Source organism: Clostridium sp. AF20-7 (genome assembly GCF_003479275.1).
GTDB lineage: Bacteria > Bacillota > Clostridia > Lachnospirales > Lachnospiraceae > Otoolea > Otoolea fessa.
Genome location: NZ_QUGF01000001.1, coordinates 2,501 through 117,843 on the forward strand (window position 1 = coordinate 2,501; position 115,343 = coordinate 117,843).

Genomic DNA, 115,343 nt, shown 5'->3' on the forward strand with positions numbered 1-115,343 from the left:
CTTCCTTTTATCCGACAGACCACTGGTCCCCGCACAATTATTATTCCCATCTTAAATATATATGGAACCGGTGCCAGGGTGCAGAAAGAATTACCGGATTGTACCGTTCTGGATGGATGCATCTATGTTTCTGCATCCTTAGAACATCCCGGTGTTCTGGTTCAGCACGGTCCTATCTTAAGGGTTGTCTTCGGTCCCAGGGATCCTTCCTATATTTCTCCGATTTTATCAGCCATTCAATCGGATCTTTGCGAAAGCGGTATCGATGGAGTTTTATCCACCCATATCCAAAGGGATGCTTTGGAGAAATTTTCCTATGTCTCCCCTATCGGAGCTGCTGGAGTCTACCTTCATGCCGTGGCCGGAGATTTTCAAAAGGAAGGACCTGCCCGTGAATTATTTAAATCCATGATTCGTGAAATCAGCGCTCTGGCTGCTGCCATGGGATATCCCTTTGAAAAAGACTATGTAAAAATAAATCTGGAGATTCTTTCCAACTTATCTGCCGATGCCACCACTTCCATGCAGCGTGACATAATGGAAGGAAAACCATCGGAACTGGACGGACTTGTCATGGAGCCACTCCGACTTGCAAAAAAATATTCTGTCTCTATGCCCTGTTATGAGGAGGTAGCAAAAGTATTATGTCCATTGGAATTTTAGTTGGTAAAATTGCGGCATTATTTATCATCATGTTTTTAGGCTTTGTTTTGGTAAAGACTGGCATTTGCCGCTCAGATGACAGCCGCATTCTTTCACGCCTGTCTGTCTATATCGTAGTCCCCTGTTCGATTTTATCTGCTTTTCAGGTCAGCTGCAGCCCTTCCATCCTAAATGGGCTTCTTTTGGCGGTGGCTGCTGCTGTATTGATCCATCTCATCCTGATTGTCCTTTTTTACTTTATAGGACCTCTTCTTCATCTTAACGGAGTTGAAAAAGCCTCTATCATCTACTCTAATGCAGGAAATCTTGTTATACCGCTTGTTTCCTCTATTCTAGGACCAGACTGGGTTATTTATTCCAGCGCCTACGTCTCTGTACAGCTTTTTCTTCTCTGGAGTCATGGCAAAATGATGATCTGTGAAGAAAAGAAGCCTGATTTTAAAAAAATCATAACAAATACAAATATGATTGCCATTTTATTCGGTATTTTTCTATTCTTGGCACAGATTTCACTTCCCGATCCAGTGGACAGCGCTGTCCACTCCCTGGGAAGCATGATTGGTCCTTTGGCCATGCTGATCTCAGGAATGCTGATTGCCGGAACCACGCCCCAGGAAATTCTGGCTTTTCCCCATATTGGACTTGTCACGATTCTGCGACTCATCGGTGTACCGCTTTTGACAATTTTACTTCTTAAATTCAGCGGCCTCGCTTCTTTTGCTGAGAATGGTTCACAAATTCTGCTTGTCACCCTGTTAGCCACAATCACCCCATCCGCCTCCACAATCACGCAGATGGCCCAGGTATATGGAAAAGATGCCCGCTATGCTGGTGCCATTAACGTAATTACCACTCTGCTTTGTATGATAACCATGCCAATCATGGTTTATCTCTATCAATTATAACTTTATTCTTCACGACAAAAGAGAGGTTATTTGCAAAACAGCCAATAACCTCTCTTCATAAAACTCAAAAATGCATCTGCATTCTTGCTGCGGGATGGGAGTCATCCCACATCTGATATCTTATTATCCTATCTCTGATATTCCTTTACTGCGGTCTCGTAAAGATTGTTTCCTTCGGAATCAATTACCACAATCATAGGCATATTTTCTACCGTCAATTTTCGGATCGCCTCTGTTCCCAGATCATCGTATGCAATCACTTCCGATTCCTTAATGCACTTTGAAAGAATTGCTCCGGCTCCGCCCACTGCCGCAAAATAAACGGCACCATTGCGAACGATGGCATCGATGACTGCCTGGCTTCTCTTTCCTTTTCCGATCATGGCTCCCATGCCGAGATCCAGAAGTCTTGGAGTATATTTATCCATACGGCTGGCTGTGGTCGGACCTGCAGAACCAATCGGACGGCCCTCTCTGGCCGGTGACGGTCCCATATAATAAATTACATTATCTTTCAGATCAAGGGGAAGTTCTCTTCCTTCATCCAGCGTCTCTATCATGCGCTTATGAGCTGCATCACGTGCCGTATAGATGGTTCCGCTTATATATACATAATCACCTGCATGCAGGCTTTTTAATGTCTCCCTGTCAATTGGAGCTGTGATTGTTCTATCCATATTTTCCTCCAAATCTATCTTATGTGCTCTCGGTATCTTTTTGTGCAGGAAAAACTCCGAGAGTACATTCTTTATACTATCAAATGATGTTTGGGTCACAAGAGATTTTTTCCCTTTTGATACCGGATTGCTATGTGCTTCGCACTTTCGCAATCCTAAAAATATTCATCAAATCACTCTGTGCGCATGACGGTTTACATGACAGCAGATATTGATGCCTACCGGCAGCCCTGCAATATGGGTCGGGTAGGTTTCAATATTGACAGCCAGGGCGGTTGTCCGTCCGCCTAAACCGCCAGGACCGATTCCAAGGTTATTGATCGTTTCAAGCATTTCTTTTTCCAGGTCACGCACATACTCAACCGGTGATTCCTCTTCCAGATTTCTGGTCAGCGCGTGCTTCGCCATCTCTGCACACTTTTCAAAGGTTCCGCCGATTCCGACACCTACTACCATCGGAGGACAGGCATTGGGTCCTGCATCCCGCACCGCTGTCAAAATGGCATCCTTGACTCCTTCGATTCCATCTGCCGGTTTCAGCATAAACACACGGCTCATGTTTTCACTTCCGAATCCCTTCGGAGCCACCGTAATCTCTACCTGCTCACCCTCTACGATCTCATAATGAATGATAGCTGGTGTATTATCCTTCGTATTCTCACGGTAAATCGGATCCTTTACTACAGATTTACGGAGATATCCGTCTACATATCCCTGGCGCACGCCTTCATTGATGGCATCGGTCAGCGAACCGCCAATCAGATGTACATCCTGTCCCACCTTGATAAACACAACTGCCATTCCGGTATCCTGGCAGATCGGAATCATCTCCTCACCAGCGATACATAAGTTTTCTTCCAGCTGGCCTAAAATCTGACGTCCCAATGGAGATTCTTCACTCGCTGCCGCCTCATCAAACACCTTTTTCATATCCGGTGACAGAAAATGGTTGGCCTCAATGCACATTTCTTTGATATTCTGTGTAATGGTTTCAACATTGATTCTTCTCATTTGAAAACTACCCTTCTTCCATGAAATTTTTATCTGCCCCTGCTGACAGAACCGCATCTCTTAATCATTAATGACTCTTATATCATCATAATAGAAATTAAATAATCTTGCAATCATTTCTGAATAGATGTAATAAAAATACCCCCTGAATAGATTTTGATCTCATGCGCAGTGATTCTGATAGGAATATGCCAGCTTTGCTGACCAGAATCACGCTCCAAGTCTCACGGACGTTCGACTTGAATTTATTTCTATCTATTCAGGAGGTATTATATTGTTACAGTTCAGCCATGACATCTTCTTGTTTCCATATTCATTCAAACCAGCGCATGGCTAAACTGTAACATCATATTATCTTGAAATTTCTCTTGTCACGTGTTTTAACCACTCTTTTTCTTCGTCATTCATGTACGGAGAAATGGTTTCGTACACGTCTTTATGGTATGTATTTAAGCGCTCGATATCCGCGTCATCCATGAAACGTGTATCCAGTGCCTCTAAGTCAATCGGCGCCTTGGTCAGGAATTCGAACTTCAGGAACTGTCCGTACTCATTCTTCTCATCCTCGACACATAAGATCAGATTCTCTGTTCTGGTTCCGAAATCGCCTGCAAAGTACAGACCCGGCTCATCGGAGCAGATCATGCCCGGCTCGATCACAGCGCTGTCCTGACGCTCCGGAACAACCTTCCAGCGCAGTCCGTTCGGTCTCTCATGTACGTTAGAAAGATATCCAACACCATGTCCGGTACCATGTGCAAAATCAAGACCACGTTTCCAGAATGCTTCACGGATGGTGTAGTCTAAGTTGATTCCCCGGCAGCCGTGAAGGAACTTCATGGTTGATACCTTCAGCATAGCGGCTGCTACGATTGTGTAGTACTCTTTTTCCTTCTCGGTCAGAGGTCCTAACGCATAGGTTCTTGTGATATCAGTAGTTCCCTCTAAATACTGTCCGCCGGAATCTACCAGCAGAAGACCTTCCGGTTTTAATTTCTTGCATACCTCATCGCTTGGATGATAATGGCACATTGCTGCATTTTCCTTGTAAGCTGCAATGGTTACGAAACTTGGCTCGATATAATTGCCCTGCTCTGCTCGCAGTTCTTCAATTTTATGAGCCGCTGTCATCTCTGTCATATCGCAGGTTCCGATGGTATGCTTCAGCCAGTACATAAACTTGGTAACAGCAATGCCATCTTTTAAATGGGCCCTACGCATATTTTCGATCTCGGTCGCATTCTTAACAGCCTTCATGGTCGCACAAGGATTCATCTCGTCTATGATACGGCAGGAAGCATCAATGCTCTCGCATACAGCAAAGCTTGCTTTCTTGCGTTCCAGAAGAATCTTCTCATTCTTCAGGGCTGCCACATCCTGTAAGAATTCCGCATACTCTTTTACCTGAACCTTTGCCTCAGCTAAAGCCGCACAAACCTCTTTTCCCATCTTAGTATCTTCTTTGATAGCTTCTTTCTGTACGTATAAATAGGCTTCATCCTGTGTAATAAGTGCATAGGACAGAAATACCGGGTTATTTACAATATCGTTTCCACGAAGGTTGAATAACCATGCAATTTCATCCAGAGCCGTCATCAGATGAATCTGTGCTTTATTTTTCTTCATGGCATCACGAAGATCTGAAAGTTTCTCTACGGTACTCTTTCCGGCATATTTTACATCCAGGCTCCAGATAGGCTCGCAGGACATAGCCGGACGGGAAGTCCAGATCTCACCTACCAGATCCTTGCTGCAGTTGATTGTTACATTTTTTTCCTGCAGTAAGTTCTGAAGACCATACCCCAGCTCAGAGTTTACAACACGGCCATCAAATCCAAGGCATCCATCAACCGGAAGCTCCTCCTCTAAAAACTCGTCCAGAGTCGGGAATTCAGGTTCACCCATGCGGTATAATTTGATCTCACTGCCTGAAAGCTGCTCTTCTGCCTGTACAAAGTATCTTCCGTCTGTCCAGAGTCCGGCTTTGTCCATAGTGATAACAGCCGTTCCAGCGGTTCCGTTGAAACCGGTCAGGAAGTGACGGCATTTAAAGAATTCGCCTACATACTCAGATTCATGAAAATCCGCAGTCGGAACCAGGTATGCATCGATTCCCAGTTCTTTCATGCGATCTCTTAATTGTCCAATTTTTACATTTGTCTGGTTCATTATTTCCTCCTTCATACGATTTTTTTGAAAAAATATGTACTCCTGGAATGTCTATGCATTCCGCATAAAACATTCCCAGAGTACATCTTAATTCTAGTTATTTAAATTATCGTAACGATTCAACCCCATTAGCCAAGAAACATTCCAACGCCCGGTCCTAACGGAAGGTTAAGTACGATCCATAATACTAACAGGATACTCCATCCAATCAGGAAGCATATACTGTACGGAAGCATGGTGGAAACCAGAGTTCCAATACCAGCCTCTTTATCGTATTTCTTCATGAATACGATAATCATTGCGAAATAGGACATCATCGGAGTGATAACGTTTGTACAGGAGTCACCGATACGGTAAGCAACCTGAGCGAACTCCGGTGTGTAACCTAACAGCATGAACATCGGTACGAATACCGGAGCGATCAGAGCCCATTTTGCAGATGCAGAACCCATGAACAGGTTGATGAATGCTGCAAAAAGAACGAATAAGATCATGGTCGGGATAGTTCCAATACCAGAGTTTCTAAAGAACTCAGCTCCCTTTAATGCAAGGATCGTTCCTAATTTGGTATAACCAAAGAAGTTAATAAACTGTGCTGCCACAAAGGTCAGAGCGATGTAGGAGCTCATGGTTCCCATGGCACGTCCCATAGCGTTGCAGACATCCTTCTCTCCGTGGTATACACCAGTCATATGACCATATACAACAGACGGTACGAAGAAAAGTACAGTGATAATCGGGATGATGCCCTCCATAAACGGAGAGTTTCCTAACAGTGTTCCATCCTCAGCTCTCATAACAGAGTTAGCCGGGAGACAGAAAGCTACCAGAACCAGAATCATAACCAGTAAGGTTAAACCAGCTACTTTCAGAGCTTTTCTTTCCTGGTCGTTTAATTTATATTCAGAGCTTGTTTCATTCTCTTCCCCATTGCCGTGATACTCACCAAAACGCGGTGCAACGACTTTCTCAGTGATGATAGTACCTAAAATTGTGATCAGGAAGGTAGACACCATCATGAAGTACCAGTTTCCGGTCGGCTCAACTACATAAGTCGGGTCTACCATCTTTACAGCCTCGTTGGTAATACCGCAAAGAAGCGGATCCAGAGTACCGATTAATAAGTTTGCAGAGAAACCACCGGATACACCTGCAAATGCTGCAGCCATACCAACTACCGGATGACGATTGTATGCCATGAACATCAGTGCTGCGATCGGAATCAGAACGATGTATCCAACTGCATCGGCCAGATTGGACATAACGCCTAAGAATACGATCATCGGAGTAATTAACTTAGCCGGAGTAACCTCTACAGCAGACTTTAATGCGCCTCCGATTAAACCACTGTCCTCCAGAAGTCCGATACCAAACATAGCTACCAGGACAACTCCCAAAGGAGCGAATCCTGTAAAGTTAGTGATTGCATGTGTCAGCATATACACAAGCCCCTCACCATTCAAAAGGCTGACAGCCTGAACCGTCTGAGTCTCTACGACTCCCTTAGAACGGTTAACCAGTTCACCTGTTGCCGAAACTCCAGCCATCTCACAGACAGCAGAAAGAACGATAACAAAGAGAACTAAAATTGCAAAAATAGAAATCGGATGCGGAAGTTTATTTCCGACTTTCTCAATTCCGTTCAGCCAGCGGTTTAATAACGAAGGCTTATCTTTTGCTTGTTCGTTTGCTTTTCCCATTTTTTCCTCCATTCCTAACTTATACGTATAAGTAAATTTTGTATTGTTAGAATATCACAAAAGGATCGGCATTTCAATTGTTTTTTTAGTAATATTAAATTATTGTGTATTTTAGTGAATTTCTATAGACATTTTTAGAGAAATTTAATAAACTGTAAAAGTGTTATAAGGAGTCTACAAAATTATGAAAAAAAATGTTACTGCAAAAGACATCGCAAAACTCTGCGGAGTCTCTCAGGCGACTGTATCTTATGTAATCAATAATCGCCAGAATCAGAAGATCAGTGAGGAAACCAGACGCAAGGTTTTAGATGCCGTTGAAACACTTCACTACTATCCCAATGCTTCCGCCAAAAGCATGCGGACCAAAAACTGCACGTCCATCGGAATTGTATGTGCAAAGGATTACAGCCGCCAGGCTTTCTTAAATGCTTTTACCGGAATCAGCCAGTACCTGTCCCAGATCGACTATACCATCACGATTTTCAATGAAATGGATGATATAGATTCTTCTCCGGATTATGTCAAAAGCTATTATTCCAACGTGATCGATGGACTCATTTTTATTTCCAACGATGATCACGCTGCTTTTACAAAACCGGCCGATGAAAATCATATTCCCTATGTGGTTATCTGTATGGACGGGGTTTTCTCAAAAAAAACGCCGTTCCCCCATGCATTTGAATATGCCCTGCAGGAATGTGCCTCCTTCTGTCTGGAAAAGGAAATCCGCGAAGTGCGGTATTTTTCCATCAGCAATGACGGTCTTTTAGTTAATAATAAATATCCGCTTTTTGAATCCCTGCTTCGCCGGACGGCACCGAACTGCCATCTGGAGCACGTGATCTGCCCTATCAAGGATCGTGATCTGATTCATCTGCAGCAATTTTTAGCTAAATACATGGAAAACCGCAGTTTTGATCTTGCCATTTCTCAAAACTACGACATTGGACTGCTGCTGCAGCGTGAAATATTAAAAACAGGCTTTTCCATCCCTCAGAGAATTCGCCATATCTTCCTGAACGAGGTGAATTTCTATGAAATGGACTATCCTTCTATCAGCGGCATTGATATTCCCTACGATCAAATGGGCGAGTATGCTGCCAAACTTCTTCTTGCTATGATCGAAAACCGTGAATCTGAATTTACCTACCAGGAATTCAGGTGCCGACTCATTCAGAGAGAAACGACGCTGTGACGCTGTTAAAATACTGCGCCTTATAAAGATCAAAAAGAGAACACCCGCTAATTCCAGTTTATGAATTGCCGGATGTTCTCTTTTTTATGATTTTCTTTTCAAGGATCAAGGATATCTGATCTTTTTTACTTTTTATTCGTTACAGTTCAGCCATGACATCTTCTTGTTTCCATATTCATGAAAACAAGAAGCATGGTGGGTCCACCATATGCTGATTTGGATGAAAAAGTGCTTATGCAAGCAAGCTTGCAACACACTTTCTCATTCAAACCAGCGCATGGCTGAACTGTAACTTTTATTCTTCCGTATTCTCAGATTCGGTTTCTTCTCCGTCCTGTTCCTCCAGAAATTCGTCTTCTTCATCCTCATCCTTGTCGCTCTCCCGCACCTTGGCGATGCTTGCAACTGCTATGCCGGATTCAGCATCAATACTCATCAGCTTCACACCGGAGGTATTGCGTCCGATAATCGAGATGTCGCTGACTGCCATCTTGATGATGATGCCTTCATTGGTAATCAGCATGATCTTGCGCTCATTATCTACCAGCTTTGCACCCACCAAATCACCGGTTTTGTCGATGATCTTATAGCAGCGCACGCCCTTGCCGCCTCGGTTCTGGGCTGTAAATTCATCAATCGGAGTGCGTTTTCCATAACCATTTTCCGATACCACCAGCAGGCATTCTCCCTGGCTGGCCATCTGCATACCGATGACTTCATCGCCTTCATCAAACTTCATGCCGATAACCCCCATGGAAACACGGCCTGTTACGCGGACATCGGTCTCATGGAATCGGATACACATACCTTTCTTTGTGATCAGGAAAATATCTTCGGTATTATCGGTAGCCTTAACTTCGATCAATTCATCGTCATCACGAAGTACAATCGCCTGAAGACCGTTCTTGCGGACATTGCTGTATTCCTTCATCGGAGTCTTCTTAACCATACCATTGCGGGTTGCCATGAAGAGATATTTCTCATCATCGATCTCCTTCATAGGAACGATGGATGTGATCTTCTCGCCTGGCATCAGCGGAAGCAGATTCACGATGGCAGTACCTCTGGCAGTGCGTCCTGCCTCCGGAATCTCGTATCCCTTCAGACGGTATACGCGTCCCTTGTTGGTAAAGAACATCACATAATGATGGGTTGTGGTCATCAGCAGATCTTCGATATAATCTTCCTCAATAGTCTGCATGCCCTTGATTCCCTTGCCTCCGCGGTTCTGGCTCTTGAAATTATCGCTGGACATTCTCTTAATATAGCCAAAATTGGTCATGGTCACAACGATATCGTCATCCGGGATCAAATCCTCCGCAGACATATCGTATTCATCATATCCGATGGCGGTACGGCGGTCATCTCCGTATTTATCAGCGATGAGGGAGATCTCCTCCTTGATAACACACAGAAGTTTCTTCTCATCTGCCAGAATCGCTTTCAACTCTGCAATCTTTGCCTCCAGCTCTTTATATTCATTTTCCAGTTTCTCGCGTTCCAGACCGGTCAGAGCACGCAGACGCATATCTACGATGGCCTGTGCCTGTGCATCCGAAAGATCAAAACGCTCCATTAACTGAGCTTTCGCCGCCTGAACATTGGCAGAACCGCGGATGATCTTAATAACCTCATCGATATGATCCAGTGCCTTTAAAAGACCTTCCAAAATATGGGCTCTCTCTTCTGCCTTGTTCAGATCATATTTGGTTCTTCTGGTTACCACATCCTCCTGGTGCTTTAAGTAATATTCCAGGATCTGCTGCAGATTTAAGATACGCGGCTCATTATTAACCAGCGCCAGCATAATCACACCAAAGGTGTCCTGCAGCTGTGTATGCTTCAGCAGACGGTTCATGATGACATTGGCATTCACATCACGGCGCAGTTCAATGCAGATCCGAAGTCCCTCACGGTTGGATTCATCACGCAGATCCGTGATTCCATCAAGCTTTTTATCCTTTACAAGCTCTGCGATCTTTTCGATCAAACGAGCCTTATTCACTGCATAAGGAAGCTCTGTCACGATGATACGGCTCTTGCCATTTGCCATGGCCTCGATATTGTATACAGCCCGTACACGGATCTTGCCGCGTCCGGTTCTGTACGCTTCTTCGATGCCTGCTTTTCCAAGGATGGTTGCTCCTGTCGGGAAATCAGGTCCCTTTACGATCTCCATCAGTTCTTCGATGGTAGTCGGGCGGTCTTCCTCCACCCGGTTGTCTATGATCTTGACAACGGCAGCAATCACCTCACGCAGGTTGTGAGGCGGAATATTCGTTGCCATACCAACGGCGATACCGGTGCCGCCATTTACCAGAATATTGGGAAAACGAGCCGGAAGAACCGTCGGTTCTTTCTCAGTCTCATCAAAGTTCGGCATGAAATCAACGGTATTCTTGCCAATATCCGCCAGCATCTCCATGGAAATACGGCTCAGTCTTGCCTCGGTGTATCGCATCGCTGCGGCGCCGTCGCCGTCCATGGAACCGAAGTTTCCATGTCCATCTACAAGCGGGTAACGGGTAGCCCATTTCTGAGCCATATTTACCAACGCACCATAGATTGAACTGTCACCATGTGGGTGGTATTTACCCATTGTATCACCGACGATACGGGCTGACTTACGGTGGGGCTTATCCGGTCCATTATTCAGCTCAACCATCGAATAAAGCACTCGTCTCTGCACCGGTTTCAAGCCATCCCGCACATCCGGAAGTGCACGGGCAGCAATAACGCTCATCGCATAATCGATGTAAGACGTTTCCATTGTCTTTTTCAGATCAATGTCATGAATTTTGTCAAATATATTTGGTTCCATCTATACTCCTTTCGTCCTCAAAAGGATTTAAGTGACTTAAATTTAATTAAATATCCAGGTTCTTTACGTACTTCGCATTTGCCTCGATAAACTCACGGCGCGGCTCAACCTGATCCCCCATCAGGGTAGCAAATGTCAGATCAACCTCCGAAGCAGTCTCACTGTCGATCTGGACACGGAGAAGAATTCGGCGCTCCGGATCCATGGTAGTCTCCCAAAGCTGTTCCGCGTCCATCTCACCCAGACCTTTATAACGCTGGATCTTATTGTTGTTGTCACGGCCAATCTCAGTCAGAATCGAATTCAGCTCATCATCGCTGTATGCATACCAGACACGCTTATTCTTCTCGATCTTATAAAGCGGCGGCTGTGCCAGATATACATGTCCTTCCCGGATCAAATCCGGCATAAAACGATACAGGAACGTCAGAAGCAGGGTACTGATATGTGCACCATCCACATCGGCATCGGTCATGATAATGATCTTGTTGTAACGAAGTTTTGAAATATCAAAATCTTCATGAATACCGGTACCAAATGCCGTGATCATCGCACGGATCTCCGCATTGCCGTAAATTCGATCCAGTCTTGCTTTTTCTACGTTTAAGATCTTGCCTCGAAGAGGCAGAATAGCCTGATTGGATTTATTTCTAGCCTCTTTCGCAGAACCACCCGCGGAATCTCCCTCTACGATGTAGATCTCGCAGTTTTCCGGATTCTTGTCGGAACAATCGGCTAATTTTCCTGGAAGCGCCATGCCGTCAAGCGCTGATTTACGTCTCGTCATCTCGCGCGCCTTGCGGGCTGCGTCGCGGGCTCTCTTGGCAAGAATTGATTTCTCACAGATGATCTTGGCAACCGTTGGATTCTGCTCCAGGAAATATGTCAGCTGCTCGCTCACGATCGCATCGACCGCCGCGCGGGCCTCGCTGTTGCCGAGTTTCTGCTTCGTCTGTCCCTCAAACTGCGGCTCCTCGATCTTAACGCTGATGATCGCTGTAAGGCCCTCGCGGATATCCTCACCGCTGAGTGCCGGCTCATTTTCCTTCAGAAGCTTATTTTTCTTCGCATAGTCATTAAAAGTCTTCGTCAGAGCACTCTTAAAGCCGGCCAGATGGGTACCGCCCTCCGGTGTGTTGATATTATTGACGAAGGTGTAGATATTTTCCGTGTAGGAATCGTTATGCTGCATCGCCACCTCGACAAATACCTTGTCCTTGATGCCCTCGCAGTAGATAACCGGTTCATAGAGCTTCTCATTGCTCCGGTTCAAGTAGGTGACAAATTCCTTGATACCGCCCTCATAGTGAAAGGTCTTCTCATGCTTCACTTCTCTGTCATCCCGCAGGGTGATCTTTAAGTTTTTCGTCAGGAATGCCGTCTCACGCAGGCGTACTTTTAACGTATCATAGTCGTAGACCGTTTCCTCGAAAATCTCCTTATCCGGCAGGAATACGACCCGTGTGCCGTGCTTATCCGGAGCACACTCACCGACTACTTTCAGCGGATACATCGTTTTGCCGCGCTCATAGCGCTGTTTATATACCTTTCCATCGCGGCAGATCTCAACCTCCAGCCACTCGGAAAGAGCATTTACAACCGATGCGCCTACGCCGTGCAGACCGCCGGATACCTTGTATCCGCCGCCGCCGAACTTGCCGCCCGCATGCAGGATCGTAAATACGACCTCAACCGCCGGAAGTCCGGCTTTTTTCTGAGTATCAACCGGGATACCACGACCGTCATCCTGTACCGTGATGGAATTGTCCGCATTGATCTGCACCTCGATGTGACTGCAGAATCCGGCTAACGCCTCATCCACGGAGTTGTCAACTATCTCATACACCAGGTGATGGAGGCCTCTTACAGATGTGCTGCCTATATACATACCAGGACGCTTTCTGACCGCCTCCAATCCCTCCAATATCTGTATTTGATCTGCACTGTATTCTGAACCCATAGTTCCTCCTTCACTTGCTGTTTTATGTCTGACTAGTTGTCTTGTTTGGACGTTCACAGGTGACCGTCCCGCTCACGACCCGAAAGGTCTTATCTATCTGGAAGCTGTGGCTGATAAAATCATCCAAGCCCGTACAGGTAATGATCGTCTGTATGTGGCGGATGCTGGCGAGCAGATGATCCTGCCGTTTTCCATCTAACTCCGACAAAACATCGTCGAGAAGCAGGATCGGATACTCCTTTTTGATCTTTTTAACCAGCTCAATCTCCGCCAGTTTGAGCGATAATGCCGCCGTTCTCTGCTGTCCCTGTGAACCGAAGCGCCGGATGTCAATTCCGTTGACATAGAAACTTAAGTCATCCCGGTGTGGTCCGACCAGCGTTGTCTTCTGCTTCCGGTCCGCCTCGCGGCTCTTTTTGACTGCCGCTTCCAGCTGATCTGCCTCCGTGTTCGGCTCATACTGGATGACGAGTTCTTCCTTTCCACCCGACAATTTCTGATGGATCGGACGGATCAATTCGTTTAATTCACCGATAAATTCCCGCCGGTACTGGCTCACCTCCCGCCCGTAGGAAGCAAGCTGCATATCCCATATATCCAGCATCTCCTCGTACTCGGGATGGAAAAACAGCTCCTTTAAGAGCTTATTTCTCTGTATCACCACCCGGTTGTACTGCACCAGCGAATGGACGTAGAGCCGGTTTAACTGGCATAATTCCAGATCAATAAAACGGCGCCGATCCGCCGGCCCGTTCTTAATGAGATTCAGATCTTCCGGCGAAAAAAACACCACGTTAACAATGCCGAAAAGCTCGCTCGCCCGCCGGATCGGGATCCCGTTGACCGCCACGCCCTTCGTCTTATTTTTCTTTAGATGCATGTCAATCCGGTACGGCACATCGTCCTTGCGAAGCTGCATCTTGATGTGGGACTCGTCCTCTCCGAATTCGATGATCTCCCTGTCCTTGCTGCCGCGGTGGGACTTGGTCGTCGCACACACGTAGACCGCTTCAAGAATATTGGTTTTACCCTGCGCGTTGTCCCCGTAGAGAACATTCGTCCCCGGATCAAAATCCATATGTAATTCCCCGTAATTGCGGTAATTTTTGAGTTCGATCGATTCGATAAACATGAAACCATCCTTTATTTGGTGATTGTTACGGTCTCTCCGTCATACTCGACTTTGTCCCCGTCGTAAAGCTTCTTGCCGCGCTGCATCTCCACCGCGCCATTGACCTTCACAAGCCCGTCCTGAATCGCAAATTTAGCATCCACGCCAGACTCTACCAGACCAGCTGCCTTAAGCGCCTGACCCAGTTTTATAAATTCATCTCTCAGTTTTATCTCCATCTTATTTCAGATCCTTTCTGTCACTGTCTGCCTGCACCTGCCATGTCTAAAAATGGCAGGTTAGATCGCTGCCGCATTGAAATTGACCGGCAGGATCAGATAGATGTAAGTCTCCTCCTCGTCCCGGATAAAGCACGGGGATTTCGGATTCATCATGTACAGAGTCACTTCCTCATCATCGATGATTCGCAGCGCATCACCCAAAAACTTCGGGTTGAAGCCGATCATCAGGTCTTTTCCAAACTTGGTAATCGCCAGACGGGCATCCATCGTACCGAAGGCGGAATGCATCTTTAACTCCATTTCTTCATCGGTAAAGTTTAAGATCAAAGGTTTCTTATCATTTTCACGGACGAGAATGCTCGCACGGTCGATCGCATCCATGAAATCACGGCGGTTCAAGGTAACTTTCGTCTCATAATCGGAGGAAAGCATCTGATTGATCCGGAAATACTCGCCCTCAATCAGGCGGGATAACACGATCGTGTCGTCAAATTCAAACATGATGTGGTTGGTGCTGAAGAAAATCTGTACCTCAGAGTCGTTGTCACCGTTTAAGATCTTGCTGATCTCACCTAAAGTCTTGCCAGGAACGATGACTTTTATATCACTGTACTGTTCTTTTAATGCAACTTTGCGGATCGACATGCGGTGTCCGTCGAGGGAAACGAGCTTAAGTTCATTGCCGGTGACCTCCATCAGCTCACCGGTCATCATCTTGTTGCTGTCGTTCGGCGAGATCGAGAAGATCGTCTGGCGGATGATCTCTTTTAAGGTAAACTGGGAAAGTGTGATGAATTTATCCCGCTCAATGTGGGGAATATAGGAAAATTCATCGCCGTCCTTGCCCTGAATCTGGAAAATAGCCTTGTCACAGGTGATCGTCGTGTTGTATTTTTCATCCGATTCGATCGTGATCGTAGAATTTTCGCCGGAGAGCTTGCGGATAATATCGGAAAAAAGCTTGGCATCAAGAGCGATTTTTCCACGTTCCAGGATCGTTCCTTCGACCTTCGTCTCAATTCCCAGCTCCATATCGTTGCCGGTCAGTTTGATCTCATCCGAAACAGCATCGATCAGGATGCATTCGAGAATCGGCATGGTGGTTTTGGAAGGAACGGCCTTCAGAACAATGTTGATACCGTTCATTAAATGATCTTTTTCAAATGAAAGCTTCATGTTTGTTGATAACTCCTTTGCTAAAAATAACGTGGAACGGAAAGAAAAGATATATATAAATTCCGTCGCAATCGTAGTAGGGGCTGTGAATATGTGGAATTCTCCGGACAGCCCCGAAAATACAGGGGTTCAGACTCCTTTTGAATGGTTAAAAAGGCTGTGTAAAACTGTCCGGAACCGGCTGGATAACTTTTGAATTATCCACAGCCCTGAAATGGAGCAAAATGTGGGAAAAGTTATCCACAGGTTTTCAACCACTTTTCCACGCGAAATTGTGGAAGAAACCTACTGTGGGCTGATCTTTTTCATTAAGATTTCCACTGTATTGCGAAGCGATTCGTTTTTCTCCATATCGGCAGCGATCTTGTCGTGACCGTGGATGATCGTCGTGTGATCCCGACCGCCTAAATATTTGCCGATATTCTGCAGGGAAGTTCCGAGCATCGAACGGCAGATATACATCACGATCTGGCGCGGGAATACGATCTCCTTGTTGCGCTTCTGGGAGGAAATGTCAAGCGGAGTGATACCGAAATGATCAGCAACGACCTGGATGATCAGCTCTGGGGTCACTTCTTTCTCCGCGTTCGGGGAAATGAGATCCTTGAGCGCTTCCTCCGCCAGCTCCGTCGTGATCTCCTTGTTATTTAACTTGGAAAGGGCGACGATCTTGGTGAGGGCGCCCTCGAGTTCGCGGATGTTGGACTTGACGTTGGTGGCGATGTACTTGATCACTTCATTATCTATATTGTAGCCCTCGAGTTCCTCTTTTTTGCGGAGGATCGCCATACGGGTTTCATAATCCGGCGACTGGATATCGACGGTCAAGCCCCATTCGAAACGGGAACGAAGCCGTTCTTCCAGCGTCTCGATCTCTTTCGGCGGTTTATCTGAGGAGATAATGATCTGTTTTTTCGCTTCATAGAGTGCGTTGAAGGTATGGAAAAATTCTTCCTGTGTCGATTCCTTACCGATAATAAACTGGATATCATCGATGAGGAGGACGTCGTTGTTTCTGTATTTTTCACGGAACTCCGTGGTGGAAATATTGTTTTTGTTCCGGATCGCATCGATCAGTTCGTTCGTAAACTTCTCACTTGTAACGTAGAGAACCTTCGCTTTTGGATTGTTTTTTAAGATAAAATGTCCGATCGAGTGCATAAGATGCGTTTTTCCCAGACCTACACCCCCGTAAATGAAGAGAGGGTTGTAGATCTCACCCGGAGATTCTGCCACGGCGAGGGAAGCGGCGTGCGCTAAGTTATTGTTCGCGCCGACGACGAAGGTGTCGAATGTGTAGCGCGGATTTAAGTTCGCATCCTGGATGAGCTGGCGGCTGACCTCGGACGGGCGGTTGATCAGATGGCTTTTGTCCGTCTCTTTTTGCGGCTCATCGACCTGTTCGATGGTGACAAAATCGACCTCACACTCGATTCCGGTTAGTTCTTCGATGGTAATCTGGATCAAAAGTCCGTATTTTTTTTTGATATAGCCGAGAAACTGCACATCCGGAACCAGGATCTGAAGGGTGCCGTCTTTCATGGAATAAGGCTGCGTCGGAAGCAGCCATGTTTTGAAAGAAACGTCCGTCAGTTCGTGTTCTTCTTTAATATGGAGGAGAATTTCATCCCATTTTTCCTTAATTTTCTCTATCATACTGTGTCTCCTAAACGTAAAAAGCAGCCAAAACTGCAAAATAACCCAATCTAAGTTCTATTCTACATGATTTGTCCACATTTTTCAATAAAAACCCGCAATGTGAATAAGTGAAATTCAGTTATCCACGTGGAAAAAACGCCGAAAAATAAGGCTTTTTGGTGAATGGGTGTGAACAATCAGAAGCTTATCCAGATCGTATTCCACGGCTTTTCCACAAGTTATCCCCAAAATGTGGATAAGTGGAGGATAAGCTGTGAATAGGTGGCGGGAATGCTGATAAAATAAGGATTTTTTTATCCACAAAATGGAAACGTCCCGGTGTGTATACTGTATACAATAAGGTGCCTCGACAGCAATCGACGATCGATCTGTGGGGACTCAGGATCGAAATGGTGGAAAAACCGCAGAAAATCTTTGATCTATGGGGATTAAAAAGATCAAAATAGTGGTTGACGAATGCGGAATTCTTCTATATAATGGAGAAGATGTTTAATTACAATAGTCTAACTATGTTGAGATGAATGCGGATTTCGGCGCGAACCGGAGGAAGCATGGATTTCTCTTACTATATTATGGATGAGGAGGTGTATGCAGACATGAAGATGACATTTCAGCCGAAGAAAAGACAGAGAGCAAAAGTTCATGGATTCCGTGCGAGAATGAGCAGCGCAGGTGGAAGAAAAGTTCTGGCTGCCAGAAGAGCAAAAGGTAGAGCAAAATTATCTGCTTAATGAACGAGGCCGCAATCGAGTTATAGATTGTGGCCTTTCTTAATATTCATAGAAAAAGTTCTAAGAATATTAAGAAAAGCTCTGCGATGCACACTCGGTGCAGGGGAATTGGTGATTTTAATGAAGCGTTTTAATTCAATTAAGAAGAACAGCGAATTTCAAAAGGTTTACAAGACAGGGAAATCCTATGCCAATAAGCTTCTGGTTATGTACGTGAAGCGGGTGGATGACGGGAAGGAGCCTCGGATCGGTATCTCCGTCAGCAAAAAGGTTGGAAACAGCGTGGTCCGCCATCACGTGACAAGGTTGGTACGGGAGAGCTATCGGTTAAATAAGGACAGAGTCAGACTCGGATTAGACATCGTAGTCGTTGCCAGACCGGCAGCGAAAGAAGCAGACTTCAAAAAAATTGAGAGTGCATACCTGCACTTATGCGGACTGCATAACATTCTGGAGAATCGAAGTGAGAATATTGATTAAGAAGATCTTGATAAAGATGATTCGGGGATATCAGCTCTATATTTCCCCTATGACAGGACCTCACTGCAAGTACACGCCGACGTGCTCGGAGTACGCCATCCAGGCACTTAAAAAGTACGGCGCTGTAAAAGGTATGATTTTGGCATGTAAGCGGATTCTTCGCTGTAATCCATTTGCAGAAGGCGGTTATGATCCAGTTCCGTAAAGGATGAGGAGGTAGTTCATTGGACGTTAGCGTTTTAGTTGCGACAAAGGCAGGTTCGATCATGGGACCGATCGCCAGTGTGTTTGGTTATATCATGGACTTTTTATTCCGGATTACCAGCAGCATGGGGATCATGAATATCGGTCTGTGTATCATCCTGTTTACCATTATCACAAAGTTACTGTTATTTCCTCTGACGATCAAACAGCAGGAATCGTCAAAACTTATGTCGCTTATGAACCCTGAAATCAAGGCGGTTCAGAATAGGTATAAGGGAAAAACCGATCAGGCATCGATGGCTAAACAACAGGTTGAGATGCAGGCAGTTTATGAGAAATATGGCTCGAATCCGATGGCAGGATGTCTGCCGATGGCGATTCAGCTTCCGATTATCTTCGCTTTGTACCGGGTTATCTACAACATTCCGGCATACGTACCGTCAGTACGTGTCTTTTTTGACAACGTAGCGAACCCGCTGATGGAGCAGCCGGATTACGTCAACAAGATTTCCGAGCTGGCAAGCGGTGTCGGCATGGCGGTGGACAAGGTAGACTACACCGTGGCAAACAAAGTCGTAGATATGTTATATAAGTTGACACCGGCTGGATGGGATACGCTGGAAAGTTTATTCCCGCAGATCTCTTCGACGATCGCAGAAAATGCGGGCAAGATTGAGCAGATGAACTATTTCTTCGGCATCAATCTGGCAACTCCGCCGTTTACCGGTTTTAACCACATCACGATCGCATGGATCATCCCGATCCTCGCAGGTCTGACCCAGTGGCTCTCCACCAAGCTGATTTCCAATTTACAGCAGGTGGATCAGGACGCGCCGGGCGCGAGCATGATGAACAGCATGATGATCACGATGCCGCTGATGTCCGTATTCTTCTGTTTCTCCCTGCCGTCCGCGATCGGTATCTACTGGGTCGTTCAGGGTGCATTCCAGCTCGTTCAGCAGCTGATCGTAAATGCACATATGAACAAGATCGATGTCGATGATCTGATCCGCCGCAACGTGGAGAAGATGAACAAGAAGAGAGCGAGAAAAGGTCTGCCGCCGGCCAATGTCAGCGAGAAGGCAAGCGTGAATTTAAAGGCGCTGCAGGCACGCGAGGATGCGGAAAGCAAGGCGAAAGAGGACAAGATCTCCCGCAATAAAAAGCAGATGGAGGCGTCTGAAGCATTTTACAATTCCGATCCGAAGCCGGGCAGTCTGGCTTCCAAGGCCAAGATGGTGCAGAAGTACAACGATAAGCACGCGAAAAAATAGAAGGAGGGCGCAGGATGGATATGATTACGGTTACCGCTAAGACAGTCGATGAGGCAGTAACAAAGGCACTGATTGAACTGGAAACCACCAGTGATAAATTAGAGTACGAAGTGGTCGAAAAAGGAAGCGCCGGATTTCTGGGGATCGGCGCGAAACCGGCGATCATCCGTGCTAAGAAAAAAGAGACGCTCGAGGATCGTGCGATCGACTTTTTAAGCCAGGTATTTGATGCGATGAACTTAGATGTGAAGATCGCAGCGGCTTTCAATGAGGAAGAGTGCGAGATGAACATTGACCTCTCCGGCGAGGACATGGGTATTTTGATCGGTAAGAGAGGTCAGACCCTGGATTCTCTCCAGTATCTGGTCAGCCTGGTTGTCAACAAGAAGAGCGAGAATTACGTCCGCGTGAAGCTCGATACCGAGAATTACCGCGAGAGACGGAAAGAGACGCTTGAGACACTGGCAAAGAACATTGCTTACAAGGTAAAGAGAACGAAACGTTCCGTATCTTTGGAGCCGATGAACCCGTATGAGAGACGGATCATTCATGCAGCGCTGCAGAATGACAAGTATGTCACCACCCGCAGCGAGGGCGAGGATCCGTTCCGGCATGTGATTATTTCGCTGAAGCGTGAGGGCAGACGCGAGAGAAGTGACGGGTATGGGAGATATGAGAAGTAAATAAGTGTGACGAAGAAGGTCTGGAGGTATCTAGACCTTCTTTTTTGTGGGGGATCGAGCGCGAGAGGTTTATCGTGAAAACATGAAAAAAGAAATAAATATTAGACTAGATTTGTAAATAAAGATGGGAAAATGCTTCCATATGGTATAGAATAAGAAGATAAAAAGCAAGGAAGGATTTATATATATATGGTATATACAGATACAATCGCCGTGATCGCGACGGCGCTTTCGAGTTCGGGGATTGGGATTATCCGGATTAGCGGTTCGGACGCTGTTGCGGTGGCGGAGCGGATGTTTGAACCGGCGGTGGCGGGGAAGAGGCTTTCAGAGCAGAAAACGTATACGATTCATTATGGATATATTCGGGATGGAGAGGAACGGATCGATGAAGTGCTGCTTCTTTTGATGCGCGGTCCGCACAGTTATACGGCGGAGGACACGGTAGAGATTGACTGTCACGGAGGCGTTCTGGTGATGAAGCGGATTCTGGAGCTGGCGGTAAAATGTGGGGCGCGGCTGGCGGAACCAGGCGAATTTACGAAGCGGGCGTTTTTAAATGGCAGAATTGATCTTTCGCAGGCGGAAGCCGTGATCGATGTGATCCAGTCGAAAAATGAGTATGCGCTGCAGTCTTCGGTCAGCCAGTTGAGCGGTTCAATGTCGCGGAAAGTGCGGGAACTCCGCGAAAAACTAATCTATGAGATCGCCTTTATTGAGTCCGCACTTGATGATCCGGAGCATATTTCCCTGGACGGATACCCGGAGCGCCTTCGGGAGACGCTGCAGCCGATTGAGATGGAACTGGAGGCGTCGATCGGGACGTTTGACAACGGGCGTATCATGACGGAGGGGATCAAAACCGTGATCTTAGGTAAGCCGAATGCAGGAAAATCGTCCCTGATGAATGTACTGCTGGGAGAGGAGCGCGCGATTGTGACAGAGATCGCCGGTACGACACGCGATACGCTGGAGGAAAATATCCGTCTGCGCGGGCTTAGCTTAAATTTGATCGATACGGCGGGCATCCGGGAAACGGAGGATATCGTTGAAAAGATTGGCGTGGAACGGGCGAGAAAGATTGCGGATGAGGCAGATTTGATCTTGTATGTGGTCGATGGATCAAGGGAGCTGGATGAAAATGACCGTCAGATCCTCGATTTGATCCGGGGACGGAAGGTGATCGTCCTCTTAAATAAGACAGATCTGGAACCGGTTCTCACAGAAGAAGCGCTTCGCGAAGCGTGCGGGCAGGAAGTGATCCCGGTATCGGCGAAGGAACAGCAGGGAATTGATCGATTGGAGGAAAAAATTCAGACGATGTTTTTGCAGGGAAACCTGAATTTCAACGATCAGGTCATGCTGACAAACGTCCGTCACAAGACGGCGATGGAGCAGGCGCTGAAAAGCCTGCGCCTGGTCGAGACAAGCATCGACAATGCGATGCCGGAGGATTTTTTCTCGATTGATCTGATGGATGCCTATGAACATCTTGGAACGATCCTTGGGGAATCACTGGAAGAGGATCTGGTGAATGAGATTTTCAGCCATTTTTGTATGGGGAAATAGATCAATTTTTTTGCAAGGTTTCTTTCCTTGTGGTATGATAGGGTGGATCTGAAAACAAGAAAGAATATAAGGCGTTTGATCGAATTGAAATGTGCAGCTGCAGTAAAATCGGCTGCGAAACATACGGCGCATGAGCCGTAGCGTTTATCTCAGTCGAGAAGACTCCCACCTCTTCAGGTGGTGAGTAATAGCAAATTTGTCTCAGTGGAAGCCTTGTCTCCGACTGAGATAAACGCTCCGCGAGGATGCGCAGTGATTCTGTAAAGAATATGTCAGCTTACGCTGACCAGAATCACGCGCCAAGTCTCACGGATGTTCGACTTGAATAGAACGCAGAGATAGAGAGGAAAGAGGAAACATGCCCTGTTTAACAGAAAATTATGATGTAGCGGTCGTCGGGGCGGGACACGCCGGCTGTGAGGCGGCGCTGGCAAGCGCGAGACTGGGACTCGAGACGATCGTGTTTACCGTCAGCGTGGACAGCATCGCCCTGATGCCGTGCAACCCGAATGTCGGCGGAAGCTCGAAGGGCCACTTGGTGCGCGAGCTGGATGCGCTCGGCGGCGAGATGGGAAAAAATATAGATAAAACCTTTATACAGTCCAAGATGCTCAACCAGTCTAAGGGACCGGCGGTGCATTCGCTCCGCGCGCAGGCGGACAAGCAGGAATACACCCGCCAGATGCGCCGTACCATGGAAAATACCGATCACCTGACGATCCGTCAGGGAGAGGTGGCAGAGCTGATCGTGGAAGAAGGTCAGATCAAAGGACTGAAAACGTACTCCGGCGCGACGTATTACTGCAAGGCGGTGGTGCTGGCAACGGGAACGTACCTGAAAGCAAGATGTATCTATGGCGATGTGAGCAATCCGACCGGACCGAATGGTCTGCAGGCGGCAAACCATCTGACAGATTCCCTGAAAAAGCTGGGAATCGAGATGTTCCGTTTCAAGACGGGCACACCGGCGCGTGTCGATAAGCGCAGCATCGATTTTTCTAAGATGGAAGAGCAGTTCGGCGATGAGAGGGTTGTGCCATTTTCTTTTTCCACCGATCCGGAGTCGGTGCAGAAGGAGCAGGTGTCCTGCTGGCTGACCTATACCAATGAGAAAACACATGAGATCATCCGCAACAACCTGGATCGATCGCCCCTCTTTTCGGGCGCGATCGAGGGAACAGGTCCGCGTTACTGTCCATCGATCGAGGATAAGGTGGTAAAATTTCCAGATAAGAACCGTCATCAGGTTTTTGTCGAGCCGGAGGGAATTTATACGAATGAAATGTATCTGGGCGGTATGTCCAGTTCCCTGCCGGAGGATGTGCAGTACGCGATGTACCGTACCGTACCGGGACTTGAAAATGTCAAAATTGTTCGAAATGCATATGCGATTGAGTACGATTGTATCAATGCACGCCAGTTAAAGGCATCGCTGGAATTTAAGGCGATCCGGGGATTGTTCAGCGGCGGTCAGTTTAACGGAAGCTCCGGTTATGAGGAAGCGGCGGTACAGGGCTTTATGGCGGGTGTCAATGCGGCGCGCGAAGTGCTGGGAAAAGAACCGATCATCCTCGACCGTTCCCAGGCATATATCGGTGTCTTGATCGACGATCTGGTTACCAAAGAAAACCATGAACCGTACCGGATGATGACGTCGCGTGCGGAATACCGCCTGCTTTTGCGTCAGGACAATGCGGATCTGCGTCTTTCCCCGATCGGGCATGAGATTGGACTGGTCAGTGATGCGATGTATGAGCGTGTCCTCTGGAAAGAAAAAATGATCGAGGAAGAGGCAAAGCGTCTGGAGAAGATCAACATTGGCGCTGGAAAAGAAGTGCAGGAATTTTTAGAGCGCCACGGAAGCACCCCGCTCAAGACCGCGGCAACGCTGGCAGAGCTGGTACGCCGTCCGGAGTTAAGCTATGAAGCACTGGCAGAGCTGGATCCGAACCGTCCGGAACTTCCGGAAGATGTGATCGAGCAGATCAACATCAACATCAAGTATGACGGCTATATCCGCCGCCAGCTGCAGCAGGTTGCACAGTTCAAGAAGATGGAGGGCCGGAAGCTGGATGAAAACTTCGACTATTCCACGGTCGGAAGCCTGCGCCGTGAGGCAGTACAGAAATTAAATCTCTATAAACCGGCAAATATCGGTCAGGCATCCCGAATCGCGGGCGTGTCACCGGCGGATATTTCGGTGCTGCTGGTACACTTAGAGCAGAGCCGCCATGCGGGACATGGGGAAGAGAAGAAAGAACTGTAAAATAGAAACGAGCGGATTCAGAGTTACTGTACACGGGCAGGCACTTTTGGAACCGAAAGTGCCGTAAAAAAACCTGGTGGCAGGAGGAATTTGCCGTATTTAAATGCGAAGCCACGGCAAATTCCGTTACTGGGCACGTATGCGTGAACAGTAACGAGTCAGAGACTGCATGGAAACAGGTAAACGCATTGCAGCAACTCAAAGTGTAAGATAGATAAGAACCTGAGAAAAAATAAAACATATCATGAAGGATATATTTATGGCAGAAGAAAATAAAGTAGAAAGCGGTGTGGTTCTGCCTCCGGCAGACTTTACCGGGCAGCTTCAGAAAGAAGCGCAGGAGATGGGCGTCGCGTTAAATGAACACCAGATCAAGCAGTTCTACGATTATTATGAACTGTTGATTCATTGGAATACGATGGTGAATCTGACAGCGATCACGGAACAGAAGGAAGTTGTGACCAAACATTTTTCGGATAGTCTGGCACTTGTGAAAGCGGTGCCGGATCTGGCAGAGAAAGAGTATACGTTGATCGATGTTGGAACGGGAGCTGGATTTCCGGGTATCCCGTTAAAGATTGCATTTCCAAATTTAAAGGTCACGCTTCTCGATTCTTTAAATAAGCGGATCAACTTTCTGAACGAGGTAATTCAGGCATTGGAACTGGAAAAAATTCAGGCGGTTCACGGGCGGGCGGAGGATGCGGCACATGATAATGTTTCACGTGAAACATTTGATTTCTGCGTTTCACGCGCGGTGGCAAATCTGTCCACGCTGTCGGAATACTGCCTGCCATTTGTCAAGGTGGGAGGCTGGTTTGTACCGTACAAATCAGGCAAACTGGAGGAAGAGATGAAGACGGGAAAAGGTGCGATCCGCAAGCTGGGCGGCGAGCTGGAGGATGTGATTTCCTTCCACCTTGCCAATGAGGATGAGCGTAACCTGGTCCGGATTCATAAGACAGAGAGGACGGGAAAAAAGTATCCGAGAAAAGCGGGAACGCCGTCGCGGGAGCCGCTGAAATAAAGCAATCAAAAGGTAGATAGAGAAAGACTGTATATGGAACACGTAGGGTATGCAGTCTTTCTTTTTCATATAGGCGGGGTTTAAACAAAAATGTATGACTGAATATTTGTCCGGGAAGATTGTGTTCCAGAAGCCGTATCAGGCATATGACAGAGGAAATCTGGAGAAGCAGGTAGAGGCGATGGCAGAGCTGGAAATAATAGGGAAAATTTATAAAATTTGAGTTTTCGTTATAGAATATAGTTTTTTGTGCGAAAGCCGAGGCGATAGAGTGGGAATAATGTAGAATAAAGAGGAGCATTCCGGGGGTTTTGTTTGTATATAGATAGTGCGGCGGGACCTGGATGACACATTAGGACCGTTCCTATCAAGAAGAAACAAACAAGGCGCACGGAAGGATGACGCTGTGAGTTATGAAGGATACTGGAAAAATGGTATCTGCATCATGGTATGAGTATGAAAAAGCATTTTTTATGGAGATGTGGGAAAGAGAGAGTAACTGTTCGCGGGTAGGCACTGTTGGAACCGAAAGTGTCGTAAGAAAACGTGGTGGCAGCAGGAATTTGCCGTATTTAAATGTGAAGCCACGGCAAATTCCGTTATTGGGCACGTATGCGTGAACAGTAATAAGCTTCGTCCTATGACGAAAAAAACGCTCCGCGGTATGCATACGCATTATCCTTTTTTAAGAAAAAAACATATGGATCGCATCCATCACGGCATCCGGCTGTTCTAACTGCGGCAGATGTTTGGTCTTCGGGATGATAGAGGACTCGATTGCGGAATTATAAATCTTGTAATCCTGAATCGTCGCCTCGATCATCGGTTCCTCGGAACCGCCGATGATGAAGATGCTGTTGTCGATCTTCCTGAGAGCATTGGAAATATTGCACTTGGTATAGCGGCATTCAATACTGGAGAAGATCGCTTTCGGACATTCACCGAGATGTGCAGCTTCGTGGCTGCGGTCGATCTGAACCGGTTTTACGGTATACGGATTGTAAAAATATTTGGTGCGGAATGCCTCTTCGATCATCGAGCGGCTGCACGCAATGTGGTAAATGAGCGTTCCAGCCAGCGGGAGATCCAGAAGAAGCTTATAAAGCTTGGCATTTTTACCCGGAAGCTGACAACAGTCGGTAAGGCTGCTCGGGTTGATGAGCATGATCTGATCAAATAGTTCTGGAGAGTTGCTGCACGCCATGATAGACAGTGCCGCTGAATCACCGGTGGAGAGAATGTTGGTCCGATGTCCGATCTCAGATTTGATAAAATCACAGATCAGCTGGACGAACAGGTAATTTGTGTAGGTCAGGTTCGGCTTCTCGGAACGTCCGCAGCCGAGAAGGTCGAGCGTGTAGACGGTGTAGGAGCGGCTGAGCTGTTCGCGGATGGATTCCCACTCATAGCCGCTCGATGCAAAGTGCAGATCGTGAATCAACAGAAGCGGTTTGCCGGAACCGCATTTTGTATAGTAGATATTTCCCAGCCGCCATTTGTAGCAGAGAGAATTCTCTTCCCGGGTCAGACCGCGGGAGGTGGCAGAAAATTGAATATATTTATTTAAAAGTGCCAGTGAAACTGCGCCGCCGGCGGACAGCATCAGGCAGGTCATGATCTTGTTTTTTGTGTTCATATAGAAAGCTCCTTTTGAATCGAAAAATTAAACTCGAAAATATCTCATCAAGTAATTCTATTATACCATAAATACTAAATTCAGCTATCGCCTTTGTCTTGGCTTCATTAAGTATTTAGGTATGACTCGCACTAGGATCGAAAATGCATCGCTAAGTGTTCATATATATCATATGAACGTATTCTCACCCGTCCACTCACGAACCCGCGCTATCGCGCTCTACCGCCCTGCTTCGCATGGCTGTTCGTTCCTTAATGGCGCAAGAAAAGAATATGTCTGCTTCGCAGCCGCATTCTTTTCTTCTGCGCTCATTATACCATGACCACTAAATTCGTGAAACACCTCATTAAGTGGTCAGGTATATGTTCTCACTAGACTCGAAAATACCTCGTCAAGTGTTCACATTATATCACGATTCGCATCTTCGATGCTTACCGCTGCTGACGCAGCTATCGTGATCGCCATTCGCCGTTCGCCATAAATCTGCAAGCAGCTTTCTGGCTCACTTGCGCTCATTATATCATATTTTCCTGTATTCCAGTTCAGCTATTTCCAGCGTTTTTTCACAGAATATCTGTTCACAGATGTGTGCCCAAGTAACGGGATTTTGCCGATGCTTCGCATTTCAAATCGGAAAAATCTGCAACCAGAATTATAGCGTTCGGAATTTTCAGTTCAGAAAATTTCTACCTGTGAACAGTTATGAATATGCTATTTTATGTAAACAAAATTTCATTGAAAATCGATATTAAATTCATTATAATGTTCACGTATCAAAAATCAATCGATGGGGAAAGAAATGCGCGATATGATAAAGAAGGAAAATAAGTTATGCTTTCAGCATCGTATGGAACGGAAGACAGAGAAATCTTTTCAGTTGTCGGCGGGCAGGCAGCGGCTGCTGGCGGAAACGATACGCGAACTGAAGCAGGAAGGGCGCTTAGACGAGGAGAAGCTGGCGATGCAGCATGGTACGACATCCATTTACTGCCACAGCCTCAATGTTGCCTACACAAGCCTTTGGATGATGGAACGGTGGCAGATTCGCTTGGAACCAAAATCACTTGTGAGAGGGGCACTGCTGCACGATTATTTTTTGTATGACTGGCATCAGAAGGATTCCTCGCACCGCCTGCACGGCTTCCGTCACCCGAAAACAGCGCTTGGAAATGCACAGAGAGATTACCATTTAAATTGGAAGGAAAAAAATATCATCGCACGTCATATGTTTCCGCTGATACCGGTGCCGCCTCAGTGCCGCGAGGCATGGATTGTGTGTCTGGCAGATAAATGGTGTGCTCTGGGGGAGATGGTGGAGCCGATGTTTCACGTGAAACATTTTAAATGAAATTTTTCTAAAAAAGTAGGAAATGAGTTTTAAGTGTGTTATACTATTAGGCAAGACAAGAACGGGAAAAAGCTGGAAATCGCTGTGCGGATGCCTGCGGGAAGGCTTTTTCCTGTCTTTCATGTGAGATAAAACCGAGGAAATGGAAGGAATACGGTATGGGACGAACGATTGCGATTGCAAATCAGAAGGGCGGCGTAGGTAAAACGACAACGGCGATCAACCTGTCGGCATGCCTGGCAGAGGCGGGACAGAGGGTTCTGACGATCGATTTTGATCCGCAGGGAAATGCAACCACTGGTTTGGGATTGGAAAAAGAACAGATTGAAGATACAGTCTATGAGCTGCTTTTGGGCGATTGCACACTGGAGGACTGTCTGATGCGCGATGTTCAGGAAAATCTGGATGTTCTTCCTTCGGATTCGAATCTGGCAGGAGCTGAGATTGAACTTCTGGATGTGGAAAATAAAGAGTCGGTGTTAAACGGTTATCTGGAGACAATCCGCGATCAGTATGATTTTATTATCATCGACTGCCCGCCGTCGCTGAGTCTTTTGACGATCAATGCGCTGGTAGCGGCAGATACGGTGCTGGTGCCAATCCAGTGCGAATATTATGCGCTGGAAGGATTGAGCCAGGTACTCCGGACGATCGGTCTGGTCCGGAAAAAGATGAATCCGTCGCTGGAGCTGGAGGGCGTGGTATTTACCATGTATGATGCGAGAACGAATCTCTCCCTGCAGGTCGTAGAGAATGTAAAACAGAACTTAAATGAGCGGATTTACAAGACGATCATACCGAGAAATGTGCGACTGGCGGAGGCGCCGAGCCACGGAATGCCGATCAACCTGTACGACAGCCGTTCGACCGGTGCAGAGAGCTACCGTCTGCTGGCAGCAGAGGTGATCAGCCGGGGAGAAGAGCTGTAGGCAGGAAAATAACGGTGAAGTGAAATTCAGAAAGGATGCCTGCCGGGGGCGTCGGGAGGTTCGTGAGGAGGAAGGAAATGTCAAAGAGAACGGGGCTTGGCAGAGGACTGGGAGCTTTTTTTGGAAATGATTACGAGGATGCAGAAGCGGGAAAAAGCAGCGCAAAGCCATCGGATGAAGCCGGAAAAAAGACTTCCGTTCGTGAGACGGAACAGGAGATAGAGAAAAAGAGCCTGGAAGAGCTGGATATGGTGCTTCCGGGATCTAAAAAACAGAAAAAATCGGCGTCTGCCGGAAAGACAGCTGCGAAAACAGTGGGAAAAGGCAGCCGTGTGGGAGTTGCAAAGGCATCCGGAAAGACGACGACAGAAGGAAAAACCCGCACAGCCGGGGAGACGGCGGCAAAATCGAAGACACAGACGGCAAAAGCGGAGCCGGTCGTAAAGATCGTTGAGGTGGAAAAAGAGAAATTTCTAAATATTTCGGAGATTGAGCCAAATGTCAGCCAGCCGCGTAAGATGTTTGATGAAGAACAGCTCGGAGAGCTGGCAGAATCCATCCGCCGTTACGGCGTGCTGCAGCCGCTTCTGGTTCAGAAAAAGGGCGATCGTTATGAGCTGATTGCCGGAGAGCGCCGGTGGAGAGCTGCCAAACTGGCAGGATTTCGGGAAGTTCCGGTGATCGTGCGCGAGTATACGAGACAGCAGACGATGGAGATCGCCCTGATCGAGAATGTACAGCGTGCAGATTTAAATCCGATTGAGGAGGCGAAAGCCTACCAGATGCTGATTCAGGAGTTTGGGCTGCGTCAGGAGGACGTGGCAGAGCGCGTAGCGAAGAACCGTGCGACGATCACGAACAGCATGCGTCTTTTGAAACTGGATGAGAGAGTGCAGGAGATGCTGATTCAGGACCGGCTTACCGGAGGTCATGCAAGAGCGCTTCTTTCGCTGGAAGATGGTGAAAAACAGTACCAGTTGGCGCTTAAAACAGTAGAAAATCATTTGAGCGTCCGCGAGGTCGAGCGTCTGGTGAAAGAGCTTTTGAAGCCGAAAAAGGCGAAAAAGAAAGCAGAGCCGGAACGCGATATGGAGGTCTTTTTCAAGGATGTGGAAGAGAAGCTGAAAGGAGTTATGGGAACGAAGGTTTCGATCAACCGCAAGGATAAGAATAAAGGCAGAATCGAGATCGAATACTATTCATCAGCGGAACTGGAACGTCTGATTGAGCTTTTGGAGTCATTAAGACAGTAATCACACAAAATTCGTCCCAGGGGACGGATGATGGGAAATGAGGAATGAAAGATGGAGAGCAGTATTTTTAGCGGGATTGGCATCGATCCGGGGGTTATCGTGATCGTTCTGGCGATCCTGACACTCATATCATTTATTGCGTCCGTCATCTGTTTTTCGCAGTATAGGAAGTTGTATCGCAGATATGATATGTTTATGCGGGGAAAAGATGCGGAGACGCTCGAAGACACGATCATGGAACTGGTGGATGAGACCGAGTATCTGCGGGCAAAGGACGGAGATACAAAACGCCTGGTGGATTCGGTTGTCTCCAAGGCGCAGGCTGGATACCAGAAAACCGGTATTGTCAAGTACAATGCGTTTAAGGGCATGGGCGGCAATCTGAGTTTTGTCATTGCCATGCTGGATGATAACAACACGGGATTTGTGCTGAATTCTGTTCACAGCCGTGAAGGCTGTTACCTGTATCTGAAGGATGTCGTAGAGGGCAAGACCGAGGTGCTTTTAGGAAGTGAAGAGAAGGAAGCACTGGAGCGTGCGCTTGGGTATAAGTAAAGAAAATAAAGGATAGAAATGAGGCGGCTGTATGTGTTGGCAGCAGCTGCGGATTGTAGTTAGAAGGAGTCAATATGCATCTTTTTTTGCGAGCTGCCGGATTTAGTATGTATCAGAAGAAGAAGGACATCCGTGCCCTGCTTCGCTGTCTGGCGAGAGAGGCGGGAACCTCCAGCTGTCTTCAGCTTGACAGGGAGACCGAATTATATGAGATCAAGACAGAAGTTGCGCCGGGGATCGGCGTGGCGATGTATGGGGAGCTGAATGAGCAGGATGAGATGGAGATAGAGTATTATTATCCCTATATCCTGAACGAGGAGGTAACCTCGCGGGCAGAATGTTCCATTCAGCGTCATACGGAGAAGGAAACCTATGCGGGGCTTCTGGATGAGTATAAGGTAGGGCTTTCGCTGATCTTTTATCTCTTGAATCCGATCGAATACAGGGAGTGTTACCGGAAAGAGCGCGAGCGCTTACAGGTGACTTCGGTCAGCCTGGCAGGATTTGCCAATCGGGGCAAGGTGCTTCTTCCGATCAAAAAGACGGCGCTGCAGATTGAAAAAGCCAAAGTGGCGGCGAAAAACCGGGATGAACTTTTGGAAGCGGCAAAAAATGGCGACGAGGATGCGATGGAGTCCTTAACAATCGAGGATCTGGATCTCTATTCGATGGCATCGCGCCGGGCGACGAGAGAGGATATTTATTCGATCGTCGATACAACTTTTATGCCAAGCGGGATCGAGTGCGATCAGTATTCGATTTTAGGCGAGATCAAAGAGGTTGTATGTAAGAAAAACCGGTTTACCGGCGAGGAAATCTATGATCTCAAGGTGGAATGCAACGAGCTGTATTTCCGCGTAGGTATCAATAAGATGGACCTGCTTGGAGAACCGCTTCCGGGACGTCGGTTTAAAGGAAAAATATGGATGATGGGAACGGCTCATTTTGCGTAAATGCCTATAAAAAATCGTCGCTTCCCAAAGTGCCTACCCGTGAACAGTTACACAGAAATTACATACGGAGCAGGCAGGAAGAGAAAATAGTTGCGGAACACATGAAAATGAATTATAATAAAATGCAGTATGAAAATACGATATATGTTTCACGTGAAACATATAAATCTCTGTAGCTCAGTAGGATAGAGCGTTCGCCTCCTAAGGTAGAACCATGGCGGAACCTTTTTGAAGAAAAAGGGTAGCGTTTGAGGATCACTTAAGGAAGCGAAATCTGAAAAATCAGAAGAGATAAGAAAGAGATAATTCATCACGAAAGTGATTGAGTTCATAAAGTTGGTCGCCGTGACCGAAAAGGCTGAAAAAGCCCGAAAATACGGCATTTGTTCCCATAGTTAAATGGATATAACAAGCGCCTCCTAAGCACTAGTTGAGGGTTCGATTCCCCCTGGGAACGTGCATTTTTTGCAGCAATGATCGTAAAAGTTCATTGCTGCTTTTTCTTTTTTCCGGTGCTCGTGAGCACCGAGAGAACACTTAAACGCAGATATTGAGCACCGAAATTTCTTAACGGGCACCAATGCAATAATTCAATCCTGGTACCGAACGGAGATAACTACAGCGTAGGATAAGGATTGGGGTGTCAATGAATGTAAATATGGTTTTCTTGCCTGAACAAAACAGGCCTGACGGATCTATCCGCTCAGATTAGATTAAGAATCTATTCTGGGCGGATTTTTTCGTTACAGATATTTTAGAGGAGGATAGCTTATGGATAAAAAAACGGATGTAAGAGATCCGGATGAAAAAGTTGTTGAGATTGAAATGGAACGGTTAAGAGCATTTTCAAATCATCCATTTAAAGTGATCGGAGACAGTCAGATGATTGAGCTGCAGGACAGCATAAAAAAGTATGGTGTACTGAATCCATTGATTGTTCGTCCAAAGATTGAAGGCTACTACGAAATTATTTCTGGCCACAGAAGAAAATATGCGGCTGAGAAGCTGGGATATAAGAAAATTCCGGTAATCATTTGTATGTTGCAGGATGATGAAGCAGTAGTGATCATGGTCGATTCCAATTTGCAGAGAGAGCAAATTACACCAAGTGAAAAGGCCTATGCCTATAAGATGAAATATGATGCCATCAAAAAAAAGGCAGGCAGAAAGAATTGTAGTCAAGTTGACCACAATACAGGAAAGAGGAGTATTGACGTAATCGGAGAACTTTGTGGTGACAGTGCGAAGCAGGTGCATAGCAGTATCAAATCAAAAAGGTGGAGTTGGAAAGACGGTATCGTGCGTGAATTTAGGAATCGGATTGGCACAGGAAGGGAAAAAGGTTCTTCTGATAGATGCAGATCCGCAGGGCAGTCTCACAATTAGTTTAGGGTATGAGGAACCGGATGAAATGGAGTATTCTCTTGCAACGCTGATGCTAAATATTGTGAATGATGAAAAACTGAACATGGAAAAAACAATCCTTCATCATAAGGAAGGTGTGGATCTGATACCGGCCAATATAGAATTATCAGCGATTGAGGTATCTTTGGTAAACGCAATGAGCAGGGAACTGATTATGAGGTCACTTATTGAGAGATTAAGGGAATTTTATGATTTTATCATTATAGATTGTATTCAGAAGTAGTAAATACGAATGGAAGCGGACATGGTGCATTGGCAGGAGTTCTTAATGCATTAAATGCCGATGTTTTGATCTGCGGCGGAATAGGAGGAGGTGCCCAGACTGCGTTAGCGGCAGCAGGCATTAAGCTTTTTGGCGGAGTTTCAGGAGATGCAGATAAAGCAGTAGAAGCTTTTATCAATGATACACTTGATTATAATCCAGATGTTAAGTGTTCTCACCATGAGCACAGCCACGGAGAGGGACATACATGTGGTAAACATGGATGTGGAAACCATAGCTGTCATTAAGAAGAATAGCAAAAAATACAATACGAAAGGATGCGTCAAGGTAATGGGAGAATTATCGTGATACATCCTTTTGTATTATTTGATAAGATGGCAGATTACATTTTCAATAAGGCGGTTAAAAACTGTGAATGCTACATCGATCTCTACATGGATTGAGTATTTTTCTTTTCTTACTTGTAGAAAGTGATGAATGGAAGGTATAATATTGTTAATGATCCAGAGATATTTATTTTGGAAACAGCTTAATCAATTTGGAGGTATAAAATGAAAGCACATAAATATTGGTCAATCGGAGCAATAGTTACAATGGTTGGAACTTTTTATACAGGATATAAAGGGTTAAAAGCAGCACACAAATACTTTGCATTTGGCTCTCTGATATGCATGATTATGGCAGTCTATTCTGGTCATAAAATGATTTCAGGTAATAAAAGAACAAGAAAACAGGTGGAAAATACAAAAGCGGAGGAATAGTAAATGTTAGAGATAGGAACAAAAGCACCGGATTTTGAATTGCCGGCTCAGAACGGAGAAGTGCATAAATTAAGTGATTATTTAGGTAAAAAAATAATTTTATATTTTTATCCAAAGGATAATACACCAGGATGTACGAAGCAGGCATGTGGCTTTTCTGAGCGTTATCCACAATTCACCGAGAAAGGTGCGGTGATCCTTGGAGTCAGTAAGGATTCTGTAGCCTCTCACAAGAAATTTGAGGAAAAATATGGATTGGCATTTACACTTTTGGCAGATCCGGAGCGTAAGGTGATCGAAGCATATGATGTCTGGAAAGAAAAGAAAAACTATGGCAAGGTTTCTATGGGTGTGGTAAGAACCACATATCTTATTGACGAGCAGGGAATCATTAGAAAGGCAAATGATAAAGTCAAGGCGGCAGATGATCCTGAAAATATGCTTAAGGAATTAAATTGATGAAGATTATATTGTCACCTGCAAAAAAGATGATTGTAGATACAGATAACATAGCACCGGTTGAACTGCCTGCCTTTATTGATAAGACAGCAGAGATATTAAGCTGGATGAAAAGCAAATCAAAAGAGGAACTGAAAGCTATCTGGAAATGTAATGACAAGATTGCAGAGCAGAACGTTAACAGATTGGAAAATATGGATCTTTATAACAGACTTACTCCGGCTGTTTTAGCATATGAAGGAATTGCATTTCAATATATGGCACCAGCTGTGTTTGAAATCCAGCAGTTTGAGTATCTGCAAAATCATTTAAGAATCCTGTCTGCGTTTTATGGCATTTTAAAACCACTGGATGGTGTGACTCCTTATCGCCTTGAAATGCAGGCAAAAGCTGAGATTGAAGAAACAACAAATCTATATGATTACTGGGGGGACCGGTTATATCATTCAGTAATTGATGACAGCAGGATTATCATTAATCTTGCATCAAAAGAATACTCGAAATGTATAGAAAAGTATCTGACACCACAGGACAGATATATTACGATTGTATTTTGTGAGTTATCCGGAGATAAATTGGTAACAAAAGGTACCTATGCCAAGATGGCTCGTGGTGAAATGGTCAGATTCATAGCGGAAAATAATATTGAAAATCCGGTGGAGATTCAGAAATTTGACAGACTCGGATATTCGTTTAGGTCTGATTTATCTTCAGATTCAGAATATGTATTTGAACGCAAAATAAAATAGTTATTCAGGTAAAAGATGCTCAGTTTAGCACCTTTTATAATAATGAGAATCATTACTATTTTTATTGACAACAGGATGATAGTGGTATATAATCCTTATTAAGAACTAATCCTAATAAGGAGGACGGATGACAAGTAGGAGAAATACCATTCAAAAAGATCTCGTAAGAAATACCGTATACGAAATGAGAAGACACGTTACGGCAATTGAAGTGTATGAATTTATAAAAGAAGCATATCCATCAATTGGAAAAGGAACTGTATATAGAAATCTTGATATATTGGTAGAGGAAGGTGCATTAAGAAAGGTTGAAGTTCCGAATGGACCGAACCGATTTGATTTTACATTGAAAAATCATTACCATGTAAGATGTATAAAGTGCGGTGAAATTTTTGATGTGGATATGGATCAAATACCGGATTTGCTGGAAAGAATTCATAACACTCATGGAATTGAATTTGTGGATTACGATATTTCATTTAAAGGCATTTGCCCGAAATGCAGGGAGAAGGTAAAGGAGGAACAGCATGGATAGGAAAGCAATGTATAAGTTGAGTTATGGACTGTTTATATTGACCGCTAAAGAAGCAGAAAAAGATAACGGATGCATCATTAATACAGCCATTCAGGCAGCTTCGGAACCAAACCAGTTAAGTATCTGTGTAAATAAGGCAAATTATACGCATGATATGATTCAAAGAACCGGAAAATTTACTGTATCAGTCTTAAGTCAGAAGGCACAATTTGAATTGTTCAAACATTTTGGCTTCCAATCAGGAAGAGATACCAATAAGTTTGAAGCATTTGAGCAGTGTGCCAGGGGCACGAATGGTATTTATTATATTACAGAAGGTACAAATGCATACATTTCTGTGACAGTTACTAAAACAGAGGACTTAGGTTCACATACGATGTTTATCGGTGAGATAACCGATATGGAAGTTTTAAGCAATGTTCCTTCAGTAACATATGATTATTATCAGAATAACATTAAGCCTAAGCCACAGGAGGTTGGAAAAACAGAGGACAGTCAGACAATATGGCGTTGCAGAATTTGCGGATATGAATATGTAGGCGAGGAATTACCGGATGACTTTATATGTCCTTTGTGCAAGCACCCGGCATCAGATTTTGAAAAAGTAGTAAAGAAAACGGAGGTAAAAGAGATGGCAGAAAACAAATATGTAGGAACACAGACAGAGAAGAATTTACAGGAGGCATTTGCGGGGGAATCACAGGCAAGAAATAAGTATACCTATTTTGCTTCTGTAGCGAAAAAGGAAGGTTACGAGCAGATGTCAGCATTGTTTTTAAAGACTGCAGATAATGAGAAAGAACATGCAAAGATGTGGTTCAAGGAATTAGCAGGAATTGGTGATACAAAGGAAAACCTGGCGGCAGCGGCAGAAGGCGAAAATTATGAATGGACAGATATGTATGACGGCTTTGCTAAAACAGCTGAGGAAGAAGGATTCCCTGAGCTTGCAGCAAAATTCAGGGCAGTAGGTGAGATTGAGAAGCACCATGAGGAAAGATATCGTGCACTTCTTAAGAATATTGAAACTGCACAGGTATTTGAAAAGAGCGAAGTTAAGGTATGGGAATGCCGTAACTGCGGACATATTGTGGTAGGAACAAAGGCTCCTGAGGTATGTCCGGTATGTAACCATCCACAAAGCTATTTTGAAGTACATGAAGAGAATTATTAAGGAGATAAGATTATTAGCAGTCAAGAACAGTGCTTATGAAATAATAAATAAAAAGCACGCTACATATTATGAAATGGCAATGTCTGTAAAAAGAATCTGTGAAGTAATTATGAGAAATGAAAAATCAATACTTCCGGTATCGCACATAATTCATGGCGTATATGATATTGACGGAGTATCGTTAAGTATGCCAGTTATTGTAGGTGTTGATGGTATTGAGTCTAATATACCTATTAATTTAAGTGGTGAGGAAGCATTAAAGCTTAAGAAATCTGCAGATTCTTTGAAAAAGATTATAGAGACGATTGAACTATAAATTATACACATGGAAGGAGATAAAAGCATGGAAGTAAAGTATTATATATGTAAGCATTGTGGAAACATTGTTGAAAAGGTAAAGGATAAAGGTGTTCCTGTAATTTGTTGCGGAGAACCTATGCAGGAATTAAAAGCCGGTGTGACAGATGCGGCTGTTGAGAAGCACGTGCCTGTATATACAGTGGAAGGCAATTATGTTCATGTCGTGGTCGGAGAGACAAAACATCCAATGCTTGAAGAACATTTCATTGAGTGGATTACATTAAATACCAATCAGGGAATATACAGAAAACAGTTAAATCCAGGGCAGGAGCCGATAGCAGATTTTTGTCTTTGCGATGGTGAACAGGTAGAAGAAGTATATGCATATTGTAACCTGCATGGATTATGGAAATGCTAAAAGCATTTATACATATTAAGATTTAAGAACAACACAAATATAACCGTAATATAGGCTGTGTATTAATGTATTTACAAGGAGGAACAACAAATGAAATATGTATGTGATGTTTGCGGATGGGAATACGATGAGGAGAAGGGATATCCAGAAGGTGGTATTGCACCTGGTACAAAGTGGGAGGATATTCCGGAAGATTTTGAATGTCCGTTATGTTTTGTAGGCAAAGACCAGTTTTCAAAGGCTGAATAAAAATGAAAGCAGGACTAATGGATGTATGAAATGAAACCAGAATATTATAATGGAATAAATATGATAGAATTGATATAATATTGGAAAATCTTCGTGATTATACAGTAAAACACTTTACTGATGAAGAGCAGTATATGGAATCTATTAATTATAAGAAGTTATTTACACAGAAAGTTCAACATCTGAAATTTATACACAAACTTGATGAATTTATAGAACATCATAATGATGAGATAGAAGATCAAGATGAACAGATTATGGTTATATGTGTAGAGTCTGCGGATAGAGGATAGGGGAATGTGCAGCATGTTTCCGTATTACTCCCATGTTGTTACCAATTGCTATCCTTTTGCTACCATTCTACCTCTTTTTTTCAGAATTGACCTGTGCTAATATTATCATAGACAAATGAGACATGAGCTACAAACTTACATTTCATTTGTTTCTCTTTTGCAAAAGAATACGGACAAAATATAAAGCGTCTGCTCATTGCCGGAATGGTGATGAGTATGGCGCTTTTTTTGATGCCGAAAACCGGGTGATGACCTGAAAAATGAAACAGGAGGAAATAGCATGGCATATGAATATGGCCACGATTGCCCATTTGAAGCTTACATCACGAATCTCGGAAAATATAACGAAGGGGAGTTGGTAGGCGAATGGGTAAAGTTTCCTACCACATCAGAAGATCTGAAAAAAGTATTTGAACGAATTGGAATCGGTTCAAAAGATGACTTTGGTAATCCTTATGAAGAATGGTTCATAAGTGATTATGACTGTTATGTCGATGGGCTGTATGAAATGCTGGGAGAATACGAAAGTCTGGATGAACTCAATTATCTGGCTTTCTTTAAAAAGAAGCCGGTCATATTTTTTTATGAAAAATAAATTTTGTTGAGGTTAAATTGAGATTGACTTTGTATTGTATAAGTATGAAATAAAAAGGAATCAGGTGCTGTACAATGAAAAAGCATAAAATATGTAAAATTCTTCTTGTTATACTGGCAATTTTTTTATGTGTGGCTTTTTATGAATTGCTCGGAATTTGCGTTGCATATAAAAAGCAGCCGGAAGTGTCCAATACAACCAAAAAAGAAACAAAAAATGGGTCATGGAACGAATGCAGTGAAAATACAGAACGGGCAGTAATCATAGAAAAGAATTCAGAAGCGCTTTTACAAAGAGTGCGTTTGATCAAGAATGCAAAAAAGGAAATTATTCTTTCTACTTTTGCATTTCAATCCGATGAAAGTGGAAAATTGATCTTAGGAGCACTGCATGATGCGGCAGACAGAGGTGTGCATGTTCGTCTGTTAGTAGATGGAATGGAGAGCTGGGTTGATATGGAAGGCAATCCGTATTTCTATGGATTATCTTCCCATGAGAATGTTGAAATTAAACTGTATAATAAGGCCAATCCGTTGAAACCATGGAAGATGATGGGGAGAATGCATGATAAATATTTGATTGCAGATGGTAAGACATATATTCTTGGTGGAAGAAATACATACAATTATTTCCTGGGTGATTTTCCGGGACATAAGAACTATGACAGAGATGTGTTAGTGGTTTGCAATGAACCTGAGAAAGAAAATTCAGTTAACCAGTTGTCAGAGTATTTTGAAACGATATGGGAACAAGAAGACAGTGGTTATTTTCATGACAATAAAAAACTGGCAAATAGAAAATCTGTAAAGAACGCAGTTTTAGAGCTGCAGAACGGCTATCAGAAATATTTTGAAGAGAATAAGGAAAGAATCTGCGATACCGATTACACGGACGAAACTTTTGAGACAGAAAAGATTGCATTAGTGTCAAATCCTATCCACACAGGTCCCAAGGAACCAGTAGTCTGGTATCAACTGGGAGAACTAATGAAAAATGCAAAAGAGCGCGTGAAAATTCATACACCATATATTATCTGCAATGATATGATGTATAATACATGGAAAGAGATTGCGGAGAGAGTTCCGGATTTTTCTATCATGACCAATTCGGTTGCCAACAATGGAAATCCGTTTGGTTCTGCTGATTATGCGAGAAACAGAAACAGAATTTTAAATACAGGAATTGATATCTGGGAGTATGAAGGCGGTTATTCTTACCACGGAAAAAGCATCCTGATCGATGATGATCTATCCGTAATCGGTTCCTTTAACATGGATATGAGAAGCACGTATCTGGATACGGAACTGATGCTTGTAATACGTAGCAAAGAGATTAATAAACAGTTGGAAGAAGGCATGATGGAATATGAAAGAGTGTCCCGACAGGTATTGGAAGATGGAACCTATCGTGATCCGTATCATGTAGAGCCAATTGAATTGACAAAGAAGCGTCAGAGAAACGTACTTTTGGTACAGCATTTGCTTGGATGGGCAAGATATCTGTTCTGATAAAGGAGGAAGAAGATCGTGTTTCAAATATTAATTGTAGAAGATGATAAAGAATTAAGCCAGCTATTCCAAAAAGTGCTTGAGAAGAATGGATATCAGGTCAAAAGTGCATCGGATGGAGCACTGGCATTAGAAATATTGGATAAAGAGTATATTGATCTGATCATTTCCGATATTATGATGCCGGTTATGGATGGTTATGAACTGGTGTCGAAACTCCGTTCAGCAGGATATCAGATACCGGTACTTATGATCACTGCGAAAGGTTCCTTTGATGATATGCGCCAGGGATTTCTTTCGGGAAGTGACGATTATATGGTAAAACCGGTAAATGTGAATGAAATGGTTTTAAGAGTCGGAGCACTGCTTCGCCGTGCACAGATATTGAATGAACACAAAATTGTGATCGGTTCAACAGAGTTTGATTATGATGCAATGACGGTTACAACTGATAAGGAAAGTCTTGTTTTGCCTAAAAAAGAATTCCTGCTTTTATATAAGCTTGCAGCTTCGCCAGGCAGAACATTTACAAAACAACAGTTGATGGATGAAGTATGGGGATACGAGACGGAGGCAGACCCACATACGATAGAGGTACATATAGGAAGAATCAGGGAGCGTTTGAAAGATAACCCGGATTTTGAAATCGTAACAATGCGTGGAATTGGATACAAGGTGGTGAAAAAATAATGGAACAAAAGAAAGAAAAAGGATTGCGGATCCGATCCTGTCTGACTGGTGCAATCTGGCTGGCACTTGTATTTTCAACAGTCATATCTGCGTTATTATTTGCTTTTTTGAATCATTTTTTTAATCTGCCGGGCAGCATACCTGTGCTTGGCTGGCTTTTGATTTTCAATACATTGATTGCAGGGCTGATCACTTCCTTTATCAATGCAAAGTTACTGGAACCAATTACCAGACTCAGTAAAGCAATGAAGGAAGTTTCGCAGGGAGATTTTGAACAGCACTTGGAAACGAACAGCCGTATCGCAGAAGTTGGAGAATCTTATCAAAGTTTTAATGTGATGACAAAAGAGCTTCGTGCAACAGAAGTACTGCAGATGGATTTTGTCTCCAATGTTTCTCATGAGTTTAAGACCCCGATCAATGCCATTGAAGGATATACAATGCTGCTTCAGGGAGAAGAACTGTCTCCGGATCAAGAGGAATATGTAGAAAAAATCTTATTTAACACCCAAAGACTTTCTGGATTGGTTGGTAATATTTTGCTGTTATCCAAGTTAGAGAATCAGAACATACCAATGAAAAAAACAGAATATCGTTTGGATGAACAGATCCGTCAGGCATTTCTTTCATTGGAAACAAAATGGACAGAAAAAGAAATTGGTTTCCAGGTAGAGCTGGAGGAAGTTAAATATACTGGGAATGAAGGACTTTTTATGCATATATGGATGAATCTTTTAGATAATGCGATTAAGTTCAGTCCTGCAAAGGGGACAATTATGATGTTTCTGAAGCAGGAAAAGGATTCTGTAATGTTTATTCTGGAAGATGAAGGACCGGGAATAGAGGATGATGTGAAAACCAGAATATTTGACAAGTTCTATCAGGCAGACGGTTCTCACAAAGCAGAAGGAAATGGCCTAGGTCTTGCACTTGTAAAACGGATTGTAGATAGTGCCGGAGGAGCAATCAAAGCAGAAAACCGTGAATATGGTGGATGCAGATTTGTTGTAGAGCTTCCAATACAGAAAGATGAGGCCATATAAGTTTAAGAAAAACAGATAGAGGAGGAATTACATGACATTTTATCAGGAATTGCAGTTAAATCAGGCAGGTTCTAAAAATCTGTTGAAAAAGAGTGAAACAGTGAAAGAAAAATTATATCATATGTGGGTATATCTGGTGAAGATAGCTGTTACAATGGCATTTTGTTTTTTATTTGTTACTATTTTCAGTATCTTATTTGGAAATGAGAATAGTATTGTGGGTGTAGTAGTTTTATTATGCCTTATGGTATTTCGGAATGCGGATCTGGGGATCCACACCGGACAATCTACGATGCTTTTGGCTTTGTTCTTTGTAATTATGACTGTATGTCCGCATTTAGCAAACCAGCTTTCACCGGTATTGGGAATGCTGTTAAACATTGCTGCACTGGCAGTGCTGATTCTGTTCGGATGTCATAACCCATTCATGTTTAACCAATCCACATTGGTTCTTGGTTATCTGTTATTGTATGGATATGATGTAACAGGAAAAAGTTATCAGATGCGATTAACCGGAATGGCATTAGGTGCAGCACTTACCTGTTTCGTATTTTATCGAAATCATAAAAACAGAACGTATAAAAGAAATTTGAATGATTTGGTACAGGAATTTGATATATCTTCTTCCAGAACAAAGTGGCAGTTATGTCAGATCATATGCGTACCGGCAGTACTCTGCATTGCGGAACTCTGCAATATGCCACGGGCAATGTGGGCTGGAATTGCGGCAATGTCAGCAATCTTACCATTTATGGAGGACATGCAATACAGAGTCCGCAAAAGGATTGTCGGAAATATTGCAGGTGTTATATGTTTTACAGTATTATATTTTCTGCTTCCTTCGTCAATCTATGCATATATAGGAATTCTTGGTGGAATCGGTGTAGGACTTTCTGCAAAATATGGCTGGCAGGCAGTATTTAACACATTTGGTGCTTTGGCCATTGCTACAGAGAGTTATGGGCTAAAAGGAGCAGTTGGTCTTAGAGTGATTCAGAATGTTTTTGGCGTTGTGTTTGCATTAATATTTTGTTCTATGTTTTATTGGCTTATGTCGAAAAAAGGAAACAGTGGTAACCGTAGATGCAGAATAACGTGGGATGGAAAGAAAAAGGGTTAATCCGGAAATGGCAGCTTTGCTGACGAGTCTGGCGAAGAGTATGAAGATGTAAGGGAAAATTTAAGATCTGTTGGCTTTGGGAAGAATCCTAAGGGTGACAGATCTTTTTTTATACCTGCCTATCTTCCTTCATTTTAACACAAAGGTAATCTTCGTATTTAAGAAAGTCCAGGAAAAGAAGAAGGAGCAGGAAGCGGCAAAGCCTGACCCAGATGCTGATTATGTGGACGATGACTATGGGTACGATCCGGAGTTTGAGAACGATGATGCAGATAGCTCCGTCGATGAAGATGATAATGAACCTGTGTAAACAGGATAGGCTTGATGCCTGGGGCAGCCTTTACATAATTTCCACTTTCAAAAAATAAAAAATTTTATGTTTTTGAAAGCGACATCTTGCATATACTATTAGCAGACAGTATAATAAGTACATCGAAGTAGTTTCAAAAAATGAAAAATATTCGACTTTTGAAAGCGGGTGATGATATGAAAACAATTACAAGAGCAAAGTATCTCGACAGAATCATTGAACTGAATGACACTCCTGACATCAAGATCATCACGGGCATTCGTCGCTCCGGTAAGTCCAAGCTGATGCAGGCGTATATTGAGTATCTGAAAAGCCATTTTGAAAACATCAATATTATCTTCATTGACTTCATGGATTTGGCGTATGAGGAAATCAAGGAATACCATGTCTTACACGCCTATGTGGAAGAATATTATCAGGAAGGTAAAACGAACTACCTGTTTGTAGACGAGGTGCAGATGTGCCCCAAGTTTGAGTTGGCAATCAATAGCCTGTACTCTAAGGGAAAATACGACATCTATGTAACAGGCTCCAATGCTTTCCTGTTGAGTGCGGATCTGGCAACTCTGTTTACCGGACGCTATATTGAAATTCATGTGTTTCCTTTCAGCTTCCAGGAATATTGCCAATATTATGATGATGTTAGTGATAAAGATAACCTCTTTGATGATTACGCTATCAAGGGCGGTTTAGCAGGTTCTTACGCTTACAGAACCGAAAAAGACAGAACAAACTATATCAAAGAGGTCTACGAAACGATTGTTACAAGGGATTTGGTGCAGAAATATGCGCTCCCGGACACTTTGGTTTTACAGCGTCTGAGCGAGTTCCTTATGGATAATATCAGCAACCTGACTTCTCCTAATAAGGTCAGTCAGCTGCTGACAGCAAATGAGACTCCGACCAATCATGTAACCGTCGGCAAGTACATTAAGTATTTGTGCAATGCTTTTGTATTTTATGATATTAAGAGATACGATATCCGAGGCAAGAAATACCTTGAAAGCTCTGAAAAGTTCTATTTGTGTGACAGCGGTATTCGATATGCAATACTGGGAAGCAGAAATATGGATTACGGCAGAGTATATGAAAACATCGTTTGCATCGAACTTCTTCGCCGTGGATACGATGTCTATGTCGGCAAGCTCTATCAAAAGGAGATCGACTTTGTTGCTCAGAGAGGCAGCGAGAAGATTTATATTCAGGTCAGTGACAACATTTCCGGGCAGGAAACATTTGAGAGAGAATGCTCTCCTCTGCTTCAGATCCGAGATGCTTATCCGAAAATGATTATTGCCAGAACCAAACATCCAAAATATAGTTATGAAGGAATCGAAATCCATGATATAGCCGATTGGTTGCTACAAGAATAAGCAGGGCGAAATATCTCCGTCATTCTCTTTTGAAATGATGGAGATATTTTTATTATGGCGGAGATTACAGAAAATTGTATCAGGCTGCAAAAATCCTTCCGGAACTTTTAAATCAGATGACAAATAGCACCACGGATGACGCTATTCTTGACGCTGATGGCGCTAATCATGGCGCTGATAATATGGAAGGCAGCTTCGTTATCTATCCCTATCAAGAATATAAATCATGCGAAATGCAGATTATATCTAAGACACGATAGATGCGATAGGAGGAGCGAACAATGGATCAGAAAATGTTTTGTTATCAATGTCAGGAAACGGCCGGATGCAAGGGCTGTACGGTGGTCGGTGTCTGCGGTAAGCAGCCGGATGTGGCGGCAATGCAGGATTTGCTTGTGTGGGTGACGAAGGGTATCAGCGCGGTGACGACACGGCTTCGCGAGGAGGGACGTGCGGTGGCAGATGAGGTCAATCATCTGGTTACCGAAAATCTGTTTACGACGATCACGAATGCCAATTTTGATAAGGCGGCGATTGAAAAAAGAATTGAAAAGACGCTGGAAATGAAGACGGCACTGTGGGAGCAGCTGGAACGTCGGGACAATCTGCCGGAGGCGGCTGGCTGGACAGGTGAGCCGTCTGAATTTATAAAAAAAGCGTCGGAAGCGGGCGTTCTGATCGGGCAGAACGAGGATATTATTTCCCTTCGCAGCTTGATTACGTATGGCTTGAAAGGTTTGTCTGCCTATACCCGGCATGCGAACGTCCTGCTGCAGGAGGACCGGGAGGCGGATGCATTTTTACAGCGGGCGCTTGCGGCGACGCTGGATGATGGTCTGAGTGTGGATGATTTGATTCACCTGACGCTGGAAACTGGCGAATATGGTGTCCGGGGAATGGCGCTTTTGGATCGAGCAAACACCGAGACTTATGGAAATCCGGAGATTACTACGGTTGATATCGGTGTCGGAAGTAATCCGGGCATTCTTGTTTCGGGACATGATCTGCGCGATATGGAAATGCTTCTGGAGCAGACGCAGGGAACCGGCGTCGATGTATATACGCACTCAGAGATGCTTCCGGCGCAGTATTATCCGGCATTTAAGAAATATCCGAATTTTAAGGGTAATTACGGCAATGCATGGTGGCGTCAGAAGGAGGAATTTGAGATGTTCAATGGACCGATCCTGATGACGACGAACTGCATCGTGCCGCCGAAGGATAGCTACAAGGATCGTCTCTACACAACTGGTGCGGCGGGATATCCGGGCTGCACGTATATCAACGGTGGAATCGGAGGAAAGAAGGATTTTTCAGTGATCATCCAGCATGCGAAGCGCTGTGAGCCGCCGACCGGGATTGAGCAGGGGCAGATTGTCGGCGGCTTCGCCCATGCACAGGTGCTGGCGCTGGCAGATAAGGTAGTGGATGCGGTCAAATCGGGAAAAATCCGAAAGTTTGTCGTCATGGCGGGGTGTGATGGGCGTGCTAAGAGCCGCACTTACTACACCGATTTTGCAAAGGCGCTGCCGGAGGACACGGTAATTCTGACGGCTGGCTGTGCGAAATACCGCTACAATAAGCTGAATCTGGGCGATATTGAAGGAATTCCGCGTGTCCTGGATGCGGGGCAGTGCAATGATTCATATTCCCTGGCGGTCATTGCGATGAAGCTGCAGGAGATTTTTGGGCTGGATGACATCAACGACCTGCCGATTATTTACAACATTGCCTGGTATGAGCAGAAGGCGGTCATTGTTCTTCTGGCGCTACTCTCACTCGGTATCAAGAATATCCATCTTGGACCGACGCTTCCGGCATTTTTAAGTCCGAACGTGGTAAATGTATTGGTGGAAAAGTTTGGAATCGCGGGAATTGACAGCGTGGAGAGCGATGTGGAATTATTTTTCGGGGAGAAGTGATAAATACAGGACGGAACTGGATAAGAGGGAATCGAACAAAGTCGGAATTTGGATCTGAAATCTGGAGATAGATTTGCAAAAAATCTGTGTTGGTTTTACAAAAAGCGGTCGGAACGATCTTGAAAATAGGAATTAATGAAATAGGGGGCGGTTCTCTGGCAAATGCAGGGAACCGTCTTTTTTCGTCTATAGAAATATTGATATGGAAAATGAAAGTGTGATATGATGGGAAAGATGAATGAGTTCTAAAATATAAAAGAAATTGATACGGCAGATCAATTGATAGAGGATACGGGAGGAAAACAACCATGTCACTGGAAAAAGCAGAAAGTTACTTAAAGGAAGCCGGATTTTTGGATCATGTTATTGAGTTAAAAGAGTCCACAGCGACGGTTGCGCTGGCAGCGGAGGCATTAGGCGTGGAGCCGGGGATGATTGCGAAAACGATGTCTTTTTTGCAGGGAGAACAGCCGGTATTGATTTTGACAGAAGGTACTGCGAAAGTGGATAACCGGAAATATAAAGATACGTTTCACGTGAAAGCAAAGATGATCCCGTTTGAGCCGGTGGAGGAGGTTACCGGTCATGCGCCGGGTGGGGTCTGCCCGTTTGGTATCAAGGATGGAATTGAAGTGTATCTGGATGAGAGCCTGAAGCGTTTTGAGACGGTTTATCCGGCAGCAGGAGACGACCACAGTGCGGTACGTCTCACGATCCCGGAGTTGGAAGAAGTGTCCGGAGCGAAAGGCTGGGTGGATGTCTGCAGGGAGCCGGAGGATCAGCAGCACGAGTAGGTGTGGGAGATTTTAGGAGAATTCATATGAGAGATGTGAAAGCAACGGGGAGAAGCAGGGGAGAAAATGAAAACGGCGGAATCAGGGTGGGCTCCAGATTGGGAAAGAAAGGTCGCCTGTGCCGGAAAATGTTCGTCCGTCTGCTTTGCCTGACAGCAGCCATGGTGGTTCTTGGATCTTTTACTGCCTTTGCCAGAGCGGGAGGTGCTTCCGGCGGCGGAGGTGGCGGAGGTGGTTCTTCCCATCATCATACAAGCAGCAGCCGGGGACAAGGCGGACGGGCGGGTGCGTTTCAGGCGCTTTTGCTTACGGGAACCTTTGTGATTCTGGGAAGTGCCGGAACTATTACATACCTGCACCGGGCAAAAAAGAAACAGGCGGCAGCCCGTGAAAAATTGAAAGAATTTTCCATCGGAGAAGATCATTGGGATCGGAGTGAGATACAGGAGCGGGTGCGGGAATCATATTACCGGATTCAGGAATGCTGGCGGGATCGTGATCTGGAAAAAGGGCATCCTTACCTGAGCCAGAAGATGCAGCAGGAGTTTCAGACGAAATTTGAGTGGAGCAGGATGCGCCATGAGGTGTTTGTCATGGAAGGGATCCAGCTTCTGGATGCGATTTTGGTGGAAGCGGAGAATGAGGACGGCGACGACCGCGACTATATCTGGTATTTGATCCATGGAAAGATGATCGACTATGTGTATCACGAAGAAACCGGAGAACTTTTGAAGGGATCCCGGAAAATGGAAGATTTCTTCGAATATTGGAGGTTTGTTCTGGAAGATGGAAACTGGGTGCTGGATGAGATCTGCCAGAAGGAAGAAGTGGATAATGGGCGGAAGTTGTGCTGAGATGTGCTTGAGTGCCGGAAGCAGAGCTTCTGAGGAGGTTGTTTGGCAGATATGTTTGAGCCGCCGGAGGAGATACGGAGAAAAGAGTTTCAGGAAAGATAATGAATTTTGAAATTTAAAAATGTTTCACGTGAAACATAAAATGTATCAAATTTTTCGATATGAAAAAGGCCGGACGCGGCAGCTCCTTTTGGGGGAGTGCGTCCGGCTTTTTTATATACAGAAAATGGAAAATCAGGTGCCATATCCGGATGGTTCGGTAAATCAATCATCGCTTACGTGTATCGATGTAAAATAAGCCGTCCTGATTGCAATAGCAAAAGATTTTTTTAACACCGCTCATTTTTAACCGTGCCTCCGGAGCACCTTCCGGATACAGCTTAACCATCTGAAGCCCATAGGAAGACAGGGCAGCGACGAAGGAAATATAATGTTTTTTGGTCATTTCATGTTCGATCCGGATATAATACTCATCCTCAACTTGCTCGATTCGAATTTTATGATTTTCATCCATGCACTCGGCAGGTTCCGGCAGTAACTGTATCCCATGGCAGCTGATGGCGATTTCTCCCATACTATGAACGACATTGCCGCATACAGGGCAGACATAAAAGTTGGAGCGCAGCATATTGGCGGATACGTTCAGATTTGAAATCGCATTGCCGGAGAGCAGCTCCATAATGGAGACGCCAAATACGGATGCGATTGGTTCCAATAATGAGATATCCGGATATCCCTTGCCCGTTTCCCTTAATTAAAGATATTATTGGGTAAAAAAGAAAGGTCAGTCGATTTTGCCGATGAAGCGGTAGTAGATTTCTACTTCCTGCTCACGGCTTCCGTCCTCGCCCTTGACAGCTTCGTGGACGGTTATTTTTTCAATTAGAGTGTTCAGAAGTTCGGCGGTCAGCTCCACAGGGTTGACATACTGTTTCATTAGGGCAATCCACTTTTCAGCATCCGCTGCGGTCTGTACGGCGGCTTCCATCGTTTCGTGAAGCTGTCTTATTTTTGTTTCAAGCTCCTTTTGCTCGTTCTGGTACTTCTCGGACAGCATATTGAAGTTATACTCGGTTATGCGTCCGGCAGACCAGTCCTCATACATTTTAGCAAACAGCCCGTCAACCTCGGCTTTACGCTTCTCTGCCTTTTTCAGCTCCGCAGCCTGCTTTTTCTTTGCAGAGTTTCTTTCCCTGTCGCTGGCATTGAGCAGGCGTTTCAGTAGCTTGTCCTCGTCTTTCTGTGCCAGCATAGACCAGTATTGCAGTCTTGCAAGTACATAGGCATACAGTACATCATAGCGGATATAGTGCATGGAACACTGGCGTAATCCCTGTCCGTTTTTGCTGCAATGGTAGTACCCGTATGGGTTTTTGTTCTGCTTGTTTTCCCCATAGGCTAAAGACCATCCGCAGTCTGCACATTTTATCAATCCTGCGAAAATCTGTGTCGTACCGTTTCTGCGTTTCCTGCGTCTGCTTGCAATCAGCTCCTGAACTTTTTGGAACACTTCTTCGGAAATGATGGCTTCGTGGGTATTTTCCACACGATACCATTCTTCCTGCGGCTTCCGCACCTTTTTCTTGTTCTTGAATGAAATGTTGCTCTGCTTGTTGTGAACGCTGTGACCGATGTAGGTTTCCTCTTTCAAAATGCTCTTGACCTGTGCAATCGTCCACGCATAGGCTTTTTCTGCGGGCGCACCGGCGTAGATATTAGCGAAAGTCCCGTATCTTTCATAGTTCAGCCAGCCGGGGGTAGGTACTTTTTCTTCCACCAGAATCCGTGTAATGCTGGCGGCACCCCTCCCGTGTACTGCAAGGTCAAAAATCTTCTCTACAATCCAGCGTGTTTCCGGGTCGATCAGAAGATGACCTTTTTTGTCCGGGTCTTTTACATACCCCAGCGGTGCATAGGCTCCATAGTGTGCGCCATTGGCAAATCTTGTGCGCATGGCAGCCTTGACCTTTTTGCTGGTCTGTCGGGCGTGCATTTCATTCAGGATGTTTAAGAATGGGGCAAGCTCGCTTTCTCCGTTGATGGTGTCCACATTGTCATTGATGGCAATGTAGCGTACTCCCTTGCTGGGGAAATAGATTTCCGTGTACTGACCGGTCAGGATATAGTTTCTTCCCAGACGGGATAAGTCCTTTGTGACAACGCAGTTGATTTTCCCGTCCTCGATGTCATCAATCATCCTTTGGAAACTTGGACGCTCGAAATTTGTCCCGCTCCATCCGTCGTCAATGTACTCGTCTACAACAGTCAGCCCATGCTCTGCGGCATACTGCCTAAGCATCATGCGCTGGGTCTGGATACTGCCGCTTTCCCCCTGTAATTCATCGTCACGGCTCAATCTCAAATATAGTGCAGTGTTATAAATCGTTGTATTGTATGGTTGTTTCACGGTTAAAAATCCTCCTTCTAAAAGAAACAACCCACGCTTATACAATACTCGCTGGTACAAGTATATCATAAGCGTGGGCTGATTGACAGTCGTTATTCCGTATTTTTTCAGGAAGCGGCGGCAGCGTGCTGGATCACATCTTCCAGTAGGCTGTCAAGCGGCTTCCCATCCTGTGCGAAATGCTCCGATACCTTGATACGGACTTTCCCCATGACAAAATACTGGGTGCCGTCTTTTTCGGTAAGCAGGGTGCCGCTGTTTTCGTTGTTGCTCTCGTTTTTGTTTTTTGCCATAGGCAGTTACCTCCATAAATGAAATATGCCCGACAAGGGAATGTCAGGCAGGTGTACAGCCGCAGACTGTCTCCGTGTCAACCAAACCGTGTCAACCGGCAGAAAAGACTTTGAAAACAATCCATAGGCGCTCTATTATTACTTTTTACTTTTTCTTTGATTTCTTGGTTGACATGGTTGACAAAGGAGAGAAATGCCCCAAATATCAGGCTTTTCTCCGTCAACTGGCTGTCAACCAAAGCGTCAACCAAACTGTCAACCGGTGGCTTTTCAGAATGGCAGTTCCATTTGCCGGGCTTCTTCTTCCGTGATTTCCTGAAAACCGTCCCCCTCCGGCGGGTCTTGGTTGACACGCTCCCAGCCTTTTTGAGAACCGTATTTCTTATACCGCTTCGGGCTTTTGTAAGCTGCCCAGCCCTGTATGATGCCGCCCGCAATGCCGGTATTCATAATCTCGCAGATTGCCCGTGTCTCCCAGTCTGCCGGGGAATTTAAGTTCCCCAGCGCTTCCTCATAAAGCTGCTTGGAGCATACCCTGTCACCGGTGTAGTCCTCCAAATAGGCGTAGATCATGCCAGCCTGTGTGTCCTCCTGCATGAAGTCCTGCTGATGGGCGTTCAGGTATCGGTTCATTTCTATGCTGAATGACAGCTTATACTTCCCACTGCGGTAAACCGTCATGGCTTCCGCCCACATCTGTTCGATATACGCCCTCGCCGCCGCTTCATCGTCCAGTATGTGAACCTCCGCCCGTTCCGGGTACACCGTCACGGGGAGAAAGCGCCGGTTGCCGGTGCGGTCACGGGGCAAAAAGTCCTGCCGGTTGGTCGTCCCTCCAAATACACATTGCCGCAGCCGGTCTGCCGGATGTGTCTCATACGGCACTTTGTATGTTTCTTTCTGGCGGCTTAAGAATGACTTGATTTCCTCAATACTCTTGGCGTTGGCTGTGGCGATCATCTCCGACATCTCGATAATCCAATGCCCTTGAAGCTTGCGGTACACATTTTCATCGTCCAGCTTCTTCAAATCGTCTGAAAACCATTCGTCCCTGCCTGCCAGCAGCCGGAAAAAGGTAGATTTCCCGGCTCCCTGACCACCAACCAGACAGAGCATGACCTCAAACTTGCTCCCCGGTCTGAATACCCGCCGGATGGCTCCCATCAGGAACAGTTTCAAGGCTTCATAAGTGTATTCGTCCGTATCGGCTCCCAGAAAGTGATGCAGGGCGTAACGGATGCGCTCTGTGCCGTCCCATTGCAGGTTGTTCAGGTAATCCCTGACCGGATGGTAGCGGTTTTCATTGGCAACAATCTTGATGGCGCTCTGCACCTTTTTCTCGCTGGTAAGCCCGTAGTTTTCTTCCAGATACAAAAGCAGGTAGTTCATGTCCATGTCGGTCAGAGTGGTACTGGTGCGCTCCCAGCCCAACGGCTTCACAATGTCAATCTGCTCCGTCAAAAGGTTCAGGCGCAGCGCCCCACGAAACAGCGGGTCACGCTGGAACACCGTCAGGCAGTTTCGGATGCTGTTCTTCACGCCGCCTTTCTGCGTCCCCTCTAACGTCTCCCGGATTTCTGCCGGTGTCTGCGCTGGCTCTATTGTATCCATCGTCCTTTTGACCGCTTCCTGCGTTTCCGGCGGCAAGCTCTGAAATTCGCTGTTCAAGCCGCAGCACCTCCTTTCCCTGTGCGGCGATCAATGCCGCTTTTTCTTCTATTTCTCCGTATAACAAAATATCCAAAAGGTATTCTGTGTAGCTTATCCTCTGCAACGCTTCCACAAAAAGAGGATGCCAGATGGCATCCTGCGGCTGTGGGGCGTATGCTGTTTTCCAATGCTCCAGCAGGCGCAGATAATCGCATAGCACCCGGAAACAATACCGTTCCGTTTCCTGAAATCTCTGCTCCGCTGATTTTTGTCGGGGCTGTGACCTGTTGTTACGCTTCCTATCTGGTGGCGCATTGCCGGATTTCTCATAGGAAACGCCGAAGTCCTCCGCAAGCCTGACCGCAGCTTCCCGCTTCCCCAATCCATGCAGCAAAGCGGCAAAGTCGATCACATCCCCGGAAGCCCTGCAGCCGAAGCAATAAAAGCGGCTGTCCACTTTCATGCTGGGCGTGCGGTCATTGTGGAATGGACAGCAGACCATGCCGTTTCTCCCCACCCGGATTCCATAGAATGAAGCAGCCTGCCGGGTGGTAACAGACTGTTTCACCGCTTCAAATACATTCAAATGCTCCCTCCATAAAAATACCGATAGCGGTAAAGCTGCCGATTATATCATAGCTCCATCTCATGTTTCTTTCTCTGTACTTCCTGTGGCTGCTCCCTCCGGCGCAGTGCGGTATCTACGACGTTCTGCACCTGCCGCAGCCGTATGACTTCCTCCCGGAGTGGCTTGTGCTGCGGAGACAGTTCGGCATACTCTGTTTTTAACTGTGCATATTCCTGTTTCCATGCTTTCAGGGCAATAGGTTTTCCGTCCAGTTTTTCTTTCAGAATACGGCGGGCGGCATAAAACAGCCGTAACTCCGCATCGTGGGATGTTTCAAATTTCTCCCTCTGTTTCTTAAACTTGATATTGTTCAATTCCGTATGGACAGGTTTTAGCCGCTGGTAATTCTCGCCCTCCCGTATCAATTCCTGCAATTCCTTTATCCGGGCAGATTTCTTTTTCATGGATCCGCTTAATGCTTCAAATTCTTCACTGACAGAGGAAAGACGCTCCTGCAAATCCTCTAATGTGAGCAGCTTGTTTTCCGTCAGATAATTGACGGCTTCGGCAAACTGCTTTAAGTTTCCGGTTCTGGCTTTATTGCTCCATGCCCCTGCGTTGCGCTGGTTGTAATAAGCGATCAGCAGGTCGGCAAGGTTCGGTGTCTGTGGTTTGGAAAGTTCTTCTTTTACCTCTGCCATCCAGACAAACAGGGCTTTGATCTTCTTCCTCACATCCTGCATGAGCCGGTTGGTGGCTTTAATCCAGCGGTTCAGTTCCCCTTTCTCGGTGCGGATGCCCTTTGCTTCCATCTGCCGGACATTAGCTCCCTCGTGGACAGTAGGTATCAGGTCAAGCCCCTGCCGCACATAGGAACGGTGGTCGATACGTACATCCAGTCCTTTTTCCTCAAATTTTGTATTAACGGCAGCCGCCCACTGCTCCCGCCAGTGTTCCAGTGTTTCCGGCTCGTGCCAGTCTGTTGTGTGGACAGCATTAAACATATAATCGCCATTTTTATCCCGGATTCGGTTTCCATCTTCATCAAGAAGATATTCCCGCCGCTGTTTTTGTCCCCATGTGCCATCCGGGTTCAAAGGGCGCATTGTTGTCATCACATGGAAATGCGGGTTTGGGATACCGCCGTCCTCTTTCTCCGGACTGTGAAAAGCAAGATCGGCAATCATGCCTTTTGCCACAAACTGCTCCTGCACGAACTTCCTCGCCAGCTCCATGTTTTCTTCCAGCGTCAATTCATTCTGCATGGCAATATCAAATGAATAGGCAAGCTGTGCTTTTGGATGTTTCTCGCAGTTCTCCACAGCATTCCAGAGGGTCGCCCGGTCAAGATATATTTCCGGCGCATGGGGCGGCAGCATGATTTCCGAAGCGATCACGCCGCCCTTTTTGGTGTAGTCGCTGACTTCTCCATAGTAGCTGCTGTAAAGACGCTCCCCGGCTCGGTAGGCTGCGCTGGCAATGGCGCTCTGACCGGCGCTGCGCTTTATCTGTGCGATTGAAAAATGATAAAGTGCTATCCTTAGTCACCGCCTTTCTCCTGCCCGGAAATACGGGCGTGGTTTTCTGCGGCAGACCGGATGAAAGGCTCCGCCTGCGGCAGATTCAAAATGCTTTCCATGAGGGAATAAAATTCCGTTTCGGTCAGCTCCTTTGTCTGTGGCACAATGCTCTCAACGGCTGCCCCACGGGTAATCAGCCGGTGCGTCCTCTGTTTCCGGGAACCGCTTTCCAGATACGCCTGCCGGTTTTTCAAACGCTGCATTTTCCGTTTTTCCCGTTCCAGCAGGACAGTGGTTTTTTCATATTCCTGCTTTAACTGTTCCAAAGATTTTTCCATGTTCTCACATCCTTTGCTTATAAGATAAAGAAAGACCATCCGCAGACAGTCTGTGTCAGTGCTTCTATAAAACCCGATGAAAAGGGAAAACCACAGAGCGGATTTCCCTTTTCGGCGGGTACACAGGGGATAGCCGCTTTAGCGGCGCAAGGGGGTGTAGCCACCTTGTCGGAGCGAAGCGAACGCAGACCTCGGATTGCTGATTTTATCAGCGGCAGAGGTAAGCTCCGCAGGACGCACGATACATGGTCTTTAGACTATGTATAGAAGTGCGCCCTTAGTTCCTAAGGGATTTTGCCGTTTCCGGCAGTCTTGTCCTTTTTCTTGGAACGCTTGGAAAGATACTTCGGGCAGTCAACCACAACCGCCCGGAAGCTCTGTTTACATTCGTGCTGGCATTTCCGGCACAGTTCGTTGTAAGTGATACGGCTGCGGTCATTTAAGAAGAAAGACCATTCCAGCCGTCGCTTGTTGCTCATTCTTGCCATAACCGGCTCCTTTCTCCGTTTCTATCTGATGTACGCAGATAGGCTGTTTTGGTGTAGCGTCTCGGTATCATTTTTAAGGTTTTTCCCTCTGTATGCCCCTTTGGAAAGTGCGGCAGTATTGCAGTCAGGGAATGATACCTCACGCTTATTTGTCACTTCCCGGTACGGTTTCGGAGCCTTTTGCCATCCATTCAAAGAAAGCAATCTTGCTGACCTTGATAAGCCTGCCCCTGCGGAACGCCGGAAAGCCGGGGGTGTGTACCAGCTCATAGGCGCTCGCTCTTGAAATTCCCATAATCCGCTGGATGTCCGCCACATCCAGAACCAGCGGTAAATCCTCGTAGCTGTTCAATCTCTTTTTATCGTTCATTCTGTTCCTCCCATAAATCAAATAGGTTAAAATGCTTCCTGTTGCCGTTCTCCCCAAAATCCGTTTTCCTGCCCCATTCCTGCGGTGTTTCCCTGCATTGGTGCGCCGGATGCGTCACTTCTCCTGCCGGTCATATCCTTTTTGGACGGTCATTCACTTGTCAAAGTACTGTTTGGTACGAAATTACCAACTGCAATCATCATAGCGGACTATCCTTGACAAAACAATGCTTCTGCGATACCATGAGTGTAACAGATATAACCGAATTATATAATTACCATAAGCAAAGGCAGGGGATAGGGATGGAGAATCAGTTTATACGGCATGAGCCATGTTTTGAGAGGATTTTGTTTGTCCTGACGCTGGACAGGAAGAAAATGAAAGAGCGGATTTTGATTGGGGAAGAACAGCAGATCCGCTTCCGGCTGAACGGGAGCCAAAACGCAGAGGTGCTTTGTGATATGACACGCCCACTGGGAACTTTTTTGATAAACTTTGAGCATGACACGGACAGAGATTGGAACTTATATGGGCTTTCTCCACTGCGGCAAGCCCTCCACTCCAACCGATGGAAACAGCCGGAGCTGGAGCAGGCGGCAAGCGAATTTCTCTGGGGAAAATATCTTAGCAATGACCCTCTGAAAATGTATGTAGCGTTCCGTATCTGGAACAGCTATCTGCTTGCCAGAGAACCCCGTGACCGTAACGCTGCCTGTGACCGCTTCATGGATAAAATGAGCAGCCTGACCGGGGTATTCCATAACGAAGCCATGAGCTTTGACAGGGAGACAGGAAAACCGAAACATTTTCAAGCTGGCAGCCTTTATTTCAAAGGCGCACCGTCAGAAGATACCCGGCTTGACCTCTGGTTCCCGGACAACCGGCGCACAGAAGAATGTGTGTCTGCCTATGCGTCCCTCTACCCGTTGATTACCTATTATCTGAACAGGCTGAATGACTGGGGGCTTTGCTTCCGACAGTGCAAGGTCTGTGGGAAATATTTTCTGGCAAAGAGCCAGCGGTATGAGCTGTGCAGCGATAAGTGCCGCAAAGCACAGGCGCTTCAAAACAAGCGGGAATTTGACGAGAGGGCAAGAGAAAATAACTATGACCTGCTTTATAAAAATGAATGCCAGAACTGGCGCAACAAAATAAACCGGGTAAAAAATACCGCAGGCTTTCCGGCTGACCGTCTGGAAAAAATACAGGCTGCCTTTGCCGACTTTAAGAAAGAAGCATTACAGAGAAAAAAGGCTGTAAAAACAGGAACAGCCAGCCCGAAAGAATTTACGGACTGGCTGTATCAGCAGAGTAATGTAATTGTGAGGCTGACTGAATACTAAATTTTTTTCTCGTTGTGAGGTTTCTGTGACATTTGCCTGATGGCAGTATCGAAATTGCAGTAATTACTCATGCAAAATGCTTCTTCGTTTTATACACTATACCTATATGGTGGAGCACCAAATGAAAGGAGCAAAAAATATGTCTGAGATTCAAAATGCGATTGAAGTAAAGAACTTAAAAAAAGGTTTTGGTGGCAGAGTTTTGTTTGAGAATTTTAGCCTGAATGTAAAAGCAAATACAATCCATGCGATTATTGGTCCGAACGGTTCTGGAAAGACAACACTGCTACGCTTGATTACAGGGGTATACCAGCCAAATGCAGGGACAATCAACATTGCAGGGAAATATGCAATGCAGCTTGAAAATGACTATCTGTATGAAGAACAGACTGGTCTTGAAAATTTGAAAATTTTTGGGAAATACTTTGGATTTGAAATAAATGATCGTTCAGACGGCTATTGTACGCAATTAGGATTGACCGAGCATTTAGGAAAGCGTGTTAGCACTTATTCTAAAGGAATGAAAAGAAAACTGTCCCTTTTGATTGTGATTATGATGGGACGGGATATTCTGCTCATGGATGAACCAACATCGGGTGTAGACCCCATATCCAGAGTAGAAATCCGTAGTTTGATAGGGGCTCTAAAAGCTGACGGAAAAACGGTTATTATCACTTCACATGACCTTAGCGAGATTGAAAAGTGCGCTGATGATGTATCTATGATTAAAAATGGTAGATTGCTGTTTGATAAGGGTATTCAAGAAATGCAAGGACAATCATTGGAAGAAATCTTTATTAAGGAGGGCAATCGTCATGAGTAACATGGGAAAAGGCGCAGGCTACTATCTTACCAGAAGTAAAAGCCTCCTAATTGATACTGCGATTGTTGCCATTCTGGCGATTTTTATGAGCTTTGCAATGCAGATGGACGCCTTGCAGTCTAAGGGAGAAGATTATTTAGTCCTAATGCTCTATGCGGTTATTTTTGGTCTTACCTCCCTGCAATCCGGTGCTATGATTGTAGATTTGACAGCAAAGGATAAGTTAAGCCGGAGAATTGAATTTTTTGCAGCTTCTGGAATTGCAGTAAAAGAGATTATAAAACAGTATTCGATACAGATTTTCCGCTTTTCTGGTATTATCCCGTTCTTTGTTTTTATGAGTTGCTATTACTTTACCGACTGGACAATGAGCTTTGGGCGGGTCGTATGCGTTTATCTTAGTATTCTTGTACTTAGTTTTTGTGAGATTGTCGCTTTGAATATCATTGTACTGGATGTGAAACGAGTAAAACTGTTCAAAAATGTTCTGTTCTTTGGTAATTTTGCACTGGTTTATTTGATTGCGATGTCGGCAGAACAGATTACAGAGTTTGTGAATCAACATCATATAGGAATTGACTATTTGATTATTGTGGTTGATGTTGCACTTTGCATGATGTTTGTACTATTAAGTTTCTTTAAGGCTCGACACATGAGCAACGAAACAGTTATCAGGAGGGATGGCGAATGGGTTTGATAACCTCAAACCTTAAAAGGGTATTGAACTGGAATTTTATATTTATGAGCGCGGTAGCAGCTATCTTCGGCATGATCTCTCTGATGAACTTTGGGGATATTTCAGAGAACATTGTATTTGGCGTTGATATAAAGTATTTTATGCTTGATGGATACCTGTGCTTATTTATCTTTTTTGCCGGAGAAATAAGCAAGGATATGTTGCAGCAAGAAAAAATCACAAAGAGAATAGAATGGAAACTTGCTAATGGTATTAAAATCTCAAGTATTGTTAAGGAGAATCTGCTATCACTATGGATTGGAACGCTGATCCTTTTGTTTCCTCTACTTTTGATGATTTCCATTCGCCTGCCAAACCTTATCTTGTTATTAAGCACCTATTTTCTGATCCTTAGCATATTGTATTCGGCATTTATAAATGTTTTGATTCTCTGGATTAGAAATATGAACTGGTTTAAGAGTATTCCTATCTTTGCAACACTGCTTCATATTTTGCTGGTTGTCTTAAAATGTGGGATATTTATGAAAACGAATAATGTGTGGGTGTTGCTACTATTTTCTCCAGTGAGTATAATAGTTTTGACTGCGTGTGGTTTATGTCTGATGACTAAAGAACGGATCGTATCATCATATTACTAACATAATGAATTTTAGCTGAAAGGAGGGGTGTCCTATGCAGGATAAACGCTTCTATCCGTATCTGTTTCTTCATGCGGGTATTGTGACTTTATGGGTTATATTGGATAGAATACATAAAGGAATTGCGAATGACGGAACCATCAACTTATTGTCGATTGCCGTCTTGCTTTGTTATTTCAATCTGCTCTATCTTCATGTAATGACATCACGGCGAAAGGCAACAATATCTGAATGTGGCTGGAACCTGCTTTCTGTTTCCTTTATTGCGGCGCTGATGTATGATGGATTTTCCACCTTATACACGGGTGCATTTCTGGTTTTTGCATTGATTATCGGAATAATGCTGGTAAGAACTGACGCAAGCCGGGGAAAAATGGTTCGCTTGCTATTTGGAATTGCGGCTATCATACTGTCGCTTTTTCATTTTCAAATTCTACCTGCGATAACTATGTTAATTGGAATGTTCGTGGGAATTTTCCTTGATTATAAATATATAAATTTGAAACAGGTTAATATTCTTCCGATTGCCCAGAGGAAAGCAAGATATGTCCTTGTTTTCATGATTCCTTTGCTTACAATCGTACTTTATTGCTTTGATTTGTCCACCCTGCAAGTCAATGTGTTTTTTCAGCTTATAATGCTTTTATTTGAGGCCTTTGCTGTCATTCATCTTGGCGACATGGAAGCTCGTTACAACGAGCTGACAAAGTATTATGAATTAACGAACTATATTGCAAGTGAGAGGGAAGATTTTTCAAGGCTACTTCACAACGATGTGCTTCAAGATATTGGAGGTGCCAAAAATCTTCTGTCGCTTCGCTCACCAGCTATTGATGAAACAAAAAGGATATTATCTGATTTGGAACTGCGAATAAGAAATATGATGAATTTCTATTCGTCTAATATCTTTTCGGGGTATGCTTCATGGGAACATATTGAATATATGCTTGACGCTATTAAGAAGCTGTACCCAAAGAAAAATATATTTATAGATTTTACCATTGACAGCGAAGCAAGGATTGCTTTGAAAAAAGATAACAGTTTGGAACAGACTATGCAGATAATCAAAGAGCTTGTCAACAATGTTTATAAACACGCTGCCGCTACTTTTATCCATTTGGAAATCGCGCTAAATGAAGAAAGTAAACTCGTAATTACCTGTCAAAATGACGGCGCGAAATCGAATGACATTGAAAACATTCTTTCTTCTAAAGGTGGTATGCTGTTCTTAACGGTGTTGATAAATGGGAATGGCGGTAACATTCAGTATTTAGAAAAAGATGGTATTTTAACTGCAACGGCAGTTTTGGGGAGAAAAAATGAAGATATTACTATTTGATGACCACAGGATATTTGGAGAGAGTTTAAGCAAACTTCTGGAAGATTGGGACGCAATCTCAATCTGTCACTATGTAAGTAATGAAACAGAGTTTTGGAATATTCTTTCCGTAGACGAATGGGACATTGTATTATTGGATGTTAACCTAAGAGATCAGTCAAAAAATTCTGGCATTGACCTGATAGAAAAAATATATAACAAAAAACCAAAAACAAAAGTGGCTATGCTATCCTCTTATGATATGCCGGTTTATAGACAGGAGGCACTTAAAAGAGGTGCTGTAAGTTATATTGACAAGTCGGCTTCTGCTGATGAGCTGGTAAAAAAACTTACAGCTATTAGTAAAGGTCACAAATCCACTACGCCCCCTTTATTAGATCCCCTGACAGATCGTGAAGCGGAAATTATTAAGGCGATTGGAACAGGGAAAACAAAGCATGAAATAGCGCAAGAACTGTATATCAGTGAACGGACACTTTACAACCATATCCAAAGCATCTATGATAAGCTGGGGGCTAAAAATGCTATCGAAGCCTATAACAAGGCTATTGCACTTGGATATATCACACCCTTAATATGAGTTTAGGCAATAAGAGGGACAGATATATCAGAACACAAATGACAAGTATGCACATTATGTAAGCAGATAGCAAAAACAAGTATCATTGAACGACTTCATCAAAATAAAGAAAAGCTGGGAGCAAAATTAAGTCTGCTTCCAGCTTTTTTGTATTTGTTATTGTATGTGGTTGACTAAGGAATATTGTTTAAGCGTGAGTTTGTGATATTGGGTATGGTATCTTTAACTATGGGAAACTCCGGTTTCCCACTTGGAAATGGTTTTGTCCGAGACATTCAGCTTTTCAGATAATTCGGCTTGTGTGAGCTGATTTTCTTCGCGCAATTTTTTGATAACAGCTCCTGTAAGATATTGATTCATTGATAATCACCTCCAGAAACTATATTACAGCGTTGTGCCGAAATTATGTACCTACGTAAAGTAGAGGGGGGAAGAAGCGGGAAATATATTATAGCGGGATTTTCGTTTAGGCTGCACTTTATGTCCTCGTTTTCCTGTGTTCTGCTGAAAAAGATACCTTATCCAACAGCCCACACACAACCCATGCTGTCGCAATCCCCAACACGGCTCCGAACAGCACATCGGTCGGATAGTGCACAAAGAAATACATCCGGCTGAATCCCACCATGGCTGCAAATGCGAGGATTCCGATTCCTGCTTTTTTATAGTAGTGGAAAATAGCCATCGCGCTTGAAAATGCTAGGTAGGTATGGACAGACGGGCAGGAAAAGCTTCCAGGTTTTTTGACAATTAATGTAACGGTGTCATCCACGGCACATGGACGGGGCCTTGCGATCAGATCCTTCAGCCACTCATTTCCAATGAGGAAAGAGACAACATAAGATAGGAGAACTGCCGCACCACATTTTCTTGTCTTTGGGATGATCAGAAGCAGCAGGCCAACCAGGATCCAGAATTGACCGAGGGAGCCTACCAGCTGGTTAAAAACAGTGACCATGATCGAATCCAGAATGGGATTATGCAGGGCCTGAATCAGATGTAACATATGTAATTCCATTGTAAATTTCTTTTTCTTCTGAGTTTTGCTCTTTCAGAAGTCCTTTTTAAAAATTTGTTTTATAGCGGTTTTGCCGTCATTGATTTTTTGGCGGTCCTCCATATTTCGGGGGAGTGTAGAAGCTCCCTCACTTTTGCGTCATTCTGCGAAATGGGAATGCGGCTGTGACGATGTCTCGGCCTGTGCCTGGAAACCGGTTTCTGAATGCTGCCTTAGAAAGCGGAGAATGGCATTCAGGTAGGGCTCTGGCGTGCGGAAAAAGGTGGTGTGATGCCCGCCGGTTATCAGCAGGAGCTGGCTGCCCGGAATCTGGCGGGAGAGCCAGCGGGAGTGGGAAGTCTTGATGAGATCCCGGGTCCCGGCGATGAGTAAGACCGGCGTGGAGATGTCCTGCAGTTTTCTGGCACTCAGATGGGGAGAGTGGAGAAGAAGCGAGGTCAGATTGCGGCGGCGGAGAATCCGGTGCAACAGAGGCGGCAGAACAGGATGCGGACGATGCGCACGCGCAAGAAGATGACGGCTGCTGCGGGCGGCCGCGTACAGCGCAGGGATCCGCCGGGAACTATGCCTTTTTAGGAAAAATGGCCGGGTAAGCGGAAACAGAAACCGGCTGAGTCCGTCCAGAAACGCGTGCTGAACCCGGGCACCCAGATAGAGCGGTGTGAGCAGACCGTCGGGAGAGGCATTGGCGCTCAGACAGATCAGAGAGCGCAGAAGAGACGGATATTTGCAGGCAATCTCCAGGCCGATATTGGCGCCGTCGCTGAACCCGAGCAGATGGACAGAGGAAAGGTGAAGATGCCGGAGCAGGGCAGCCACATCATCGGCCATGTCCTCTGTGGAGAAGCCGCGAAGGGCGGTACGGACGAACAGCCGGGAACGTCCATGTCCGCGGCTGTCCATCAGAATCACCTGAAAACCAGGCCTAAAATAAGAAAGAAAAGGTTCAAATACCTTGTGAGACTGGCTGTTTCCGTGCAGGATCAGAAGCGGTGTGCCGCTGCCGTGAATCTCATAATATATTTTACTGCTGTGAGTAAAAAAATAAGCATGTGTTTCCATGATGCAGCTCCTCTTTTTACGCGTCTTTTTCTGCGGTTGTTTTTTCTGTTTTTTCCGGTTTTTCTAGTTTTTTTGGCTTTTCAGAGCTTCCAACTGCTTCATTTCCAACTGCTTCATTTCCAACTGCGTCATTTTGAGTTGCTTCACTTCCGGCCTCTTTCTTTCCCGCTTCTTTCTTTTCAGCCTCTTTCTTTCCAGTCTCTTTCTTTCCAGTTTCTTCCTTCTCCGCTCCTTTTTTTCCTATCTCTTTCGCGCCGTCTTTGGAATGATCCGGCGCACTGTTTTTTGGACTGCTATGGTGATTCTTAAAACGCTGTCCCCATCCATGCAGAATGTCCCGGGCGGCTTCCTGGATCTGGTGCGGATTCTGAATGGTCACCAGGGCGTAAAACATATCCGGTGTCGGAATCTTTGGCAGATAAACATAATAGGAAGGAACCCATTCGGTCGGACTGTACTTTTCTTTGGCACGGTAGAGGTCGCGGAAGCCGTAGCAGTCATTTAAGTGATCGTAGGCAAAGCGGAGCAGCTTCTCGACCGGATTGGAGCTGTCGTTTTCCAGACCGGCAAGCGGGGCAACTCCGAGGCTACCGTATTCGATGCCTTCCTCCTTGAATACCTGAAATGCGTCATAAATGATGGTCTCCATCACGCCGCTCGGGGCATCGGTTCCGTGCCGGGTAACGTCTGCCATATAGCCGTTTTTCCCGAGGAATGGGACGAATACGATGAACGCAACGATCTTTCCATCAGCGTTGGTGGCGTAGAAATAGCGCTTATCCATCGGATTGTCGAGTCCTACCGTTCCCATGACGAAGGTCAGCATGGAACTTTTCTTCTGCTGGAGCCATTCGTTGGTGATGCGGTCCAGATTGGCCTCGATCTCCAGATCACGATTTTCAAGCGGGCGGTATTCGTGAACGACGACACCGGCTTTCCGGGCATGATTGATGTTCATGCGCATCTTGGCACCTTTTTTGCCGGAGATCTCATAGTTAGAGAGGTGAAAGCGGGCTTCTTCGCCGTTTTTAACCCATCCAAACCCCTGCCGTTTATATTCTTCCAGAAAATGATCGGTGACGCTGATAAAAAACAGGTTGTGGGTGCTGCGCTGGCAGAATTCTTTAAACTCTGCCAGGAGTGCTGGAAAATCATCATCCGCGCAGATCGGATCGCCATTGACCATGATGGTGCTTCCAACAACACCGTAAGGAATTACGCCGTCCACCTTCTGTCCAAAGTACAGAAACTTGTCGTCCTCCAGTGTCAGGTAGGCGCTGGGGTTCTGGCTGTACAGATTTAAAAGTGTCCGGGCATGCTGGAGATCCGAGGCGTGGCTGGCAGGGCGCATCAGCCAGGGACGGACCGCATACAGGATAGATGCGAGAATGCAGCCCCAGCTGAACCAGAACATGACCAGTTCAAATACGTGTGTTCCACGTGAAACATCGAGGGGATTTCCCATTCCAAAAATCATGGCAGTGCCCTGCAGAAAACTGTCTCCCAGTGAGGCGATCGTCGTTTTCCCCAGTGGTTTTACCGAAAAATGATAACTGATGCCAGCGTTGACAACGACACCTACCAGGGACAGTCCTAAAAATAAAAGGCATTTTCCCAGGCTGCGCCGGTCGGACGGGCAGCAGAAATCCTTACGGAAATACAGCAGAAGCAGAAACAGTACCGCTTCTGCGATGTGAAACGGCAGATAGAGCGGTGCCGAGAGGGATGTCAGTCCGCGCAAAAAACTCAGAAAAAGCAAAATGACCGCAATATTCCAGGCGGCGCGCTTCCGCTTTTTCAGTTGAAATGTCAGGATAAAGAGCACAACGGAAAAAGCACGCTGTACCATGTGCCCCATTTCCAGAAAAACACTTACTCGGTTTGCAAGCCCCAGTCCCGGAAGAAAGCTGAGAACAAACAGAACCAGGGAAAGGGCACAGAGTGCGCCGATCAGGATGTTTTCCAGTTGTATTCGGGTGTTCTGTTTCATAATTAAAGTCCTCCCATGTAAGTCGTGTGCGTTCAGAATCTTCTTGCATCTGTCTGGAGAGAAGATTCTGGTGCAGCTTAAGTTTTGATGCATCCGGAAAAATCCCGCAACTTAGAAAAATAAAATGATTTTGCTGACGGATGGATGCAGTGAAACGAACAGAATCCGAAAAAGCCGGCTTTCGTTTGTTCTTGTTATAGTATACAAAAATAGGGATGTCAAGAAAAGATTTTGCCTGTAAAAGGGGCGAAAATCTTTTCTGACATCCCTGCTTTTTTGGGAAATCTGGTTCCAGAAAGTGATGCGGTACACTAATTGTGTGCTATTTCTGCGATGGCTTCGATCTCAACCTGGCAGCCGTTGCTTAAAGGACCGACCGGAAGGACGATGCGGGCCGGTTTGTGAGATTCGAAAAAGGCTGCGTATACCTGATTGGCTCTGTCCCAAAGCTCCATGGAAGAGAGGTAGATTTTACACATGACGACGCTGTTTTTATCACAGCCGGCGGCGTGCAGGACGCTCTCCATTTTATGGAGAGCCATATTCATTTCAGCTTCAAATCCACCTTCAGCCGGTTGTTTAGTGGCTGGATCAGCGGAGGTCTGGCCGGAGATGTAGAGAGTATTCTGGCAGATCATGCCAGGGGTGTAATGGCCTCTGGGGGAATTTTCATTAAAAATGGATTTCATAAGGTTACCTCCTCTAAGATTTTTAATTGTTCAAGGGATACACTGCCGCCGGAGATCAGGAAGCAGACTTTATCGGATTCTTGAAAATGGGTGAGTCCCTGTAAAACAGCTCCCATACCGATTGCGGAAGAAGGCTCACAGAGTATTTTCCCTTCAGTTAAGAGAAGCTTCCAGGCCTTTAAAAGGAATGTATCATCTACATCCAGAAATTGGTCTGTGTGAGCAGCGGCACAAGGAAAGCAGAGATCTCCAGGAATCTGTGCAACCAGGGCGTCGGCAATGGATTTTTTCTGTTCAACTCGGACAGGTTTTCCAGCCTGAACGCTGGCAGAATAGCGCGGCAGGACGGCTGGTTCTGCACCATAGACTTTGATGGATGGCTTCATGGATTTTACAGCTGTGGAGACGCCGCTGATTAAGCCACCGCCGCTGACTGGAACAACCACGGTGTCAATTTCAGGACACTGTTCGAGGATTTCGATACCAGCGGTTCCCTGGCCAGCCATGATATCTTCATCATTGAAGGGTGGAATCATGACAGCATGCTGTTCGGCACAGATGCGGGCGGCGACATCGAAACGTTCAGAGGTATCACACTGTACAACTTTTGCGCCTAACTCCTTAATTGCCTGGACTTTAATGGCGGGTGCACTAAAAGGCATGACAATAGTTGCACTTGTTCCAAGCATTTTTGCTGTATAGGCAACGGCTCTTCCGTGATTTCCAGAAGAAGCAGCAACGATTCCGCACTGGATCTGTTCAGGGGACAATTTAAGAATTTTATTTAATGCTCCGCGCAGCTTAAAGGCACCGGTCAGCTGCATGCATTCTGCTTTTACATAAACCTGGCAGTGTAGAAATTCATCCAGTTTCTGAAGCCGTATGAGTGGTGTTTTTGTAATATAAGGCTCGATCCGTTGCTTGGCCTGATAGATATCAGTTAAAGAAATTGACATAATAAAACCTCCTTGCAGATTGTATATACGGCCCGGAGTCTTTCAACGATTTGCTTTTATAGGATGAAAGCAGATATGGGAAAGTTCCGGAAGTAGGTGGTACTTATATAGATAGAAGTGGAAATATGTTTCTATCTATGCTCTGATTGTAGCGGATTTTGATATGGTTGTAAAATTTCTATTTTAACTATATAATAAAACTAAAATAACTATTTAAAAGAAGAAAAACGGAAGAAAGAGGCGAAAAATCATGGATATGGAGAGTATACGGGCGTTTTTGGATGTGATTCAGACGGGGAGTATCACGGGAGCCGCAAAACAGCGTTATATGTCCCAGCCAGCGCTCGGAAAGCGGATGATGGCGCTTGAAAAAGAGCTGGGGACGGAACTTTTTTTGCGGGGAAAAGGGCAGCAGCAGATCCGGATGACGGCGGCCGGAGAGGCGTTTGTGGATATCGCAGAGAGGATGGAGCTTCTCTATGAACAGGCGCTCAGGCTTAAGGACACGCAGCAGCGGGTGTATCTGACGGCGGCCAGCATCCGCAGTGCGCACGGGGAGGTCTTTCTTCCGCTGTTGGCTTATCTTAGGAAGGAACATCCGGAGATCTGCCTGACGGTGGAGGATCATCATACGGTGGAGATTCTTCCGCTGCTGGAAAAGAAGCGCATCGATCTGGGAATCACGCAGCTTCCGGTCACCTCGCCGGAATTGGTTTCGGAACTTCTCTATGAGGAGGAATACCGGGTAATCCAGTTGCAGGGAGGCACGCTTTGCCAGGGGCAGGGGAGGCCGGTGATGCCGTCGAAACTGGCGCAGCAGAAAGGAATTTTCCAGGCGTTTGATTCGTATTTTCAGGCGTGGTTTGAGTCACACTGGCCGCTTCACACCGTCAAGATCCGCGTCAATACGACTTCAACGGCGGAGCTTTATTTTGAAAGCCCGGATGACTGGATGATTGCCCCGGCGGCGGTTGCGCGGGAGATGGAGGCAAGGGGATTTGTGTCGGCGCCGCTTGAGGATAATTCAGCGCCGATGCATCGCGTGTATCTGACGTATCACCGGTATCGGCAGGAAGAACCGGCACTCCGTTTGACAATTGACGAACTGAGATGCCTATTTTTGCGGGAATCAAGGTAGGATTTTGTAAAAATTTTGAAAAGTATACAAATATACAAAAAAATGAATAGCCAAAACGGTTGAAATCCACCAGAACGCGTGCTATAATCTAGGTATAGGGTGGTTAAAAAATTAACAGGAGGTAGTATCAATATGGCTAGATTTACATTACCGAGGGATCTCTATCATGGAGAAGGATCTTTAGCGGAACTGAAAAATCTGAAAGGCAAAAAGGCAGTCGTTGTCGTTGGCGGTGGTTCCATGAAACGCTTCGGTTTTCTTCAGAAAGTAGAGGATTATCTGAAAGAAGCTGGCATGGAAGTGGCTCTGTTTGAGGGAGTAGAGCCAGATCCGAGCGTTGAGACCGTTATGAAGGGCGCAAAGCTTATGCAGGAATTTGGTCCGGACTGGATCGTAGCGATCGGCGGCGGTTCCCCAATCGATGCAGCAAAAGCGATGTGGGCATTCTACGAGTATCCGGATACCAAGTTTGAGGATCTGATCACTCCGTTCAATTTCCCAACACTGCGTACAAAGGCAAAATTCTGCGCGATTCCGTCTACTTCTGGTACAGCAACTGAGGTTACGGCATTCAGCGTTATTACCGATTATCATAAGGGTATCAAATATCCGTTAGCAGATTTCAATATCACACCAGATGTAGCGATCGTGGATCCGGAGCTGGCTGAGACCATGCCGCAGAAGCTGACCGCAAACACCGGTATGGATGCGATGACCCATGCGATCGAGGCGTATGTATCCACACTTCACTGTGATTACACCGACCCGCTGGCACTTCACGCAATTAAGATGATTCATACCTATCTGGTTAAATCTTACAATGGCGACAAAGAAGCGAGAGCACGTATGCACAACGCACAGTGCCTGGCAGGTATGGCATTCTCCAATGCACTGCTTGGTATCGTCCATTCTATGGCACACAAGACAGGTGCAGCTTACTCCGGCGGACATATCGTTCATGGTGCAGCGAATGCGATGTATCTTCCGAAGGTTATTAAATTTAACTCCAAGGAACCGGAGGCAGCTTCCCGCTATGCAGATATCGCGAAGTTCATCGGCTTACAGGGAGATAGCGACGAGGCTTTGGTTGACGCTCTGATTGCCGAGATCAAAGAGATGAACAAGCAGTTAAATATCGCTCCGAGCATTAAGCTCTATGAGGGTGGAATCATTGACGAGAAAGAATTCAATGACAAACTGGCAACCGTAGCAGAGCTGGCAGTTGGCGATGCATGTACCGGTTCCAACCCGCGTTCGATCAATCCGGAGCAGATGGCGAAACTTCTGACCTGCTGCTTCTATGATACAGAGGTTGATTTCTAGGAACTGTTCAGTACCTTCACAGTCACGCGCAAAAATCCATTAAAAATTGCCTGCGGCAATGGGATTTTTGCCTGCAATCTCTAATTTAATAAGTTTCTGATTTAGAATGATAAAAGCCATCCGGCTAAAAACTGGATGGCTTTTATCATTGTGTTTTTTTGTTAGCTGGTGTTTTACCTTTTTGGTGATTGGCGCGTTTGCGTCCTATGCGTTTTCTGCGTGACTGTTTTTCTCACCGGTTTCTCCGTCTGTCATTGCTTCATGCTGCCCGGTCAGCCGTGCCAGAAGTGCTTTCGCTTCCTCTGTACAGCGGAGAATCTGCGCCTGATCCGGCAGCTCGATGTCGTGGATCAGGACATTCCGCAGCTTGCGGAGCTGGACAATCTGGTTGATCATTTCTTTGTCAAAGAGATCCATCCGCTTGAGCGTATTGATATTGAAGGCACCGCGGGAACGCGGCGAGGTGCGCCGTGCAGTCTTGTTGAGCAGGCGCTCTAACGGTACCCACTCTTCAAGAAACTGGTTGACAGCCTGCAGGGTTTCTGGTGAGGTGGTTTCTGGTTCCGTCCGCAGCTCCTGGTAGCACTGGTAGCGCTTTTCATTGCCGGAGATAATCTGATCGATGATCTGCTGGGAAATGGTGCGCCGATCCTTTTCAAATTTGACAGACCGCAGAATGGGGGTAATATCTTTGAGACCGGTGAGCTGTAAACGCTGCAAAAGTCGGTAGAGCAGGGCAATATTTCCCATTCGAAGCTCGATGTCCTCGGTTTTGAGATGGCTGCTCAGGAAGTTATAGAGATAGGACGCCAGCTCGTACTGGCTTCCAAACGCGGCATTGCGGCTGCGGAGCCGCTCATTTCCGGCTGCCTGTAGGCGTTCCAGCGCGATCTCACCGGCAAGAACCAGACCATTTAACTCATCTAAGATTGACAGCTCTTCCTCAGATAAAGTTCCCTGCATCGGCTTGTAAATCAGGTCGTGTTCAACCTCGGACCACGCGTGCATGATCAGGGATGCCACCTGGATCTCGATGCGCGCCGCTCCGTATTTTCTTTGTGATTCATTTAAAATTTCATCGCGCATCCGCGCGCGGTAATGGTTCGCCCAATAGCCGGAAAACCGTTTGTGGTAAGTCGGGGGTTTCGACTGTTCTGGGAACTGTTTAAATTCCAGGATATTGAAAAGCTCCGAGATGATCGCATCTACCTTGCCGCGATCACCGGGGAAATACAGGGAGACGCGCACGCCGGACAGATCGGCAATGTCGTTGTAGATTTCCTCGAGTGTCTGGTATGGTTCTTCACGTCTGGAATTGCGCCGCTGCACTTTTGTGCGGAGTCTGGCGGGATTCTTGGCGCGAGAGGTCACGATCGCCCGGATACCGGCATTTTGCAGGGCAAGCTGGAGTTTCTCTGCCGCGAGCCGGCCGGCTGCGTCGTAGAACGTCCATTTCATCTTGTATGTATCGATAAATTGTTGTATTAAATCCATAAGCAGCCCCTCCCAAGGTGCATAATAAAGCTTAGAAGAAAGCATTCTGATAAAAAATGCTTTTTCTTTCTATCATGAAGTATAGCAAAGATGGAAGCACTCTGCCAGTGGTTCTATGTAAAATATTAGGTTTTCTTACGGCACCTTCGGTTCCAAAGTTACTGTTCACGGGTAGGCACTTTTGGAATCGAAAGTGCCTACCCGTGAACCAATAACCAAATATGGACTTATACACAGATTTGTGGTAAAGTTATGGACAGTGACAACGTGAAGAAAGAAAAGTAAGAGGTAATGGGGAAAAAAGGAACCGTTACAAAGAGACGAGAATTATGGGACAGTTTATAGTATTAGATCTGGAATGGAACCAGAGTCCGGCGGGCAAGGAAGGCTCGATGAACCGGCTTCCATTTGAGATTATTGAGATAGGCGCGGTAAAATTAAATAAAAATCTTCAAATCATTTCGGAATTTCGCCGTCTGATCCGCCCGCGGGTGTACCGGCAGATGCATTATAAGATATCAGAAGTGACGCATATGTCGATCGAGCAGCTTGACACAGAAGGCGAGGATTTTGTGCGTGCGATGACCGAATTTTTAGAATGGTGCGGGGATGATTACCGGTTCTGTACGTGGGGCTCGATGGATCTGACCGAATTGCAGCGGAATATGGTATATCACGGGATGGAGCTGCAGTTTCCATCGCCGCTTCTCTATTATGATTTGCAGAAAATCTATGCCCTGATCCACGGCACCAAGCAAAAGGAGTCGTTAGATACCGTGGTAGAGGAATTGCACCTCACGGAAGACCGCCCGTTCCACCGGGCGCTGGATGATGCGTACTACACGGGGCGTGTCATGAGTGAGATGGACTTTTACAGCATGATGGAGTATGTTTCAGTGGATTATTACCAGCCGCCGCTGACGGAGGAGGAAGAGATCTATCTGGAATTTCCAGAATATGCGAAATTTGTGTCGCGTGAGCATGAGACGAAGGAAGAGATTTTGGAGGAACGGCGTGTGGCGGAGATGGTTTGTTACAAATGCCGCCGGACCTTGCGGAAAAAGATCCGCTGGTTTTCCTCAAACCAGAAATTTTACTTCTGTCTGGCGGTCTGCCCGGAGCACGGTTATATGAAGGGAAAGATCCGGATGAAGAAGTCGGAGGACGGCTCGTTCTTTGCTGTTAAGACGACGAAGCTGGTCGGTGAAGAGGGAGCGGCCTACGTGGAGCAGAAGAAGGAGGAAACGAAGAAGAAGCGCGCGGAACGCAACAAGGCGAAGAAGTCTGGAAAGGCGGCAGAAGCAGCCGAGTAGGGTGAAGGCAGCCGGGCGGATGGAGCGTATGAAATAGGAATTAGAGAAAAGGAAAAATTCATAGAAAAGAGTTACTGGATATGGAAATGTTTCTCCTGCCTGTTTAGAGTAAGGTAAAAGAAGAGAATTTCCACATCTGGTAACTCTTTTTGTGTCAGTTATGGGATTTTATGCGATCGTTTCTTCCTTTTTTTCGCCAGCGCCGTTCGGCGGTCCTGCATCATCAGGTCGAAATCTGCTTCGGACATTCCGCTGTCGCGCAGACGTTCCGCGCGCCGTCTGCGGCGTTCTGCGAGGGCGTCCTCCTCCTGGCGGCGCTGCATCTGGAGAAAACGGATGCCGGCGGTGACCGCGCCGATCACGACAAGAATGGCGGTCAGTGCGGCGATGAATGCCGGTGGAACGCGGACGGAAATATGAAACAGCTGTCCAAAGGATTTACCGGTGGAACTATTTTCCTGATTAGCAGCCGATTCGGGCGGATTGGAGAGCGGCAAGGCCTCCGAGGAGCCGTTTGAGAGGGCAGTGTCGGAGTTGTCCTGCGCGGCAGCTGTTGCCGCCTGGGATACAAGCTTTTCAGGAATATCTGCCGCTGTCTGGCTGCTGTCGGTGAGGGTCAGATATGCCTGGCCAACCTTGTGATCGCCGAGCGAATAAGTGACACAGGCGATCGTGCCGTCCGGTGCGCCAGCCGGGATCTCATAGTCGAAGGAGGTCGTTGTCTCCGAGAAATCCGCTGTTTTTGGAAGTACCACGCGGCTATCTGGGTCGATGGACAGGGATTCGCCCCCGGCGGTAGACACATCTGCAATTTTTAAATCTTTTCCGATATTTGAAAAAGTTTGATCATAATCTGCAATTTTGACCGACTGGAAATTGTTAAATCCAAAGTCGAGCAGCCGGCTGGTATCCTCATACTGCGTGTTGTTGCTGTGCAGGATGACGGTAATCAGTGTCGTATCGCCCTGTCTGGCACCATTGACCAGTGTGTTGAGGGCGATGGAGGTATAACCGGTTTTGCCGCCGAGGACGTCCGGACGGTAGTACTGCGGCCAGTTCTTTTTGACCAGCTTATTGCCCGGGGAGATGCCCTGTCCCTCGGGATTTTTCTGGTTCGGCGGCAGTTTATAGTAGGTTGTCTCGACGATCTTGGCAAACGTAGGATTTTCAAATGCCGCCCGCGTGATGAGCGCCATGTCGTAGGCGCTGACATAGTGTTCCTCGTTATTCAGACCGCTCGGATTTGCAAAATGCGAATCCTGGCACCCAAGCTCGGCGGCTTTTTCATTCATCAAAACAGCAAATGCATCAGCGGAGCCAGCAACGTGCTCGGCGAGGGCGTTGGCAGCCTCATTGGCTGATTTTAAAAGCAGGGCGTAGAGGCAGTCCTTGACGCTGGCAGTATCGCCTGTATCGTATCCGGCGCTGCTGCTGTTGGACTCCACGTTGTAGACCGCGCTCTCGGAAAAGGTGACTGTCTCATCGAGGGAACAGTGCTCCAGAACGATGAGGGAGGTCAGAACCTTCGTGATACTGGCGGGAGAGTAGGTTTCATGGATGTTTTTTCCATATAAAACGACTCCGGTGTTGGCGTCCATGACGATCCCGGCATCGGAGTCAATGGAAATGTCCGCTGGCCAGTCGGTGGAGGCAAGCGCCTGCATCGGGGCGGCGAGCAGGGACAGCAAAAGTGTACCAATTAAAAACAAGGACAACTTGCTGCCTGTGCTGCCAGCTATTTTCGTCTTCAAATCCGGAGCAGCCGGGTGGCTGGAACTACCTGGAGAGCTGCCGCCTCCGGAATTTCCGGAATTTTCTGCCCCTGATTTGCCCCTGCGGTGTTCCCGCAGGATACATGCAAGGCAGAGAAAAAACAGGGCGCCGGTCATCAGGCAGAAGGTGATGCCGATCCGGGCGGCGGTGTCCATGAAAAATGGTTCCGGCACGATGTTGATCAGAAGATCGGTCCGCGGATCGAGCTGCCAGAGATCATTGGTAAAGAAGATTTTGTGGAAAATAATAAAATATTTCGTAAAATCAGTGGAAATGATCCCGGCAAGCAGGGCGGTCACGCCCAGAAATAAAACCGTCCCGGCGCAGAGCATCCGTGGCAGCAGGTGTTTTAACGGAACCTTGAAAAGTGCCAGCAGTGCAACCGATGCCGCTGCCAGAAACAGGCAGAGGCGGCGCAGCGCCAGTCCTCCGAGAAAGAGGTTGCGGACATCCGCCATGTGCGCCTTCTCCCTGGCGTTGAAAAATTCGCGCGGCGTCCCGTCTACGACGGTGTCAATGTTCAGATCGTCGCGGCTGCCGCGCAGATATGCCATCATCTCGTCCGTCACGTAAAGCAGGTCGTCCATCTCCATATGGACATCATCGGCAACCTGGTAGCGGGTATATTCATTTTCATAATAATGCGGCGTCCAGTAGGCGACGGCTTCCACCGAGGTAATCAGAAACACGATCATCAGACTGAAAGCACAGATAAGCCCCAGAAGCCAGCTTAAATATGTTTTTTTCTGTGTCATATAAAACCTTTCGCGGCTGTCAGGTTGTGGTACAGCTGCAGCCTTTCATTTTATGTGATAAATTTGTAAAGAGGTCGTTTGTTCTATTTTCCTTGAAACGGCTCTGTATGTTAAAGTTTCCGTTTCGTTATCCAGTATAACAGTTTCGGGGAAGCATGAAAAGGCGCGAAATGGAAAAATATGTGAAATTTTTGTTACTGTTTACGGGTAGGCACTTTTGGAAGCGAAAGTGCCGTAAGAAAACATGGTGGCAGCAGGAGTTTGCCGTATTTGAATGCGAAGCCACGGCAAATTCCGTTACTGGGCACGATGCGTGAACAGTAATAAATTTTTCGAAAGAATGGCGGGAGGGTGGAATAGGGGCTTGTCAGCTGGCGGGGGATTCCTGTATACTGGGGGAAGATGTTATAATCTGGAGCAGAAAGAGAGAGGATACGAATATGATAAAGGCAGTCATTTTTGATATGGATGGGGTCATCATTGACAGTGAAGGAATTTATCTGAATTATCTGTATGAATATGCAAAAACGAAAAATCCGGAGGTGACTCTGGAGAGTCTGCACGGGACGGTGGGGACGACGAAGCAGGACTGCTGGATGGTTGTGGAGAAGGCGATCCACAATGGTCAGACCTGGCAGGAGCTGCATGACGAGTATCTGGGGCGCTGGACGGACATTTTTAATTCGATTGATTATCTCTCGATCTTCCGCCCGGAGATTCTGGATGTGATGGATCGCCTGAAAACAGAGGGCTTCCGGCTGGCGGTCGCATCCGCGACGAATATTGAGCAGGTGGAGCGCATTTTAAAGGAAAATGGCGTGGCGTCCCGTCTGGAGCGGATGATCAGTGCGAGTACGTTCAAGCGCAGCAAGCCGGATCCGGCGGTTTACCTCTATACGGCGGAGCAGATGGGCCTGCAGCCGGAGGAGTGCCTTGTGATTGAGGATTCGACGGTCGGCATCACGGCGGGGCACTGCGCGGGAATGACAGTGGCGGCGCTCATCGATAACCGTTTTTCCTTTGACCGGAGTCTGGCGGACTATGAGTTAAATTCGCTGGAGGAGATTGTGCCGCTGGCGGAGAAAATTCGGGATTTGAAGTAAAATTTGAGTTGAGTAAATTCAGGGATTCATTGCGGAAAGTATAATTGCGAAAGTGATGAACCATTGTACAAAGAAAATGAAAAGGAACCATGTATGTCAGGGAGAAGAATCACTGCATGTATGGTTCCTTTTTTGGCTGATTACTGCGAAACCTGCCGGATAAAGTCTCTGGAAACGTAGGCTTCCTGTCCGTTGTAGCTGATTACTGCCCATTTTTCGTCGTAATCACGGAGATATTCCACATCGGTATCTGGTGCTAGAACGCCAATCCTGTCGGTGTCGGTGGATGGTTCCGGACGGACATTGACTGTGTCGGTGGTCCGGTAAACGGTCGATTCTGCGGCAACGGTCTCTGCCTCGGTTTCTGGAGCCAGCGATTCGGTGCTGACGGCTGCAGTAGAATCCGGTTTGGCATCCGTCGCAGGGCGTATCATCTTGATGATCAAAAGCAGCAGGATGATAATAATAATCAGAAGCACTGGTTTAATAATGCTTCGAAATTCAAAAGACGGACCGCCTGCATAGGCGCGCGGACGGCGTCCCTCGGAGCTGCCGGAACGTGTGCCGGCAGGTTTTCCGTTTCCAGAGCTGGCAGAGGAATGTCGGCTGTTCCCGCGAAGGCGGGAAGAAGCGGGGGTTGGAGCTGCACTTCGGGAAGCCCGGGTGGATTTTTTTGTGTCATTGTAGTCATTTGCGAAGGTGTAGACCTCCTGCGACAGAAGGTGATGCGCCTGATTGGCGTTGTAGGCGCTGTTGTCTCCCTCATGGATCGCCTTGTTGCCGATCGTGCGGATCTTGTGGTAATGTTCGCAGGTGGTCTTGCTGATTTTTCCGGCGCTGTAGAGGGCGTCGATCATCTCCAGAAGACCGGTTTCCAGAATGCCATACCGCTCGCAGAGGCATTTGACCATGTATTCAAGGGTCTGGCGGGCTTTCACCATCGCCAGGTTATAATTCTTCTGTCCGATCAGGCGCTCGGTCTCGCGGACCCCGCCGTGGATCTGTTCCCAGGTGCTCTGACCTGTGTTAGCTGTTGTTCCCATAGGCATATCCTCCTGTGTATATGATGCAGGTCCGAAACCGGCGTGCCGGCGGCTGTTCCCGGACGGATACTGACTTTTGGATGTCCGGCGAACGGGTGAAAAGACGGCAGTCATTTCGTGACCGTATGTTTGGTTTTGTTCTAAAATTATTATAATATAATCGCTTGAATTATTCATCTATAAAATGATAAAAATTGGAAAAGTTATGAAATTCGTAAGAAAAGGACACAAAGTCGGACGGATGGGAGCTTTATGGTATGGGTAAGGGGCAAAAGATGCGAAAATAAGTATAATAAAAGTCATACGAAAGAGTATTTTGTGTGGTATCATAGAAATATAGTATTTATTTAAACACGAATGTTTTTTGAGGATTTTGTCAAGAAAGTGTTATTTAGAAAAGGTTGAAAGGAATTATGGGAGAGCTGTTAATTTTAATATTATTGATTGGTTTGGTGTTTTACATAATATCTAAGGTTAGGGAATCTCCATTTCGCTATCCGTATTTTGAATATTGCTTTGATGTTTCGGGTAAAAGAAAACCCAATATTGAAGATTTTATAGATGCATATATAAATAATAATGGAATAGGAGCTTTTGAAATACATTATCGAAAGGTTCAGCAATGGAAGGATAGTAGTCAACAAATAGTAGATAGGGCAATATTTAAAGATTTGCGACAAAAACAGTTTTTTGAATGCATTGACGATGAGCATATGTTTTGTTTTACGTTTATTCGTCAACAGACACGATATAAACAGGTTAATTACCAAAAATTTTCATATAAATTAAATGTGCAAGATAAAGAGTATAGTTGCGATTATCAGTCGTTAATAGACAGGTATATAATGCTACAAAAAATCGATTTTCAATGTACCTTAAATGAGTATCATTGTAAAAATCAAAGAAAACTTATGACAAAAGCATTGCGAAAGGAAATTATGCTTCGAGATAATTATACATGTCAAATATGCGGAAAATATATGCCTGATGAGGTTGGTTTGCATATAGATCATATTATTCCTGTTTCTAAAGGCGGAAAGACAATAGTATCTAATTTACAGGTCCTTTGTTCAAAATGTAATGGAAAAAAATCAAATAGGTGTTAATTTTATAGATGTGAGAATAGGAGGATTTATCTTGCGAAAACAACATATGAATGCTAAGATTAGATATTAGAGAAAAGCTAAAAAATATAGGATATTTCATTTAGATAATAGATGAAAAAAATTAATTTATACAGATAACTAGGAGGAACGAAGATGAGATTACGCCATATACCGGGCGCAGAGCAGATGATAGAAGAAAACCCGCACGTGGTTCACGAGGCGAAGGAGAAGAAGGGAACCTGGCAGCAGATTTTTGGAAATGACCATCCGATCCGTATCGAGGTGGGAATGGGAAAAGGTCAGTTTATTTTGGAGCAGGCGTCCCGCAACCCGGATGTGAATTTTGTGGGTATTGAGAAATATTCGACGGTTCTTTTAAAGGCGATCCGCAAGAGAGAACAGATGGAACTGTCCAATGTCTATTTCTTATGTGAGGATGCCAGAGAACTGGCAGAGATTTTTGGACCGGGGGAAGTAGAGCGGATTTATTTGAATTTTTCGGATCCGTGGCCGAAAGACCGCCATGCGAGACGGAGACTGACCTCGCCGCCATTTATGGCAGTGTACGATCAGATTCTCCAGAAGGATGGAAGAGTCGAGTTCAAGACAGACAACCAGGATTTATTTTCCTATTCCCTGGAGGCGATTCCGGAGGCGGGCTGGCGCATCACAGAATATACTCGTGACCTGCACCACAGCAAGATGGCAGAGGGCAATGTCATGACCGAGTACGAGGCAAAGTTCTCGGCGCAGGGCAAGCCGATCTGCAAGCTGGTGGCGGTGCGGTAGGGAAAAGAGTGCTGCAAAGGCATTTCGCTGTATATATTAGTTATAATGAAAAAATTGGATAGCGGAATGGATATTAAAAAGCAGATTACACGGAAACTCATTCAGGCGACCAGCGATAAAGTGGAATTGAATAAACAGGCATTAAAATGGAAAAAATCGATGGAAGAGGCAGCAAAGGCACTGGGAGGCGGTAAAAAGAAGCCGTCGTAAAGAGAAACAGGGCATTTCTGTTGACTGCCTATATGGATAGAACGAAAGGAGGAAATGAGTGATGGAGATGAAGTTTACGACCGCGAATTTTGAGGAGGAGGTACTGAAATCGGAGATTCCGGTACTGGTTGATTTTTACGCAGACTGGTGCGGTCCGTGCCAGATGATGGCGCCGGTGATCGGGCAGCTGGCGAGCGAGTATGAGGGAAGAGTGAAGATCGGAAAGCTGAATGTCGATGAGAACCCGGAGGTTATGGCTGAATATAAAATCATGTCGATCCCGACGATGATTATTTTCCGGAATGGGGAAGTGTTCAGCAAGGAAGTCGGCGCTAGTTCAAAGAAGGAAGTGGAGAAGGCGATTGGGCGGGCACTGTAAAAGCTGCGTCTTTGGAGTCCGGCGTGGGGCGGGGTAAAAAAGGTTGCGTCTTTGAGTCCCGGCGTGCGCAGCTCGAAAAAGCTGGCGCTTTTCCTCGCTGTCGGGCATTCGCCCTATAAAGAAAAAAAGAGATAACGGATGCTGCTTATGTGCAAGCACAACGCGTCATCCGCCATCTCTTTTTTTCTTTGTACGCCTCATTGCTAACGCACAAAGTGCCTGCCCCACAGCTCTCGGTCTGCGAAACAAGCACTTGATAGTGCGCCTTCAGGGACTCGAACCCTGGACAAATAGATTAAGAGTCTACTGCTCTACCAACTGAGCTAAAGGCGCTTATTTTGTTTTCTTGCGGATGCCTCATCCGTAAGACATGAGTTATTCTACTCCATCCAGAATAAAATGTCAACAGTTTTTTAAATATTTTTAAAAATATTTTAAAAAGCATTATTTTCGGTATTTTTAAAACAGATAAGGGTATGGGCGAAGGAGACTCAGAGGGTATATGGGATACAGCCATGGGAGAAATGACGAGGTGGGTTTTGCACATGGGACGGTGGATAAGTCTGGAAAGAACGTCGTGGAAAGGGGATCACAGATTTGGGTGTTTGTAAAGGGAGAAAATGATTTTTGTGCAAAATTCTGATTCGAAAAAATATAGGGGAATCCTCTTCCATTTTTAATCTAATTGGTGTATGCTTAAATACGTCACGACGAACACACTATATATTGTGTTATGAAAGAAAACGAGTTCAATATTTTGTGTGTAATTCTAAAAATTACCTAAATACAAATCAAAAATAAAGCCAATCGTAAGACAAGTCGGAACGGAAAAGAATCCTGTCAGTGAAGGCATCCGGACATGAAAAATAGCCTGTCAGAAGAAGGCGCTGCTCTCATGAATGAGTAAGCTGGGGGACGGGAAATGGATACAGATGGATGTTCGATGTATGCCATAAAAGTAGAAAGAGAAATCACAGAAACAGGAACCGGCGAGTCAATTTATAGATTATAGAAGACAAGTCATAAAACGGGCTTAAGGGTAAGGAGAGGGAACAGGGATGGAAGACACAGTAACAACCAATGTAATCAAACGAAATGGAGAAGAAGTACATTTTGACCGGGCGAAGATCGTAAATGCGATCACGAAAGCGAACGGCAATGTGGAGCGTATTCACCAGATGAACCCGTACCAGATTGAAGCGATTGCAGATACGATCGCCGAGCAGGTGCAGGAGATGCCGCACGCGGTGAATGTGGAAGATATCCAGGATATGGTAGAGACCAGCATTATGGAGATGCGTGGTTATGAGGTTGCACAGAAATATGTGCGCTACCGCTACCGCAGGGAGTTAAAACGCAAGTCCAACACGACCGATAACGGCATCCTGGCACTTTTGGACCATATTAATGAAGAAGTGAATCAGGAAAACTCCAACAAGAACCCGGTCATCAACTCGACCCAGCGTGACTACATGGCGGGCGAGGTCAGCAAGGACTTATCCAAGCGTGTGCTGCTGCCGGAGGAGATCGTCCGCGCGCATGAGGAAGGCATCATCCATTTCCATGATACCGACTATTTTGCACAGAAGGAGCACAACTGCGACCTGATCAATCTGGAGGATATGCTGCAGAATGGCACTGTGATCAGTGAGACGATGATCGAGAAGCCGCACAGTTTCTTTACGGCCTGCAACGTGACCACCCAGATCGTGGCGCAGGTAGCCAGCAACCAGTATGGCGGACAGTCCTTTACTCTGGCGCATCTGGCACCGTTTGTGGACATCAGCCGTCAGAAGCTGCGCAAGAACGTGATTGCAGAGCGCACCGAGTGCGGCGAGGCACTGGATGAGGATATCATCAACCGCGTGACCGAACGCCGTCTGCGCGAGGAGGTTAAGAGCGGCATCCAGACGATCCAGTACCAGCTTATCACCCTGATGACCTGTAACGGACAGGCTCCGTTTGTCACGGTATTTATGTATCTGGACGAGGTTCCGGAGGGACGGACCAGAGATGACCTTGCGATGATCATCGAGGAAGTGATGCTGCAGAGAATGCAGGGCGTCAAGAATGAAAAGGGCGTCTGGATCACACCGGCGTTCCCGAAGCTTATCTATGTGCTGGATGAGGACAATATTACGGAAGGTTCGAAATATTGGCACCTGACTGAGCTGGCAGCGAAATGTACCGCGAAACGGATGGTTCCGGACTACATTTCTGCTAAGATTATGAAAGAATTAAAGAAGGGCGAGGTTTACCCGTGCATGGGCTGCCGTTCTTTCCTGACGGTAGAGGATTCCCAGATGCTGCCGAACGGCAAGCATAAATTCTATGGACGTTTCAACCAGGGTGTTGTCACGATTAACCTGGTCGATGTGGCTTGTTCTTCGGAGGGAGATATGGACCGTTTCTGGCAGATTCTCGATGAGAGACTGGAACTGTGCCATCGTGCGCTCCGCTGCCGTCATGAGAGGCTGCTCGGCACGATCTCCGATGTGGCGCCGATTCTGTGGCAGAATGGTGCGCTTGCCCGCCTGAAAAAGGGTGAGACGATCGACAAACTCCTGTACAACGGCTATTCTACGATTTCTCTGGGATATGCAGGTCTGTATGAGATGTGTATGCGGATGTTAGGAAAATCCCACACCGATCCGGAGGCGAAGCCATTTGCACTGAAAGTTATGCAGCGTCTGAATGATAAATGCAAAGAGTGGAGAGAGGCGGAGAACATCAGCTATTCTGTATACGGCACGCCGATGGAGTCTACGACTTATAAATTTGCAAAATGCCTGCAGAAGCGCTTCGGTATCATTCCGGGCGTTACGGATAAGAACTATATCACGAACAGCTACCATGTACACGTATCCGAGAAGATTGACGCGTTCAGTAAGCTGAAATTTGAGGCAGAGTTCCAGAAGCTCTCCCCGGGCGGTGCGATCAGCTACATCGAGGTGCCGAATATGCAGACTAATATTCCGGCAGTTCTCTCTGTGATGCAGTTTATCTACAATAATATTATGTATGCGGAGCTGAACACCAAGAGTGATTTCTGTGAGAAGTGTGGCTATGACGGCGAGATCAAGATTGTTGAGGATGAGGCTGGCAAGCTGGTGTGGGAGTGCCCGAACTGCGGCAACCGCGACCAGAACAAGCTCTTTGTCGCACGCCGTACCTGCGGCTACATCGGAACCCAGTTCTGGAACCAGGGACGTACCCAGGAGATCCGCGATCGGGTGCTGCATCTGTAGGATGTGGTGAAAGCCTCCGAGAGTACATTGGTCTAGGGGAGGAAGATATGTATTACGGAACCATCAAAAAGTATGATATTGCCAACGGTCCTGGCGTGCGCGTCAGCTTGTTTGTGTCGGGCTGCCGCCATCACTGCAAGGGCTGTTTCAATGCGGAGACGTGGGATTTCCGATATGGACAGTTATATACAGAAGAGACGGAGAAAGAGATTTTAGCGGCATTGGAGCCGGGATATATACAGGGCTTTACGCTGCTCGGCGGAGAACCGTTTGAGCCGGAAAACCAGGTGGAGCTGGTACATTTACTTCAGAAGGTGCGCGAGACGTATCCGGAGAAGGATATCTGGTGCTACAGCGGCTATCTGTGGGATCGGGATCTGGCAGCCGGCGGCGTGGTCCATACAGAGGTGACAGACGAGATGCTGTCCTATGTGGATGTGCTGGTGGACGGAGAGTTCGTGGAAGCGGAGAAGGATCTGACCCTGCAGTTTCGCGGAAGCCGGAACCAGAGGATTCTGGAGCTTAAGAGAATAGGAAGAAAATAATAAGAATGAGATAAAAAGCTGCTGCAGATCGGAAAAAAACTTTCTGATCTGCGGCAGCTTTTTGCATTACAAGGGAGATACAGCAAGCATATACGTGCCTTTGTAATCCGGGGCAGGCTATCATAAGTGGATATTTTCTTCAAGGGGCATAAATAACCCACCTAAGCATCCGCATTTGTGGTAAGATGGACTTAATAGGGGGTATAGCTATGGAGTCTGGAATTCTGATGATTGTGATAGTGGTTATTGGTGTCTTTTATCCGGTATATACAGCCTGGATTTCTCTGGTGGCGGCACCGGTGTATCTAAAGATAGGTTTCCTGTTTGCGATGGCAGGAGCACTTCTCGTCATGAGAATCCTGCGGAAAGAAAAGCAGATAAAATGGATAGTTCTGATCGGCATTCTGGGGGCATATGCCTGGAGTCTGTATAGTTGGTATGACGAAGAGTGCCATTACCAGTATGCGAGAAGCGTGCATGGAGATTCGGGCAATGCTTTGATGCTGTTTGTTGGCACCTTTACATGTCTGATACCGTTGTTTTTGCTGGATGCCGAACTGACCTGGTGGATGGAGTCCCGGAAGAAAAAGAAAGAAGAGAGTCCTGAATCTGAGAAGGAAACAGAGAAAAAAGAAAACCGTCTGGCAGCAGGAATGAAAAACTGGTTTGGAAAGCATCGCCAGACTCTCTGTACGCTGCTTATCTGTGCGATGGGCTGTGGACTTTTCGTGGTTCTGCTATATCCGTATAAGTGCCGGGAGGAAGGATGTTACAATCTGGCCTTCGATGACTTATACTGTGAACAGCACTGGGCAGAGAAGATAGAAGAAAGTAAACGGGAAGAAGAGGAACGTAAAAAAAGAGAACGGGCTGAGCTGATAGAATTACAGAAGAAAAAAGAAGAAGAGGAATCCAGAAGCCATGAGGAATATCTTAAACGGATAGAAGAGGATCCCTTGTGGGAACTGAAACAACGGAGTCGTAAAAACACACCTGCGCAGAGGGGAATACCACCGGTGCAAAAGAAGCTCCAGAATCCCTATGCAGCGTATGATGCGGGATATGATGATGTTATGGAAGGCGATGATTATGACTGGGATCGCTACCGCCGGGATTCAGAATATGCCGATGGTGTAGATGATGCCCTGGATGAACGGGAAGAGTATGGACGGGATGACTGGTAAGGTATCTTGTTGGTGGACACTTATATATAATATTCGGATAGGTTAAGCGATACTGTCTTTTCAGAGGCGGTACCGCTTCTGTTTTTAAAAATAGGATCACCAAAAAGAGCTGTCACAAAAGCCGGTGCAAACCGTCGGTTGACAGCTCTTTTTTGGCGTGCGATCCGCACATGAAATCACTTGTTTCCGAATGTTTAATACATTCCATCGTAAGGATCTTCTTCCTCATGAACTTCAAATAGATCGCCGGGCGTACAGTCCAGTGCGGAGCAGATGCGGGCGATGGTGCTGAAGCGGATGGATTCAGTTTCATTGTCCAGAATTCGGCTGGCATTTTTATAGCCAAGCCCGGTCATGGCGATAAAACGGTATTTCGTCAGACGCTTTTCAGCCAAAAGTTTATGAATGCGAAGTTTAATTGTGACAGTTTTCAATTCGGAATTTCCTCCTTTGTATACACACAGTGTTACCTTAAATATAAAGGATTTTCAATGTGCGGATAACTGGCTTAAACAATAGCTGATGTAGAGGAACTTATAGATACATTAGAAACGATTCACTGGTTTGGGTATAAAAAAAGAACTGCCACGCTCATGGCAGTTCTTACGAAAACAAATAGATAGTAAAAAACATCAGCTGTGAATCGCCTTTAAGGCGCCTCACTCCCCCCATTCTCTTCTGCGTAAAACATCCGGTACTGCGCCGGGGTAATGCCGATCTCCTGCTTAAATACGCGGATAAAATAGGATGGGATCCGCAGTCCTACCATCTCACCGACCGACTGGATCGTGGCGTCGGAGTGGAGGAGAAGCTGGGAGGCGTGTTCGATGCGTAGTTTTTTCAGGTACTGCATCGGGCTGGCGCCGTATGCCTGGTGGAAACTGCGGATTAAGTGGGACGGGCTGTAGGAATACTGGCGCGCCAGATCGTTTAAGGAGATCTCCTCCGTGTAGTGGGCATCCAGGTAGTCGCGCAGCGTCCGGGCGATGCTTTCCTTCTCGCGACTGTAGCAGTACGGCGCATAGAGAACCTGGAGAAATTCAATGAAATCATTCTGGAGCTCAAACGGCGTCCGCACGGAGGACGGAAAGCTCTTTTTCTGTGTGTATTTGCTGAAAGAAACCAGGTTCATCCGCTGCAGATACTTTTCCAGCTTCTCCCGGTTGGCTTCCGGCACGGTGCCGGTGCGCGGCAGGGAGAGAATGAAATTCTGCGGCGAATAGTAAAATTTCGGCGCGGCGCGCCGGGTTACGTTGTCCGGGTAAAATTCATCGGACAGGCTGTATTTGCCGTTGGTATAGAAATGCACCCAGCTCGTCGTGGTCTTTTCCTGGCAGACGCGGCTGCCGCGGTGCGGGGTATCGGGGGTAATGATAAAAAACTGCCCGGCATTCAGTTCAACGCGGAACGGATCCTGTTCGAGATATAAAGTTCCGCTGTGAACATAGATAAGATCAAAGACATTTCGGATCGTCCGGCGCTCATGGATATCGCCGGGGCGGTAAACACATCCGCCTCCGACGATAAAATAAGGAAGGGGCGGACAGTTTAAATTAATAAAATTCATGATGTATGTACTCCCGTTAAAAAAAACAGCCACGTAACAGGAATCCTGTCTGAACCGCAGAGAAGCAAACGAAAAACAGGACAACTTTGTCAGGTTGTTAAACAAATTTAAAATATCAATTTTATTATATCAAATAGAGAGAAAAACAGCAAGAATCTGTTTGGAAAATCTCTTATATTTGCAGAAACAAAACACTCTACTTGGGAAAATAAGAGGGGATGAATGAAGAATAAAGAAAAATCAGAGAAAAAGAAGGAATGAAATCAGGCTGATTTTGTTCTATAAAAATACGCGTATTCTTTTCTATAATATGCAAAATGTGTTAGATCGCTTTTCCACTATTTGAATGGTATACTTATAAGAAAACATACAAAAAAAGAAGTCTTTTTCAGATTATTGATAGGCGCTTACGGATAAGTGAATAATAAATCAGGAGGTTTTCTGTGAATGATAAAAAAGGAGACAAGTTTCATTGATTTGAAACAGGTAAAGATAGACGACCCGTTCTTTTCGCGGGTACAGAATGTGGTAATTCACACGATGCTTCCGTATCAGGAACGGGTGCTTCACGATGAGGTGTCCGGAATCCGAAAGAGCCATGTGATTAAAAACTTCCGCATTGCAGCGGGAGATGAGAAAGGAACGTATTACGGGCGTGTATTTCAGGACAGCGACCTGGCGAAATGGCTGGAGGCGGTGGCGTACTCACTGACCGTCGAGGCAAATCCAGAGCTGGAGGCGCGTGCCGATGCGATCATCGACCTGATCGGGCGGGCGCAGCAGCCGGACGGCTACCTGGATACCTATTTCATTGCGGCGGAGCCGGAACATAAGTGGCAGAACCTGACGGACTGCCATGAGATGTACTGTGCCGGACATATGACGGAGGCAGGCGTCGCGTACTATCAGGCGACGGGAAAGACGAAGCTTTTAGATATCTGCTGCAAGCTGTGCGATCATATCGATCGGCGGTTCGGACGGGAAGCAGGCAAAGTAACCGGCATTCCGGGACATGAGGAGATCGAGCTGGCACTGATGCGGCTTTATCAGGCAACCGGGGAAGAGAGATACCGGAAGCTGGCGGCATATTTTATCGATGAGCGCGGACGGGATCCGGAGTTCTTCCATAAAGAAGCGGCGGCTAGAAGCTGGAGCCGCACCGATTACATGGACAAGCAGCCGCCGTCCTACATGCAGAACCACAAGCCGGTGCGTGAGCAGGATACGGTGGAAGGACACGCGGTCCGTTGTATGTATCTTCTGACGGCGGCGGCAAACCTGGCAGCGCAGAATCATGATGAGGCGCTGATGGCGGCCTGCCGGAAGATGTGGGACAACATGGTAGACCGGCGGATGTACATAACGGGTGGAATCGGTTCCACCTATTACGGCGAGGCATTTACCGTGGATTATGATTTGCCGAATGATACCGCTTACGCGGAAACGTGTGCGGCGGTGGGGGTCTGCTTCTTCGCGAAACAGATGCTGGAGGCGGATCCGGACGCGCGGTATGCAGATATTCTGGAGCGGGAGATTTACAACGGAACCATCAGCGGCATGCAGTTAGACGGAACGAAATTCTTTTATATCAATCAGCTTGAAGCCAATCCGGGCATGCCGACCAACGCATATGGCGAAGAAGAATACACACCGGAGCGGATCGGCTGGTATGACTGTGCATGCTGTCCTCCGAACCTGGCGCGTCTGATGACCTCACTTGGTTCCTATGTATGGTCTTCAAGTGAAAATACGATCTATTCCCATCTGTTTGTCGGGGGAACGGCTACCTTTGAAACAGCGGGCGGCGTGAAGATAGCGCTTACATCGAAATATCCGTGGAACGGCTCCGTTACCTACACGGTAGAACCGGAGCAGGCGGGAGCAGAATTTACTTTGGCAGTCCGTTATCCGGGCTGGTGCCATCAGATGCAGGTGAAGGTCAATGGCATACCGGTTTCCGGGGCAGTCAAGACAGACAAGGGCTACTGGATGATCCAGAGAAGCTGGCAGCCTGGTGATACTGTTTCCTGCGAGATGGAGATGGAGCCGGAGCGGGTCTATGCACACCCGATGGTGCGGGCGGATGCCGGATGCGTGGCATTCAGACGCGGACCAATCATCTACACCTTTGAGGGCGTGGACAACGGAGAGGATCTTCAGACACTGCGGATTCCGCGGGAGGCGAAGATTGAAGCGCTTTCGTATCAGGCGGATCTGCTGGAAGGTATCGTGGCGCTGCGCGTGACGGGCTGCCGGAAGAAAGCGGCGGTTAATCCGGCGCTTTATGCAGAAGATGCGGCACCGGAAAAGATGGTAACCCTGCAGGCAATTCCGTACTATGCATGGTGCAACCGCGGCATGACGCATATGCGCGTGTGGATGCAGGAATAGAGAGATAAAACCGTTTGTCTTATTTTATACTTCGGAGTTGAAAGAATATCCGGGCTATAAGAGAAGGAGAGAGACGTATTATACTAAGAAAGAAGGGAGTACGGACATGAAGAAATATATCGGAAAACGTATCATGATTTCTCTTGTCACGCTTCTGATCATCATCCTGGTACTTTTTATGCTGCTGCAGCTGATGCCGGGATCTCCGTTCAACGATGAAAAGCTGACCGCGGATCAGATTGCGATGATGTCGAAGAAATATGGACTGGACAAACCGTTGATCGTACAGTTTTTCACGTATGTGAAGAACCTGCTGCAGGGCGATTTTGGTGTATCGTATGTTATCTCCAAGGATACCTCCATCTCGGTTCTGTTAAAGAACCGTGTGCCGGTCAGCTTTGGAATCGGACTGGAGGCAGTTTCCTTCGGTGCGGTAGTCGGACTGATTTTAGGTATTCTGGCAGCGCTCAAGAAAAATAGCTGGCTTGATACCATCTGTACTGTGATTTCAGTTCTGGGCGTCAGCCTTCCGTCCTATGTTTTTGCATTGGTTATGGCATATTTCATCGGCTACAAGGCACAGTGGCTGCCGCTTCTGTTTGACGGCAAGAAGTTCTTCGCATCGTCGATCATGCCGATGCTGGCGCTGTCGATGTTTACGGTAGCGACGGTGGCTCGATTTACGAGAACCTCCCTTCTGGAGGTGCTGGACAGCGACTACATGCTGCTTGCGGAGAGCAAGGGAATCACGGGACGCCCGCTTCTGGTGCGCCATGCACTTCGAAACGCGCTGATCCCGATCATTACGGTACTGGCGCCGCTGGTTGTCGATCTGATGATTGGTTCCCTGGTTATCGAGAAGATCTTCTCGATTCCGGGCATCGGAAGTTTAATGATTGCAGCGATTCAGTCCAACGATTACAACGTGACGATTTCGCTGGCATTTATCTACAGTGTCATGTACATTGTCCTGATGCTGGTGGTTGACGTCCTGTACGGAATTATCGACCCGAGAATCCGTCTGGCGAAGAAATCGGATTGAGAGGTGATGGCATGAAAAAACGGAGTGACGAAAAGACAGATGAGAAAATGACAGGCGGGGATGTGGCTTCCGTTCGGGAGCATGTGTTATCACCCGAAGAATATTTAAGCCAGATCGAATTTCTGGACGATGATTTTGAATTCCAGCACAAAGACGGCTTTGAACATGTCGATACAAACTTTGCAAGCCAGAGCTACTGGAAAGAGGCAATTGCGCGGTTTAAGAAAAATAAGGGCGCAATGTTCAGCTTTGTCTGTATTCTGTTTCTGATTGTGATGGCGCTTGTCGGACCTCACATGAACCAGTTTACCTACGATCAGCAGATTATTACCAACCAGAACATGGCGCCGAGAGTGCCGGGACTGGAAAATATGGGTATCTTAGATGGTTCTGAGACGATCCGTACATCCACCGGAAGCAAAGAAATCAACTATTATGAAAGCAACAGCCTGACCGATACCTACTACTGGTTTGGTTCCGATTCGCTGGGACGCGACCTCTGGACCAGGACCTGGAGCGGAACGCGGATCAGCCTCTATGTAGCGGTTCTGGCGGTATTCATCGACCTTGCGTTTGGTCTGACGTATGGACTTGTATCCGGATATTTCGGCGGAAAAGTCGATATGATCATGCAGCGTATCGTCGAGATACTAAACAGTATTCCGTACCTGATCACGGTTACCCTGCTTTTGTTAGTTATGAAACCGGGGCTTATGTCTATCACGTTCGCCCTGATGTTTTCCGGGTGGCTGGGCATGAGCCGAATCGCCCGCGCGGAGGTCTTAAAGCTGAAAGAGCAGGAATATGTGCTTGCTTCCCGGACGCTGGGAGCAAAGAGCTTCCGCATTATTTTCAAAGAGATTTTACCAAATATTTTTGGTCCTTTGATTACACAGACGATGTTCTCGATCCCGCATGCGATCTTTACCGAGGCATTCTTAGCCTTTATTGGCCTGGGTGTGCCGGAGCCGATGGCTTCGCTGGGTTCCCTGATTTCGAGTGGATATCAGAACTTTACAAGCCATCCGTACATGATCGTGTTCCCGTTAATTGTCATGGGACTTCTGATGCTGTGCTTTAACATGCTGGCGGATGGTCTGCGTGATGCATTGGATCCGAAGATGAAGGATATGTAGGAGGAAATGGCATGGAGAAAAAAGAAGAAATTTTACGAGTGCGGAATCTGGACATTTCCTTCGAGACGACAGCCGGAGTGGTCAATGCCGTCCGGGGCGTCAACCTGACGGTAAACCGGGGCGAGACGGTTGCAATCGTTGGGGAATCCGGTTCCGGTAAATCGGTTTCTGCGAAGGCGATCATGGGAATCCTGGCAAAGAACGGAACGATCGACCGCGGACAGATCACATTTTCATATTACCGTAACCCGGAGGAACGGGTCACCAGAGAAATTCTGCAGATGAAAAAAGAGGAAATCCGCCGCCATATCAACGGAAAACGGATCGCGATGGTCTTCCAGGATCCGATGACCTCCTTAAACCCGCTGATGCCGGTTGGGAAACAGATCATGGAAGGCATGATCTGGCATTACCATACACCGAAGGAAGAGGCATATGAGAAGGCGCTGGAGCTGATGAAGCTGGTCGGCATCACCGACGCGGAGAAGCGAATCAAAAACTATCCGCACCAGCTCTCCGGTGGTATGCGCCAGAGAATCGTCATTGCGATTGCACTGGCGTGCGATCCGGAACTTTTAATCTGCGACGAGCCGACGACGGCGCTGGACGTTACGATTCAGTCGAAGATTCTGGAGCTGATTCAGGAGATTCAGAAAAAACGGCAGCTGTCGGTTATCTATATCACGCACGATCTGGGCGTCGTTGCGAAGGTTGCCGATTATGTCAACGTCATGTATGCAGGCAAGATCGTCGAGAGCGGCACGGTCGAGGATGTATTCTACGATCCGCGCCACCCGTACACATGGGGACTTCTCTCCGCGATGCCAGATTTGGGAACGGACGACGAACGTCTTTACACAATCCCGGGCAGCCCGCCAAACCTGCTTCACAAGGTAACGGGCGATGCGTTTGCACCGCGGAATAAATATGCGTTAAACATTGACAGTCGTCTGGAGCCGCCGATGTTCAAGATATCGGAGACACACAGCGCCGCGACATGGCTGCTGCATCCGAAGGCGCCGAAGGTCGATATGCCGCCGGAGCTTCGGGATCGAATTGAGAGAATGAAGAAAGAGGGGGGAATCGCATGAGTACAGTGACAGAGACAAACAAAAAGCCCCTTCTGGAAGTAAAAGGACTCAAGCAATACTTTCCGGTCAGCCGGAAATTTACCGTAAAAGCGGTTGAGGATGTCAGTTTTTATATCAATCCGGGCGAGACCTATGGTCTTGTGGGGGAATCTGGATCGGGAAAGACGACGATCGGGCGGGCGCTGATCCGCCTCTACGATCCGACCGCAGGACGAATTACCTTTGACGGGATGGATATTTCCGGAAAAATGAGCCGCCAGACAGAGGCGAGACTCAGAAGTGATATGCAGATGATTTTCCAGGATCCGATGGCATGTTTAAATCCGCGCCAGAAAGTAGCGGATATCATTGCACAGGGGCTGGATATCCATCACCGGTACCATTCCCAGAAAGAGCGGACCGAGATGGTGGCAGACATCCTCCACAAGGTAGGTCTGGCGCCGGAACATGCAAACCGGTACCCGCATCAGTTTTCCGGTGGTCAGCGGCAGCGTGTCGGCATCGCCCGGGCGCTTGTCATGAACCCGAAGCTGATCATTGCCGATGAGTGTATCTCGGCGCTGGATATGTCCATTCAGGCGCAGGTTGTCAACCTGATGAAGGACATCCAGGACGAGACGGGGCTTGCCTACCTCTTCATCGCCCACGACCTCTCGATGGTTAAATATATTTCCGACCGCATCGGCGTTCTTCATCTGGGCTACCTTCTGGAGACGGGCACGACGGAGGAGATTTTCTCCCATCCGGTACATCCGTACACCCGAAGCCTGATTTCGGCGATCCCGAATCCGAACCCGGTGGTAGAGCGCAGCCGGATTGCACTGCACTATGATTATAAGACGAGCGGTCTGGATTACGGCGCAGGTACAATGCATCAGATTGAGGGCACACATTTTGTGCGCGGAACCGATGCAGATTTGGAAAAATGGGTGTAGATTTAAAAGAAAGCCGATGCATCCCGGCACAATATCAACCATAATAAATGTGATAAAATGACCTGTTTAGCGGGTGATTTTATAGATGAGCCTAACCAGCAGACAACTGAGGATAGACAGCCGGGACCAGGAAATGCAGCATGAAACGGGAATGGTTTGGTTTTATAAAAAAAACAAAAAAGGAGGAAGTATTATGAAGCTAAGAAAAGTAATGGCGTGGACGCTGGCTTCTGCCATGTTTGCTGGACTTTTGGCAGGCTGTGGCGGCTCGACCCAGACAACAGAGACAGCAGCGGCTGAATCTGGAAGCGAAGAGGGCGGCAGCTCGGCTGAGGGCGGCAAGGTGCTTCGCTATCAGGCAAGCACTCTGGTAGACTCCCTGGATCCGGCACTTTCCAACGACTACACATCCAGTGGTGTTATCTCCCAGTTTATGATGGGTCTGATGACTAAGGATGAGTCAGGTGCTCCGGTTTACGGCGTGGCGGAGAGTGAGGAGAAGTCCGAGGATGGTCTGACCCTGACCTTCAAGATCCGTGACGACGCAAAATGGTCCAACGGCGATCCGGTAACGGCAAACGATTTCGTTTACGCATGGAGACGAGTAGCCGATCCGGCAACTGCAAGTGATTACCAGTTCTTTATCACAACCGCCTGCATCGCAAATGCGGAAGAGGTAACAACAGGTGAAAAACCGGTTGAGGAACTGGGGGTAGAGGCAGCGGACGATAAGACATTAGTCGTAACTTTAAGCTCCCCGTGTGCTATCTTTGATTACCTGATGGCATCCGGCGCATGTTTCCTGCCTTTAAATCAGAAATTTGTAGAGAGCTGCGGCGGCAACTTTGCAACTTCCGCAGATACCCTGTTAGCAGATGGTCCGTTCAAGGTATCTTCCTATGAGCCGTCTGCCATGAAGGTAGAATTAGTAAAGAATGATCAGTTCTTCGGTGCATCCGATGTCAAACTGGACGGTGTTGAGTTCTCGATCATTACCGACAGCCAGACAGCAGCCCTTTCTTTTGAAAATGGCGATCTGGACGTTGTAACCTTAAGCGGTAACCTGGTAGAGCAGTATGAGGATGATCCGAGATTCTCCACCAGAAGTGACGGTTACAACTGGTATCTGACCCCGAACATGAAGAAAGAGGGGCTTGACAATGTAAATATCCGTAAGGCACTGGCAAAATCGTATGACAAAGAAGCGATCACAACCCGTGTTCTGAAAGATGGTTCCACACCGATGGATTACTTCGTACCGCAGGGCCTTGCGACCAATGAAAAGGGCGAAGATTTCCGTGAGGCAGCAGGCAGCGCATACGACAGCTGGACCTACGATGTAGAGGCAGCAAAAGAGCTGTGGAAGACAGGTCTTGGCGAGCTTGGCAAAGATTCCTTATCCTTCACTTTAATGTGTGAAGATACCGATTCTGCACAGGCTGTTGCACAGTTCTTACAGAGCGAGTGGCAGAACAATCTGCCGGGTCTGACCATCGAACTTCAGGTACTTCCGAAGAAAGCCCGTCTGGAATACATGCAGAAAGGTGAATATGATATCGGTCTTACCCGCTGGGGTCCGGACTACGCAGATCCGATGACTGATCTGGATATGTGGATAACCGGCAGCTCCACCAACTACTCCCAGTTCTCCGATGCAGACTACGATGCAACCATCCAGTCCGCAAAGAAGGGCGATCTGGCACTCGACCAGGATGCTCGTTGGGAAGCTTTAGTTGGCTGTGAGAAGACGCTGGCAGATCAGTGTGTTCTGTTCCCGATTTACGGACAGTCTGTAGCCGTTATGACCAATCCGGATGTAAGCGGTATCCAGTACTACTCCGTAGGGCTTCCTTATCTGTTCATCAATGTAGATAAAAAGTAATAAATAAAAACAGATGGATCAAAATCTGAAATGATTTTAGATTCAAAGCGGACCGCAGAGCGAGAAAATGTACCCTGCGGTTCGCTTTTTTTGTTATTTTATGGCATTTTCGCTGTCAAACTGCAGCCTGCTTGTAACGGTTCACAGGTGGGAATTTTCTGAACTGAAAATTCCGTACGATACAGTAAGGGATGATTTACACGAATCGGAAATGATGATACAATCATAGAAATAGTACAGAGTATTGAGGTGGAAAGATGGCAGGGAAAAAACGAAACAGCAGCTTTGAAATACTGACAGCCATGCAGGACTTAAACACCCCGGCGGGAGCACTCCAGCTGGCGCAGATCCTGCATCTTCCGTCCGCCAGCATCGGGCGGGAGCTTCTGGAGCTGGAGAAAGCAGGGCTGCTTGTCAAGGTGCAGAACAAGGGGCGGATCCTGACGCCGCAGGGCGAACGCTTTCTGGAAGAAGAACGGTCACGCCGGGAGAAGATGAAGGCGGCGAATGAGCTTATCGAGGCGGCGTCGATGGAGACAGAAAGCGGGCTGGAGGATATTCTTTTGGTGCGGAAACTCCTGGAAGGATATGCGGCGGAGGCATGTGCAGAGCGGATTGATCCGAAGAAACTTCAGAAATTAAAAGATCTGCAGGCAGACTATCTCTATGCAATCCGCCATGGAAGGGCGGGAAGCGAGGAAGATCTGGCGTTCCATCTGAAGATCGCGCATCTCTCAGGCAGCCCGTCTATCCTGCGGATGTTAAAGCTCATCCTGACCGACCAGGACGCTTATGCGCGCTTCAACCAGGCAGCAGTCCGCTCTGACGAAGTCCGGGAAAATGAACACGAAAGCCTTCTGGCAGCGATTGAAGCCGGAGACGGGGCACTGGCGCGCCGGGAGATGGAGCGGCATCTGGAGCATGTAGGGGAGAACCTGCAGGCGTATTTTGCGGGGAGAAAGTAGGATTTGTACGGATTATAAATAAGAAAAAATTTATGCAAATCACATTTTCGATGCGGAATTTGTATGTGCATAAATTCTGTTCTTAAATATGCTTGCGTTATCTGAAATAAAAAATAATGGTCTGCAGAATAAAATCTAAAACAGAAAAAGAAAATGAAAAAAAGATACTTAAAAATGTGAGGATTTATAGCGGATAAATAACAGATATTCATGTTTGATTATGAATCAAAAAGATATAAATTTCATATAAGTGAAATCCAAATGAACAAAATTCACGTTTAAACAAATGAAAATGGAAAATTATGAAAGCGTGTGAACCGTTATTTTTTTAAAAAATACTCGATCAAATAGCAGAAAGGAAGAATACAAATCTTCAAATAACACAACATTTGAACGGAAGTTATGCTGAAATTCTGTAAGTAAACAGATATTACAAGGGTAAAATAGCATGTTGAAAATCCCGTATTGAGGTAAAATAAGGGGCGAACAAGTGTCCTGTCGATGTAAAAAATTTCAAAATTATGAAAAATGAGATTGACTTTCGATGAAAAGCAGAGTACCATAGAGGTATCAAAACCAAAATAGAAACAATCTGTTTTTCGAGCCGAAATTGCTAAGCGGGAAACCGTATGCAGTCAGGCCAATGGGTACATCTGGAAATGGAAGTGCCTTCCGCATTTGAAAAGAAAGAGAGATTCGCTTTACATCGATGGATACGGGAAGCTGTCAGGCTTCTTGTATAGATAGGGTATATATGTGCTGACAGATAGGTATAGATATAGGTGTATCCATATCTATAGGTGCAGATGTATATACAAACTCGGATACGTTAAGCGGTACTGTCTTTTCAGAGGCGGTGCCGCTTTTCTTTTTGTGTTTCTAAGAACAGGAGGTGCGGATGGAGCCGGATATTAAAAAACTGAACCAGCTGCTTTTATCGGGAAGCTGCTGCAGTCAGGCACTTGTTTCGCTGGGACTTACCCTTAAGGGCGAGGAGAACCCGAGCCTTCTGAAGGCATCTGCAGCACTCTGTCTGGGAGTCAGAAGCGGGCTGACCTGCGGAGCTTTGACCGGTGCGGCGATGATGATGGCGCTCTTTGAGCCGGAAGCGGCATACAGCGAGATGATACCGGAACTGGCAGACTGGTTTCAGGAAAACTATGGTGAAATCTATGGAGGAAGTGATTGTCATTCGATTTTAGGAGATAACATGGCCAACAAGGCACTTCGGTGTCCCCAGGTGGTAGAGAATACCTACCGCAAGGCCAGAGAACTTCTGGAGGACTATGGCGTGGATCTGGCGGATCTGGCAGAGATGCTGGAAAACGCGGATGACTAAGGAATCGTAAGTATTAGGTATGATGCGGAAGGATAGTCGGAAGCATCAGGGCTCTATTTATTTTAAAGAAGGAGGACGAAACAGCATGAAATTAAGAAAAATGATGTTGAACATCAACGGTGTGGATCGTATGTTTATGTGCGATCCGGAAAATGACAAGCTGTCAGATGTTCTGCGCCGGATCGGTCTGACCGGTGTTAAGGTTGGATGTGGAACCGGTGTCTGCGGTTCATGTTCCATCATTCTGAACGGACAGGTAATCCGTTCCTGTACCAAGAAAATCAGCCAGGTAGAAGAGTATTCCAAGATTACCACCATCGAGGGTATCGGTACTCCGCAGCATCTGCATCCGTTACAGGTTGCATGGATGAACTGCGGTGCTGTACAGTGTGGTTTCTGTGTACCGGGCTTCATCGTTTCTGCATATGCTCTGTTAGAGCAGAACCCGGATCCGACCCGTGAAGAGGTTCGTGACTGGTTCCAGAAGACAAGAAACGTATGCCGTTGTACCGGATACAAACAGATTGTAGATGCAGTTATGGCTGCAGCTAAGGTTATGCGTGGCGAGTGCAGCATCGAGGATATCAAGTTCCACAATCCGGAAGATGGCAACTACTACGGAAAACCGGTTGTTCGTCAGGATGCACTTGGTAAAGTTTGTGGCCTGACCGACTACGGCGATGATCAGGCTCTTAAGATGCCGCAGGGCGTTTTATATGCAGCTATCGTTCAGCCGAAGGTTACCCATCATGCAAAGATTCTGGCTATCCATACTGAGGAAGCTGAGAAGATGCCGGGCGTTGTTAAGGTTATCACAGCAAAAGACCTCATCGCAGCAGGCGGAACTAACATCATGGCTGAGGGTCAGTTCCATGAGAGAAGTACTGTTATGACACCATCCCGTAAAGTTCTTCAGGATGAGAAGATCTATCGTTACGGTGATGTTATCGCTATGGTAGTAGCTCATACACATCGTCAGGCTCGTGCAGCAGCCGCTAAGGTTACGATGGAATACGAGCAGCTGCCAGAGTATCTGACATATCTGGATGCAGTTATGCCGGATGCTATCCGTATCCATGAGGATACTCCGAACATCTTCTGCGAGCAGCCGGTATTAAAGGGAGCAGGTCTGGAAGATGCAGAAGAGGTAAGAGACTTAATCGACAAAGCACCGCATGTAGTAGAAGGAAGCTTCTCCTCCTCCCGTGAGCCGCATCTTTCCATCGAGGGTTGTGTACTTCAGTCTTACTGGGGCGATGATGGCCTGCTGACCATTCAGTGTAAATCCCAGTGTGTATACTCCTCGATCGGACGTCTGGGTAACTGCCTTGGTGTACCGAAGGATAAATACCGTATCATCATGAACCCGACCGGCGCAAGCTTTGGATGGTCTACCAACGCAGGCGATATCGCACTGTGTGCAGCTTGTACCGTAGTTACCGGCGAGCCGGTATCCCTGTCCATGTCCTATGAAGAGCATCAGCACTTCAGCGGCAAACGCTGCCCGGCATACTCCAATGGCCGTCTGGCATGTGATAATGAAGGTAAGATCCTGGCTGCTGAATTTGATATCGGTATGGACCACGGCGCTTACTCCTGGGGCGGTGACGACGTTATGACCAAACCGGCACGTTTCACCTTCTTCCCGTACAATGTACCGAACGTAGCAGGTCTGGTTCGTGTAGCGAACGTTAACCATGCATTTGGTACTGCTTACAGAAGCTACGGTTCTCCGCAGGCATATACACTCAGCGAGCCGCTGATGGATATGATGGCAGAAGAACTGGGCATGGATCCGTTCGAGTTCCGTTATAAGAATATCTGCCGTGAAGGCGATAAGAATATCAACAGCTATGTATATCCGCAGTATCCGATGGAGAAGATCATGGATACCATGCGTCCAATCTATGAGAAGGCGGTGGCTGATGCGAAAGCAGCTGACACACCGGAGAAGAGAAGAGGCGTTGGTATCGCATGGGGCGGCTTCAACGTTACTGAGGGCGGCGGCGACAGTGCTGAGGTTGCTCTTGAGCTTATGCCGGGCAACAAGATCCGCAAATACGACACATGGCATGCAATGGGCCAGGGTGCTACAACCGGTTCTCTGGTAGTAACACTGGAAGCTCTGAAAGAAATGCATCTGACACCGGAAGATATCCAGCTGATTCAGAATGATACCAAGACCTGTCCGGATACCGGTATGGCTGGTGCCAGCCGTTCCCTGTACATGGATGGTAATGCAACCATCATCGCAGCTAACAAGCTTCTGGCAGCTATGAGAAAAGAAGATGGTACACTTCGTACCTATGATGAGATGAAGGCAGAAGGCATCGAGACCAAGTATCTCGGCCGTTACGAGACCAACACAACTCCGGGTCTGTGCCGTCTGGATCCGAATACCGGTATCGGCGACCCGACTCCGGCATTCACATACTGCCTGAACCTGGCAGAGGTTGAGGTTGATACTAAGACCGGTAAGACTACCGTTCTGAAATTCACCTGTGTTGACTTCGTTGGACGTATCGGTAATATCGATGCTGTTAACGGTCAGGCATACAGCGGCATCATGCATGGTATCGGCTTCGCCCTGAAAGAGGACTACGCAGACGTTAAGAAACATGCCAACATGTTCGGCGCTGGTACTTCCTACATCAAGGATGTTCCGGATGATATTAACCTGATTCACATTGATGGCGCTATCTCTGATGGTCCGTTCGGTTCTTCAGGTGCTTCTGAGGCATTCCAGGCATCTGGCCACTGTGCAGTTCTGAATGGTATCTACAATGCCTGCGGCGTACGTATCCATGAGATCCCGGCACTTCCGGAGAAGGTAAAAGCTGGTCTGGATGCAATCGCAAAGGGCGAGAAACCGTACGAGCCGAAGAAATACTTCCTTGGTTCCGATATGTATGAGGAACTGGAGAACATCAAAGAGAATCCGGTACAGGTAGGAACCCAGAGCTTCTACGTATCCCTGGATGATCCGACAGCTGAGCGTCCGTTCTAATCCGATTCGGAAGAGGAATGCGTGGCTGCACATGAAGCGGGCAGCTGCGGCAAGGCGTATCGCGTGATTGTAAATAAGAATTAAATAAAAGCTGCTGCGAACCTGCAGAATCTATGTTTAGAGAGGTAGGTTTTGCAGCGGCTTTTTTGTGTAATAGGAAATTCCTTGGAACAATGATGCGTACTCGTGTGAAGATGCAGGTTGTCGCAAGCGACCGCGCGAGACGCCCGAATGTGCCAAGACATATTCTTTGGTTATGGTGTATAATAAAAGTATTAAAATTGGCTCCTGGAATTTTTACTTATCGATGGAGGACGGGATAAATGATTCTGGGAGAGGATAAATGGTTACTGTTCACGGGTAGGAGCTTTTGGAACCAAAAGTGCCGTAAGAAAACGTGGTGGCAGCAGGAATTTGCCGTATTTAAATGCGAAGCCACGGCAAATTCCGTTACTGGGCACGTATGCGTGAACAGTAACGATAAATGCAGGAGAAAAGAAGGGAGGTCCGCCCTGTGAGCTATTTGGAAGATTTTGAGAAGACGCTGGCGGAGAAATGCCATCAGAACGAGCCGCCGTTCTGCCAGGCAGCCTGTCCGTTCCGGCTGGATATCAAGGGGCTGGAAGAAAAGTGGAAAAAGGGACGTTTCAACGCGGCGTACCGGACCTATCAGAATACGGTGGGATTTCCGGATATTGTGTCGAAGCTGTGCAGCCATCCGTGCGAGAAGGCATGTCTGCGTGCGAAGCTGGACGGGGGGATCGCGATGGGGCTTTTAGAGCGGGCGACTGTCGAGTACGCGAAGCGGAAAGCACCGAATGCGTATAACCTGCCGTCGAAAGGAAAAAAGATCGCGATCGTCGGAGGCGGTCTTTCGGGGCTTGGCTGTGCACTGCGTCTCTGCAATAAAAAGTACGAGGTAACGGTTTATGAGCGGGAAATGGTTCTGGGCGGTCAGGCGAGAAACCAGATGGATCCGGCGGAATTTGATGCGGAGATCGAGGCACAGTTCCAGTTTGAGGAATTTTCACGCCATCTCGGTGAAACGGTAACGGATCTGGAGGCACTCCGGGCGGACTATGATGCCGTGTATGTGGCAACTGGGGCAGATGGCGCGGACTTTGGTCTGGAAATGGACCCGGACGGCGCATTTGCAACCCGGACACCGGGCGTTTTCATTGGAGGTTCCCTGACAGGCGGCGACAGCATGAAGGCGCTGGCAGATGGGCTGGCGGTTTCGCTTGCGATCGAACGGTATCTGAAAACGGGCGGTATGAATGAGCCATTTCGAAAGGAAGGGACACTTTTAAATCTTCAAACGAATGGGATCGAGCGTGCCGATCGGGTGGTTCCGGCAAACGGGGAATCGTATACGGAAGAAGAGGCGATACAGGAGATCACGCGCTGCCAGAAGTGTTCGTGTGATGCTTGTATGCGTGCCTGTGATCTGATGCGCCTGCATGAGAAAACACCGCGCCGTTTGTATGAAGAAGTTTACATAACAATCCATCCCGGTACGTTATCGCGCGATGGTACGTGGGCGACCAGACTGATCAGCACCTGCGACCACTGCGGGCTTTGCAAGGAAGTCTGTCCGCAGCATATCGATTTCAGCCAGTTTCTGCTTGACAGTATGCGGGCAATGCAAAAAAAAGGCGCGATGCCGTGGCCATTCCACGATTTCTGGCTGCGCGACATGGCGTATGCCTCCGGAAAAGCGGGGCTTACGCGGAAACCGGAGAATGTTAAACAGAGTTCCTATGCATTCTTTCCGGGATGCCAGCTCGCCGGTTCGGATCCGCGCTATGTGACGCGGACGTATGAGTGGCTGCGTTCCAAAAAGCCGGATGCGGCGATCTGGATGACCTGCTGCGGTGCGCCTGCCGAGTGGGCAGGCGAAGTGGACATCCACGCGGCACATCTGGAGGAAATGCGGCGGCAGTGGAGAGAGCTTGGCGAACCGACAGTGGTTTTAGCATGCCCGAACTGCCGGAAGATGTTTGAAGAATACCTGCCGGAGCTTCCGGTTGTCTTTCTGGCGGAAGTGATGGAAGAGTGGGGCGTGGAGAAAGATGCTGCTTTGGAACCGGACAATGCTGAAAAGGGTGAAATGGAAGCAGGAAGTACCCAGCAAGCGCAGCCGTATGCCTTGTTTGATCCCTGCGCCAGCCGCTATTACCCGGAATTGCAGGAGAGTGTACGCCATCTGGCGGATGCGGCGGGGATTACGTGGGAAAATCTGCCGTATGACGGGAAAAAGGCGCGCTGCTGCGGATACGGCGGGCATATCGGGATTGCTTCTCCGAGCCACACAAGCTATATGACAACTTCCCGTGCAAAAGAGGAGGAACTGCCGTATGTGACCTACTGCGTCAACTGCCGGGAGTCCTTTGCCGGACAGGGCAAGGAGGCGGTACATATCCTCGATCTGCTGTTTGGGTTAAATGGTGCGGGACGTCCGGCGGCGACGGTGACGGAGCGCTGGCACAACCGCCTGGCGGCGAAACGGGAACTGCTTAAGACATATTGGAATGAGACGATCGAAGAGGAAGCACACATGAAATTAGAAGTTGAGAAGGAACTGGAACGCAAATTGTCAGCGGGTCAGATTTTGATCGAAGATATGGAGCAGGTCATTGAACACTGTGAGCGGGAAGACCGCGGTATTATCGACCCGGAGACGGGACATCGGATCGGGCATCTGAAGATCCAGCATATGACCTACTGGGCAGAGTACGAGGTGCTGCCGGACGGCGGTTATAAGCTCTGGAATGGCTACAGCCACCGCATGAATCTGGAAGGAGAGTGATGAGTATGCCGACGATCGATGGAGGCGGAAGAGATCAGCGGATCAAAGAGGCGTTGGAGAAAAAAGTCATCTGCCGCCGGTGTCAGGTGGAGATGGTGCCGAAATCCACATTTTTTGACTATCTGGGGCACAATTTCCACACCGAGATCCTGTGCTGTCCGAAGTGCGGCGAGGTATATCTGCCGGAAGCGCTGGTAAAAGGACGTATGGCGGATGTGGAGAGAGAGCTGGAAGATAAATAGAGGATATATAGAAGATATATAGATTAAGGGGATGCAGGAAGATGATAATGGATTCGCAGGATAGAGGCGTCCTGCCGGAAGAAATGCGCCATACATACAGTGTTTGTCCGGTCTGTTTAAAACGGATTCCGGCAAAGCGGGAAGAGCGGGACGGACAGATATATCTGGTAAAAACCTGCCCGGATCACGGGACGTTTTCCAGTGTAATCTGGAGAAATAAGCGCAAGTTTGCCGACTGGCGCGGGGAACGTCCAGCGGTGGGAGAAAATGAAAATCTAAATTGCCCGGCGGGCTGCGGTCTGTGTGCGGAGCACAGACGCGCCACCTGCTGTACCTTGCTGGAGATCACAGCGCGGTGCAATATGAACTGTACCTTCTGTTTTGCGGAGCCGGACGGGGCCAAGGATCCGTCCTTAGACACGGTAAAACGCTGGATCGACGATCTGACGGAGCCGGGAAAGACACTTTTGCAGCTTTCCGGCGGGGAACCGACAGTGCGGGACGATCTGCCGGAGATCGTGGCGTATGCGAAGCAGGTTGGCTGTAAATATGTGCAGTTAAACAGCAACGGTCTGCGCCTGGCGGAGGACGAGGCGTTTGTAAAGCGTCTGGCAGATGCGGGACTTTCGTTTGTATTTATGCAGTTTGACGGCGTGGACGATGCCGTATATGAAAAACTGCGCCGCCGCCCGATGCTGGAAGTGAAAAAACGGGCGATCGAGCAGTGCGGCCGGTATGGAATCGGCGTGACGCTTGTTCCGGTCCTTGTTCCGGGGGTCAATACGGAGCAGATCGGGGACATCATCCGGTTTGCCATTCAGCGGTCGCCGTATGTGCGCGGCGTGCATTTCCAGCCGGTCAGCTATTTTGGACGTATCCCGGAGCTTCCGGCGGATGATGACCGCTATACGCTGGATGAGCTTCTGGAGGCGGTTGTCAGCCAGAGCGGGGGGCTTATCAAAGAGGAACAGATCGCGCCATCTTGCTGCGATCACCCGATGTGTGGATTTCACGGGGATTTCATTGTGATGCCTGGGGATAAATTAATGCCGCTGACAAATTATAGTGGAAAAACCGAGACAGAACCGGAGGGCGAAGGCTGCTGCTGCGGTCCGGATCCGGCGGAGAAGAACCGTGAATTTGTCGGACGGCGCTGGGAACGGCGTGATGTGGATGAGACGTGTTGCTGCGGAGAAAGCCAGCCGGAAAAAGAAAGCCGCTGCTGTGGCGGAACACAGCCAGAAGCAGGAAACGGCTGCTGTGGCGGAACACAGCCAGAACCAGAAAGCTGCTGCTGTGGCGGAACCCAGCCAGAACCAGAAAGCTGCTGTTGTGGCGGAACTCAGCCCGAATCAGAATTCTGCTGCTGTGAAGAAGAGTCGGTTGACATAACAAATATGGAGGACTTCTTAAAGCGTGCCAAAAGCCACGGCTTCACGATCACATCCATGGCGTTTCAGGATGCCGGCAATCTCGATATCGAGCGCCTGCGCCAGTGCAGCCTGCATGTGTATAAAGACGGGAAGAAGATTCCGTTCTGTGCGTACTACTTGTCTCCGATGGAAAGAGGCAGATAATAGAGGCGCAGAAAGGAGAGGTGCAAAAAATGGATACAAATGAGTGCAGTCTCTGCCGACCGGGTGGATTTGCGCTGACGAGGCAGATGTTCCAGTTTGCGGGAATTGAGATACCAGAGGCGGGAGCGGCAGATACGGAGTCTATAGATCCTGCAGTGCCGTTTCGCGTCATCGACATCGGCTGCGGAGCTGGCGGCACGATGCGCTGGCTTTCTGAGCATTGCCCGGGCTGGCAGATTTCCGGCCTGGATAAGAATCCGGATGTGCATGAACCTGGCTGGATAGAGACTGGATGTGCGGAGAAACTGCCATATCCAGATCAGACGGCAGATATCATTCTGATGGAATGCAGTTGTTCCAAAGCTGCGGAACCGGCGGCGGCGCTCCGGGAGGCGTACCGGGTGTTAAAGCCGGAGGGATGGCTTTTGATGAGCGATATGTATGCCCGGAAAAAAGAGCTTTTCTTAGACGGGATGCTGGGACGGCTGGAGTCCGCTAAAACAATCTGTGACCGGATGGCGGATGCGGGTTTTGCGCTTGTAAATATGCAGGATGTGTCTGGAACGCTGGCGGAGTGGATCGGGCAGCAGATCTTTGATGGAAATCTGGAATCCGTCTGCGCGGCGCTGGGGGCGGAACGGAAGATTTTAAAAGAAGCGGGCTGCGGTTATTTTATTGCAGCGGCGCAGCCGTCCGGGTTATGGCGGACACTTTCGTATGTAAAGGAGAAAAGTCCATTTTATCAGAAGAAATTTACATCCGTCTGGGGACAGCTTGGGGAAATGGCAGGTTCCGATGTACGGCTCGCGCCGGATTCGTTTTCATGGGCGGATTTCCGGACACTTCCCCTCACAACCCCGGAGGAACTGAAAGCGGAGCCGGAAACATTTTTATGTGTTCCAGCCAAGGAGATCGCGCGTATCATCACGCTGAAAACCTCCGGCAGTACAGGGGCACCGAAGCGCCTGTTTTTTACCGAAGACGATCTGATGCAGACGGCGGATTTCTTTGAAACAGGGATGCAGTACATGGTAAAGCCAGGCGATCGGGTCACGGTTTATATGGAAGGACCGGGATTTTTTTCGATTGGAGGACTTTTAAAAGAAGGATTGGGGCGCATCCGGGTGGAGACGAAGGTTCACGGGCTGATTCACGATATGGAAGCGGCAGCGCGGGACGGCGAGGGGGCAGACTGCCTGATCGGTGTCCCAAGCCAGATGTATGCGCTGGCAGCCCATGCGCCGGGACTCCGCCCGAAAACAGTGCTCTTAAGTGCTGATTATGTGCCGGTCAGCGTGCAGCGTTTTTTGGAAAGAACCTGGAACTGCCGGGTCTTTACGCACTGGGGTATGACGGAAACTGGTTACGGCGGCGGCGTACAGTGTGGGGCGCGCGGGGGTTACCATATGCGGGACCGGGACCTTTTGATTGAGATTCTGGATCCGGAGACGGGACAGCCGGTTCCGGAAGGGCAATACGGCGAGCTGGTTCTGACAACGCTTCGGCGGCGGGGAATGCCGCTTGTGCGCTATCGGACCGGCGATCTGGGGCGGATGATTGCAGAACCGTGTGCCTGCGGATGTTTAAAGCCTAGACTTGATAAGGTTGAGGGACGGCTGGATGACAGCGTCCGGCTGTCCGGCGGCAAGGTGCTTTCCATGCACCTATTAGATGAGCTTTTATTTGCCCTGGATGAGGTGGAAGATTTTCAGGCATCTTACAATGCGGCGCAGAAGCATCTGACGGTGGCTGTTATGAAGAAAGCGGGTTATGCAGATACGGTAGGAAGCAGAGTGAAAAATGTCAAAGCAGCATTAACGGAATACTTTGGGAACTGCCTGACCGTTTCTGTGATAGAAAAAGAAATTTCCCCCTATATCGGTTCGGGAAAAAGGCGGCTAATCATCGAGGAAAAATGAAAAATGAGTGGCAAAATTCAATATCATGAAAAACTTGACGATGAGTTTTGATTGCAGTATCATAAAATTAAAAATAATTGAGAAATTTTGAAAAAAATCAGCAAAATTTGACAAGAACAAGGAGAAAAAATGAACATAGCAATTGCATCAGAGACAGAGGAGATCGACGGACTGGTGCCGGCGACTTTTAAGGAGAGTCCGTTTTTGATGATTATTGACGCGGACAAGAACCAGATTTTCCATGTCTATGGAAAACAGGATCCGGACAATCTGGTATTTGCGAAGAAGGTGGTAGAACATGACTGTGAGGCAGTCATCTGCGGACCGATCGAGAAAGAACCGTTTGAGATACTGGTAAAGGCGGGCGTGACCCGTTATCTGGGAAGCGGGCATACGGTTCAGAAGGCATATAGCTATATGAACCGTTATAAACTGGAGCTGATCCGCGACTACATCGGCGGACCGGGACCATTTGGACACAGCCATGATTTCAGCTGCGAGTGTGGGGAAGAAGAGGAACACGAGCACTAGGAAAGGACAGAATGCGGACGATTTATTTGATCCGGCATGGGAAGCCGGAATTTCCAGATGAACGGAAATATTGCATCGGGCGGACGGATCTGCCGCTTTCAGAGGAAGGGCGGACACAGATTCGGGCGCTGGGGGAGACATTTGCGGGACGCAGAATTGAAAAGATTTATACCAGCCCGTTAAAGCGCTGCCGGGAGTCAGCCGCGATCCTGCAGGAAGTGATTGACAGAAGTATTCCGATTGAGGTCGTAGATGGTCTGGCGGAGATTGACATGGGGGAATGGGATGGTCATTCCTTCGATGAAATCCGGGAACAGTTTCCAGCGGAGTATGTGGCACGAGGGGCAGATATGTACGATTTCCGACCGCCGCAGGGAGAGAGTTTTGCAGATTGTGCAGGGCGCGCCAGGACAACCTGGAATGAACTCCGGATGAAGAGCCGGGGCGATATTCTGGTAATCGGACACGCGGGTTGGTTTCGGACACTGATCAGTGGCTGGGAGAAGCGGAAAAAGACAGAACTTCTGCAGATTCCCTTTGGCTACGGACAGGTGTATGAAAGAAAGGATTATGTATTTGACGCCTTGATCTCGGCGGCGGGGCGATCCTCGCGGATGGGGGATTTCAAACCACTCATGAAGCTCGGCGCCCAGACGGTCCTGGAACGTGAGATACAGACGCTGCGGGCGTGCGGCGTACATGAAATCACGATCATTACCGGACGCCGGGCGGAAGATATACGCGCGGCGGCTGCGGGACCGGGAATCCATTTCATCCACAATCCGGCGTATGCGGAGACGAAAATGTTTGATTCCGTCTGCCTGGGGCTTTCCTATTATAAGGAAAAGCGGAAAACGGCAGGAAAAGAGACGCTGGATGGCATTTTCTTTTTCCCGGTGGATGTGCCACTGTTTACGCCATTTACGCTGGAATATGAAAAATACCGGTTTGCGGAAGGCGATGGGGATGTCTATCTCCCGGAGTATGAGAAAACACCGGGGCATCCGCTTCTGATCCGTGCAGATGTGATCGAAAAACTGCTGCAGCATGACGGGACGATGGGACTTAAAGGCGCCTGTGAACAGCCGGGAATCCGCCGGATTTTCCTGGATGTGCCGGATCCAGGCTGCGCGTTTGATGCGGATACGCAGGAAGAGTTTCAGAAATTGCGTGACTGGGAGAGAAAACGTCCTGTCCCGGACAAAGAGGAGTGCGAGCGTCTGCTTGCATGGTTCCACACGCCGGAGGCGGCGGTGCGCCATAGCCGGGTGGTTGCGGAGCTGGCCGTGGAATTGGCAGATAGAGTTCTAAAGTATAGGGCGGAAAGGTGTGTGGAGATGACATACAAAAGCCCGCCAATCGATAAATATAAAATCTACGCGGCGGCGCTTCTTCACGACATCGCTAAAGCATACCCCGAACATCCGGAGACAGGGGCGGGATGGCTGCGGCTTCTGGGACATACCGGGATCGCGGATATCGTTGCGGATCATATGGATCTGCCGGAAGAAAAGCTGGGATATCTGAATGAAAGCCTGATCGTGTATCTGGCGGACAAGCAGGTACAGGGAGAACGGCGTGTAACGATCGAAGAACGGTTTGCGGCAAAACGGGAGAAATTTAAGCATAACCCGGAGGCGCTGGAGGGCGTGGAACGGCGGTATCAGCTGGCAAAGCGTGCGGAGGCATTACTGTAAAAAGGAAAAGAGGAAAATCATATGAAATTAATGAAAACAACCGAGGCAGTCGGACAGGTACTCTGCCATGACATGACGCAGATTATTCCGGACGTGACGAAGGACGCCGTATTCCGTAAGGGACATATCGTGCGCGAGGAGGACATCCCGGTGCTGCTTTCCATCGGAAAAGATCATATTTATGTCTGGGAAAAGGACGATACAAAATATCATGAGGACGAGGCGGCGGACATTCTGCGCGGCATCTGCCAGAATGAGTATATGCGTGCAACCGATCCGAAGGAAGGCAAGATTGAGCTGATTGCGGAGACGGACGGTCTGTTTCAGGTTGATGAAGAACGCCTCTTAAAGGTCAACAGCCTGCCGGAGATGATGATCGCGACCCGCCGGACGAATTTTCCGGTAAAAAAGGGTGATAAGTTAGCCGGAACCCGTGTGATCCCGCTGGTAATTGAAAAAGAAAAAATGGAGGAGGCGAAAAAGGCAGCGGGTTCAGAGCCGCTGTTAAAGCTGATTCCGTATAAAAATAAGAAAGCGGGCATTGTGACGACCGGAAATGAAGTATTTTATGGACGGATTGAGGATAAATTTGGCCCGGTCATCCGGGACAAGCTTCAGGAATTTGGTGTGGAAGTTCTGGGACAGAAGATTATAGGGGACAATCCGGATAAAATCACGGAGGCAATCCGGGAATGGCTGGATCAGGGTGCCGATTTTGTTGTCTGTACCGGTGGCATGAGCGTCGATCCGGATGATACGACACCGAGCGCGATCAAGCAGACCGGGGCGGAGGTTGTCTCCTACGGCGCGCCGGTACTTCCGGGAGCGATGTTCTTGCTGGCATATACGAAGGACGGAAAGCCGATCATGGGACTTCCGGGCTGCGTGATGTATGCGAAGAGGACCATCTTTGATCTGGTGCTGCCGCGTGTGATGGCAGATGTGCCAGTGACAAAAGCGGATCTGGCGAAAATGGGCGCAGGTGGTCTGTGCTTAAATTGTCCAACCTGTATTTTCCCGAACTGCGGTTTTGGTAAATAATCGAGCCAGAGAGAGGCGATGAGGCAGCAACCGCGATGGCACAACTGCGAAATGAGAAATGGATGGCTCATGCAGTATAAAAGAGAGGAAGTGCGTGATATGAATCTGTATGGGGAGATTCTGAAAAAACTGGAAGGGACGCCGTGTCTGGCGCTCGAGAGAAGCTTTGTGGGAGAAGAGGGAAATCTAGCAGATATGCGCTGTGAACTGAAAGAAGGCGCAGAGGCGTCGGAGATTGGAAAAGAAGCCCTGACACAGGGGCAGCCGGTCTGTGGGCGCGCCGGAAGCAGTTGGAATGTGGCGGAACCATTTTTCCCGAAAGAGCGCCTGATTATTCTCGGAGGCGGCCATGTGGCTCTTCCGGTGGCAGAATTTGGCGCGCGCGTCGGATTCCTGGTAACTGTGGTGGACGACCGCCTTTCCTTCGCGAATCCGGGACGATTCCCGATGGCAGAGAAGGTGATCTGTGATGACTTTGGGCATGCGATCAAAGAACTCAAGATTCAGGAGAGCGACTATATCTGTATCGTTACGCGCGGACACCGCCACGATGCGGACTGCCTGCGGATGATTGGAAAAGGAAAAGAACCGGCGTATCTCGGCATGATTGGTTCGAGACGCCGCGTCGGTATCGTGAAACAGGAGCTTCTGGAAGAAGGTTACGATCCAGAGCGAATGAGCCGTTTAAAGAGCCCGATCGGTTTAAAGATCGGCGGTGTGACACCGGAGGAGATCGCGATCTCGATTCTGGCGGAGATCATACAGGTAAAGCGCATGGATCGGGAAGACAAACGTGTGAAAAACCGTTCCGATCTGGATTTTGATGTGCTGAAACGCCTGGCAGAGGAGCCGGATGAGTCGAAAGCAGTGGTCACGGTGATTGAATCAAAGGGATCCTCCCCGCGCGGGGCAGGCGCGAAGATGATTGTCTACCGGGACGGACGGATTCTCGGCAGCATCGGCGGCGGCTGTAGCGAGGCGGCCGTGCTGGGCGAGGCACGTTCTCTGATCGGAAGCAGCAGGTACAAAGTAGTTCATGTAGATCTGACCGGCGAGGCAGCGGAAGATGAAGGAATGGTCTGCGGCGGCATTATGGATGTGCTGGTGGAAGACTTTGCCACGGATCGGGAACCGTGTGACCGGTAAGGAAACCGAAGCACCGGCGTATTTGGATAAAAAATTTCAAATAAATGAAAAATAAAAAGATAAAAATAAAATACATGAAAAATCATCATAACAATTTCACGAAAATAGACGGAAGGGCTTGGAAAGAAAAACTGGAAAATTCATAAGAATAAAGGGAAAATGCAGAAAAAAGCCGCGTTATTTTTTGATGCACATAACGACGACGAGCATTAAATAAGAATTATTGTAAAGATTGACAAAAAAAGTGCCACGTGCTACTATTTGATTAGCAAATATCATTATAATTTTTCAAAAATAACGGAAGGGTAAAAACCACATTGCTATGGCGTAAGGAATCGAAACGAGGAGGATGCCGGAAACATGTGCGTGAAATGAGGGAGGAACCAAGATATGAGAAAAACGTGGGCACTTGTAATAGCAGCAGCGATGGCGGCAGCATCCCTGACCGCATGTTCATCCAGCAAACCGGCTGAGACAGCAGCACCGGAAACGGAGGCAGTTGAGACAGAAGAGACCGAAGCAGAAGCAGAGGCAACCGGCGACCAGCAGGAGATTCTGGTAGCGGCAGCAGCCAGCCTTCAGTACGTTATGGAAGACAAGATTCAGCCGGCATTTGAGAAAGAGAATCCGGACATCAAGCTGAGCTTTACCTTTGACAGTTCAGGAAAGCTGCAGACCCAGATTGAAGAGGGCGCAGATGCAGACGTATTCTTCTCCGCAGCGATGAAGCAGATGAACGCGCTGGAGGACGAGGGACTGGTTGATGCAGATTCTGTCGTAGAGCTTCTGGAAAATAAGATCGCCCTGATCGTTCCGAAGGATTCCACACTGGGAATTACCGGTTTTGAGGATATTACAAAGGCAGAGAAGATTGCACTCGGCGATCCAGAGAGTGTTCCGGTTGGACAGTACTCCAAGGAAGCCTTTGAGAACCTGGGTATGTGGGATGATGTAGAGGCTAAGACAAGCTTTGGTACCAACGTAACCGAGGTTTTAAGCTGGGTAGCAGCCGGAAGCGCTGATGCAGGTATCGTGTACCTGACCGATGCAACCACCAGCGACCAGTTTGACCAGGTAAAGGTTATCGGATATGCACCGGAAGGAAGCGTATCGAAGGTTATCTATCCGGTTGGCGTTGTAAGCGCAAGCACAAAGAAAGATGCAGCACAGAAGTTTGTAGATTATCTGGGAACTGATGATGCGCTCTCCTTCTTTGCGGAGTATGGCTTCACAGCAAATAAATAAGCCGGGAGCGATGGCTGTCTGGGATATGCAGCCGACTGTGTGAACAGAAAACAGGACGGCGAAGGACAGACAGTGAACAACGTAGGGAATAAAATCCGCCGCAGAATGCAGGGTCCGCTGAAAACCAGGTGTTCTGCGGCAGTTTTTATCTCAGTCGAGAAGACTCCGAGAGTACATTTCATAGGAAAGGGGGAAGAAAGATGGACTGGTCTCCGATATGGATATCGATGAAAACAGCAACGCTGTCGATCATTATTACGTTTTTTCTGGGAGTCTGGATGGCGCGGCTGGTGGTATCGGCACGCTCTGAGAAAGTGAAAATGGTGCTGGACGGCATCCTGACGCTTCCGATGGTCCTGCCGCCGACGGTAGCAGGCTTCTTCCTGCTGATGATTTTCGGTGTAAAACGACCGCTCGGACAGCTGTTTCTGGAATTGTTTGGCGTCAAGATTGTATTTTCATGGGCGGCAACGGTGATCGCGGCGGTGGCGATCTCATTTCCGCTTATGTACCGGGCAGCGCGCGGCGCGTTTGAACAGGTCGATGTGACGCTTATCTATGCGGCTCGGACGCTGGGATTTTCCGAGAGCCGCATTTTCTGGAGGGTGATTCTGCCGTCGGCGATGCCGGGCGTCCTCAGCGGCGCGATCCTTGCCTTTGCGAGAGGACTGGGCGAGTTCGGTGCGACCGCGATGCTGGCGGGCAATATCGCCGGAAAGACGCAGACACTGCCGCTTGCCATCTATTCACAGGTGGCGGCTGGAAAAATGTCGATGGCATACCAGTATGTGTGGATCATCGTGGTGATTTCCTTCCTGGTCGTCGTGCTGATGAATGTGCTGTCGCGGCGGGATATGCGCGGAAGCAGCAATCATAAAAAGAAGGATAACAGTGTGGAAGCGGGCGGTCAGGATGCAAAGGTTTCGGTGGAACTGTTTGCGGACAGGGAAGCGGATGCACAGAAGGGAGGCGCGGGATGAGCCTGCAGGCGGCAATCAAAAAGAGATTTTCCGGCTTTTCGCTGGACGTATCGCTTAACACCGATGGCGGCGTCATGGGCATTCTCGGCGCCTCCGGAAGCGGCAAGAGCATGACGCTCAAGTGTATCGCCGGAATTGAGACGCCGGACGAAGGGCGGATCGTGTTAAATGGCAGGGTGCTCTTTGATTCGGAAAAGCGCATCAACCTGCCGCCGCAGAAGCGGAAAATCGGTTATTTATTCCAAAATTATGCATTGTTTCCGAATATGACCGTAGAAACCAACATTGCAGCGGGGCTTTCGGGCAGCAAGGAGGAAAAACAGGAGGCAGCTGCCCGCATGATCCGTCTCTTTAAATTAGAAGGGCTTGAAAAAAGGTATCCGTCCCAGCTTTCCGGCGGACAGCAGCAGCGTGTGGCGCTGGCGCGCATTCTCGTCTATGAGCCGAATGTGATCATGCTGGATGAACCATTTTCGGCGCTTGATTATTATCTGAAGGAACAACTGCAGTTCCAGGTGCGCGAGGTACTCCGCGGGTACACGGGCGATGTGCTGATGGTTAGCCACAGCCGGGACGAGGTCTATCGGTTCTGCGAGAAGAGCATCATCTTAAACCGCGGACAGGTGGCGATGAAGGGAGAGACGCGGGCGATTTTTCAGAAACCGGAAAATGTCACTGCGGCACGCCTGACAGGCTGTAAAAACTTCAGCCGGATCCGGCGGATCGGCGAATATGAGGTGGAGGCGCTAGACTGGGGACTCACGTTTCAGACCGAAGAAGCAGTTGCCGCGGAGCATGCCTATATCGGCATCCGGGCGCATCAGTTTTATCCGGCGCGCGGCAGTGCGAATGAATTTACGTGCGAGTGGGGGGACACACTCTGCCAGCCATTTGAGTGGGATGTTTTGCTGCGTCCAGTGGAAAATGCAGGGGCAGCGGGTGACAAAGAAAATGCACTGGAACGCGAGGTGATCTGGTGGAAGGTAGACTATAAGCAGAGTGATTCACTAAACCAGTATCAGCGCGGAGACCGCGTCCGGCTGGGAATTGCACCGGGAGATATCATGCTTTTAAAAGAAGGTTAGAATGATAGAAAAGGGGATATGTATGGCAGATGGGAAAACAGGCGCGATCATCCTGGCGGCAGGGCGGTCGGCGCACATGGAAGAATTAAAGCCGATGCTCCGGATGGGGCAGACCACGATGATACAGAAGGAGATCGACACGATCCGGCAGGCGGGGATCTCGCCGATCGTCGTCGTGACCGGGTATCAGGCAGATGTGCTGGAACGTCATATTTCACACCGTGGTGCGGTCTGTATCCGAAACAAGCGGTATGAGACATCGCAGATGTACGGCTCAATCTGCATGGGACTGCGCCATATCCAGAAAAAAGCCGATCGGGTGCTGTTGTTCCCTGCCGACGTGCCGATGATCACGGCGGACACAATCGAGAAGATGGCGCAGGCGCCCGGAAGCATGGCAGTACCGGTCTGTCAGGGAAAAAAAGGACACCCGGTCATGCTGTCGAAGGAAGTGTTTGGACATATCTTAACGTACCGGGGTGGAAAAGGACTCCGCGGCGCAATGGATGCGTGGGGCGAAGGTGTCCGGGAGATCGAGGTTGAAGATCC

General features: G+C 47.3%; 103 protein-coding genes, 2 tRNA genes, 6 pseudogenes and 1 riboswitch (2 of these 112 running past the window's edge). Of the genes and pseudogenes, 78 read left to right on the forward strand and 33 right to left on the reverse strand.

Features of this window, described 5'->3' with window-relative positions; all coding sequences use genetic code 11:
• Together DWX68_RS00015 and DWX68_RS00020 are read left to right on the forward strand one after the other, a co-directional pair.
• Positions 1-663: the 3' portion of a 2-dehydropantoate 2-reductase gene (locus DWX68_RS00015; protein WP_118628336.1), read on the forward strand. 270 nt of this gene lie to the left of the window's left edge; the window shows 663 of its 933 coding nt (coding positions 271-933); the start codon falls outside the window, past its left edge; it ends in the stop codon at positions 661-663.
• Positions 645-1,568, forward strand: a complete 924-nt coding sequence (locus DWX68_RS00020; RefSeq protein WP_118469372.1) for an AEC family transporter — start codon at positions 645-647, stop codon at positions 1,566-1,568. The genes DWX68_RS00015 and DWX68_RS00020 overlap by 19 nt, the downstream gene beginning before the upstream one ends.
• Before the next feature lie 128 nt (positions 1,569-1,696).
• Here the strand turns inward: DWX68_RS00020 and DWX68_RS00025 are convergent, their stop codons facing one another.
• From DWX68_RS00025 to DWX68_RS00040, 4 genes are all read right to left on the reverse strand, one after another.
• Positions 1,697-2,263: a Fe-S-containing hydro-lyase gene (locus DWX68_RS00025; protein ID WP_333549073.1), complete on the reverse strand. Its 567-nt coding sequence runs from the start codon at positions 2,261-2,263 to the stop codon at positions 1,697-1,699.
• 150 nt (positions 2,264-2,413) lie between these two features.
• The gene (locus DWX68_RS00030; protein ID WP_022358414.1) at positions 2,414-3,256 is read right to left on the reverse strand and encodes a fumarate hydratase; all 843 of its coding nucleotides are present in this window, start codon (positions 3,254-3,256) and stop codon (positions 2,414-2,416) included.
• A 351-nt stretch (positions 3,257-3,607) separates the two neighbouring features.
• Positions 3,608-5,425: an aminopeptidase P family N-terminal domain-containing protein gene (locus tag DWX68_RS00035; protein WP_107000966.1), complete on the reverse strand. Its 1,818-nt coding sequence runs from the start codon at positions 5,423-5,425 to the stop codon at positions 3,608-3,610.
• Positions 5,426-5,553: 128 nt separating this feature from the next.
• Positions 5,554-7,125 carry an AbgT family transporter gene (locus tag DWX68_RS00040; protein WP_107000965.1) on the reverse strand — a complete coding sequence of 524 codons (1,572 nt, stop codon included), beginning with the start codon at positions 7,123-7,125 and terminating at the stop codon, positions 5,554-5,556.
• A 184-nt stretch (positions 7,126-7,309) separates the two neighbouring features.
• On the opposite strand from DWX68_RS00040, the gene DWX68_RS00045 reads away from it, so the two are divergent.
• A complete protein-coding gene (locus DWX68_RS00045) occupies positions 7,310-8,323 on the forward strand; it encodes a LacI family DNA-binding transcriptional regulator (RefSeq protein ID WP_117796768.1) in 1,014 nt (337 codons plus the stop codon).
• Positions 8,324-8,618: 295 nt separating this feature from the next.
• Here the strand turns inward: DWX68_RS00045 and gyrA are convergent, their stop codons facing one another.
• From gyrA to dnaA, 6 genes are all read right to left on the reverse strand, one after another.
• Positions 8,619-11,144, reverse strand: a complete 2,526-nt coding sequence (gyrA, locus tag DWX68_RS00050) for a DNA gyrase subunit A (protein ID WP_117796769.1) — start codon at positions 11,142-11,144, stop codon at positions 8,619-8,621.
• Positions 11,145-11,190: 46 nt separating this feature from the next.
• Complete coding sequence (gene gyrB / locus DWX68_RS00055; RefSeq protein ID WP_107000962.1) at positions 11,191-13,104, reverse strand: DNA topoisomerase (ATP-hydrolyzing) subunit B; 1,914 nt, start codon at positions 13,102-13,104, stop codon at positions 11,191-11,193.
• A 22-nt stretch (positions 13,105-13,126) separates the two neighbouring features.
• Positions 13,127-14,236, reverse strand: coding sequence for a DNA replication/repair protein RecF (gene recF / locus DWX68_RS00060; protein ID WP_117796771.1), 1,110 nt, complete (start codon positions 14,234-14,236; stop codon positions 13,127-13,129).
• A gap of 11 nt (positions 14,237-14,247) precedes the next feature.
• Positions 14,248-14,454 carry an RNA-binding S4 domain-containing protein gene (locus tag DWX68_RS00065; RefSeq protein WP_107000960.1) on the reverse strand — a complete coding sequence of 69 codons (207 nt, stop codon included), beginning with the start codon at positions 14,452-14,454 and terminating at the stop codon, positions 14,248-14,250.
• A 60-nt stretch (positions 14,455-14,514) separates the two neighbouring features.
• Entirely contained in the window at positions 14,515-15,633 is a 1,119-nt protein-coding gene (dnaN, locus tag DWX68_RS00070) for a DNA polymerase III subunit beta (RefSeq protein ID WP_022358494.1), read from the reverse strand.
• Between the two features lie 285 nt (positions 15,634-15,918).
• A complete protein-coding gene (gene dnaA / locus DWX68_RS00080) occupies positions 15,919-17,289 on the reverse strand; it encodes a chromosomal replication initiator protein DnaA (RefSeq protein ID WP_022358493.1) in 1,371 nt (456 codons plus the stop codon).
• Between the two features lie 599 nt (positions 17,290-17,888).
• Between dnaA and rpmH the strand changes: the two genes are divergently transcribed.
• The 10 genes from rpmH to DWX68_RS00125 all read left to right on the forward strand — a co-directional run bounded on the left by rpmH (position 17,889) and on the right by DWX68_RS00125 (position 26,146).
• Positions 17,889-18,023 carry a 50S ribosomal protein L34 gene (gene rpmH, locus DWX68_RS00085; protein WP_087225913.1) on the forward strand — a complete coding sequence of 45 codons (135 nt, stop codon included), beginning with the start codon at positions 17,889-17,891 and terminating at the stop codon, positions 18,021-18,023.
• 120 nt (positions 18,024-18,143) lie between these two features.
• Positions 18,144-18,503: a ribonuclease P protein component gene (gene rnpA, locus DWX68_RS00090; protein ID WP_107000958.1), complete on the forward strand. Its 360-nt coding sequence runs from the start codon at positions 18,144-18,146 to the stop codon at positions 18,501-18,503.
• The gene (gene yidD / locus DWX68_RS00095; protein ID WP_333489800.1) at positions 18,499-18,708 is read left to right on the forward strand and encodes a membrane protein insertion efficiency factor YidD; all 210 of its coding nucleotides are present in this window, start codon (positions 18,499-18,501) and stop codon (positions 18,706-18,708) included. The genes rnpA and yidD overlap by 5 nt, the downstream gene beginning before the upstream one ends.
• Positions 18,709-18,727: 19 nt before the next feature.
• On the forward strand, positions 18,728-19,981 hold the full coding sequence (locus DWX68_RS00100; RefSeq protein ID WP_333489788.1) for a YidC/Oxa1 family membrane protein insertase: 1,254 nt from the start codon (positions 18,728-18,730) through the stop codon (positions 19,979-19,981).
• Positions 19,982-19,995: 14 nt separating this feature from the next.
• Positions 19,996-20,664: an RNA-binding cell elongation regulator Jag/EloR gene (gene jag, locus DWX68_RS00105; RefSeq protein WP_107000956.1), complete on the forward strand. Its 669-nt coding sequence runs from the start codon at positions 19,996-19,998 to the stop codon at positions 20,662-20,664.
• Positions 20,665-20,853: 189 nt separating this feature from the next.
• On the forward strand, positions 20,854-22,233 hold the full coding sequence (gene mnmE, locus DWX68_RS00110; protein WP_118628337.1) for a tRNA uridine-5-carboxymethylaminomethyl(34) synthesis GTPase MnmE: 1,380 nt from the start codon (positions 20,854-20,856) through the stop codon (positions 22,231-22,233).
• 358 nt (positions 22,234-22,591) lie between these two features.
• The gene (mnmG, locus tag DWX68_RS00115; protein WP_117796776.1) at positions 22,592-24,499 is read left to right on the forward strand and encodes a tRNA uridine-5-carboxymethylaminomethyl(34) synthesis enzyme MnmG; all 1,908 of its coding nucleotides are present in this window, start codon (positions 22,592-22,594) and stop codon (positions 24,497-24,499) included.
• A 343-nt stretch (positions 24,500-24,842) separates the two neighbouring features.
• Positions 24,843-25,526, forward strand: a complete 684-nt coding sequence (rsmG, locus tag DWX68_RS00120; protein WP_242995813.1) for a 16S rRNA (guanine(527)-N(7))-methyltransferase RsmG — start codon at positions 24,843-24,845, stop codon at positions 25,524-25,526.
• 94 nt (positions 25,527-25,620) lie between these two features.
• Complete coding sequence (locus DWX68_RS14975) at positions 25,621-25,749, forward strand: hypothetical protein (protein ID WP_279220260.1); 129 nt, start codon at positions 25,621-25,623, stop codon at positions 25,747-25,749.
• Positions 25,750-25,939: 190 nt separating this feature from the next.
• Positions 25,940-26,146 carry a hypothetical protein gene (locus DWX68_RS00125; RefSeq protein ID WP_118628338.1) on the forward strand — a complete coding sequence of 69 codons (207 nt, stop codon included), beginning with the start codon at positions 25,940-25,942 and terminating at the stop codon, positions 26,144-26,146.
• 65 nt (positions 26,147-26,211) lie between these two features.
• Here the strand turns inward: DWX68_RS00125 and DWX68_RS00130 are convergent, their stop codons facing one another.
• Positions 26,212-27,162 carry an alpha/beta hydrolase gene (locus tag DWX68_RS00130; protein ID WP_022358786.1) on the reverse strand — a complete coding sequence of 317 codons (951 nt, stop codon included), beginning with the start codon at positions 27,160-27,162 and terminating at the stop codon, positions 26,212-26,214.
• An 847-nt stretch (positions 27,163-28,009) separates the two neighbouring features.
• On the opposite strand from DWX68_RS00130, the gene DWX68_RS00135 reads away from it, so the two are divergent.
• From DWX68_RS00135 to DWX68_RS00275, 27 genes and pseudogenes are all read left to right on the forward strand, one after another.
• The gene (locus tag DWX68_RS00135) at positions 28,010-28,510 is read left to right on the forward strand and encodes an HD domain-containing protein (protein ID WP_118628432.1); all 501 of its coding nucleotides are present in this window, start codon (positions 28,010-28,012) and stop codon (positions 28,508-28,510) included.
• 158 nt (positions 28,511-28,668) lie between these two features.
• Positions 28,669-29,439: an AAA family ATPase gene (locus DWX68_RS00140; protein WP_107000951.1), complete on the forward strand. Its 771-nt coding sequence runs from the start codon at positions 28,669-28,671 to the stop codon at positions 29,437-29,439.
• Between the two features lie 77 nt (positions 29,440-29,516).
• On the forward strand, positions 29,517-30,692 hold the full coding sequence (locus DWX68_RS00145; RefSeq protein WP_118628339.1) for a ParB/RepB/Spo0J family partition protein: 1,176 nt from the start codon (positions 29,517-29,519) through the stop codon (positions 30,690-30,692).
• Between the two features lie 51 nt (positions 30,693-30,743).
• Entirely contained in the window at positions 30,744-31,247 is a 504-nt protein-coding gene (locus DWX68_RS00150) for a DUF4446 family protein (RefSeq protein WP_107000950.1), read from the forward strand.
• Between the two features lie 74 nt (positions 31,248-31,321).
• Entirely contained in the window at positions 31,322-32,200 is an 879-nt protein-coding gene (locus DWX68_RS00155; RefSeq protein WP_118628340.1) for a DUF3881 family protein, read from the forward strand.
• A 385-nt stretch (positions 32,201-32,585) separates the two neighbouring features.
• Positions 32,586-32,657, forward strand: a tRNA-Arg gene (locus DWX68_RS00160).
• A gap of 314 nt (positions 32,658-32,971) precedes the next feature.
• Positions 32,972-33,586 carry a ParB/RepB/Spo0J family partition protein gene (locus tag DWX68_RS00165; protein WP_242995809.1) on the forward strand — a complete coding sequence of 205 codons (615 nt, stop codon included), beginning with the start codon at positions 32,972-32,974 and terminating at the stop codon, positions 33,584-33,586.
• Positions 33,504-33,839 (forward strand): annotated as a pseudogene (locus tag DWX68_RS00170) (AAA family ATPase); the annotation flags it as partial. The gene DWX68_RS00165 and the pseudogene DWX68_RS00170, both read left to right, overlap by 83 nt.
• Positions 33,833-34,135: pseudogene (locus tag DWX68_RS00175) on the forward strand (NifB/NifX family molybdenum-iron cluster-binding protein); the annotation flags it as partial. The pseudogenes DWX68_RS00170 and DWX68_RS00175, both read left to right, overlap by 7 nt.
• A 264-nt stretch (positions 34,136-34,399) precedes the next feature.
• The gene (locus tag DWX68_RS00180) at positions 34,400-34,609 is read left to right on the forward strand and encodes a DUF6219 family protein (RefSeq protein WP_015516636.1); all 210 of its coding nucleotides are present in this window, start codon (positions 34,400-34,402) and stop codon (positions 34,607-34,609) included.
• 3 nt (positions 34,610-34,612) lie between these two features.
• Complete coding sequence (gene bcp / locus DWX68_RS00185) at positions 34,613-35,068, forward strand: thioredoxin-dependent thiol peroxidase (RefSeq protein WP_107000940.1); 456 nt, start codon at positions 34,613-34,615, stop codon at positions 35,066-35,068.
• Positions 35,068-35,817 carry a peroxide stress protein YaaA gene (gene yaaA, locus DWX68_RS00190; RefSeq protein WP_107000939.1) on the forward strand — a complete coding sequence of 250 codons (750 nt, stop codon included), beginning with the start codon at positions 35,068-35,070 and terminating at the stop codon, positions 35,815-35,817. The genes bcp and yaaA overlap by 1 nt, the downstream gene beginning before the upstream one ends.
• A 127-nt stretch (positions 35,818-35,944) precedes the next feature.
• The gene (locus tag DWX68_RS00195; protein WP_107000938.1) at positions 35,945-36,352 is read left to right on the forward strand and encodes a transcriptional repressor; all 408 of its coding nucleotides are present in this window, start codon (positions 35,945-35,947) and stop codon (positions 36,350-36,352) included.
• Entirely contained in the window at positions 36,345-37,526 is a 1,182-nt protein-coding gene (gene rbr, locus DWX68_RS14980; protein WP_107000937.1) for a rubrerythrin, read from the forward strand. The genes DWX68_RS00195 and rbr overlap by 8 nt, the downstream gene beginning before the upstream one ends.
• A gap of 16 nt (positions 37,527-37,542) precedes the next feature.
• A pseudogene (locus tag DWX68_RS00205) lies at positions 37,543-37,842 on the forward strand (L-lactate dehydrogenase); the annotation flags it as partial.
• 27 nt (positions 37,843-37,869) lie between these two features.
• On the forward strand, positions 37,870-38,244 hold the full coding sequence (locus DWX68_RS00210; protein WP_107000936.1) for a desulfoferrodoxin family protein: 375 nt from the start codon (positions 37,870-37,872) through the stop codon (positions 38,242-38,244).
• Positions 38,245-38,334: 90 nt separating this feature from the next.
• Entirely contained in the window at positions 38,335-38,493 is a 159-nt protein-coding gene (locus tag DWX68_RS00215; RefSeq protein ID WP_107000935.1) for a rubredoxin, read from the forward strand.
• 573 nt (positions 38,494-39,066) lie between these two features.
• Positions 39,067-39,339: pseudogene (locus tag DWX68_RS00225) on the forward strand (antirestriction protein ArdA); the annotation flags it as partial.
• Between the two features lie 116 nt (positions 39,340-39,455).
• The gene (locus tag DWX68_RS00230; RefSeq protein WP_118628341.1) at positions 39,456-40,889 is read left to right on the forward strand and encodes a phospholipase D family protein; all 1,434 of its coding nucleotides are present in this window, start codon (positions 39,456-39,458) and stop codon (positions 40,887-40,889) included.
• Between the two features lie 18 nt (positions 40,890-40,907).
• Positions 40,908-41,579: a response regulator transcription factor gene (locus DWX68_RS00235; RefSeq protein ID WP_107000933.1), complete on the forward strand. Its 672-nt coding sequence runs from the start codon at positions 40,908-40,910 to the stop codon at positions 41,577-41,579.
• Complete coding sequence (locus tag DWX68_RS00240; RefSeq protein ID WP_118628342.1) at positions 41,579-42,622, forward strand: HAMP domain-containing sensor histidine kinase; 1,044 nt, start codon at positions 41,579-41,581, stop codon at positions 42,620-42,622. The genes DWX68_RS00235 and DWX68_RS00240 overlap by 1 nt, the downstream gene beginning before the upstream one ends.
• Before the next feature lie 31 nt (positions 42,623-42,653).
• Positions 42,654-43,716, forward strand: a pseudogene (locus DWX68_RS00245) (FUSC family protein).
• A 120-nt stretch (positions 43,717-43,836) separates the two neighbouring features.
• Complete coding sequence (locus DWX68_RS00250; protein WP_243027415.1) at positions 43,837-44,052, forward strand: calreticulin; 216 nt, start codon at positions 43,837-43,839, stop codon at positions 44,050-44,052.
• A gap of 140 nt (positions 44,053-44,192) precedes the next feature.
• The gene (locus DWX68_RS00255; RefSeq protein WP_118628344.1) at positions 44,193-45,425 is read left to right on the forward strand and encodes an ATP-binding protein; all 1,233 of its coding nucleotides are present in this window, start codon (positions 44,193-44,195) and stop codon (positions 45,423-45,425) included.
• Positions 45,426-45,706: 281 nt separating this feature from the next.
• Positions 45,707-47,347 (forward strand): hydroxylamine reductase, encoded by a 1,641-nt coding sequence (gene hcp, locus DWX68_RS00265; protein WP_118628345.1) that lies wholly within the window; start codon positions 45,707-45,709, stop codon positions 47,345-47,347.
• A 308-nt stretch (positions 47,348-47,655) separates the two neighbouring features.
• Positions 47,656-48,141 (forward strand): YbaK/EbsC family protein, encoded by a 486-nt coding sequence (locus tag DWX68_RS00270; RefSeq protein ID WP_118628346.1) that lies wholly within the window; start codon positions 47,656-47,658, stop codon positions 48,139-48,141.
• Between the two features lie 26 nt (positions 48,142-48,167).
• Positions 48,168-48,995, forward strand: a complete 828-nt coding sequence (locus DWX68_RS00275; protein WP_118628347.1) for a Tim44-like domain-containing protein — start codon at positions 48,168-48,170, stop codon at positions 48,993-48,995.
• Positions 48,996-49,084: 89 nt separating this feature from the next.
• Here the strand turns inward: DWX68_RS00275 and DWX68_RS00280 are convergent, their stop codons facing one another.
• The 10 genes from DWX68_RS00280 to DWX68_RS00325 all read right to left on the reverse strand — a co-directional run bounded on the left by DWX68_RS00280 (position 49,085) and on the right by DWX68_RS00325 (position 56,629).
• A complete protein-coding gene (locus DWX68_RS00280) occupies positions 49,085-49,267 on the reverse strand; it encodes a hypothetical protein (RefSeq protein ID WP_118628348.1) in 183 nt (60 codons plus the stop codon).
• Positions 49,264-49,710, reverse strand: coding sequence for an XRE family transcriptional regulator (locus DWX68_RS00285; RefSeq protein WP_118628349.1), 447 nt, complete (start codon positions 49,708-49,710; stop codon positions 49,264-49,266). Before DWX68_RS00285 ends, DWX68_RS00280 begins: the two co-directional genes overlap by 4 nt.
• A gap of 69 nt (positions 49,711-49,779) precedes the next feature.
• On the reverse strand, positions 49,780-51,402 hold the full coding sequence (locus tag DWX68_RS00290; protein WP_118047484.1) for a recombinase family protein: 1,623 nt from the start codon (positions 51,400-51,402) through the stop codon (positions 49,780-49,782).
• Positions 51,403-51,509: 107 nt separating this feature from the next.
• Complete coding sequence (locus DWX68_RS00295; RefSeq protein ID WP_015540918.1) at positions 51,510-51,695, reverse strand: hypothetical protein; 186 nt, start codon at positions 51,693-51,695, stop codon at positions 51,510-51,512.
• Between the two features lie 270 nt (positions 51,696-51,965).
• A complete protein-coding gene (locus DWX68_RS00300) occupies positions 51,966-53,306 on the reverse strand; it encodes a virulence-associated E family protein (protein WP_118628350.1) in 1,341 nt (446 codons plus the stop codon).
• The gene (locus DWX68_RS00305) at positions 53,191-53,931 is read right to left on the reverse strand and encodes a CHC2 zinc finger domain-containing protein (protein WP_097779939.1); all 741 of its coding nucleotides are present in this window, start codon (positions 53,929-53,931) and stop codon (positions 53,191-53,193) included. Before DWX68_RS00305 ends, DWX68_RS00300 begins: the two co-directional genes overlap by 116 nt.
• A 47-nt stretch (positions 53,932-53,978) precedes the next feature.
• Positions 53,979-55,451, reverse strand: coding sequence for a MobQ family relaxase (gene mobQ / locus DWX68_RS00310; protein WP_118628351.1), 1,473 nt, complete (start codon positions 55,449-55,451; stop codon positions 53,979-53,981).
• A 2-nt stretch (positions 55,452-55,453) separates the two neighbouring features.
• Positions 55,454-55,771 carry a DUF3847 domain-containing protein gene (locus tag DWX68_RS00315; RefSeq protein ID WP_019162597.1) on the reverse strand — a complete coding sequence of 106 codons (318 nt, stop codon included), beginning with the start codon at positions 55,769-55,771 and terminating at the stop codon, positions 55,454-55,456.
• Between the two features lie 284 nt (positions 55,772-56,055).
• Positions 56,056-56,259: a hypothetical protein gene (locus DWX68_RS00320; protein WP_004614949.1), complete on the reverse strand. Its 204-nt coding sequence runs from the start codon at positions 56,257-56,259 to the stop codon at positions 56,056-56,058.
• Positions 56,260-56,404: 145 nt separating this feature from the next.
• Positions 56,405-56,629: a helix-turn-helix domain-containing protein gene (locus DWX68_RS00325; protein ID WP_005362423.1), complete on the reverse strand. Its 225-nt coding sequence runs from the start codon at positions 56,627-56,629 to the stop codon at positions 56,405-56,407.
• A 302-nt stretch (positions 56,630-56,931) separates the two neighbouring features.
• On the opposite strand from DWX68_RS00325, the gene DWX68_RS00330 reads away from it, so the two are divergent.
• The 6 genes from DWX68_RS00330 (at position 56,932) to DWX68_RS14985 (ending at position 62,049) form a co-directional block, all read left to right on the forward strand.
• The gene (locus DWX68_RS00330; protein WP_118628352.1) at positions 56,932-57,972 is read left to right on the forward strand and encodes a DUF6076 domain-containing protein; all 1,041 of its coding nucleotides are present in this window, start codon (positions 56,932-56,934) and stop codon (positions 57,970-57,972) included.
• A 121-nt stretch (positions 57,973-58,093) separates the two neighbouring features.
• The gene (locus tag DWX68_RS00335; protein ID WP_118628353.1) at positions 58,094-58,795 is read left to right on the forward strand and encodes an ABC transporter ATP-binding protein; all 702 of its coding nucleotides are present in this window, start codon (positions 58,094-58,096) and stop codon (positions 58,793-58,795) included.
• On the forward strand, positions 58,788-59,492 hold the full coding sequence (locus tag DWX68_RS00340; RefSeq protein WP_118628354.1) for a hypothetical protein: 705 nt from the start codon (positions 58,788-58,790) through the stop codon (positions 59,490-59,492). The genes DWX68_RS00335 and DWX68_RS00340 overlap by 8 nt, the downstream gene beginning before the upstream one ends.
• The gene (locus DWX68_RS00345; RefSeq protein ID WP_118628355.1) at positions 59,483-60,130 is read left to right on the forward strand and encodes a hypothetical protein; all 648 of its coding nucleotides are present in this window, start codon (positions 59,483-59,485) and stop codon (positions 60,128-60,130) included. Before DWX68_RS00340 ends, DWX68_RS00345 begins: the two co-directional genes overlap by 10 nt.
• Before the next feature lie 34 nt (positions 60,131-60,164).
• Complete coding sequence (locus DWX68_RS00350) at positions 60,165-61,469, forward strand: hypothetical protein (RefSeq protein WP_118628356.1); 1,305 nt, start codon at positions 60,165-60,167, stop codon at positions 61,467-61,469.
• Positions 61,450-62,049 carry a response regulator transcription factor gene (locus DWX68_RS14985; RefSeq protein ID WP_025580613.1) on the forward strand — a complete coding sequence of 200 codons (600 nt, stop codon included), beginning with the start codon at positions 61,450-61,452 and terminating at the stop codon, positions 62,047-62,049. The genes DWX68_RS00350 and DWX68_RS14985 overlap by 20 nt, the downstream gene beginning before the upstream one ends.
• A 222-nt stretch (positions 62,050-62,271) precedes the next feature.
• Here DWX68_RS14985 and DWX68_RS00360 read toward each other — a convergent pair whose 3' ends face one another.
• The 6 genes from DWX68_RS00360 to DWX68_RS00385 form a co-directional block, all read right to left on the reverse strand.
• The gene (locus tag DWX68_RS00360; protein WP_118628357.1) at positions 62,272-62,409 is read right to left on the reverse strand and encodes a helix-turn-helix transcriptional regulator; all 138 of its coding nucleotides are present in this window, start codon (positions 62,407-62,409) and stop codon (positions 62,272-62,274) included.
• Between the two features lie 118 nt (positions 62,410-62,527).
• Positions 62,528-63,067 (reverse strand): phosphatase PAP2 family protein, encoded by a 540-nt coding sequence (locus DWX68_RS00365; RefSeq protein WP_118628358.1) that lies wholly within the window; start codon positions 63,065-63,067, stop codon positions 62,528-62,530.
• Positions 63,068-63,205: 138 nt separating this feature from the next.
• The gene (locus DWX68_RS00370) at positions 63,206-64,129 is read right to left on the reverse strand and encodes an alpha/beta hydrolase (RefSeq protein WP_118628359.1); all 924 of its coding nucleotides are present in this window, start codon (positions 64,127-64,129) and stop codon (positions 63,206-63,208) included.
• A gap of 16 nt (positions 64,130-64,145) precedes the next feature.
• Positions 64,146-66,119 carry a phosphatidylglycerol lysyltransferase domain-containing protein gene (locus tag DWX68_RS00375; RefSeq protein WP_182432106.1) on the reverse strand — a complete coding sequence of 658 codons (1,974 nt, stop codon included), beginning with the start codon at positions 66,117-66,119 and terminating at the stop codon, positions 64,146-64,148.
• A gap of 311 nt (positions 66,120-66,430) precedes the next feature.
• Positions 66,431-66,808, reverse strand: coding sequence for a RidA family protein (locus tag DWX68_RS00380; protein ID WP_118628360.1), 378 nt, complete (start codon positions 66,806-66,808; stop codon positions 66,431-66,433).
• Positions 66,805-67,764 (reverse strand): threonine/serine dehydratase, encoded by a 960-nt coding sequence (locus tag DWX68_RS00385; protein ID WP_118628361.1) that lies wholly within the window; start codon positions 67,762-67,764, stop codon positions 66,805-66,807. The genes DWX68_RS00380 and DWX68_RS00385 overlap by 4 nt, the downstream gene beginning before the upstream one ends.
• Positions 67,765-68,020: 256 nt before the next feature.
• On the opposite strand from DWX68_RS00385, the gene DWX68_RS00390 reads away from it, so the two are divergent.
• Positions 68,021-68,902: a LysR family transcriptional regulator gene (locus tag DWX68_RS00390; protein WP_182432107.1), complete on the forward strand. Its 882-nt coding sequence runs from the start codon at positions 68,021-68,023 to the stop codon at positions 68,900-68,902.
• 132 nt (positions 68,903-69,034) lie between these two features.
• A complete protein-coding gene (locus DWX68_RS00395; protein ID WP_022359140.1) occupies positions 69,035-70,225 on the forward strand; it encodes an iron-containing alcohol dehydrogenase in 1,191 nt (396 codons plus the stop codon).
• Positions 70,226-70,429: 204 nt separating this feature from the next.
• On the opposite strand, the gene DWX68_RS00400 is transcribed toward DWX68_RS00395, so the two are convergent.
• Positions 70,430-71,719 (reverse strand): RelA/SpoT domain-containing protein, encoded by a 1,290-nt coding sequence (locus DWX68_RS00400; protein WP_118628363.1) that lies wholly within the window; start codon positions 71,717-71,719, stop codon positions 70,430-70,432.
• Positions 71,720-72,048: 329 nt separating this feature from the next.
• Between DWX68_RS00400 and DWX68_RS00405 the strand changes: the two genes are divergently transcribed.
• The gene (locus DWX68_RS00405) at positions 72,049-73,032 is read left to right on the forward strand and encodes a 3'-5' exonuclease (protein WP_022359138.1); all 984 of its coding nucleotides are present in this window, start codon (positions 72,049-72,051) and stop codon (positions 73,030-73,032) included.
• A gap of 158 nt (positions 73,033-73,190) precedes the next feature.
• On the opposite strand, the gene DWX68_RS15055 is transcribed toward DWX68_RS00405, so the two are convergent.
• On the reverse strand, positions 73,191-75,560 hold the full coding sequence (locus DWX68_RS15055; RefSeq protein WP_347475149.1) for a TIGR01906 family membrane protein: 2,370 nt from the start codon (positions 75,558-75,560) through the stop codon (positions 73,191-73,193).
• Positions 75,561-76,000: 440 nt separating this feature from the next.
• Here DWX68_RS15055 and DWX68_RS00420 point away from each other — a divergent pair, with 440 nt between their 5' ends.
• Positions 76,001-76,663, forward strand: a complete 663-nt coding sequence (locus DWX68_RS00420; RefSeq protein ID WP_118570486.1) for an HAD family phosphatase — start codon at positions 76,001-76,003, stop codon at positions 76,661-76,663.
• A 140-nt stretch (positions 76,664-76,803) separates the two neighbouring features.
• On the opposite strand, the gene DWX68_RS00425 is transcribed toward DWX68_RS00420, so the two are convergent.
• Positions 76,804-77,706, reverse strand: a complete 903-nt coding sequence (locus tag DWX68_RS00425; RefSeq protein WP_107000921.1) for an SH3 domain-containing protein — start codon at positions 77,704-77,706, stop codon at positions 76,804-76,806.
• 413 nt (positions 77,707-78,119) lie between these two features.
• On the opposite strand from DWX68_RS00425, the gene DWX68_RS00430 reads away from it, so the two are divergent.
• From DWX68_RS00430 to trxA, 4 genes are all read left to right on the forward strand, one after another.
• Complete coding sequence (locus DWX68_RS00430; RefSeq protein ID WP_118628364.1) at positions 78,120-78,812, forward strand: HNH endonuclease; 693 nt, start codon at positions 78,120-78,122, stop codon at positions 78,810-78,812.
• A 153-nt stretch (positions 78,813-78,965) separates the two neighbouring features.
• Positions 78,966-79,601 (forward strand): tRNA (guanosine(46)-N7)-methyltransferase TrmB, encoded by a 636-nt coding sequence (gene trmB / locus DWX68_RS00435; RefSeq protein ID WP_117796796.1) that lies wholly within the window; start codon positions 78,966-78,968, stop codon positions 79,599-79,601.
• Between the two features lie 45 nt (positions 79,602-79,646).
• Positions 79,647-79,811 (forward strand): hypothetical protein, encoded by a 165-nt coding sequence (locus DWX68_RS14565; protein WP_177271941.1) that lies wholly within the window; start codon positions 79,647-79,649, stop codon positions 79,809-79,811.
• A gap of 61 nt (positions 79,812-79,872) precedes the next feature.
• Positions 79,873-80,190 carry a thioredoxin gene (gene trxA / locus DWX68_RS00440; RefSeq protein WP_117796797.1) on the forward strand — a complete coding sequence of 106 codons (318 nt, stop codon included), beginning with the start codon at positions 79,873-79,875 and terminating at the stop codon, positions 80,188-80,190.
• Between the two features lie 260 nt (positions 80,191-80,450).
• On the opposite strand, the gene DWX68_RS00445 is transcribed toward trxA, so the two are convergent.
• Positions 80,451-80,523 (reverse strand) — tRNA-Lys (locus DWX68_RS00445).
• A 725-nt stretch (positions 80,524-81,248) separates the two neighbouring features.
• On the opposite strand from DWX68_RS00445, the gene nrdD reads away from it, so the two are divergent.
• The 3 genes from nrdD to DWX68_RS00460 all read left to right on the forward strand — a co-directional run bounded on the left by nrdD (position 81,249) and on the right by DWX68_RS00460 (position 85,167).
• Complete coding sequence (nrdD, locus tag DWX68_RS00450; RefSeq protein WP_117796798.1) at positions 81,249-83,438, forward strand: anaerobic ribonucleoside-triphosphate reductase; 2,190 nt, start codon at positions 81,249-81,251, stop codon at positions 83,436-83,438.
• Positions 83,439-83,485: 47 nt separating this feature from the next.
• On the forward strand, positions 83,486-83,983 hold the full coding sequence (gene nrdG / locus DWX68_RS00455; protein ID WP_117796799.1) for an anaerobic ribonucleoside-triphosphate reductase activating protein: 498 nt from the start codon (positions 83,486-83,488) through the stop codon (positions 83,981-83,983).
• A 209-nt stretch (positions 83,984-84,192) separates the two neighbouring features.
• Positions 84,193-85,167 carry a hypothetical protein gene (locus tag DWX68_RS00460; protein ID WP_118628365.1) on the forward strand — a complete coding sequence of 325 codons (975 nt, stop codon included), beginning with the start codon at positions 84,193-84,195 and terminating at the stop codon, positions 85,165-85,167.
• Between the two features lie 194 nt (positions 85,168-85,361).
• Here DWX68_RS00460 and DWX68_RS00465 read toward each other — a convergent pair whose 3' ends face one another.
• Both DWX68_RS00465 and DWX68_RS00470 read right to left on the reverse strand, forming a co-directional pair.
• Positions 85,362-85,601 (reverse strand): helix-turn-helix transcriptional regulator, encoded by a 240-nt coding sequence (locus tag DWX68_RS00465; RefSeq protein WP_022359127.1) that lies wholly within the window; start codon positions 85,599-85,601, stop codon positions 85,362-85,364.
• A gap of 215 nt (positions 85,602-85,816) precedes the next feature.
• Entirely contained in the window at positions 85,817-86,734 is a 918-nt protein-coding gene (locus DWX68_RS00470; protein WP_117796802.1) for an AraC family transcriptional regulator, read from the reverse strand.
• A gap of 447 nt (positions 86,735-87,181) precedes the next feature.
• On the opposite strand from DWX68_RS00470, the gene DWX68_RS00475 reads away from it, so the two are divergent.
• The 21 genes and pseudogenes from DWX68_RS00475 to DWX68_RS00580 form a co-directional block, all read left to right on the forward strand.
• On the forward strand, positions 87,182-89,125 hold the full coding sequence (locus tag DWX68_RS00475; RefSeq protein ID WP_118628366.1) for a beta-L-arabinofuranosidase domain-containing protein: 1,944 nt from the start codon (positions 87,182-87,184) through the stop codon (positions 89,123-89,125).
• A gap of 4 nt (positions 89,126-89,129) precedes the next feature.
• Positions 89,130-90,167 (forward strand): ABC transporter permease, encoded by a 1,038-nt coding sequence (locus tag DWX68_RS00480; RefSeq protein ID WP_118628367.1) that lies wholly within the window; start codon positions 89,130-89,132, stop codon positions 90,165-90,167.
• 11 nt (positions 90,168-90,178) lie between these two features.
• Complete coding sequence (gene opp3C, locus DWX68_RS00485; protein WP_243027418.1) at positions 90,179-91,303, forward strand: oligopeptide ABC transporter permease; 1,125 nt, start codon at positions 90,179-90,181, stop codon at positions 91,301-91,303.
• An 11-nt stretch (positions 91,304-91,314) separates the two neighbouring features.
• Positions 91,315-92,394, forward strand: coding sequence for an ABC transporter ATP-binding protein (locus tag DWX68_RS00490; RefSeq protein WP_118522274.1), 1,080 nt, complete (start codon positions 91,315-91,317; stop codon positions 92,392-92,394).
• Positions 92,391-93,329, forward strand: coding sequence for an ATP-binding cassette domain-containing protein (locus DWX68_RS00495; RefSeq protein ID WP_118628368.1), 939 nt, complete (start codon positions 92,391-92,393; stop codon positions 93,327-93,329). The genes DWX68_RS00490 and DWX68_RS00495 overlap by 4 nt, the downstream gene beginning before the upstream one ends.
• Positions 93,330-93,522: 193 nt before the next feature.
• Positions 93,523-95,211 (forward strand): peptide ABC transporter substrate-binding protein, encoded by a 1,689-nt coding sequence (locus DWX68_RS00500; RefSeq protein ID WP_227589458.1) that lies wholly within the window; start codon positions 93,523-93,525, stop codon positions 95,209-95,211.
• A gap of 257 nt (positions 95,212-95,468) precedes the next feature.
• The gene (locus DWX68_RS00505; protein WP_118628369.1) at positions 95,469-96,176 is read left to right on the forward strand and encodes an FCD domain-containing protein; all 708 of its coding nucleotides are present in this window, start codon (positions 95,469-95,471) and stop codon (positions 96,174-96,176) included.
• Between the two features lie 585 nt (positions 96,177-96,761).
• A riboswitch (molybdenum cofactor riboswitch) is annotated at positions 96,762-96,881 on the forward strand.
• Positions 96,882-97,074: 193 nt separating this feature from the next.
• Positions 97,075-97,515, forward strand: coding sequence for a DVU_1555 family C-GCAxxG-C-C protein (locus DWX68_RS00510; protein ID WP_107000907.1), 441 nt, complete (start codon positions 97,075-97,077; stop codon positions 97,513-97,515).
• Between the two features lie 85 nt (positions 97,516-97,600).
• A complete protein-coding gene (locus tag DWX68_RS00515; RefSeq protein WP_022359117.1) occupies positions 97,601-100,522 on the forward strand; it encodes a molybdopterin cofactor-binding domain-containing protein in 2,922 nt (973 codons plus the stop codon).
• A 514-nt stretch (positions 100,523-101,036) separates the two neighbouring features.
• On the forward strand, positions 101,037-103,331 hold the full coding sequence (locus DWX68_RS00525) for a pyridine nucleotide-disulfide oxidoreductase/dicluster-binding protein (RefSeq protein WP_182432108.1): 2,295 nt from the start codon (positions 101,037-101,039) through the stop codon (positions 103,329-103,331).
• 5 nt (positions 103,332-103,336) lie between these two features.
• On the forward strand, positions 103,337-103,573 hold the full coding sequence (locus DWX68_RS00530; RefSeq protein WP_022360474.1) for a DVU_1557 family redox protein: 237 nt from the start codon (positions 103,337-103,339) through the stop codon (positions 103,571-103,573).
• Positions 103,574-103,620: 47 nt separating this feature from the next.
• Positions 103,621-105,150 carry a radical SAM (seleno)protein TrsS gene (trsS, locus tag DWX68_RS00535; protein ID WP_207663949.1) on the forward strand — a complete coding sequence of 510 codons (1,530 nt, stop codon included), beginning with the start codon at positions 103,621-103,623 and terminating at the stop codon, positions 105,148-105,150.
• A gap of 29 nt (positions 105,151-105,179) precedes the next feature.
• Positions 105,180-107,069 (forward strand): DVU_1553 family AMP-dependent CoA ligase, encoded by a 1,890-nt coding sequence (locus DWX68_RS00540; RefSeq protein WP_118628373.1) that lies wholly within the window; start codon positions 105,180-105,182, stop codon positions 107,067-107,069.
• Positions 107,070-107,198: 129 nt separating this feature from the next.
• Complete coding sequence (locus DWX68_RS00545; protein WP_022360477.1) at positions 107,199-107,600, forward strand: NifB/NifX family molybdenum-iron cluster-binding protein; 402 nt, start codon at positions 107,199-107,201, stop codon at positions 107,598-107,600.
• Between the two features lie 11 nt (positions 107,601-107,611).
• The gene (locus tag DWX68_RS00550; RefSeq protein ID WP_118628374.1) at positions 107,612-109,297 is read left to right on the forward strand and encodes a DVU_1551 family NTP transferase; all 1,686 of its coding nucleotides are present in this window, start codon (positions 107,612-107,614) and stop codon (positions 109,295-109,297) included.
• Positions 109,298-109,318: 21 nt separating this feature from the next.
• Positions 109,319-110,338: a molybdopterin-binding protein gene (locus DWX68_RS00555; protein WP_107000901.1), complete on the forward strand. Its 1,020-nt coding sequence runs from the start codon at positions 109,319-109,321 to the stop codon at positions 110,336-110,338.
• A 69-nt stretch (positions 110,339-110,407) separates the two neighbouring features.
• A complete protein-coding gene (locus DWX68_RS00560; protein ID WP_181357204.1) occupies positions 110,408-111,484 on the forward strand; it encodes an XdhC/CoxI family protein in 1,077 nt (358 codons plus the stop codon).
• Between the two features lie 390 nt (positions 111,485-111,874).
• Positions 111,875-112,729 carry a molybdate ABC transporter substrate-binding protein gene (modA, locus tag DWX68_RS00565; protein ID WP_117796578.1) on the forward strand — a complete coding sequence of 285 codons (855 nt, stop codon included), beginning with the start codon at positions 111,875-111,877 and terminating at the stop codon, positions 112,727-112,729.
• Positions 112,730-112,929: 200 nt separating this feature from the next.
• Positions 112,930-113,574, forward strand: a pseudogene (gene modB, locus DWX68_RS00570) (molybdate ABC transporter permease subunit); the annotation flags it as partial.
• Positions 113,575-113,705: 131 nt separating this feature from the next.
• Complete coding sequence (locus DWX68_RS00575) at positions 113,706-114,794, forward strand: sulfate/molybdate ABC transporter ATP-binding protein (RefSeq protein ID WP_117796577.1); 1,089 nt, start codon at positions 113,706-113,708, stop codon at positions 114,792-114,794.
• A 22-nt stretch (positions 114,795-114,816) separates the two neighbouring features.
• Positions 114,817-115,343: the 5' portion of an NTP transferase domain-containing protein gene (locus DWX68_RS00580; RefSeq protein WP_181986244.1), read on the forward strand. The gene runs 463 nt beyond the window's last position; only the first 527 of its 990 coding nucleotides appear in the window; its start codon is at positions 114,817-114,819; the stop codon falls past the right edge of the window.

What these genes read in the sequence shown, in the direction of transcription:
- nrdD (WP_117796798.1), top strand. Translation starts at nt 81,249, where the DNA reads ATGGAAGACACAGTAACAACCAATGTAATCAAACGAAATGGAGAAGAA.
- yaaA (WP_107000939.1), top strand. Translation starts at nt 35,068, where the DNA reads ATGAAGATTATATTGTCACCTGCAAAAAAGATGATTGTAGATACAGAT.
- DWX68_RS00375 (WP_182432106.1), bottom strand. Translation starts at nt 66,119, where the DNA reads ATGAAACAGAACACCCGAATACAACTGGAAAACATCCTGATCGGCGCA.
- DWX68_RS00130 (WP_022358786.1), bottom strand. Translation starts at nt 27,162, where the DNA reads ATGAACACAAAAAACAAGATCATGACCTGCCTGATGCTGTCCGCCGGC.
- DWX68_RS00065 (WP_107000960.1), bottom strand. Translation starts at nt 14,454, where the DNA reads ATGGAGATAAAACTGAGAGATGAATTTATAAAACTGGGTCAGGCGCTT.
- DWX68_RS00365 (WP_118628358.1), bottom strand. Translation starts at nt 63,067, where the DNA reads ATGGAATTACATATGTTACATCTGATTCAGGCCCTGCATAATCCCATT.
- DWX68_RS00210 (WP_107000936.1), top strand. Translation starts at nt 37,870, where the DNA reads ATGGAAGTAAAGTATTATATATGTAAGCATTGTGGAAACATTGTTGAA.
- DWX68_RS14975 (WP_279220260.1), top strand. Translation starts at nt 25,621, where the DNA reads ATGACTGAATATTTGTCCGGGAAGATTGTGTTCCAGAAGCCGTATCAG.
- DWX68_RS00475 (WP_118628366.1), top strand. Translation starts at nt 87,182, where the DNA reads ATGATAAAAAAGGAGACAAGTTTCATTGATTTGAAACAGGTAAAGATA.
- rnpA (WP_107000958.1), top strand. Translation starts at nt 18,144, where the DNA reads ATGAAGCGTTTTAATTCAATTAAGAAGAACAGCGAATTTCAAAAGGTT.
- DWX68_RS00315 (WP_019162597.1), bottom strand. Translation starts at nt 55,771, where the DNA reads ATGGAAAAATCTTTGGAACAGTTAAAGCAGGAATATGAAAAAACCACT.
- DWX68_RS00320 (WP_004614949.1), bottom strand. Translation starts at nt 56,259, where the DNA reads ATGGCAAGAATGAGCAACAAGCGACGGCTGGAATGGTCTTTCTTCTTA.
- DWX68_RS00390 (WP_182432107.1), top strand. Translation starts at nt 68,021, where the DNA reads ATGGAGAGTATACGGGCGTTTTTGGATGTGATTCAGACGGGGAGTATC.
- DWX68_RS00560 (WP_181357204.1), top strand. Translation starts at nt 110,408, where the DNA reads ATGCAGTATAAAAGAGAGGAAGTGCGTGATATGAATCTGTATGGGGAG.
- DWX68_RS00325 (WP_005362423.1), bottom strand. Translation starts at nt 56,629, where the DNA reads ATGAACGATAAAAAGAGATTGAACAGCTACGAGGATTTACCGCTGGTT.
- DWX68_RS00195 (WP_107000938.1), top strand. Translation starts at nt 35,945, where the DNA reads ATGACAAGTAGGAGAAATACCATTCAAAAAGATCTCGTAAGAAATACC.
- DWX68_RS00255 (WP_118628344.1), top strand. Translation starts at nt 44,193, where the DNA reads ATGAAAAATATTCGACTTTTGAAAGCGGGTGATGATATGAAAACAATT.
- DWX68_RS00135 (WP_118628432.1), top strand. Translation starts at nt 28,010, where the DNA reads ATGGAACGGAAGACAGAGAAATCTTTTCAGTTGTCGGCGGGCAGGCAG.
- DWX68_RS00295 (WP_015540918.1), bottom strand. Translation starts at nt 51,695, where the DNA reads ATGGCAAAAAACAAAAACGAGAGCAACAACGAAAACAGCGGCACCCTG.
- DWX68_RS00430 (WP_118628364.1), top strand. Translation starts at nt 78,120, where the DNA reads ATGGGAGAGCTGTTAATTTTAATATTATTGATTGGTTTGGTGTTTTAC.
- DWX68_RS00385 (WP_118628361.1), bottom strand. Translation starts at nt 67,764, where the DNA reads ATGTCAATTTCTTTAACTGATATCTATCAGGCCAAGCAACGGATCGAG.
- DWX68_RS00555 (WP_107000901.1), top strand. Translation starts at nt 109,319, where the DNA reads ATGAAATTAATGAAAACAACCGAGGCAGTCGGACAGGTACTCTGCCAT.
- DWX68_RS00155 (WP_118628340.1), top strand. Translation starts at nt 31,322, where the DNA reads ATGCATCTTTTTTTGCGAGCTGCCGGATTTAGTATGTATCAGAAGAAG.
- nrdG (WP_117796799.1), top strand. Translation starts at nt 83,486, where the DNA reads ATGTATTACGGAACCATCAAAAAGTATGATATTGCCAACGGTCCTGGC.
- mnmG (WP_117796776.1), top strand. Translation starts at nt 22,592, where the DNA reads ATGCCCTGTTTAACAGAAAATTATGATGTAGCGGTCGTCGGGGCGGGA.
- gyrA (WP_117796769.1), bottom strand. Translation starts at nt 11,144, where the DNA reads ATGGAACCAAATATATTTGACAAAATTCATGACATTGATCTGAAAAAG.
- DWX68_RS00405 (WP_022359138.1), top strand. Translation starts at nt 72,049, where the DNA reads ATGGGACAGTTTATAGTATTAGATCTGGAATGGAACCAGAGTCCGGCG.
- opp3C (WP_243027418.1), top strand. Translation starts at nt 90,179, where the DNA reads ATGAAAAAACGGAGTGACGAAAAGACAGATGAGAAAATGACAGGCGGG.
- modA (WP_117796578.1), top strand. Translation starts at nt 111,875, where the DNA reads ATGAGAAAAACGTGGGCACTTGTAATAGCAGCAGCGATGGCGGCAGCA.
- recF (WP_117796771.1), bottom strand. Translation starts at nt 14,236, where the DNA reads ATGTTTATCGAATCGATCGAACTCAAAAATTACCGCAATTACGGGGAA.
- DWX68_RS00470 (WP_117796802.1), bottom strand. Translation starts at nt 86,734, where the DNA reads ATGAATTTTATTAATTTAAACTGTCCGCCCCTTCCTTATTTTATCGTC.
- trsS (WP_207663949.1), top strand. Translation starts at nt 103,621, where the DNA reads ATGGATTCGCAGGATAGAGGCGTCCTGCCGGAAGAAATGCGCCATACA.
- DWX68_RS00035 (WP_107000966.1), bottom strand. Translation starts at nt 5,425, where the DNA reads ATGAACCAGACAAATGTAAAAATTGGACAATTAAGAGATCGCATGAAA.
- DWX68_RS00330 (WP_118628352.1), top strand. Translation starts at nt 56,932, where the DNA reads ATGGAGAATCAGTTTATACGGCATGAGCCATGTTTTGAGAGGATTTTG.
- DWX68_RS00370 (WP_118628359.1), bottom strand. Translation starts at nt 64,129, where the DNA reads ATGGAAACACATGCTTATTTTTTTACTCACAGCAGTAAAATATATTAT.
- DWX68_RS00340 (WP_118628354.1), top strand. Translation starts at nt 58,788, where the DNA reads ATGAGTAACATGGGAAAAGGCGCAGGCTACTATCTTACCAGAAGTAAA.
- DWX68_RS00275 (WP_118628347.1), top strand. Translation starts at nt 48,168, where the DNA reads ATGAGAGATGTGAAAGCAACGGGGAGAAGCAGGGGAGAAAATGAAAAC.
- DWX68_RS00460 (WP_118628365.1), top strand. Translation starts at nt 84,193, where the DNA reads ATGGAGTCTGGAATTCTGATGATTGTGATAGTGGTTATTGGTGTCTTT.
- rsmG (WP_242995813.1), top strand. Translation starts at nt 24,843, where the DNA reads ATGGGCGTCGCGTTAAATGAACACCAGATCAAGCAGTTCTACGATTAT.
- DWX68_RS00350 (WP_118628356.1), top strand. Translation starts at nt 60,165, where the DNA reads ATGCAGGATAAACGCTTCTATCCGTATCTGTTTCTTCATGCGGGTATT.
- gyrB (WP_107000962.1), bottom strand. Translation starts at nt 13,104, where the DNA reads ATGGGTTCAGAATACAGTGCAGATCAAATACAGATATTGGAGGGATTG.
- DWX68_RS14565 (WP_177271941.1), top strand. Translation starts at nt 79,647, where the DNA reads ATGAAAAAATTGGATAGCGGAATGGATATTAAAAAGCAGATTACACGG.
- DWX68_RS00545 (WP_022360477.1), top strand. Translation starts at nt 107,199, where the DNA reads ATGAACATAGCAATTGCATCAGAGACAGAGGAGATCGACGGACTGGTG.
- DWX68_RS00510 (WP_107000907.1), top strand. Translation starts at nt 97,075, where the DNA reads ATGGAGCCGGATATTAAAAAACTGAACCAGCTGCTTTTATCGGGAAGC.
- DWX68_RS00380 (WP_118628360.1), bottom strand. Translation starts at nt 66,808, where the DNA reads ATGAAATCCATTTTTAATGAAAATTCCCCCAGAGGCCATTACACCCCT.
- bcp (WP_107000940.1), top strand. Translation starts at nt 34,613, where the DNA reads ATGTTAGAGATAGGAACAAAAGCACCGGATTTTGAATTGCCGGCTCAG.
- DWX68_RS00425 (WP_107000921.1), bottom strand. Translation starts at nt 77,706, where the DNA reads ATGGGAACAACAGCTAACACAGGTCAGAGCACCTGGGAACAGATCCAC.
- DWX68_RS00505 (WP_118628369.1), top strand. Translation starts at nt 95,469, where the DNA reads ATGGCAGGGAAAAAACGAAACAGCAGCTTTGAAATACTGACAGCCATG.
- dnaN (WP_022358494.1), bottom strand. Translation starts at nt 15,633, where the DNA reads ATGAAGCTTTCATTTGAAAAAGATCATTTAATGAACGGTATCAACATT.
- DWX68_RS00030 (WP_022358414.1), bottom strand. Translation starts at nt 3,256, where the DNA reads ATGAGAAGAATCAATGTTGAAACCATTACACAGAATATCAAAGAAATG.
- jag (WP_107000956.1), top strand. Translation starts at nt 19,996, where the DNA reads ATGGATATGATTACGGTTACCGCTAAGACAGTCGATGAGGCAGTAACA.
- DWX68_RS00550 (WP_118628374.1), top strand. Translation starts at nt 107,612, where the DNA reads ATGCGGACGATTTATTTGATCCGGCATGGGAAGCCGGAATTTCCAGAT.
- DWX68_RS00395 (WP_022359140.1), top strand. Translation starts at nt 69,035, where the DNA reads ATGGCTAGATTTACATTACCGAGGGATCTCTATCATGGAGAAGGATCT.
- DWX68_RS00140 (WP_107000951.1), top strand. Translation starts at nt 28,669, where the DNA reads ATGGGACGAACGATTGCGATTGCAAATCAGAAGGGCGGCGTAGGTAAA.
- DWX68_RS00045 (WP_117796768.1), top strand. Translation starts at nt 7,310, where the DNA reads ATGAAAAAAAATGTTACTGCAAAAGACATCGCAAAACTCTGCGGAGTC.
- DWX68_RS00540 (WP_118628373.1), top strand. Translation starts at nt 105,180, where the DNA reads ATGGATACAAATGAGTGCAGTCTCTGCCGACCGGGTGGATTTGCGCTG.
- DWX68_RS00180 (WP_015516636.1), top strand. Translation starts at nt 34,400, where the DNA reads ATGAAAGCACATAAATATTGGTCAATCGGAGCAATAGTTACAATGGTT.
- DWX68_RS00125 (WP_118628338.1), top strand. Translation starts at nt 25,940, where the DNA reads ATGAAGGATACTGGAAAAATGGTATCTGCATCATGGTATGAGTATGAA.
- trmB (WP_117796796.1), top strand. Translation starts at nt 78,966, where the DNA reads ATGAGATTACGCCATATACCGGGCGCAGAGCAGATGATAGAAGAAAAC.
- DWX68_RS00240 (WP_118628342.1), top strand. Translation starts at nt 41,579, where the DNA reads ATGGAACAAAAGAAAGAAAAAGGATTGCGGATCCGATCCTGTCTGACT.
- DWX68_RS00420 (WP_118570486.1), top strand. Translation starts at nt 76,001, where the DNA reads ATGATAAAGGCAGTCATTTTTGATATGGATGGGGTCATCATTGACAGT.
- mnmE (WP_118628337.1), top strand. Translation starts at nt 20,854, where the DNA reads ATGGTATATACAGATACAATCGCCGTGATCGCGACGGCGCTTTCGAGT.
- DWX68_RS00515 (WP_022359117.1), top strand. Translation starts at nt 97,601, where the DNA reads ATGAAATTAAGAAAAATGATGTTGAACATCAACGGTGTGGATCGTATG.
- DWX68_RS00500 (WP_227589458.1), top strand. Translation starts at nt 93,523, where the DNA reads ATGAAGCTAAGAAAAGTAATGGCGTGGACGCTGGCTTCTGCCATGTTT.
- DWX68_RS14985 (WP_025580613.1), top strand. Translation starts at nt 61,450, where the DNA reads ATGAAGATATTACTATTTGATGACCACAGGATATTTGGAGAGAGTTTA.
- rpmH (WP_087225913.1), top strand. Translation starts at nt 17,889, where the DNA reads ATGAAGATGACATTTCAGCCGAAGAAAAGACAGAGAGCAAAAGTTCAT.
- DWX68_RS00230 (WP_118628341.1), top strand. Translation starts at nt 39,456, where the DNA reads ATGAAAAAGCATAAAATATGTAAAATTCTTCTTGTTATACTGGCAATT.
- DWX68_RS00280 (WP_118628348.1), bottom strand. Translation starts at nt 49,267, where the DNA reads ATGATTGATTTACCGAACCATCCGGATATGGCACCTGATTTTCCATTT.
- DWX68_RS00165 (WP_242995809.1), top strand. Translation starts at nt 32,972, where the DNA reads ATGGATAAAAAAACGGATGTAAGAGATCCGGATGAAAAAGTTGTTGAG.
- DWX68_RS00145 (WP_118628339.1), top strand. Translation starts at nt 29,517, where the DNA reads ATGTCAAAGAGAACGGGGCTTGGCAGAGGACTGGGAGCTTTTTTTGGA.
- DWX68_RS00300 (WP_118628350.1), bottom strand. Translation starts at nt 53,306, where the DNA reads ATGGATACAATAGAGCCAGCGCAGACACCGGCAGAAATCCGGGAGACG.
- DWX68_RS00040 (WP_107000965.1), bottom strand. Translation starts at nt 7,125, where the DNA reads ATGGGAAAAGCAAACGAACAAGCAAAAGATAAGCCTTCGTTATTAAAC.
- DWX68_RS00345 (WP_118628355.1), top strand. Translation starts at nt 59,483, where the DNA reads ATGGGTTTGATAACCTCAAACCTTAAAAGGGTATTGAACTGGAATTTT.
- DWX68_RS00335 (WP_118628353.1), top strand. Translation starts at nt 58,094, where the DNA reads ATGAAAGGAGCAAAAAATATGTCTGAGATTCAAAATGCGATTGAAGTA.
- DWX68_RS00020 (WP_118469372.1), top strand. Translation starts at nt 645, where the DNA reads ATGTCCATTGGAATTTTAGTTGGTAAAATTGCGGCATTATTTATCATC.
- DWX68_RS00400 (WP_118628363.1), bottom strand. Translation starts at nt 71,719, where the DNA reads ATGGATTTAATACAACAATTTATCGATACATACAAGATGAAATGGACG.
- DWX68_RS15055 (WP_347475149.1), bottom strand. Translation starts at nt 75,560, where the DNA reads ATGACACAGAAAAAAACATATTTAAGCTGGCTTCTGGGGCTTATCTGT.
- rbr (WP_107000937.1), top strand. Translation starts at nt 36,345, where the DNA reads ATGGATAGGAAAGCAATGTATAAGTTGAGTTATGGACTGTTTATATTG.
- DWX68_RS00150 (WP_107000950.1), top strand. Translation starts at nt 30,744, where the DNA reads ATGGAGAGCAGTATTTTTAGCGGGATTGGCATCGATCCGGGGGTTATC.
- hcp (WP_118628345.1), top strand. Translation starts at nt 45,707, where the DNA reads ATGGATCAGAAAATGTTTTGTTATCAATGTCAGGAAACGGCCGGATGC.
- DWX68_RS00495 (WP_118628368.1), top strand. Translation starts at nt 92,391, where the DNA reads ATGAGTACAGTGACAGAGACAAACAAAAAGCCCCTTCTGGAAGTAAAA.
- trxA (WP_117796797.1), top strand. Translation starts at nt 79,873, where the DNA reads ATGGAGATGAAGTTTACGACCGCGAATTTTGAGGAGGAGGTACTGAAA.
- dnaA (WP_022358493.1), bottom strand. Translation starts at nt 17,289, where the DNA reads ATGATAGAGAAAATTAAGGAAAAATGGGATGAAATTCTCCTCCATATT.
- DWX68_RS00215 (WP_107000935.1), top strand. Translation starts at nt 38,335, where the DNA reads ATGAAATATGTATGTGATGTTTGCGGATGGGAATACGATGAGGAGAAG.
- DWX68_RS00575 (WP_117796577.1), top strand. Translation starts at nt 113,706, where the DNA reads ATGAGCCTGCAGGCGGCAATCAAAAAGAGATTTTCCGGCTTTTCGCTG.
- DWX68_RS00490 (WP_118522274.1), top strand. Translation starts at nt 91,315, where the DNA reads ATGGAGAAAAAAGAAGAAATTTTACGAGTGCGGAATCTGGACATTTCC.
- DWX68_RS00270 (WP_118628346.1), top strand. Translation starts at nt 47,656, where the DNA reads ATGTCACTGGAAAAAGCAGAAAGTTACTTAAAGGAAGCCGGATTTTTG.
- DWX68_RS00530 (WP_022360474.1), top strand. Translation starts at nt 103,337, where the DNA reads ATGCCGACGATCGATGGAGGCGGAAGAGATCAGCGGATCAAAGAGGCG.
- DWX68_RS00360 (WP_118628357.1), bottom strand. Translation starts at nt 62,409, where the DNA reads ATGAATCAATATCTTACAGGAGCTGTTATCAAAAAATTGCGCGAAGAA.